The organism is Halomonas sp. AOP13-D3-9 (assembly GCF_052379125.1).
In the GTDB taxonomy this organism is placed as follows: domain Bacteria; phylum Pseudomonadota; class Gammaproteobacteria; order Pseudomonadales; family Halomonadaceae; genus Vreelandella.
Genome location: NZ_JBQSYH010000004.1, coordinates 171998 through 284675, shown reverse-complemented (window position 1 = coordinate 284675; position 112678 = coordinate 171998). Strand labels below are relative to the sequence as shown.

The window sequence follows — 112678 nt, the reverse complement described above, 5'->3', positions numbered from 1 at the left end:
CATACGTCGCACGCGGGTTTCCCCGGTATAGGCATGCACGGCCACCTCAACAAAGTGTGCCGCGAAGGTGCCAATCTCCAGCTTGTCCTTAAAGTCGCCAAAGTTGATCGAATCTTCAGCCATAATCTCTTCGCCATCGGCCACGTCGGCCAGCGCCATATCTATCTGCCCGGCGGCAACGCGGCCATTTTCAAAGCGCGCCTCGTCAACGTTCAGGTGCTTGGCGATCTTCGCCTGAAGCGCTACACAGGCGGCGTAAACGCCAGCGGTAGAGCTCGCTGCTCCAAACTGCCCGCCTGAGCCGGAGGAGGTCGGGTAGGCGCTATTGCCAAGGCGTACCTCTACGTCCTGCATCTCCATGCCCATGGTTTCTGCGGCTGTCTGGGTCAGGATGGTGTAGGAACCGGTGCCGATATCGGTCATATCGGTTTCTACAATCAGTCGCCCATTCTGCAAGCGCACCCGCGCGCCCGAGGTCAGGGTGGGCGCACCGCGGTAGGCACCGGCCATACCGTGGCCAATCAACCACTGGCCTTCGCGCTGGCCGCCCGGTTTAAGGTTACGTTCAGCCCAGCCGAAGGTGTCGGCGCCCTTGCGCAGGCACTCCACAAAGTGGCGTTCGCTGAAGGGCTTCGATGGCTCTTCGGGATTGACCTGGGTGTCGTTGAGAACTCTGAACTCCACCGGGTCCATGCCGAGCTTCTCCGCCATCTCGTCCATGGCGATCTCCAGCACCGCGAGCCCCGAGGCTTCCCCCGGGGCACGCATATCCGCCGATTCAGGAAGGCCCATATCGATAGGATGGTGGGCCATGCGACGATTTTCGCCCGCGTAGAAGCAACGAGTCTGATTGACCGCATCTTCACCGCTGCCGCCGGGCAGCGTATGGGAAACGGCGGCGTGATCGAAGACGGTGATTTTGCCATCTGATCCGGCCGCGATACGCAGTCGCTGAATAGTGCCGGAGCGGTGGGTGGCGTTGTTGAAGATCATCGGGCGCGGCAAGGCCACCTTGACCGGCCGACCGGTTTCCCGCGAGCCAAGTGCCGCCAGCACCGCGTCAGCGCGCAGCCATAGCTTGCCGCCAAAGCCGCCGCCCACGTAAGGGCTTTCCAGGCGGATCCTGTCAGCGTCGATCTCGAAGGTGGTAGCGAGCGCCTGGCGTGTCCATTCGATCATCTGATTCGATGTCCATACCGTCATCTGACCGCCATCCGACCAGTCCACGATAGAAGCGTGGGGCTCCATCATGGCGTGGCTTTGCGAAGCAGTGCGGTAGGTTTCATCCAGTGTCACCGGTGCGGCATCAAACGCCGCCTCCACATCGCCTACATTGGCGGCCGGCTCGCCGGTATTCTGTAAGCGTGCCCAGGCATCTTCAAGATCGAACACGCCCGGCGTCTCGTCGTAGCGCACCTCAATCAATGAAGCCGCACCACGCGCCTGCTCCAGGGTATCGGCGACCACTACAGCAATCGCTTGGTGGTAGTGCTCAACGGTGGCCCCCCCCGAACAGGTGGGCCACATTGCTGTCGGCACGCGCCAGCGGCTCAAACTCCAGAGTGGTGATAACGGCGGCCACGCCGGGTGCAGCGCGGGCAGCCGAGGCGTCCATATGGGTGATTTTTCCCCGGGCAATTATTGCGCCCACGGGGTAACCCACCAGTTGGTTGGCCACTACGTCATGCCGCTCGTAAGCGTAGGGCGCGCTGCCGGTTACCTTAAGGAGCCCGTCGATTCGTACATGCGGCTTGCCGATAATACGGGCACGGTCGAACAGGTTATCTTCCGTTGATTGATTAAAATCCATGGGTCACTCCTGAGCCAGCAGCGCGGCGAGCGTTCGCTCTGCGAGGGTAAGCTTGTAGGCGTTCTCATGCGTCGGACGAGCCCCGTCCAGTAAGCGGGCCATGACGGCGGATGCGCCCTGGGGTAACAGCGCATCGGCTTCAGCACGGCGCCAAGGCTTGGGCGCCACGCCCCCCAGTGCCACACGCCCGGTGCCATCGGGGGCTTGAATCAGCGCAACGGATACCAGCGCAAAGGCGTAAGAAGCCCGGTCGCGCACCTTGTAGTAGGCATGGCGACCTTTAACAGGGGGCGGTAGCCGCACGGCGGTGATCATTTCACCTGCTTGCAGCGCGTTCTCTATCTCCGGGGTATCGCCGGGCAACTGGTAAAACTCATCCAGCGTCAGGCGGCGCGTTTCACCCGATGACGTCACGGTTTCCACTTCGGCATCCAGCACGCGCAGGGCAACGGCCATATCCGAAGGGTGCGTGGCAATGCACGCGTCTGACGTGCCGATGACGCCCATTTGACGCGACGTTGCGCCATCACCCAGCGCTGCACAGCCAGCCCCAGGCGAACGTTTGTTGCAGGGCATACCAGTGTCATAAAAATAGGGGCAGCGCGTGCGCTGTAAAAGATTGCCGCCGGTCGTGGCTTTATTGCGCAGCTGGCCCGAGGCACCCGAGACAAGCGCCCGACTCAACACCGCGTAATCCTTGCGGATCCGGGCATCCGCCGAGAGCGCGGTGTTGCTGACCAGCGCACCAATGCGCAGGCCGCCCTCATCCGTCGGGGTAATATCGTCAAGACCCGTGCCCGATACGTCGATCAGGTGCCCGGGGGTTTCGATCTCATGCTTCATCAGATCCAGCAGGTTAGTACCGCCCGCAATAAACTTGGCGCCCGGCACTTCCGCCGCACGCGCTGCCGCCTGGGCCGGGTCGCTGACGCGTTCATAAGAAAAAGCTTTCATGAGCGCGCCTCCGCCACCTGGTTAATGGCCTTGAGAATGTTGGCGTAGGCGCCGCAGCGGCAAAGGTTGCCCGACATGCGCTCACGGGTTTCCGCATCGCTTATCTCGATAGGCGCATTCAGATCGTTGGTAACGTGGCTTGGCAGCCCCGCCTGGATCTCCTCAAGCACCGCCTTGGCCGAGCAGATCTGCCCCGGCGTGCAGTAGCCGCACTGGAAAGCGTCATGATCGACAAAGGCTTGCTGCATGGGATCAAGATGGTCGACCTCTCCCATCCCTTCGATAGTCGCAACATCATCGCCTTCATGCATCACCGCAAGGGACAAGCAGGCGTTGATGCGCTCGCCATTCACCGACACCGTGCAGGCACCACATTGACCATGGTCACAGCCTTTCTTGGTGCCTGTAAGCTTTAGATGCTCACGCAGGGCATCCAGCAGCGTTGTGCGGTTATCCAGCGTTAACGTATGGCTTTCGCCATTGACGGTTAGTGAAAAGGTGCTGCTATTAGGGTTCACGGTCTTGGGGTGTCTTTCGACGTTATTAGAGGAGTTCATTGCTATATGCCTTCCTTGCGCGTTGCTATCGCTTATTTAGTGCCATAAGACCTTTAGCATAGTCACGATTACCCCAAGCAGCCCAAATCTCTCACCAAACCCAGTAAAACAAAGCCTCTAGATGCGTCAGGTGCGCTACGCTATGACACGTCTATCCATGCAAAAGAGGCAGTGGATGCCGCTTGCTCACTACTGGAATCGTTTGAAATGCAGCATTTGGACTTGCAGGTTATCGATCAAGCGCTTACCTGGTCGCGGGAGGGTGAAACGGTCTGGCTGTGCACCGTGCTCTCCACGTTTGGCTCATCGCCCCGCGCCCCTGGAGCCTGGATGGCGGTAATCAGGGACGGCAGCCACCTGGGGTCGCTTTCTGGCGGCTGTGTGGAGGATGATTTCATTAAGCGCCTAGCGGAGGGGCAGTTTGAAAACCCAATGGTCGTTATACGCTACGGCGATGCAGACAATGCACAGGCCGGGCATATCACGCTGCCCTGCGGCGGCATTCTAGAGGTGCTGGTTGAGCGCCTACCCGCCACGCCGGAGATACGGGAGCACCTTGGTACGCTGAAAGCGACGCTTGAAGGCCAGCACCCGCTTATGCGCCATGTCGATATTCACACAGGCACCCGCTACTTTACCGACGATGCCACGCTGGGGCCTCGCGTGATCTGGCCCCGTGAAGAGGGCACACCAGATCGGGTAAGCATGCGGCTTACACCTGCGCGGCGGCTAATTATCGCTGGTATTTCGCCCGTTTCCAGCGCCTCCGCGTCGTTTGCTGCCACGTTAGGGTTTGAGGTGATTGTCTGCGACCCCGATGAAACCGCCTGCCAAGCATTTGATGTTCCAGGGGTCACGGTCAAGACGCAACTGCCTTCCCTATATCTGGCCGCCAACGGCTGCCACGACGCCACCGCCATTGTTGCGCTCAGCCATGACCCTCGCATTGATGACTTAGCCATGATGGAAGCGGTACGCACGCCCGCGTTTTACATAGGCGTGATGGGCTCAAGGCGCACCTCTGCGGAACGGATGAAGCGGCTGATTCGCTCAGGTGGGCTGACCGAAGAGCAGGTCGAGCGCCTGCATATGCCGATTGGTCTAGCATTAGGAAGCAAAACCCCTGCGGAAATTGCCCTCTCGATTATGGCGGATATCGTCCGAGTGCAGCACGGAAAAGCACTCCATGAGCTCTAGCAATGTCGTCGCCTTGGTAATGGCCGCTGGCTACTCACGCCGCTTTGGCGAAAGTGACAAGCGCTGCGCCCCCTTAGTCGACGGACGCTCGCTGTTGGCAGCCTCAGTCGCGAATGCGGAGCAAGCCTTCCCTCTGCTGCGCGTGGCGATACGCGAAGAGGATGATGCGACGTTGCTAGGCCTTGCAGACAACACGCCCCTGATTCGGCTTCATCAGGCGCATCTTGGGTTGGGGGCAAGTCTCGCCGAGGCGGTGAGCGCCCTTAGCCGCGACGCCCGTCTTAACAGCGTCGAGGCAGTAGCCATTTTATTAGCCGATATGCCCTGGATTCAGCAAGGCACATTGGGGGCATTACAGCGGCTAGCCACTCGCGACACCATCATTAGGCCCTGCTTCAAGGGCCAACCAGGACATCCGGTTATTTTCGGGCGCGCACTCTGGCCAGCCCTTCAAGCACTAAGCGGCGATGACGGCGCCAAAGGCGTTATTCATCGCCACACGGCGCAGTACCGGGAGTATGCCGTCCAAGACGACGGCATACTTATCGATATCGACGCGCCAGAGGACATAGTGTTCGCCGAAAACAAGCGCACTCAATAAACCTTAAGCGTTAACGCCTGAAACAAGGTAAAAACGCGCGCCCTAGCGTGCTCTCACAACCACCACCCCAAGTGCCAGCCAGCCTGCCATCAGTAGCAGTCCGCCAATCGGCGTCACAATACCGAGGCTTAGCCCAGCCAAGGCCATTAAGTAGAGCGAGCCGGAAAAGCACACAACTCCCAGTGTCCATAGCGCTAGCACCCAGCGCTGACCCGATATCGGATGTACCTGGCGCCATACCAATACGATCATAATGGCCAACGTGTGCCACGCTTGATAACGCACGCCGGTTTCCACGGCACTTACCATCGCTTCGGTCGTGCGCGCCGCCAGGCCGTGGGCTGCATAGGCACCCAGCATCACCATCATGGCGCCTGACAGCGCCGCTACGCACCAACACACTTTATCCATCCGTTGCACGCCGCTCTCCTGCTCCGATTATGGTTGATACCCATCACACTATTGCTGCTACGGCTTACCTTGCGCGGCGCGAAACCGCTACAATAGAGAATACCTTAGAGCACGAACTGCCACGACGAATGAGACACGCCTATTTATGTCTATCCAGATACGTCTAAACGGTGAACCCCATACGCTGTCCACCGGTCTTACCGTCGCTGACTTAGTTGAACAGCTGGGCCTTAGTGGTCGTCGTATCGCCGTCGAAATTAACGAAGAGATCGTCCCCCGCAGCCAACACGCCGACACCCGCTTGGTCGATGGCGACCACGTAGAGGTTGTCCACGCGATTGGCGGCGGCTAAAGGAAATACTATGACCCAACTAACTGATACACCGTTAACCATTGCTGGGCGCGATTTTCACTCGCGCCTGCTGGTTGGCACAGGCAAGTACAAAGACTTTACCGAGACCGGCGCCGCCATTGCCCAAAGCGGCGCTGAAATCGTCACGTTTGCCGTACGCCGCACTAATTTAGGTCAGGACGCCGACGCGCCCAACCTATTAGACGCCATCTCCCCCGCGCGCTACACCCTGCTGCCCAATACCGCCGGGTGCTACACCGCTAAAGATGCCGTGCGCACCTGCCGTTTGGCCCGCGAGCTGCTCGACGGCCACAACCTGGTCAAGCTGGAAGTCCTCGGCGACGACCACACGCTCTACCCTAATGTGGTCGAGACGCTAAAAGCCGCCGAAACGCTGCTTGCCGATGGCTTTGACGTCATGGTGTACACCAGCGACGACCCCATTGTGGCACGCGAACTGGAAGCCATGGGCTGCTGCGCCATCATGCCGCTAGGCTCGCTGATTGGCTCGGGCCACGGCATTCAGAACCCTCACAACGTGCGCTTGATCGTTGAGCAGAGCAAAGTACCGGTTCTGGTGGATGCGGGCATTGGCACGGCATCAGATGCGGCCATGGCCATGGAGCTCGGCTGCGACGGCGTACTGCTCAATACCGCCATTGCCCACGCTCGCGACCCGCTGCGCATGGCCAACGCCATGAAGTTGGCCGTGGAAGCCGGGCGCGATGCGTTTTTAGCTGGCCGTATGCCGCGCCGCCAATCCGCGGATCCCTCTTCACCTTTCGCTGGCCGTATTAACGGTTAATTGATTCGAGACCTCATGACTGACACCAACGATAGCGTACCTGAACGTCACGCCGACCCCGAAAGCAAGACCACCACAGGGCCGGAAGGTACGGATGCACCGCTGCATCGCCGCGGCATTAAAAGCTATGTGATCCGCGCGGGCCGTATGACCCAGGCGCAAAACCGTGGCTTAGAAGATATTTGGCCGCGTTTTGGCCTGACCATCGCCGACGGCCGCCAAGATTTGGACGCACTGTTTGGCCGTCAGGCACCGCGGGTAGTGGAAATCGGTTTTGGCATGGGCAACTCGCTGATTGAGCAGGCCGAAACCCACCCAGATACCGACTTTATTGGCATCGAAGTCCACGCCCCCGGCGTTGGCAAACTGCTTGATGAAGTTGATAAGCGCGGCCTGACTAACCTGCGCGTTTACCGCGAGGACGCCCTGGCAGTGCTTGAGCAGTGCCTGCCCGAAGGCTCGCTAACCACGTTACAGCTATTCTTCCCCGACCCCTGGCCGAAGAAGAAACATCACAAACGGCGCATCGTGCAGCCTGCCTTTGTTGAGCTGATTCGCACTCGCCTAATGCCCGGCGGCACTTTCCATCTGGCCACCGACTGGGAAGCTTATGCAGAGTGGATGGCGGAAGTCATGGAAGCAGCGCCCGGCTATACCAATACCGCCAGCGCGGAAACCGCCCCGTATGTACCACGCCCGGCGTTCCGCCCATTGACCAAGTTTGAAGCCCGCGGCGAAAAACTTGGCCATGGGGTTTGGGATTTGATTTATCAGCGAGAAGAGTAAACGTTCTGCCAACTAGATTGACAGAGAGGGGTTATTGCAGTGTTAGACGCTACGGTCAGCATCAATTCTGAACGGGCGTCTTTCGCATTAACCGAGAATAGCTGCATCCAGACGACTATTAGGTTTAAGCATCTTCTTTTAATTATTAAGCGATATTAAAATACCCATTTGATGCAAGCTGTCGATTTCAGCGTATATTTCTTCGCAGAAAGATTCGGCCACGTTACTTAATGGCTTGTGTTTAGATTTAAGTAAGGCAATTTCCCACTCAATGGTTGGCTCCATAGGCTTTGATACAACGGCTGTTCCCTGCAGCAGCAGTTCTGCGATGGGATCAATCACTGCGACCCCAAGTCCGCGATCAACTAATGCGCACACACCCCGCATATGGCGCATTTCAGCGGCAATATGCCGCTTTATATCCACTGTCTGCATAATGTAATCCACGCGGGCACGCAGAGGACTATCCGCCATCAGCTCTACGAATGTCTGGTTTTGTAAGCTAGTAAGCGCCACCACATCTTGCTTAGCAAGGGGGTGCGTACGATGCATGATGCACCTGGCAGAACAGCGTGCAAGACTACTAACCGTTGCTCCATAAGTGTCTGCTTCAAGCGTTATTCCCAGCGCCACATCACAGGTATTGTTGTCGATCATTTTAAGCAACTCTTGCAACCCAGCATCGATAACCCGAACGCCTACATTAGGATGAATCTGCTTAAAGCGCTTAATGACATCGAGTAAAAAGGTATCGCAAAAAATGGGTTGTGCCGCCACGACGACACTGCCTAATTGGTTATTAGCAATAGCATCCGCATCTTTTTGAGTATCTCGAATACTCGCCATCAACCGTAAAACGGACGCATGGTATAAAAACGCTTCTGAGGTTGGCGAAAGCTGATTGCGGGCACGTTTGAACAACGCAAAACCCAGCTCGTCCTCTAGCCCGATGAGCAAACGACTGACCATTGATTGGCTGATTCCTAACGTTTCTGCAGCCGCTTTTGTGGTGCCATGCTTCATGAATGCATCAAACGCTTCAATTTCTTTTATTTTCATGGTGTTAATCCCACTCAAGAAGTCTTTTACTCAATAAACAGCGAATAAAAACAATGTTTATAAACAATAAGCTTGCAACTTTGGCTCACCACTAGAACAAAATTGAATACTAAATCAAATTGTTGCAACAATTTTCATACCTGTCTATGTTAAAAGCGCTGGGTTCAAAAATGCTATTAACAAATCCACTCCATGAAAGCTATGCAACAACGATTGCGGAGATAAGTATGAAACTCACCTTAAGCTTAGCGGCAGCAACGCTGCTCGCTGCCTCCACTGCCTATGCTCAGAGCTATCCTTCCGAACCCGTCACGCTGGTAGTTCCCTATGGCCCCGGCGGCGCTTCCGATCTGGCCGGTCGGGCGCTAGCGGAGTCGGCTCGCGAATATTTAGGACAGCCCGTCACAGTCGTCAATCAAGCCGGCGCCGGGGGAATGACCGGCGCTCGTGATGTCGTACAGGCTGACCCCGATGGTTACACCTTGCTGTTAGCCCGCGTTGGTATGGCGCTCTCACCAGCAGTCAACGAAAACAGCAGTGTTGACTGGGATGAGTACACCTTTATCAGCCCACTTGAAGCCACACCGATGATTCTTGCCGTGGCCGAAGACTCACCCTATGAAAGCGTTGAGGATTTACTGGAAGGCATCGAAAACGACCCTGGCGCGATGAGCTACGCCGCCTCTGGCGCTACCGCCATTGATGGCTTTACCGTGCAGTCACTGCTGGCTGACGCAGAAATGGATCCGCTGACAGCGGCCACGCTGATTCCCTACCGTGGGGGTGGTGAACTCGCGACAGCATTGCTAGGTGGGCATGTTGATTTTCTCGCCATCGCTGCTGCTTCGTTGATGCCACATATCGAGAGCGGTGATATGCGCCCGTTAATGGTGTTCTCACCCGAGCGCATGGAAGCACTCCCGGACGTGCCGACTGCTGAAGAGCTGGGTTATGAGTTGGCTGGCCAAGTGATGGGGTGGAGCGCGCTGTATGGCCCGCCTGACCTACCCGAAGAAGTGGTTAACTCTTGGGCCGAAGTGATGGAACAGGTGGCTGAGGATGAGACATGGCTCAGCCGTGCTGACGATCGTGGCTCAATATCCACTATTGGCAGCGTTGAAATGGAGACTTATGCCCAGGAGCAGTACGAGTTCTATCGCACCTTGGCAGAACAGTTTGGCTACCTGGAATAAAGCAGCGTTAAACACTTAATTATCACTGCACACAACAGTTAATCTCTGGAGGGGTCATGGGTATAACACGCGGTTTAGTCATTACGGTGCTGTTCGGTATCGTGCTGTTTTTACTGATACCTGCCTATGTACCCCGCCCGCGCTTTATTCCAGGGTTTGCGCCACCGCCTGATATGTGGCCACGCACGGTTTCCATGCTCGGCATGGCATTGGGCATACTGCTCGTAGGGCTATCTTTTTCACGTAAAACCGAAGCCATCGCCGACCCTGAAGATGCCAGCGCCATCCGCGGTGACACACCACTTGCCACGCTTCTCACTCGCTTCGGTTGGACCGTACTCGCCTTCGCGCTCTTTATCGGTTCAGTGATGCTGCTCGGTTTTTTGCTATCGAGCATTCTGCTGTTAATGGCGATGCTGATACTGACCGGTTATTGGCGCCATAAAGTGGTGGCGGTCATCGTGGCCATCGCCCTCCCACTGGTTCTCTACCTGTTTTTCTCCAGCGCACTCAATACGCGTTTCCCTGTCGGCAGCCTTTTCAAGGCTATCGGTATTTAACTTACCGCGTATAGGACTGACCACTATGCTCAACGACCTGCTGGTTGCCTTCCAGGCGGTTGCCACCATTGAGAACTTTCTGATCATGGCCGCCGGTATTTGGGGTGGCGTGATTATCGGCGCCATTCCTGGAATGACCGGCACCATGGCGGTGACGCTGGCGCTGCCCTTTACGTTTTATATGCAGCCGATCCCGAGTATTTTACTGCTCGTTGCGCTTTACAAAGGCTCAACCTACGGCGGCTCAGTATCCGCGATATTGATCAAGACACCAGGCACCGCGTCGGCCGCCTGTACCACCCTTGACGGCTACCCGTTGGCCCAACAAGGCAAGGCAGGCAAAGCCCTCAACATGGCGCTCTATTCGTCATGTACCGGGGATTTTATCTCCAATCTCTCGCTGATTTTTATTGCCGCACCGCTGGCGCTCCTCGCACTGCGGATTGGGCCACCCGAATACTTTATGCTGATGATATTCGCGCTCACTACCGTGGCTGGGGTGTCAGGGCGTTCGCTGCTGCTTGGGTTGGTATCAGCCTGCTTAGGGCTGCTGTTAGCCACAGTGGGCGAAGATATGTACGGCTCGTTCCGCTTTGATCTCACCGTGGATATGCAGAGCGGCCTTGCCGTGGCGCCCGTGCTGATTGGCCTGTTTGCGATTCCTGAGCTGCTTAAAATTATTGTCTTTCGTCACAACCAAAGCCATAAGCCCATGCAGTTGGGTGATAACCGCGTAACGCGGGATGAGCTGCGCCGAACCTTAAAGGCCATGCTCAAAGGCAGCATGATTGGGGTGGTGATGGGGGCCATTCCCGGTATTGGCCCCTCGGCAGCGTCGTTCTCCTCCTACGGGGAAGCACAGCGCAGCTCAAAGAACCGCGAAAACTTTGGTAAAGGCGAACTAGAAGGGATCGCGGCATCCGAGTCCGCCAATAATGGTTGCTGTGGCTCCACCATGATTCCGCTGTTAGCGCTGGGTGTGCCAGGCGATGTTATTACCGGCGTGATGTTGGGCGCCTTTATGATCCACGGCATGACCCCAGGCCCGATGCTGTTTGAGAACAACCTTAATGAGGTTTACATGCTGTTTATTGGCATGCTGTTTTCCTCTGTTCTGCTGTTTGGTGCTGGCAAAGCCACGATGCGCTTTTTCTCGCATATCTCACGGATTCCTCCCGGCTTGATGGCGCCTATCGTGCTTGCGCTATGCGTCTTCGGTATTTTTTCGATCTCCAACAGTATGTATGACGTCATCGTACTGCTGGCGATGGGCATATTTGGCTTTTTCATGTTCCTGTTCGCCATTCCCGCCGCGCCCTTTTTAATCGCCTTCATTCTCGGCCCGATGCTGGAAGAGAACCTGCGTCGTGCCCTTGCGCTCTCTCGTGGTGATCCCAGCATTCTGGTCTCGTCGCCTATTACCTGGCTATTCGCCTCGCTGGCGATATTTGTGGTGGTCGTAACAATTCGTCAGCAGCTTAAGAAGGCCAAAGCCTGAGCCACAGTTTCCCTTATTGCCAAGGATTTAACGCTATGCAAGCTAGTGCTACGCCTAACGCTCACCCGCAGTTGAAAGACGCGGTCTCGCACCTCGCAGACCTGATCGCTTACGACACAACCAGTGCGTACTCCAACCTTGAACTTATTCAGCATATGGAGGAGTACTTTGCCAGTCTGGGCGCTGAGGTAGCGGTGCTACCCGATGAGAGCGGCGAAAAGGCCAATTTGATCGCCCGTCTGGGCCCCGCCAACGTGCCTGGCATCGTCCTCTCTGGCCACACTGACGTCGTACCGGCCAACCCGAAGAACTGGCAAAGCGACCCTTTTAAAATGGAGCAGCGCGGCAGTCGCTTGTTTGGTCGTGGCACCTGCGATATGAAAGGCTTTGCCGCCTGTGTGATGGCGGCGGCGCCGGCGTTTGCCAACAGCGAACTGCAGCGCCCGTTCTATTTCTGCTTCTCTCATGATGAGGAGGTAGGCTGTTTGGGCGCCCCCGCCATTGCACGCTACCTAGCCGAGCTCAAGGTGCCACCGGCCCTGGCCATTATCGGCGAACCCAGCGAAATGAAGCTGATCAACGGTCAGAAAGGCAAGATCGCGATGCGGGTGACGGTGCACGGTGAAGGGGGCCATTCATCGTTTTCTCCCCAGCATGTTAATGCGGTGGAGTATGCCTCACGTATCATCACCATGATTGCCGAACGATCACGACGATATGAGCAAGAAGGCCCTTTCGACCACGACTTTACCGTTCCCCACGCCACCACGCTGACCACCATGATAGAAGGCGGTGTGGCGACCAACGTGACCCCTGATACCTGCAGCTTTATCTTTGAGCTACGCAGCATTGATCAGGAAGCAGCCGCCACGGACATTCAAGCGCTGATCCGCGATATAGAGGCTGCCCTACTCCCCGAAATGCAGCGCCAATCCGCCGATTCCACTATTGAGTGGCAAGAGCTATTTGCCTACCCCGCCATGGGGGACGCCACCGACAGCGATATATTCAAAAAGCTTGAGCCCATTCTTCCCGAGCGTGGCGGCAAGGTATCTTATGGCTCAGAAGGCGGCGTGTTCGAGATCGATGGCGGCATACCCTCAGTGATTGTTGGGCCCGGCTCTATTCGCCAAGCCCACAAGCCCAATGAGTTCATAGAAATTGATCAACTTAGCCAATGCCTAGCATTCTTAGATGAATTAAATGCTTGGATGAAGCACTAAGCCAAAAATAGCTGTGAGTATCTATGTCACATGAAAGTAAGTTCTGATCGCTTAGGCATTACTCCTTAAGCGGTTTAAGCGGCTCCCAATCCGAACGATTAGCTAGAAACTCGGGCCTTGGCCGGTTACCGCAGTAAGGGTCGTGCAGCGTGTTTTCAACACTGTTGTAAACAAAGAATAGATTACTTCTTGGCCAGCAAGACATATTGATATTCGACCCGTGCATGGTGTTGCATTCAAAAATCACCAGCGAGCCTGCAGGCCCCTTAGGTGCTTCGATATCGTTTTCTAGCATTATCTCGCGTAGGCTACTGGCTGGGGGCACGCCCACCTCTTGGCTTTTAAGTGACTCTTTATAGTTGTTTTCCGGCGTTCGTCCCACACAAGGAACAAAGTACTGGTGTGAACCGGGAATCAGCATGAGTGGCCCATTAAACTCCCCGTTGTCAGTGAGCACTATGGAGCAACTCAGTGCGCGCATACGCGGCATGCCGTCTTCGCTATGCCATGTCTCAAAGTCGGAGTGCCACTCAAATCCTTTGCCTTTAAAACCTGGTTTATAGTTAATCCGTGACTGATGAATATACACATCGCTGCCCAGCAGTTGCTTAACAATCGCCAATAGCTTGGGATCCTGGGTCAAGCGCTGAAAGCGTTGTGAAACATCGTGGATGCCGAAAATGGTGCGAATCTCTTCACGCCCTGGTTCAAGAATCGTGCCTTCTGAAAGTTTCAGATCAGCATCGTCTTCATACTCGCGCAGTTCTTGAAGAAAAACCTGCATATCATCAGCGTCAAAAAATCCTTCAAACGACAGAAATCCCTTTCTTTCGTACTCATCAATTTCTGATTTGCTTAAGGGGCCCTTTGCAAGCTGTGACTCATCGCCGTATACCACAGGATCGATGCGTTCAAACATTCCCAACTTACGTTCCAAGCGAGTAGGGAAAAGATCTTGTGTATCGTTCATGGCAAACTCCTCCGTTAGTATCCATGTCTAGTAACGCTTTTAGCGGCTACTTATAAAACGTAGACGCCAAAACGCCCCTCAGCAATGACACCATGTCAGCCTGCTTTAGTGCAGCCGTTATCGCCTTAATAAACAGTAGCTCTAAGCGTAGAGAAGTAGTCGAAAAAACGTGTAGATGGCGGGGGAGCTAGAAGACGCTAGAAAAAAGAAAGCCGCTCCAGTGGAGCGGCAAAAAGACCGTGACTAGCAATGAGAGGGAGAAACCATGACAGGAAACTGGCGGTTTCTGTCTTGGTCTGTGGCGTCTCATCAAACGCCACAACCACACTGTAATAGTTCTCATTTACCACGTCAATACAAATACGAATATTTTTTATTACCATATTTCGAAAGCGAAGAACGCAATCGCCTCAACAGGAGATGAATAAAAATTGGTACGCATAAAAAAAGAAAGCCGCTCCAGAGGAGCGGCAAAAAGACCGTGACTAGCAATGAGAGGGAGAAACCATGACAGGAAACTGACGCTGATTCTTAAATCAACAGCTGTCGTGGTTGCCAGCGACTCATTAAACGCTGACAACCACAATGTAATAGTTCTCATTTACCGCGTCAACACAAATACGAATATTTTTTATTTAGTTTTAACCTTCTCCCCGTCAGCTAACCAACTGCAGCCAAAACGGCAGGGTAAGCATCGCTAACAGAGTTTGGCCGGTAATGATCGCGGCCATGAGCTCGGCATCGCCCCCCAACTGACGGGCTAGGATATACGCAGAGGTAGCCGTAGGGAGTGCTGCAAACAGCAGCGCTACGTCGCGGCTTACCGGATCCAGCTGTAGTATCCAGGTTAATGCCAATACCAGCGCGGGCATAAGCAGCAGTTTAACGCCATTGGTGGCCAGCACTCCGCGATCAATACGCAGCAGCGCCGCAGGACGCAGCGCCACCCCGACGGCCACCAAACCCAATGGCAGCGCCGCACGCCCCAGTAGCTCAACCGTATCTTGACTCCAGCCAGGCAAACCAACGCCCGACAGGTTCAGGCCAATACCCGCCAAGCAGGCCAGAATCAGCGGATTTTTAATCAACGCCATGGCACTTTTACCTACGCTAGCACCGCCTAGAGTGCCAGCCGCGACAAAGCTGGCCACACACATCACGTTAACCACTGGCACCATTAGTGCCACGGCGACGGCTGCGGTGGTCGCTCCTAGGCTGCCGTGTAGCGCGGCGGCGCCAGCAACGCCTACATAGGTATTAAAACGTACCGCGCCTTGAAATACCGACGTAAACGCCGCAGGTGTTAGCTTTAGCCAGCCGCGTAAACGCCAGAGCAGCAAGCCAAACAACGCCATCGCGCCCAGCAGCACCAGCGCCAAGCGGCCGACCGGCACCTGGCTGACATCCGCGGTGGCCAGGGTTCCCACTAGCATGGCGGGAAACAGCACAAAGTAGATCAGCCGCTCCATTTGCGGCCAGAAGGTGTCGCTAGGCCAACGCCAATAGCCAAGCACGGCACCGAGTAAGATCAACAGAAATAGTGGGCCTAAAGCGCCAGTAATACTCTCCATTTACGTCCCTTTTGCCTGCGACATCCCAGCACAGCGATATCGGCGCGATTACTGTTACCATGATCAAACTTCCCGCCTCACGGCTCGCGTAGCGATTATTCTGCCATGAAGATGATATCAAAACCTGCACACCCGGCGGGCTTCCCCGTCTTAAGGGTACTGATACTGGTCACTGGCTTGGCGCTGGCGGCCTGCGCGTGGTACGCCTTTGCTCATTGGCTGCACCGCGACAGTGATGTGACATGGTTTCCCCCCACTTCAAGCTGCGACTTGCATGCAGCGCCCTGCACTGCCACCTTGGGCGATATGGGCCGTATCACGCTTCACATTGCATCCAGTGGGCGGATTGAGGCACTGGAGATATTACCGCTGGGAGTGGACGTCGAGGGTGTGACCGCCACCCAGGTTGAGGTCGATTTTATCGGCCGGGATATGGATTTGGGCTTGCATCGCTTTGCCCTTAGCGCAGATGCGCCCGGCCATTTTCAAGGTCAAGGCCAAGTGGGAGTCTGCACGCAAAGCGTTATGCCCTGGCGGGCACGTGTCATACTGGAAACCGCAGAAGGCAAGGTAGGCAGCTGGTTCGATTTTGACGTGATTCGGAGTTAACGCACATGGCAATAAAACCATTATGGCTAGGCGCGGGGTTGGTAGCGCTTTTGCTGGTAGCCAGCGGGATTGGCCTCTATCAGTATGCTTTCGCCCCCAAAGAGGGGGAGCCAGTAGGCGGTCCAATCGAGCTGCCCTCTACCCAGGGTGATTTTTCGTTGACCCAACTAAACGACGATCAAGTGGCGATTGTTTCGTTCGGCTATACGTATTGCCCCGATATTTGCCCGATGACCCAATCGGTAAAGCGCCAAGCCCTGGCCCAACTCTCTGAGGAGCAGCGCGAACGTGTGGTCCCGGTGATGATCACTGTTGATCCCGAACGCGACACCATCGCGCGCATGCAAGAGTACATGAGTTTTTTCGGCGAGGCGTTTATCGGCGCGGTAGGCAGTCAGGAACAGCTTGAGGATGTCGCCTCACGCTATGGGGTGATATGGCGAAAAGTCGAAGCGCCGGATTCAGCAATGGACTACACCATTGATCACAGCGCCTCGCTCTTTTTGGTTAATCGCGAGGGCGATATTCTTCAGCGAGTGCTCTACTCACCCACCCCCCATGGTTTAGTTTCCGCATTAGAGAGCGAACTAGGCAGTTAATCGGCGCTTCTTAATCGGATTCAGGTGCGGCTTGTAAACGATCCAACATGGCCATTAACGCGCTAATTTGAGTGCCGCTACGGGTATCGTGCTGCGGGCTTAACTGCCAGGTACTTTCAGCAAACCCCCACCAGTCCCAGCAGCCCTGCGGGTTCGCCATACTGCTTTCTGCCTGAGGATAGAGCACGATTTGCTGATGCGCTGCTGCCCAGGCATTTAACCCGGTGTAGCGTATAAACGTATCGCCAATGGCTTCTGCATTCATTTGGCAGCCGTGCAGCGCCAGCGTGACCGGGCACTCGCCCGCTTCGCAGCCTTCGGGTATAAACACATAGCCCGTGTCGGCGAGGCCTTTTACCGCAAACTCTGACTGATCAAACGCGACCAATTCGCCACCTTGCTCACCCTTTTGCTCGCGACTAAGCCCGCCAGCGGCCGAGACATCACGTTCGGGGTAGAGCCAATCCAGCATTTCTCCGGCAATATCGTCGTCGCAGGATAATAGAAAACTACCGCCACCCTGACGACAATCGCCCCACTCCTGGGGGCCTGGGGCGGCTTGACTGGGTAACCGTATCGGCCAGCCATGTCCCGCATTTTCACTGCGTGTAACGCGTAGCTGATCAGGCGAAGCAAGCCACTGCTGCCATTGCTCAGCAAGTAGATCGCCAAGCTTCGGCTCAACCACTTCATCCGCTTCGCCGTGCCATAAGTAGGCCCGGAGCTGGCTAAGCGCCTCAGCGCTGCCAACCTGTTCAAGCTCAATATAGCGCTGGTGACGAGCCTCCAATTCCTCCAGCGAAGGCACGCCACGGCGGGTCATCATGCATTGATTAAGCGCCAAACTCAGCGAGCCCTGCGCACAGCTCCAAGGCCCTGCCGCCAGCACGCCCAAGCCACTAAACCGCTCGGGCCAAGCCACCGCTAGCTGGGTCGCCATATAACCGCCCGACGACACCCCCACCACGCTGGCCTGCTCACTGGCAGCACTTAAGGCAGGTAACTCCTCAGGCTCGTCGGTCGTCTCGGCTTGAGCCATCAGCGGTGTACATACGCCAACGCAAAGCAGGGCGTAAGCGATGGGGTGCACAGTGAAGTGGGGGGCTGAGCGCATCGCTTATTCGACGCCTAACAGTTCAACGCGGAAGGTCAGTACTTCGTTAGGCCCAATCGGCCCCTGGCCATTCTCGCCGTAAGCAATATCCGCAGGGATATACAGCATCCAGCTATCGCCGACGCTCATCATCTGCAGCGCTTCCTGCCAGCCTTCAATGACTTGGTTGGTCTGGAAGCTGACGGATTCGCCACGCTCAAAAGAGCTATCGAAAACGGTGCCATCCAGCAGCATGCCTTCATAGTTCACTTCGACGGTATCTTCAGGGCCAGGCGTGGCGCCGTCGCCGGACTCAAGGACTTCATACTGAAGGCCAGAGTCGGTCACGGTCACTTCATCGCGCTCAGCGTTTTCAGCAAGAAAGGCTTCGCCCGCTTCGAGGTTGCTCTGGGCCAGCTCTTCAGCTTCCGCTTGTCGCGCTTGCATTGACTGCTCTTGGAACGCCATCAACGCCTCAGTCATCTCTTCTTCACTGAGCGCTAAGTCATTGCCTTCAAACACATCGCGCATGCCATCTGTGAACGCATCCAGGTCTAGGTCTTCGATGTCAGCCTGCATGCTTTCACCCAGGGTGACACCCAGGCTATAAGCCAAGCGCTGTTCATCGGTTTCTGGCGCTGCCGCGGCAAACGGGGCAACCAAAAGCAAACCTGTCAGAGCTGTGGTAGAGAGCAGTCGTTTCATGAAAGATCCTTTTATCTTGTATATAGCGGCGTCGAACGCCAATAGTGTTACGCAAAGACTAACACCCGCCGTCCCGAGCTGCATCTTCGGGACGGCGGGTGTTAGTAAGACCACAAAATGAGCGAGAGGTTTAGCGGCTTTAGACGACCAGCGTGGGGCAGTGGGCGGCACCCGCCACACGCTGAGAAACGCTTCCCAGCAACGGGTTCTTCTCGCCATTGGTACCCTGAGCACCAATCACAATAAGGTCGCACTCTCGCTTACGGGCAAAGCGCACGATAATACGCGATGGTCGGCCGCCTTTTACAAAAGCGCGCACGCGCGCGCTGTCAGCGCCCAGCTCAATAGCGTGGGATTTGGCATGCACGGCGATCTCGGTGGCGTACTCTTTTAGCGCATCATCGGGGATATCCAGCTGGTTGGGCCGCACCATAGAGAGTGAGGCTTCCAGCAAACTATGGTGTTTAAACACGCACAGCAGATAAAGCTCAGCGCCGGTCAGCATATGCAAGCCCACCGCTTTTTCCAGCGCCCTTAAGGCGCCTTTAGAACCATCCACCGGGACTAAAATGCGATTAAACATTCGCGTACTCCTTGTGGCTGTTTAGCGGAAGGCAACATCGCGCAGGAACAGCGCAATTTGCGGGAACATTATTAGCAGAGCGGCCGCCAGAATCAGCATGAAAATAAACGGCGGTGTGCCTTTGATCACATCCCAATAGGGGCGCTTGAAAATCGCAATCGCGGTGAAAATATCGCACCCGAAGGGTGGGGTTGCCGAGCCTATCGCCACCTGCAGAGTAATCAAAATACCTACCAGCACAGGATCCAGGCCCGTCGCCGCAATCGCAGGCGCAAAAATCGGCGTTAGCACCAGAATGACCACGATCGGATCGACAAACATACAGGCGACAAAGAAGGAGATACAGATGGCAATCAATACCCCGGTCGGGCCTGCATCATTGACCCCCACCGCTTCCAGGATCATTTGTGGTATCTGCGCAAACGAAATGATCCACGAGAAGCCATTACCCACCGCCACTAGAATAAATACCACGGCGGTAATCAAGCCGGTAGATTTGGCGATAGCGTAGATGTCGTTCATCTTGAGCGAACGGAAGACCACAAACTCAAGCAAAATAGCATATAGCACACAGGCCGCCGCGGCTTCAGTCGGGCTGAAGATACCGCCGTAAATACCACCGACAATAATGACCGGAAAGCCAAGCGGCCAAAGAGCCTGCTGAACCGCTATTCCACGCTGTTTCCAGCTCGATTTTGCTTCAGTAGGCACATCTTTAACGATGGCGTAGATAATGCAGTAAATCGAGAACATACACAGAATCATTAACCCCGGCCCAATCCCGGCAATAAATAGCTCACCGATGGACGTACCCGAGATAACCCCGTAAATAATCATGCCGATACTGGGAGGGATCAGGAACGCAATATCGCTGGCATTGATGATCAACGCCAGCGTGAAAGAGTCCGAGTAGCCCGCTTTAAGCATCTTGGGTCGCAGCGGCGAACCAACAGCCACCACGGTCGCCTGGGTAGAACCGGATACAGCACCAAATAGTGTGCACGAAGCTGCCGTGCTTACCGCTAAGCCGCCTTTAATATGGCCGATAAACGCCATGACCATATCGATCAAGCGGTTAGCGGACTGACCACGCGTCATAATATCAGCAGCAAGAATAAACATAGGGACGGCAATGAGCGAAGCCGGCCGTATGCCCGCCATCATCTGCTGGATCAGCGTGTCCATCTGGCCGAAGCCGTTAAACATCATATAGAAGCCGATTACCGCAGCGGTAATCAGCGGAATCATCATTGGAAAGCCCAGCAGCAGCAGGGCAATCATGGTGGTGACCATTATTGTCGTCATAGCTGTTCCCCTAGGGTGCAGTGCCCCGCGTTAAACTTCAGTTTCCGTGTCTTTATAACCATCCACCACGCCCGTCGAGAGATAGACATCGCGGGACGTAACGTTTTTAACGGCGGTCAGCAAGTATTGAATACCGGTGATTAAAAAGCCCATCGGCACCCATAGGTAGATGATCCACACCGGTAAGCCCAAGGAAGGCAGCACGCGACCTTTGCCATGCAGATCAACAATATAAACAATCGAATAATAGAGGAGGAAAAACATCACCAGCGAGGTGAATAGCGCAATACAGATCATCAGTACTTTGCGCCCGCCTACCGGCAACGCATCATAAATAGCCGACATGCGTATATGGCGACCGTGGCGCGCAGCATAACCCACCCCTGCAAAGGTGATCATGATGATCAAAATGCGGTTTAGCTCGCCGGAAAACATAATGCTGTTGCCAAATACAAAGCGGGCAACGACGTTAATGACCGTATTCAGCGCCATTAGCAAAACACCCATCGCAAGGATCACGGCTTCTATTTTGCTAATTGCAGTGTCGATCACGCCCAGTACCCCCGGCAAACCGGAGCGGTAACTCTTTTCCATCTCGTCATCGGTCATGGCCGGACTCCTTTTGAACGGCTCTAACGGCACACATTATGTGCCGTCGGCACAATAAACACAGCGTAACGGCATGCCGCCGTCAGTGATTCAACGCTAGATGTACGTAACCCAACGGTAACGCTGTTAAAACCGCCTCCGAATGAACTACGCGCTACCAGCGCAAAATAACCAGCTCAAACTAAAAAGGGGCAGCCTTTGCTGCCCCTTGATAATCACTCGTTCGCCAGTGTGGCTTCGAGGTTGATTACTCGTTGGTTACGGCTTCAAGGTCAGCTTTAAACTGCTCGAGTAGCTCTGCACCACCTTCACCGGTCATTTCAAGGAAGGCTTCTTCAACCTGTGGGGCACGCTCACGGAAAGCCTGAATTTGCTCTTCGTTGAGACGTGTCACCGTCACTTCATCAGACGCGGCTTGAATCTTCTCTAGCGACTCTTCGGCCAGGCCTTTGATATGCTCAATAGTGTGGTCGTACGCAGCTTCAGAGGCTTCATTCACCAACGCTTGATCTTCTTCAGACAGGCCTTCGTAGAAGTCCTGATTGGCCATCATCGCAGTGGTGAACCAGCCGTGGCCGGTAAACGTCAGGTGCGGAGACACTTCATACAGACCACCAGACTCGATCCAGAAAATCGGGTTCTCTTGACCATCGATAATGCCGGTCTGTAGGCCACCGTAAACTTCACCCCAAGGCAGCGGCGTCGGCGTCGCGCCAAAGGCGTCATAAGTTTCCGTTAACAACGGGTTGGTCATGGTGCGGATTTTCTTGTTATTCAGTTCTTCCGGCGAAGTAAATGGCTCGTCGGTGGTCACGACCATTTCGCCTTCTGGATACATCTTCAACAGCTCTAAGCCTTGCTCGGCGTAAAGCTCAGGAAACATTTCGTTGATCGCCTTACTTTCGTCAAAGAAGGTCAGAACGGTTTCTTCGTCGGTAGGCAGTAAGTAGGGAATGAAGAAGATTTGCGCTTCAGGGATCAGCGCACCAGTGAAGCCAGGCGACTGGTTAACGAACTGCAGAATGCCGTTCTGGGTCTGCTCCATAATGTCGTCAGACTCACCCAGCTCACCAAAGCGGTAAACCTGTACGGTGTGGTCTGAGTTATCTTCAATATACTCTTTGAAAGCATAGGCGAAGACGTCTTGAACGTCGCCTTCATACTCTTCGTGAGCATAGCGCCAGTTGTCTGCTTGAGCAGCAGCGCTGAGACCAAACAGCAGTGCACCCACACTGGCCGTTGTCATCAATTTCGAGGTTACAGAACGAGTAGAAACGGATTTGCTTGCCTTCATGCGGTGTTCCCCTTGCAGTGGTAAGCGCGCTGTACGAATGCGCAACAACCTAGTTTTCAAAACCCTACTGTTAAAAACTCAGTGCCTTAACAGTAGAGTCAGCTTCGCGTTTCTCAACACGATGCTGTTGTTCGCCAACCGGGGTTTACTAACCCGTATTTCGGTGTCCACTTACAGGCAGTGATGGTGTTCATACTGCCTGCTAGCGGGCGAATAACGCTAGGTATTTCAAAAACAGCTTAAATTCAGGCTAGCGCGCTCCTTGGTGAGGGTCAAGCGGGTAAGTAAGCGTTTGTAGCGAATAAAGCCATGCATTTTGGGTCTTTATACTGCCGCCAGAGGCATGATCACTTTGGCTATAGAGCAGCTGTTTTCGTAGCCACTTCGCCGCATCTGGCGACATTTCGGCAATATTTCTCACACGTTTTTCAGCGCTTGGCGCCTCCCAAACCCACGTTTGCCAACGTTGAAGGTTCTCACGCTCCGCCATCAACTCTGCCTGTTTGATGGTGTCGCGCAGCGCTGTTACGGACTCACTTGTCGCCGCCATGGCTTTTAAATCGCGGCGTAATCCACGCAAAACCTCCGTCACTTGGCACTGCCACAAGCGGCGCTGCTCTCGCTCACGTTCGAGTTCAGCAGGCATGGCTTCTAAACCGCACGAATAGAGCCAGCAATGCAGCAGCACCTCGCAAACGTCAAGCCCGGCATCGTCTTGCAGCGTTAGGCAGGCGGCCTCAACGCCGGGCTTGGCATAGAGCGCCAGGGCAAAATCCCATAACGGTGTCTGCTGTAGGCGCTGCAATCGGGTAGAATCAAGCGCAATAGAGTTTCGCATCAAATGACCCACTTTCTTCGGGAGAAGGCATGATCGCACTGCGCCAAGTCGCCCTGCAACGCGGCACGCAAACGCTACTCGACAACGCGGACGTTACCCTTAATAACGGGGTAAAGGCCGGGATTATCGGGGCAAACGGCGCCGGTAAATCGAGCCTGTTCAAACTCTTGCTCGGCGAGCTTGCCCCCGACCAGGGCGATGTCGAGATGAGCGGCGGCCAGCGCATTGCGCATATGGCCCAGGAAGTTGACGCCCTCGACCGCCCGATTATTGAGTATGTACTCGATGGCGACCTGGCGCTACGCCAAGCAGAGGCTGACTTACTGGCCGCCCGAGAGGCCGGAAAAGCACACCGGGAAGCTGAACTGCACGGTTTAATTGAAACCCTGGATGGTTACCGCGCAGAATCACGTGCGGCGCAGCTACTGGTGGGGCTGGGCTTCGTCCAGGCTGACCTTACTCGCCCGCTCTCGGCGTTTTCCGGCGGCTGGCGGATGCGGGTCAACCTCGCCCGCACGCTGTTTATGCCTTCCGACCTGCTACTGCTGGATGAGCCCACCAACCACCTGGATCTGGACGCCCTGCTGTGGCTGGAGCAGTGGCTGACCCGCTACCCAGGCACCCTGCTGCTAATTTCCCACGACCGCGACTTCCTGGATGCAGTATGCGACCACATCGTGCATATGCATCACCAAACCCTGGAGCTTTACCGCGGCAATTACTCCCAGTTTGAGCGCACCCGCGCTGAAAAGCTTGTCCTGCAGCAGGCGGAAGCCGCCAAGCAGCAAGCGCGCCGGGAAGAGATCGAGCGTTTTATCGCCCGCTTCCGCGCCCAGGCGACCAAGGCGAAGCAGGCACAAAGCCGGGTTAAAATGCTCGAACGGATGGAGGATATCGCCGTTGCCCATGTGGACTCCCCTTTCCACTTTACGCTACCCGCCGCCGACAAGACCTCACATCCGTTGCTGGTGCTGGATCAGGCGCAGCTTGGCTATCGGGGCAAAAGCGGCGACGGGAGTGATGACAACGTCCAGCTGGACAAGGTCAACGTTACCCTGCTCCCCGGCAGTCGCATTGGCCTACTAGGCCCCAACGGCGCAGGTAAGTCGACGCTGATCAAATCGCTGACCGGCGAGCTTGAGCTGCTTAACGGCAAACGCGTTCCCGGCGAACATTTGGCAATTGGCTACTTCGCTCAGCATCAGTTGGAGAGCCTGGACGTTTCATCAACGCCCTTTGTGCACGTGCAACGCCTTTCGCCAACCGCCAGCGACCAAGATATCCGCAACTTCCTGGGCGGCTTTGGTTTTAAGGGCGATGACGCCTTCGGCAAAGTCGCCAACTACTCCGGGGGCGAGAAAGCTCGGCTGGCGCTGGCGCTCGTCGCTTGGCAGAAACCCAACCTGCTGCTGCTCGATGAGCCCACCAACCACCTGGACTTAGAGATGCGCGAAGCGCTGACCCAAGCGCTGGCCAGTTTCGAGGGTACGGTTATTCTGGTCTCCCACGACCGTCACCTGCTGCGCGCCACGGTCGATGAGTTCTGGAAAGTGGCCGATAACCGCGTCGAGCCCTTCGATGGCGATTTGGAAGACTATCGGGTTTGGCTCAAAGCGCGCTTGGAAGAGAGTCGCCGGGATTCCCGGGGTGAAAAAGCCGAGCGCCAGAACCAGCAACCCAGCGGCGACAGCCGTGAAGCGCGCAAGGCGTCACGCAAAGCAGCCGCCGAACTGCGCGAGAAGCTACGCCCGCTGAAAAAACAGCGTGATCAAGCCGAAAAAGCCATGGAAAAGGCCCAGCAGGAACTCGATAAGGTAGAGCAAGTGTTGGCAGACCCAGAGCTTTACACCGACAGCGCCCGCAAAGCCGAACTGACCAAGACGCTTAGCCAGCAAGCGGAGATTAAAGCGCGTTTAGACGAGTCGGAACGGCAGTGGCTGAGCGCCGAAGAGGCGTTGGAGGCAATGGAAGCAGAACTGCTCGCCAGTGAAGGTGTAGAAAGCTAGTCCTCGAAAGCTAATTCTCGAAAACAGGGCTAGCTTTCCAGCAAGAACGTTACCGGGCCATCGTTGATTAGCGCTACCTGCATATCAGCGCCAAATTCACCGGTAGCTACGTTCGGCCAGGCGGCTTGAGCCTGGCTAATCAGCAGGTTAAACAGCGCTTCCCCCTGGGCTGGGGGAGCGGCGCTGGAGAAACTGGGGCGCAGCCCTTTGTGGGTATCTGCCGCCAGAGTGAACTGGGAAACGAGCAGCAAGCCGCCGTTCACCTGCTGCAGGTTGTGATTCATTTTGCCCTCGGCGTCGCTGAAGACCCGGTAGTGGAGCAGTTTATGCAGCAGCTTTTCTACACCAGCGGCGTTATCGTGCTTCTCCACGCCCACCAGCGCCAGCAGCCCGTGATCAATACTGCCGATCACCTCGCCTTCCACCTCTACGCTAGCGCGCCTCACACGCTGAATTAGTGCCTTCACTCAGCCTCTCCCGAACTAACAAACGGTCATTGTAACCACCGTCTGTTAATTTTTCCTGAGTTAACTTCCCCCTAATAGCGCATCGCGAAAATCTTCACCCAGCGGCCGCTCGCCTAGCCAAATGCCGAACATGGCGCTGGCCAGATCTGCGTTACCACCCTCAAATAGCGTGTCGCCGTTGAGTGCCAGACGCAGTGTGCCACCATCCCAGCTCAGCACATAGCGATCCTGCGGCTCGACATCCTGATAGCTTTGATTAAAGGCGTTAATGTCTGCTTCCAACTGGGAAAACTCATAGGCAGTAAGGCTCTTTTGCAGCGTTTCGGTGGTAGCTTCAGCGAAGTCAGAGGCCTCAATGGCGTGGAAATAAGCGAGCTCCAGGCGCCTTGGTACGTCGCCCAACGGCTGCGGCTGGGTTTCTCCCTCAAGCTGATAATAGGCGCCGGCGTAGGCCGTCCAGATCATGTAACGAAACAGGCCGCTCCCAATAAGGCGATAGCGTTGGCCGTGCTCCTCTACCGTGCGCTCAAATACTTCGCCTTTTTCGGTCACACTGCTGGCCATCGCCCAAGGCATTAGCAATAGGCCAGCTAACAGCAATGACAATTGAACGGTGCGCCTAGCACCCAATGAGCGTATGTACATAGAACCTCCTTATTGCAGCATATCTATACATACCGATACGCCAAATAAAGGTTCCGTACAACACTTATTATTGTCAGCACAGCACGTTTTTTAATAGTGCTCTCTTACCAGGCTCGGCAGAGCATCAGATCGCAGTGAGGTTCACACAGCAGCATCTCGGTTAGCTGGCTGGTGTGATGGGGCTGCCCACGACTGCCAATCATCACGAGATCCGGTGAGTGGCGCTTCATATATGCCTGCAATACATCGCAGGGGGCGCCTTGTTCGAGCACTAGCTCAACATCGGGCACGCCGTCTAACTCGCGCATTAGATTATCGACTTCACTGGTCAGTTGCTCGCGAAGGCGCTGAACTTCATGATCACGCCAATGGGCATAATTTGCCTGCGAACCTAACTCGCGCTCGCCAGGCAGCGTCCAGGCGTGTAGCAGAGTGAGTGTCGCTTCAGGAAAGCGAATCAGCGCCTCTTTTAAGGTGTGTCGCGCAGTGAGCGAAAAGTCGATCGGTACCAGAATATGCTCCCAGGGTTGCGTAGGCTGGTAGGAAGCCACCACCACCGGACAAGGAGCGCTACGCAGCACGCGCATTACCGTGGTACCCGCCAGCAGGTCTTTTTGCCCGCGCTTGCGATGCATGCCCAGCACAATCAGCTCGGCGTTGCGCTCATGCGCTTCGCGGACAATTTCAACGTGAGGCGAGCCAGTCACGGTCTGGATCAGCGTTTTCGGCGCTTCCAGGGCGTAGTCTTCGCGTAGATCCGTCAACATGGTGGTGATGTCTTCCACTACCGCGCTCTCGACATCCAACAACACACGTCTGGGTAGGTAAGGATCCAACACGTGCAGCACGTCTAGCTGAACACCCTGGGCATAGGCCAAACGTAACGCCCGAGCAAAAGCAGCGCGATTGTCAGCGGAAAGATCGGTGGCAAACAGAATGGTGCGAGGCATGGCGAAACGCTCCTCGGCTGAGCTGCTCAGCCTTACAAGCCGTTAAGCAAACACTCCTTAGCATGGTGTGCAATGTCCATTCCCGCAAGCAAGCTAGTGCCTAAATGCTTCAAGGCCGCTCACCTAATCACCACCAAGCGTGAAAATGGTGCACCGGGCCGCGCCCTTTTCCTACGTTTAAGCGCTCGCTCGCCTCCAGAGCCGCATGTAGCCACTGCTTGGCATCACTGATAGCGGCTACCGGGGCATCCCCTTCGGCATCCACGGGCAGCTTCGCCAGACAGGCGGCAATCGCCGAAGAGAGCGCACAGCCGGTACCGTGCAAATTGTCGGTATCGATGCGCGAGGCAGGCAACCACTCATGACCATTGGGAGTTGCCAGCAGATCAGGGCAAGTTTCCCCGCGCAGATGGCCGCCTTTCAGCACCACATAGGGCGCGCCCAACTGGGTTAATCCCGGCAACATCGCTTCCATGGCGTCTAAACTGGTAGGCGATGGCGTGTCGAGCAGAACCGCGGCTTCCGGCAGATTGGGGGTTATCACATCGGCCAAGGGCACCAGAATATCGCGCACGGCACGAATGCCTTCGTCGTCGACCAGAATATCACCGCTCTTGGCGACCATCACTGGGTCGAGCACAATCCAGCGTGGCCTGCGCTGACGCAACACGTCGGCGATCACTTCAGCGACCTCACGGCTGGCTACCATGCCAATTTTGACCGCATCTATCGCCACGTCATCCAGCAGGTGTTCCAACTGCTCGCGAATGGCCTGGGGAGCGACAGGGTACACCGAGGCCACGCCGCAGGTGTTTTGGGCAATCACCGCGGTAATCACGTTGGTACCAAAAACGCCAAGGGCTGAGAAGGTTTTCAAATCGCCCTGCAGACCAGCACCGCCAGAAGGGTCGGAACCTGCGATGGTAAGCACATTGCGAAGACGGGGATGGATAGACATGGGGCTCCTTCACGGCAAAATCGGCAACAAACGCTACTGTGTGCCTAGGATACCCAAGCTGAGCGCCTTATGCTGCTGAAAACGTACGCACCAGACACACAAAAGCCGCCCGCAGGCGGCCATTGCGTTCGTGGGCGTCAAGCATGACAAACTATTGAGCAGTGTCACCTTCCGGGTTGCGGGCGTTGTAGTACGCCTGCTCGGAGATGGCGTGGTAATCCTCGACCTTCTCCTGGAACGCTTGATAGGAGTCATAGATACGCGTGGCTAATTCGCTCGATTCCGCCAACTCAGCGACCACATCAGCCGAGTGCTCGCGGGCTTGAGCAAGCACATCGTCAGGAATACGGCGTAGCTCGACGTCGTGCTCGTTGACCAGGGTTTCCAGCGCATCGTTGTTACGTGCGGTGTACTCATCCAGTACGCTCTGGTTGATGTCGCTAATAGCGGTACGCAGGATCGCCTGCAAATCCGCTGGCAGCTCCGCGAAAGCCTCTTCGTTAACGATCGCCTCGAACATCACCGTCGGCTCGTGCCAGCCTGGATAGTAGTAATAGTCGGCGGCTTGATGCAGGCCAAATGCCAAGTCGTTATAGGGGCCAATCCACTCTGTTGCGTCAATCGCCCCCGACTGTAGCGAGGTAAAGATCTCGCCGCCGGGCATGTTGACAATGGCCACACCCATACGGCTCATGACTTCGCCGCCCAGGCCGGGCATACGCATTTTCAGGCCGTTCAGATCATCAACGGAGTTGATCTCTTTGTTGTACCAGCCACCCATCTGCACGCCTGAGGCACCCGCCACCATCACGTCAACGCCGAAGTCATCGTAAAGCTCGTTCCACAGCTCCATACCGCCGCCATAGCTTAGCCAGGCATTCATCTCTTGGGCGTTCATACCAAACGGCACGGCAGCAAAAAATTGTGCGGCAGGCGCTTTGCCCTTCCAGTAGTAGGAGGCGGAGTGGCCCAGCTCAGCGGTACCGTCGGAAACGGCGTCAAATACCTCAAAACCCGGCACCAATTGGCCAGCCCCGAAGACTTCAATGGTCAGACGACCATCCGACATTTCATCGACCAACTGCGATAGGCGCTCGGGGCCTTGGCCAACACCCGGGAAATTCTTCGGCCAGGAGGTGACCATTTTCCAACGGAACTCATTCTCTTGAGCCTGGGCGTGATTATCAACGCTAGATACTACCAGCAAACTGGCGGAGAGAGCGGTCGTCATGGCGATGGCGACGGGGAGTGTTTTAGCTTTCATACAATAACCCTCTTACTTTCTATTATTACTATTATGAGTAGGGAATACTCCGCCTAGCGTAGAACACTAGGCGGTTTGCTGCAGGCCATTAATGGCTATTGACTGCTTTATAATTAGATTGCCACTTCTTAACGTTGATAGCAGCGATGTTTTTCAACTAACCCTTTATTAGCCAAACAGTCCGGGCAACCAAGTTGCCAATTGCGGAAAGAACGACAGCATCAGCAACATACCCAGCTGCATTAGAATGAACGGAATAACGCCACGGTAAATAGCCGACGTAGACACAGACGGCGGCGCCACACCGCGCAGGTAGAACAGCGCGAAGCCGAACGGTGGCGTTAAGAACGACGTTTGCAGGTTAATCGCGATCATGATGCCCAGCCAAATCGGATCAAGCCCCATGGCGAGCAGAATCGGCCCGACGATCGGCACCACCACAAAGGTGATTTCGATAAAGTCGAGAATAAAGCCGAGCAGAAAGATCACCAGCATAACGATGATCGTCGCGCCAACCACGCCGCCGGGCATGCCCTCGAACAGCTCGGTGACCATATGCTCGCCGCCGTAGGCACGAAACACCAGCGAAAACAGCGCCGCACCAATCAGAATCAGAAACACCATGGTGGTGACATGAGTGGTCGAGCGCAGCACGTCTTTCAGGGTCTTCATGTCGAGCTGACGATAGGCCAGTGCTAACACTAAAGCGCCAAAAGCGCCTACCGCAGAGGCCTCTGTAGGGGTAGCAAAGCCACTTAGGATCGAGCCCAGCACCGCCACAATCAGCACGACGGGTGGCACCAATCCTTTGAGCAGCAGCATGCCAATCCCCGAGGTATGGCCCAGTTCGGCCATTAATTCTTCACGGTCAGCAGCAGGTGCCATATGCGGACGCAACCATGCCACCATAGCCACATAGATCATATACATGACGACCAGAAGTAGCCCAGGTACCAGTGCGCCCATAAACAGGTCGCCCACCGAGACGGTTTTAGGGCTAAATATCCCCATATCGAGCTGCGCTTGCTGATACGCCGATGACAGCACGTCACCCAGCAGTACCAAGGCAATGGAAGGCGGAATGATTTGTCCCAACGTGCCGGTGGCGCAGATAGTACCGGTCGCCAGAGAGGTGCTGTAACCACGCTTTAGCATGGTGGGAAGCGACATCAGCCCCATGGTGACCACCGTGGCCCCCACAATACCGGTAGAGGCCGCCATCAACATGCCCACTAGGGTCACCGAAATACCCAAACCACCGCGCAACGAGCCAAACAGCAGGGCCATGGCATCCAGCAACGTTTCCGCCACCTTGGATTTTTCCAGCAACACGCCCATCAGCACAAATAGCGGTACTGCCAACAGCGTTTGGTTGGTCATAATGCCATAGAGCCGGTTGGGCAAGGCAGCAAGATAGCCACTATCGAAGTTGGCGTCGATACCCATCGCTTCCAGACCCAGCCCCATACCAGCAAACAGCAGCGCCGTGCCTGCCAACGAAAGAGCGACAGGAAAGCCGAACATCAACACAACACAGATAACGGCAAATAAAATAACCGGCATGAATTCCAGCATCAAACACGCTCCTCAAGATGGTTGCCACCGGCAGCAGACGGCACTATCCGCCCGGCCATCACATAGCCATTACGCACAATCTCAATCACGCCTTGCACGATCATCAGCACGGCAAACAGCGGTATTAAGGTTTTCAGTGCATAAACAGCCGGAATACCGCCGTAATCAGGGGAGCTTTCCAAAATACGCCAGGCGTTGGCAACGTAGCCCAGGCTGGAAGCGATAATGAAGACCATCACTGGGATCAATAGGGTAATAATGCCCACGACATTGATTAACGCCTGGCGGCGCGGGGTCATGCCCCGATAGAAGATATCCACTCGCACGTGGCCGTCATGGCGAAAGGTATAGGCGGCCGCGAGCATAAACACACTGGCGTGCATATACATCACGAGCTCTTGCATAAAAATGCTATTCACACTGAAGGCATAGCGAAGCAGTACAATCGCGAACTGAATCAACATCATAATGATGATCAGCCACGCAAGGGTACGTCCGAACCACTCTGAAGCGCGGTCCAGCGCACCAATAAACGCAGGTAGTTGTATTGTGTCCGACATGGGAGTGTCTCGCGTAAAACGGCTAAGGGGGAATCAGCGCCCCAGACAATAGCGCATATACGCACACAATGCAGCGCCCTCGCGCTGCACAGCGTGCTTATTATTAAACGCTTAGGCGAATTGCCGCTAAGCAGGCCTCTGGCAAGGGTAGGTCAACGGCGATGGGCAGGTGATCAGAAAACAAATGGTCTAAGACGCGCACTTCGGCGGCCTCTAACGATTGCGACAACAGAATATGATCCAGTGCATGGCGCGGCTGCCAGGAAGGGTAGCTGAGCAGAGGTTTAACCGGGTGCAGCGGTAGCGATGCACTGAAACGCTCATGAGCATGCAACTGGTCAGGGGTACAATTGAGATCTCCCATTACCACTACGTGGCGCAGTGGCTGAATAATCTCGCTTAAATAATTGAGCTGACGCACCCGACCACGATGGCTAAGCGCCAAGTGGGCAACAAATATATGCAGCGCATCCGGCCCTTCGCCAAAGCGGGCGTGAATTGCACCGCGGCCTGGCATCGCCCCCGGCAAACGGTGCTCTTCGACTTGGCTGGGCACTAGGCGCGAGAGTAAACCGTTACTGTGCTGAGCAATACGCCCCAGATTACGGTTGAGCTGCTGAACATGGTGGGGAAACCCCGCTTTGGCAGCGAGATACTCCACTTGGTTGACACGGCTTGAGCGAAAACTGCCGCCATCGACTTCTTGCAGCCCCACCACGTCAAACTGACTTAGCACTTCACCCATCACATCCAGCCGCTTTTGGCGACGCGGATGCGGCAGCAGGTGCTGCCAACTGCGGGTGAGGTAGTGATGATATGCAGAGGTCTGGATGCCCACCTGCAAATTAAAGGTTAGCAAACGCAGATGCCCACCTTCCAAAAGCGTCGAACGTGGGCCGTTTATGGCTGTTTGATCACGCTCTCTAGCTTCGCGCAACATGGTTACTCTGCGCGCTCTTCACGCACCTGTTCGACCAACGACTCAGCGATTTTCGGCATGTTCTCCAGGCTGCCAGCAGAGCTAGGCGTCACCAAGTAGCGGCCATCGATCACCAGTGCAGGCACGCCCATCAATTTCATTTTGCGCATACGATTGTTGGCATCGTTCACCTCGCTGCGGACACTAAAGTCGGTCAACGCCTGCTTGGCTTCTTCTTCACTGACGCCATAGTTGGCGAAGAAAGCAGCAATCTCATCGGGCTCTGTGAGCGACTGATTTTCCTGGTGAATGGCGTTAAAGAAGTCAGCGTGCAGCTCCTCTTCAATACCCAGCGATTCAGCCGCGTAGAAAGCTGTAGCGTGGGTATTCCAATCGCCACCCATCGTGGCAGGCATTTTGACGACACTAACGTCATCGTCTAGGGTCTCGTACCACTCGTTGATCGGCGTTTGCAGCCGATAGCAGTGCGGGCAGCCAAACCAAAATACTTCGGTGACTTCAATTTGCCCGTCGTCAACCTGGGTTTCAACCGGCGATTCAAGCAGCTCGTAGTGCTGGCCTTCAACCAGTTCCTGGGCACTGACTGCCGCAGAAAGCCCCAAACCGGCCAGTGCAACCATTAGCGTTTTAAACATTGTGTAAATTTCTCCATGGATAAGCGAAGAGTGAGACCGTTGATATATTCGCGGGTTCCCTCAACTAACGGGAATCGTTAAGTGAGGGCTCATAAACGGCATAAGGAAGTGTTCAGGCTGCCTATCGCTGGCTTGAAGCGCTCTGATTTGAGCGTTAATTCAAACCCAACACATAGTTAGCCACTGCTTCCATATCGTTGTCGCTCATTTTTGAAGCAATGTCACCCATGATGTTGTTAGGGCTATTGTTACGCTCGCCTGATGCAAATGCCTGCAGCGTTGAGACGGTGTACTGAGCGTGCTGCCCAGAAAGGCCCGGATAAACGGCACTGCCGATACCCACGCCGGTTGGCGTATGGCAAGCTGAACAGGCGGGAATGCCTTTGGAAATATCGCCAGCGCGGTAAAGCTCTTCACCGCGAGCCAGTAGCTCGGCGTCTTCGTCGCTGGTTTGCCCCAGGTTGGCATCCTGGCGCGCAAAGTGTGCCGCTACATCCCAGGCGTCCTGATCGGAGAAGTCATCCACTTGACCAGCCATTTGGGGAACCATGCGGTTGCCATCGCGAATATCCATAATCTGTTTCGCCAGATAGGACATCTGCTGACCCGCTAGGTTAGGAAAAGCGCCCGATGGACTAATACCCTGCTGCCCATGACAAGCGGCGCATGTTTGGGCCATTTCCTGGCCAGCGGATGCATCAGCATCGGCTTGATAATCCGTTTGAGCGTGGGCGATGCCAACGGCGCCCATGGTAATTGCTAGGCCTGCCAGTAACTTTCTCATTGCTATTCCACTATGCCGTTTTATGTTTGACTGGTACGCACCCTGGGCGCTTCCCAGGTTTCACAAGTTACCAGGGTTAGCTCCGCCAATACCAACCTTCGCTAATACCAACAACGTATCTCAATGGTACACTAGCGCCCCAGGTCGCAGATATAAACCGCTTGCATTATAACGAATCACCCCAGCGGCGGGAATGCAAGTGCTTACCTGCTTTAGGGGTAATTCGTCGCGGTACCGCTCTCACTTCTTTATCATGAGTCGCTATTATGCGTTCTACTTTACCTGATGGTGAGGCGATAATGCGTTGATAGTGCGCAGAGTAGGCCGCTTTTATGTTCGTTTTTCAGGATCAACCCAATGACTACCCCCCATGATAGCCCAGTCCCTCGGCTGAACTACCCGACGGCAAGTTTTCTTATCAGCGCCCCCACCCTGGCCCTGTGCCCGGATGATACCGGCGCTGAAGTCGCCTTTGCCGGGCGTTCAAACGCGGGCAAATCAAGTGCTATCAACGCCTTAACGCAACAAAATGCGTTAGCGCGCACCTCGCGCACGCCAGGGCGCACCCAGCTGATCAACTTTTTCAGCGTTATGAACGACGAGGCGCGGCGTTTGGTCGACCTACCTGGCTACGGCTACGCCAAGGTGCCAGAGGCAGTCAAACTGGAGTGGCAAAAGCATCTAGCCGAGTACCTGCGCAACCGTTTCAGTCTGCGCGGCTTAGTACTGCTAATGGACGTGCGCCATCCGCTCACCGAGTTTGACCAAATGATGCTCGACTATGCTGACCAGCGCGGAATGCCGGTACATATTTTGCTCACCAAAGCCGATAAGCTGAAAAGAGGGCCTGCCAGCGCTGCCTTACAAAAAGTGCGCTCGCGGTTGAAGGAGTGGGAAGACCTGGTCTCCGTCCAGCTGTTCTCTTCCCTTAAGCGCGACGGCGTCGATACGCTGTCACAGAAACTCAATCAGTGGCTGTATACACCGCCTGAATGACGCCCCTCTAACGTTTCAAGCACGCTGGGCAGTTCTTTAATATGCGCTATGCGATGCACCCGCGGCGGGAGCGGTTGATCCTCTGTTGCAGAAATCCATACTGCGTGCATACCCAGCTGCTGGGCGGGAAGCACGTCCTCCTGCCAGGAGTCACCCACGTGCATGGCGCACTCGGGGGCAACGTTTAAGCGCGACAGCGCGGTGAGAAACGGCGTTGGATCAGGCTTGGGCGCCAGTAACTCGCCCGCGGCAATGGCCACCGGAAAATAGCTGGCCAGCGGCTGACGTTGAAGATGAATATTGCCGTTGGTGATCGCCGCCAACTGATAGCGCTCCGCCAGGGCAGCCAGCAAGCCGGCCGCCTCAGGGTGCGGCGTGACCTGTACACGCAAGAGGTGAAACTCATTCATCGCCGCTGCCGCCCACATCAACGCCGCACTGCGGTGCAGACCTGCGTCTTCTAAATGGGCCTCTAGGGCGCGCAAACGCAGCCAGGTGAAGTCGCCGCGCCGTTCGGGCACTTGTTTGGCCAACTGTTGACGACGCTGGAGATAATCCAGCCCGCCGCTTTCGTGGGATAGCTCTAGAGCTGTTTCCTGACGAGCCGCTCGCCAGCCATCAAGCGCCTCCAACAGCCAGCGGTAGTGGCCTTCTTCGGTGCGCGCCATCACGCCATGGTTATCCCACAGCGTATCGTCGAGATCAAAGGTAATCGCCTGCAGCATCGTCATGGCTTGCTCCTGGGACTATTCGTGCGGTCGTTGGGGCCTCGCTTGGCCCGGGGGTGTGCAGCATCGTAGCTGGTGGCCAGATGCTGCCAGTCAAGCCGGGTATAGATTTGCGTGGTCGACAGATTGGCGTGCCCCAGCAACTCCTGCACGGCGCGCAGATCCTGGCTTGACTCCAACAGGTGGCTGGCAAAGGAGTGGCGCAAACGGTGGGGGTGAAGGTGTTCGGGCAAGCCGCGGGCAATCGACAGCTGTGCTAAACGCTTTTGAATAGCGCGATGGCCCAAGCGCGTACCACGCTGCCCTACAAATAACGCCTGCTCATTAATAGGTGCGAGCGCGGAGCGACACCCCAGCCACTCGGCCAGCGCTTGCTGGGCACGGCGCCCTACCGGCACTTGGCGGGGTTTGCCGCCTTTGCCAATCACCCTGACCCGGCTATGTTGCAAATCGCCCAAATCAAGCGCCGCCAGCTCCGCTAAGCGCAGGCCGCTGGAGTAAAACAGTTCAAGAATCGCCTGATCCCGCACGCCCAGGGGTGAACCGTCGTGGGGAGTATCAAGAAAGCGCGCCAGGGCGTCAACATCCACCGGGCGCGGCAGGTGACTGGGCTGCTTTGGCGTACGCAGCAGCCCCACCGGGTTATCCACCAGCACACCCTGCTTGACCAAGTAATCGGCAAAGCGTGAGAGTGCCGCCCGACGTCTAGCAAGACTTCTAGGTGCCAAGCCTCGGCTACGTTCCGAGCCCAAAAACGCCCGCAACAGCGAGGTATCTAACGCGGCGGGATCCATCACATTGCGACGCTCGGTGAAGGTACACAACGCCGCCAGATCATGTCGGTAAGCCTCGACAGTGGCCGGACTTGCATGGGACGCAAGCGCCGCTAGAAAGGCCCCGACGCGCTTGGCTATCGGTGTTTCAACCAGGAGTGGCTCATCCACCATGGTCGCCCAGGCGCACCAGCAAGCGCGCGACGATATCGCCCAAGTACTCGGTGAAGAGCGTGTCCATGCTGGCCCGGTAAGCGTCGGGACTGGGGCTGGCTAGCAGCAAATAGCCTAAGGGGTCGCCCGCCGAGAGGCGCGAAATAGCGCAGGAGCCCGCTTTGCGGGGCGCTTTGACATGGGGTAGCAGGCACTTCCAGTCGCTGACGCTAAGTTTCACGCAGCGGCTGGTGCGGCCATCTAACAGCGCCGACAGCCGTGTGCTGGCATACTGATCCAGCACATGCCGGGGCGGCTGGGGCGGCGTCGGCTCACTATCGCTTAACGTGGCCGGACACCACAGCGCCATGGCAGGGGTTTCAAAGCGTTCGCTCAACTGAGTGGCCAATGCTTGCGCCAGCGCATCGCGGTCTTGCGCTTCCACCAGCGCGATTAGCGTTTCGCGCAGCCGACGGTACTGGGACTCGTTATGGCGGGCGGTCTCCAGCAGGTGCTCCAGGCGGCCTTCAGCGGTTTCAGCGCGCTTGCGCAGGTCTAACACCAAGCGCTCTAGCAAAGACACCGCCCCGTCGATATGCGGGTGGGGCACCTGCAGTTGCTGGAGCAGTCCTTCGCGGCCGACGAAAAAATCGGGATGACGCGCCAGCCAGAACGCCACTTGATCAGGATCGAGCGTTTTGCGGGGTTCGGGGGCTTGAGACATCGCCGTTCTCCTCGAATTAATTGAGTGCTACGCGGCCATCAAAAACGCGCGTAGCCGGTCCCACCATCGTTAGCGCCCCTTCAGGGTCAGGCCATTCAATGCTGAGCTCGCCACCAGGCAAATGGACTTTTACCGGGCTTTTCAGCAGTCCTTGGCGAATGCCGCTGGCCACCGCGGCGCAGGCACCGGTACCGCAAGCCAGCGTTTCGCCGCTACCACGTTCATACACGCGCAAGCGAATTTCACTGGGCGAGAGTACCTGCATAAAGCCCACGTTAACACGCTTGGGAAAGCGCGGGTGCGCCTCTACTAATGGCCCGAGGCGTTCGACCGGGGCATCATCCACATTGTCGACCTGAATCACCGCATGAGGGTTGCCCATGGAGACCACGCCGATCTGCAGCGTTTCGTCGCTCACGGCTAGCTGATGTAGAGGTTGATCCCCAGGCGCATCGAACGGCAGCGCCACAGGGCTAAACCGCGGGCGGCCCATATCCACCCGCACCATACCATCGTGCTGAACGGTGAGTACCAAAGGGCCACCGGCGGTTTCCACATGAATTTCATGCTTATGGGTTAGCCGCTGATCGCGCACGAAGCGGGCAAAGCAGCGCGCGCCGTTGCCGCAGTTTTCCACTTCACTGCCGTCGGCATTGTAAATGCGGTAGCGAAAATCCATCTCGGGATCGCGAGGCGGTTCGACAACCAACAGCTGATCAAAGCCAATACCGAAACGCCGGTCAGCCAGTGCGCGGATTTGTGCTTCGTCCAGCCGGGCGCGCTGAGTAACCAGGTCCACCATGACAAAGTCATTGCCCAGGCCATGCATTTTGGTGAAGTGTAACAGCATCAGCTCCCTCCTTCGGGCAGCAGCGCTTCACCCGCCCATAGGCTAGCAACGGTTTCCCGCGCGCGCACCACGTGGCAGCTGTCGCCATCGACCATTAACTCGGCGGCACGCGGGCGGCTGTTGTAGTTTGACGCCATAACAAAACCGTAGGCACCTGCCGAGCGCACCGCCAGAAGATCGCCTTCGGCAATCGCCAGTTCGCGCTCTTTACCCAGAAAGTCGCCGGTTTCACAAACCGGACCGACCACATCGTAGAAGGCGCTATCCCGAACTTGGCGAGTATCCACCGGCACAATCGCCTGCCAGGCTTGGTACAGCGCAGGGCGAATCAAGTCGTTCATGGCCGCATCGACAATGGCAAAGTTCTTGGTCTCGCCGGGCTTGAGAAACTCTACCCGAGTAAGCATGACGCCCGCATTGGCAGCGATCGAACGGCCCGGTTCAAACAGCAGCGTCAGTGCCTCGCCGCCCTCCCAGCGGGAAAGCCGCGCCAGCAGCTGGCTGGCGTAATCAAACGGCTGAGGCGGCTTTTCATCTCGGTAAGGCACGCCCAAACCGCCACCTAAATCGAGATGCTCGATTTCGATACCGCGCTCACGCAGCCGCTCCATAAGCATCAACAAGCGGTCTAACGCATCCAAAAACGGTGCCGTTTCGGTGAGCTGCGAACCAATGTGGCAATCAAGCCCTTTCACCTGCACATTGGGCAGGCTTGCGGCCAGTTCGTAAACCGCCAGCGCTTCATCCACCGGGATGCCGAACTTGTTGTCCTTCAAGCCGGTGGAGATATACGGGTGGGTGCCCGCGTCCACATCCGGATTGACCCGCAACGAGACCGGGGCCATTTTGCCCAGCTCACCGGCAACGCGATTCAAACGCTCAAGCTCGGGGCGCGACTCAACGTTAAAGCACTTAATACCCACGTCCAGCGCGCGGGCCATTTCATGGGGCTGCTTGGCAACCCCGGAAAACACTACCTTGGCCGGATCGCCGCCCGCTTTAAGCACCCGCTCAAGCTCGCCGATGGAGACAATATCGAACCCGGCGCCAAGCGTGGCCAACAGGCCCAGCACGGCCAGATTGGAGTTGGCCTTCACCGCGTAACAAATCAGGTGCGGGTGGCCACCCAGCGCTTCAGTATAGGCGCGAAAGTGGCGCTCAAAGGTGGCTTTTGAGTAGACGTAGCAGGGCGTGCCGTACTCGTCGGCAATCCGTGACAGCGGCACGTCTTCGGCGTATAGCACGCCATCCCGGTAGTTAAAATAATCCATGGTGCTCTCCCCTTCTCCTGGGCCTGCAGCTATCTATTCAGACGCCTGGGCAGATTGCTCGTCAGCGGGCGCATCTTCCGGCAGATAAAGCGGCCCTTTTTGCCCACAGCCAACAACCGCAGTTAACAGCAGCGCCGAAAGGGCCATGATTGCCAGCGTTTTCATGCGCCCGCCTTGAGCGCACTCAGCGCCTCGCGCGCTCGCTGGGCGGCTGCCCGCACCTGATTCGGCGCGGTACCACCAATGTGATTACGGGCAGCGACCGAGCCTTCAAGGGTTAACACCTCGAACACATCCTGCTCAATGGTATCGGAGAACTGTTTGAGCTCATCCAGGCTCATCTCGGACAGGTCTTTTTCGGTTTTAAGGCCATAAGCCACCGACTGCCCGACGATTTCGTGGGCATCGCGGAAAGCCACGCCTTTGCGCACCAGGTAGTCGGCCAAGTCCGTCGCGGTGGAGAAACCACGCCGCGCCGCTTCATACATGCTGGCTTTTTTGGGCTCAATAGCGGGCACCATATCGGCGAAGGCTTTTAGGCAGTCGCGCACGGTATCCACTGCATCGAACAGCGGCTCTTTATCTTCCTGATTGTCTTTGTTGTAGGCCAACGGCTGCGACTTCATCAGCGTTAACAGCGACATCAGGTGGCCATAAACACGACCGGTTTTGCCGCGCACCAGTTCCGGTACGTCGGGGTTTTTCTTCTGCGGCATGATGGATGAGCCGGTGCAGAAGCGGTCGGGCAGGTCGATAAAGTTGAACTGGGCGCTGGTCCACAGCACCAGCTCTTCGCTCATACGCGACAGGTGCATCAACAGGATGCTGGCAAAGCTGGTGAATTCGATGGCGAAGTCACGATCGGAGACCGCGTCCAGGGAGTTCTCCGTGGGGCGGTCAAAGCCTAACAGTTCTGCGGTCACGTGGCGGTCGATGGGATAGGTAGTGCCGGCCAGGGCGGCGGCGCCCAGCGGCATGACGTTGACGCGCTTGCGGCAGTCCAACAGGCGCTCGTGGTCGCGAGCCAACATCTCTTGCCAAGCTAGAATATGGTGGCCAAAGGTGACCGGTTGGGCAGTTTGCAGGTGGGTAAAACCGGGCATAATCGTCTCGGCTTCACGGTCAGCCAGTTCGATCATGCCTTCACGCAGGCGCTTCAATTCCACTTCGATAACGTCGATTTCATCGCGCATAAACAGGCGGATATCGGTGGCTACCTGATCGTTACGCGAACGCCCGGTGTGGAGTTTTTTACCGGTAATGCCGATCTTTTCGGTCAGCCGCGCTTCGATGTTCATGTGCACATCTTCCAGCGGCACCGACCAGTTAAATTCGCCGCGCTCGATTTCGCCCTGAATCTCGTTCAGTCCGTTAATAATCGCATCACGTTCGTCATCGGTCAGTACGCCCACTCTGGCCAGCATAGTGGCGTGGGCGATAGAGCCCCGGATGTCCTGGGGGGCCAGGCGCTGGTCGAAATTAACAGACGCGGTGAAGCGTGCAACAAAGGCATCGGTGGGCTCGCTAAAGCGACCGCCCCAAGACTGATTCGTGGCTTGGCTCATCGAAGATATATCCTGCTGACAAAACAATGGAGTCGTTAGCAGAAAGTGTACCAGAGTCGCCCCGGTCAGCGGCACGCCGTTTTTATTTATGCGCGGGCTAAGAGCACGACGTTATGACGGCAGGCGGTTGGTGCAAAAATTCACGTAGGGCGTCGAGGGGCATGGGGCGGGCAAAGTAGTGGCCCTGGAAATAGTCACAGCCGCGCTGCTGAAGGTAATTAAACTGCTCGGCTTCTTCTACGCCCTCGACCAGCACCTCCAGCCCCATTTTGCCTGCCATGGCGACCACGCCGTCGATAATGGCAGCATCGCGGCGGTCGGAGATTACGTCGCGCACAAAGGAGCGGTCAATCTTGATGCGATTAATCGGCAGGCGCTTTAAGTAGCTCAAACTAGAAAAGCCGGTGCCAAAGTCGTCTAGTGCAATCAGAACTCCCAGCGCACGCAAACTCTTTAACGCCTGGATTGCTTGCTCGGCGCTGTCCATCAGAACACTCTCGGTCAGTTCCAGCTCTAACAGCGAGGACGTTAGGTCACTGCTCGTCAGCACCTGCTCAATTGAGGCTAAAAAACCAGGGCGTTGAAACTGCATAGGCGAGATATTGACCGCCATGGTGATTTCACCCAATCCCAGTCCATTGAGCTGCTGAGCATCGCGACAGGCGGTGGCCAACACCCACTCGCTGATGGGAATGATCTGGCCAGTATCCTCGGCAAGGCTGATAAAATCAGACGGCGGAATATTACCACGCTCAGGATGCTGCCAGCGGATCAACGCTTCGACCCCCACCACGCGACCACTCGGCGCGTGGATTTGCGGCTGGTAATGGAGCTCAAACTGCTGCTGCTCAATGGCTTGCTGTAGCGCACTGCGCAAGCTGACCCGCTCGCTGACCTTGCGATTCAAGTCTTCGGTATACCAGTGATAGGTATTGCGCCCCCTCCGCTTGGCCTTGTACATCGCCAAATCCGCTTGCTGGATAAGCTGGCGAGGGTTTTTCATGCTGCCATCGTTGATGGCAATGCCGATACTGGCAGTGATACGCAGCTCGCTGCCACGATACCAGTAAGGTGGCGAAAGCCCCTGGAGAACCCGCTCGACTACCTGTATTACATCATCTTGGTGGGCCAGGTCTGGCAGTAGCACGACGAATTCGTCGCTGCCAAAACGCGCAACGGTATCCCAGGGACGCAGCTCATTTTCCAGCCGCTTGGCAACCTCGACCAGAATAAAATCGCCCACCTCATGGCCAAGCGTATCGTTGATCGGTTTGAAATCGTCCAAATCAATAAACAGCACGGCTATGTAGCGCTGGTAGCGGCGCGCCACCACGCATCCTTGCTCTAAACGCTGACCTAGCAGCAGGCGATTGGGCAGCCCCGTCAGGGCGTCATGGTGGGCGTTATGGGCGAGCTGGGCCTGATATTCGCGCTGTTCAGAGATATCGTTCTGGACGCCAATAAAGTGGGTCACGTGGCCGCTCTCATCGAGAACAGGTGAAATATACAGGTCGTTCCAAAAAACCGTGCCATCACGCCGATAATTGCGGATGACCACGTGCACTTCGCGCTGTTCGGCAACCCCCACCTTTAGCTGTTTGATGGTCGCGGGATCGGTCTCTTCACCCTGCAGAAAACGACAGTTACGTCCCAGTGCCTGGCTACGCGAATAGCCGGTAATGCGTTCAAAGGCGGCGTTGACATACACAATAGGCCAGTCAGCACGCTGCGCATCGACAATGATGACGCCATTGGTGCTTGACTCAACGCTACGCTCCAGCAGTTTTAGCTGATGCTCGGTCGCTTTGCGCTCGTTAATATCGCGAAAATAGACCGCAAGCCCTTCGGGCGAAGGGTATACGTGCACTTCAAGCCAACTATTGAGCCGGGGATTGAACGCTTCAAAATGTACCGCTATTTGTTCACTCGCGGCGCGCTGATACTCTTTTTCAAAGCGACTACCCACGGCATCAGGAAAGCTTTGCCAAATATTCTGGCCTAGCAACTCGCCTTCACGGCGCCTCAAAATACGCTCAGCCTCACGATTAACGTAGCTAAAACACCAATCGGTATCCAGGGTAAAAAAACTGTCGGTAATGCTATCAAGGGTCATGGTAAGCCGGTGCGCAAGCTGGGTGAGGTTTTCACGCAGTTGCTTTTGATCGGTAATATCCTGCGACGCTCCCTGCACCTGAATGATGCGGCCCTCGTCATCGCGTACCGCTTTACCAATCGCCCGCACCCAAAGATGCTTACCTTGGCGGGTAATCACCTCATACTCACTATCAAAACTTACGCCGTGTTCACAGCAGGCATTGAATGCAGCCAGCAGGCGTTCCCGCGACTCAGGTGCATAGAAAGCGAACGCCTCGTCAACGCTGGGTTGAAACCCAGCGGGCATACCGTGGATATGGCTGAGCTCATCCGACCAAATTGGCTTGCCATCCGCCATGTCGACATACCAACCGCCAATCAGCGCAGTTTCACCGGCAATTTTGAATAGTCGTTGGTTGCGCAGCAACTGCTCATCGGCTGCCTTACGCCGCGTAATCACCCGGGCGATTACGTAAATCACCCCCTCGCCAAATGAAGCAGTCACTTCTAGCCAGTGCTGTTTGCCGGTTACTGAAACGGCGCGCACCTCGAAGGGAGCAACCTTTTCGCCTTGATTCAGTCGCTGTAACGCCCCCTCAATGACGGGATGATCAAGGGGATTCACAACGACGCCACAGGCGCGACCGATTAATTTTTCGGGCGAGTACCCCAGCAGCGTCTCGAAGGCCGGGTTGGCTTGCAGCAGCGTGCCTTCAAAGTCGATACAGCAGAACAGGTCCCGTGAGAGCAGGAAAAACTGGTCAAGCTGGCCGTGGGGTAACACTAAAGACATAAGATTTCCTAGGGAACGAATAAAACACGTTACGTGAGCATAATTAGTTCCGTTATTTTTACTGTGGCGTTCGGTGCTTTATGATGACATTTATCATAGCTTGACTCGCCGTGTCTGCGGTATAGGGAGAATAACGTGCTATCAATCACCAAACTGCGCATTGCCACGCGTAAAAGCCAATTGGCCATGTGGCAGGCTGAGTACGTTCGCGACCGCTTAATGGCGGCCCACGACGGCCTTGAGGTCGAGCTTGTGGCGCTGTCTACCAAGGGCGACAAAATTCTCGATACGCCGCTGTCTAAAATTGGCGGCAAAGGCCTGTTCGTCAAAGAGCTGGAAGACGCCATGCTGGATGGTCGCGCCGATATTGCCGTTCACTCGATGAAGGATGTGCCGATGCACTTTCCTGAAGGGTTGGGCCTTTCGGTCATTTTAGAGGGCGCTGACCCCACCGATGCGTTTGTATCTAACCACTACGCCAGTATGGATGAGCTTCCCGAAGGGGCACGGATTGGCACCGCTAGTCTACGCCGTGGGCTGCAGATGCGTGAAGCCCGCCCCGACCTGCAGATTCTTAATCTGCGCGGCAACGTGCAAACCCGGCTAGGCAAATTAGATGCCGGCGAATTCGACGCCATCATTCTGGCGACCTCAGGCCTTAAGCGTTTAGGCTTGGATGAGCGGATTGCCCAGGCGCTGCCGCCGGAAGTGTGCTTGCCCGCCTGCGGTCAAGGCGCGCTTGGCATTGAGTGCCGCCTGCATGACCCCGAGCTGATTGCCTTGCTAGCCCCACTTGATGACGCCGATACCGCAACGCGGGTGCGCGCCGAACGGGCCATGAACACCCGTTTAGAGGGCGGTTGCCAAGTGCCCATTGCAGGCCACGCGGTGCTGGACACCGCCAATGAAACCCTGTGGCTACGTGGCTTGGTTGGTAACCCTGAAGGCACTGAAGTGCTGCGTGCTGAAGGCAGCGGTTCAATGCACGAACCCGAAGCGCTGGGCATTCGCATTGCCGAAGAACTGCTCGACCAGGGCGCTGGCGATATTCTGGCTGAGGTTTACGGCCGCGCCATATGAGCCAACCGGTACTGATCTGTCGCCCCGGCGAGCGCGGTGAAGCGCTCGCCACTGCGCTTCGCGAACGGGGCGAGAGCGTTGAATCACTCAACGTGATGCAACTCGAAGCCTTGCCAGAGGACTCTGCGATGCGGCAAATCTGGCTGGATATTGATCAGTACCATAAGATAATCGTCATCAGCCCCTTTGCCGCCACTTGTTTAAGCGAGGCGCTGGATCGCTTCTGGCCGCAACTGCCCATTGGCATTGATTACTACAGCGTTGGCAGCGCCACCGCGGCGACGCTTTATGATCAGTTGGGGGTACGCGTGCACGTGCCTTCGCCCAGCGCAGGCGAAGATACCAGCGAAGCGCTGCTTGCGCTTGCCTCGCTACAGCAGTTAAAGCACCAGCGAATTCTATTGGTGGCAGGGGAAGGTGGCCGCCCACTGCTGGCAGATACGCTTGCCGAGCGGGGGGCAACGGTGACCCGTGTTGCCGTCTATCGACGCATGTTTCACCCCCTTACACCCACCCTGCAAGCGCGACTTTCTTCAGCTAATTATCGGGCGTTGATCGTCACCAGCAGCGAACTGCTGGAACATCTGGCAAAATGGTGTAATCAGGCGGCCTTGAACCAACCGCTAATCGTTTCCAGTCGCCGTTTGGCTACACTGGCTGGCATACTAGGTTTTTGTGACCTCAAGGTGGCGTCCGGAGCAACGCCAGCTGCGTTGATAGCGGCGTTGGAGACCTGCGACCCACAGGGTGCCGATGTCGATCAAGGAACTTACTAAGGGCTAGCGACAGATGAGCAAACAAGTAAACGATCAGGATGACGTACAACCGACGTCCGCCGATGCCTCCCAAGGCGTCTCTAAAACGACTGACAAAGCAGCTTCCACGACCGACGCGACTGAGCCCAGCACGCCGAGCTCAACAGCACCCGCTCAAAGCGGTGCTAAAAATAGTCGGTCGCGCCGGCGTGGAAAGGGCTCTTCTGCTGCAAGTTCAACCGCTGCCAGCAGTCCTCCTACGACTCAATCGGCAGATACGCCGTCTAGCAGCTCCAGCACGTCTAAACCTAAAGAGAGTGCAACTAGTGCAGGCTCACCGAGCGCTGCCGCCTCTTCAAGCCCTTCTTCCTCAAGCGGGTCAGGCTCAAGCTCATCCACTTCAAACGCCACCTCGTCCAAGCCGTCCAGCGACAAGTCATCGGCTGGTACACCGCCGCCCACCGGTCACAAAGATAGCGGCAACGGCAAGAGTACCGGTGGTGGCGGCAAAAGTGGCGGCCTCGCAATTGCCCTGGTGATTATCCTGGCGGTTGCCTTGGCGTTCGTCGCTTGGCAAGGTTGGCAACGCCTGGATAGTCAGCAGCAGCGCCTCGACGAACTGGCGCAACAGGCTGAAGGTAGCGCCTCGCAACAGGCGGTCAGCGACCTTGAGTCACGCCTGGATAGCGGCGAAGCCGAGCGCGATGAGGCCCTGCAAAACACCATGGGCGAACTGCGCGACGAATTTGATAGCTACCGCAGCGACGTCGATGAGACCCTGGGGCAAGTGCTGGATCAGCTCTCTCAAGAGCAGGACACCGACGAACGCGAGTGGCTGCATGCTGAAGCGGCTTACCTGCTGCGTCTGGCCAATCAGCGCCTACAGCTTGAAGGCGACGTAGACGGCGCGGCGGCACTGCTGCGTACTGCCGACGCCCGTCTGGTTGATGCTGATAATCCGGCGTTGACCCCTGTACGCGAAGCGATTGCCAACGAGCTAGCCGCCCTTGACGCCGTACCCCAGATTGACCGCACCGGCCTCTACTTAGCACTCAATGCCCAGCAGGAGCGCATTTCCAGCCTACGTCTTTCCCAAGAAATCGAAGCGCAGGCGGTCACTTCTAGCATCGAAGAGCCGCCCACCGGCACTTTCCAACGCCAGCTGGCACGCTTCGGTGAAGAGCTCAAAGACCTGGTGGTGGTTCGTCATCACGACGAAGCCCTGGAAGCGCTGATCACCCCAGAGCAAGAGTCCTACCTGCGCCAGAGCCTACGCCTGGTACTGGAGCAGACGCAGTTAGCTCTGCTCAACGAAGAGAAAGAGCTTTACGACGCGAGTATCGACAAAGCGCTACAGCTGCTGAACGACTACTACGACACCGCTCGTGAAGAGACACAGAGCGTTATCACGCGCCTTGAAGAGCTTAAGCAAGCAGAGGTAAAACCAGAGCTGCCGGACATCAGCGCTTCACAGCAGGAACTTGCACGCTTTATCGAGAACCGCTACGAGACGCGTGGCCAAAGCGGAGGTGAATCATGAGAAAGCTTGTTCTCCTGATTGTCGCAGGCCTCGCCGTCGGGGCCCTGTTTGGGCACCTGATGATGTCGGTGCCCGGCTACTGGTTGATCCGCGTGGGCGACTCCTCCATTCAAACCTCGTTCTGGTTTGGTCTGGTGCTGCTGTTTGCCGCCTTTATCGTTCTACACTTTGTACTGCGTTTGCTCAGCGGCATTATTCGCCCCATGGGGCGCTTTCGTAGTTGGAACAGCCGCGCCCGCAACCGTCGCGCCATGCAGCGCACCGTGCGCGGCTTAGTGGCGCTAACGGAAGGCCGCTGGAAAAAAGCCGAAAAAACCCTGCTTAACGCCGCCGATGACTCCAGCACACCGCTGGTCAACTACTTATCGGCAGCGCTGGCGGCCCATTACCAGGGCCACCACGTGAAATCCCAGGAGCACCTGAATCAGGCGCAGCTCACCACTGATGGTGCCGATACGGCGGTAGGCCTGATGCAGGCGCAAATGATGATTGAGCGCCAGCAGCCGGAAGAGGCGCTGGCGATTCTTAATCGCCTGGATAAGAAGCTCTCGAATCACCCCCAAGTGCTGAAATTGCTCAAGCAAGTGCATTTAAGCGTCAACGACTGGGAAGGTTTACGGCGCTTGATTCCACGCTTGGCGGCGCAGAAGCTAATCACGCAGCAAGAGCGTGAACAGCTGGAGTTTAAAGCCTACCGCGAGCTCATCGTGTTTGAGGCGCAAAACCCCACTAACATTGAGCGAGTACGCGGTCTTTGGGCCGATATGCCCGACTACCTGCGCGGCAATACCGAGCTGATCGTGCTCTATACCGAGGCGCTGATTCAAGCCAACGAAGAGCCGATCGCCGAACGCCTGCTCAACCATTCGCTGGATAACCATTGGGATGCACGTTTAGTAAAACGCTACGGCCTGCTGAACGTGGACGCGGGTCGCCAACTGGTAAAAGCCGAAAAGTGGTTACAAGAGCGCCCCAACGACCCCGAGCTACTGCTCGCCTGTGGCCGCCTTTCACTGCGTACCGGCAAATGGGATAAAGCGCTGGAGTACTTCGAAGCCAGCCAGCGCCAGCGCCCCAATGGCGAAGTCTGTGCAGAACTTGCCCGTCTCTATGCAAGCCTTGGCGAGCATAACAAGAGCCAGCTCTACTACCGTCACAGCGTCGAAATGCTGGCCAAGTCGCTACCGTCGTTGCCCCAACCCAGCGATGCTAGCGACAGCAAAAAGCCCGATAGTAAGCAAAAAGATAGCAAAACCATTAAGAAAAGCGCCTAGTGGCGCTTCTGGTATTACTTTTCAGGGCGCCTTTATAGGCGCCCTTTTTAGTGGGCTGGCGGCATGTGCGGCGGGGTGATGGCCTCATCCGCCGCTTCAGCCACTGCTGGCGAAGGAAGTGTTGCTGTGCAGTGACCACAGCGGGTGGCTTTGATCGGCACCACCATTAAGCAGTAAGGGCATGGCTGCTCTGCTGGGCTTGCAGGCGCTACCGCCTCTTCGCGTTTTAACCGGTTAATGGTGCGTACCAATAAGAAGACCACAAAGGCAACGATCGTAAAGCTGACCACCGCATTGATAAACAGCCCCACATTTAGCGTTACCGCCCCTGCCGCCTGGGCATCCGCCAGCGTTGCATAGGGGCCCGCCGCACTCCCTGGCCGCAGCACTACAAACAGATTGGAAAAGTCGACCCCGCCTACCAGCAAGCCAATCAGCGGATTCATTACATCCGCCACCAGGCTCTGCACAATCAGCGTAAACGCCCCGCCGATAATAATCCCCACCGCCATATCGACGACGTTGCCTTTTACCGCAAACTCACGGAATTCCTGAAAGAACTTTGCCATTTCCCAATGCCCTAACGTTGCGTTTTAGCCAATACCCAGCGCCACTTCATTCAATTAAGAGCATGGGCGACGGTACGTTAGGCGGCAAGTAAATTTATTCAGGTTGAGGGCTGGCCACCAAGGCTTAAATCCACTCTATAACCCAAGCATCTCACGGGCCTGCTGCCACGTCGCCACAGGGCGCTGGTACTTTTCACACAGTGCGACAGTACGCTCGACCAACGCTGCGTTAGAAGGCGCCAGCGTATTACTGTCCAAGCGCACGTTATCTTCTAACCCAGTGCGGGTATGGCCGCCTGCCGCAATCGACCATTCATTAAGCAGATATTGATTGGCACCAATACCTGCGCCACACCATTGGGCTTCCGGCGCCAGCCGCTTGAGCGTCTCAATATAGAAATCAAAGGTGGGCTTGTCCGCTGGCATGGCGTTCTTAACGCCCATGACGAACTGAACATAAAGCGGAGTTTTAAGCTTGCCCTGCTTGGAAAGTGCCACCGCTTGATGGATATGCGACAAATCGAAGGCCTCGATTTCGGGTTTTATATCGTACTTGAGCATTTCCTCTGCAAGCCACTCCACCAACTGCGGCGGATTCTCGTAAACACGATTGGGGAAGTTATTGGAGCCCACCGAGAGACTAGCCATATCAGGCTTCAGCGGCAGCATGCCACCGCGTGCCTCACCAGCGCCGGAACGCCCACCGGTAGAGAGCTGAATAATCATGCCAGGGCAGTGCTTCTTAAGCCCTTCCATTAGGCGACCAAACTTCTCTGGGTCGGAGGAAGGCGTTTGGTCATCGTTGCGCACATGGCAGTGGGCAATGCTAGCTCCCGCCTCAAACGCAGCCTGAGTGCTTTCCACCTGCTCTTCAACCGTGATGGGCACGGCAGGATTGTTCTCTTTGCGTGGCAGGCTGCCGGTAATGGCGACACAAATAATGCAGGGCTGGGACATGGAAACCTCTTTTTGTTCGCATAACGAATACTAATTTGTAATACGAACAAGATAGGCCAGATATTTACCAGCGTCAAATTCAAATCATCGCGAAAAGGCGAAAAAAAAGCCCAAGTATCCGCTTGGGCAAGGGAGGAAAGGTTGCAACACTTAAGCGCTACTCAAGCGACTCGTAGGGCAGACCCACATAGTTTTCCGCAATGGTCGTCAGCCCCGCTTTTGAGCTGGTTACGTAGTCCAGCTCGGCCAACTGCATGCGGCTGTTGAAATCCTCCTCATCAGAGAAATTGTGCAGCATGGAGGTCATCCACCAGGAGAAGCGCTCCGCCTTCCAGATACGCTTCAAGCACGTTTGCGAATAGCGCTCGATCAAATCCGTGCGGCCTTCTTGGTAAACCTTCACCATTAGCCGATAGAGCGTGTTCACATCGCTGGCGGCCAGGTTAAGCCCTTTGGCACCGGTGGGCGGTACAATATGCGCCGCATCGCCGACCAGGAACAGCCGCCCGTACTGCATTGGTTCGACCACATAGCTGCGCAGCGGTGCAATGCTCTTCTCGATGGAAGGCCCGGTGACAAGCTTGGCGGCCACCTCGTTAGGCAGGCGGCGCTTGAGCTCATCCCAAAAACGCTCATCAGACCAATCTTCTACCTTTTCATCCAAGGGTACTTGAAGGTAGTAACGGCTGCGGGTGGAGGAGCGCATGCTACACAGACTGAAACCACGCTCGTGGCTTGCGTAAATCAACTCATCAGAGACCGGAGGAGTATCCGAGAGCATCCCCAGCCAGCCAAACGGATAAACTTTTTCAAACTCTTTGATGCGGTCTTGAGGAATCGCCTGGCGTGATACGCCGTGGTAACCATCGCAACCGGCGATGTAATCACACTCCAGCCTGACCGTTTCGCCGTTGTGCTCAAAGGTTAGATAGGGGTGGTCACTATCCAGGTCGTGGGGCTGAACGTTTTCTGCCTCGTAGAGCGTTGTCGCGCCAGCGGCGGCACGGGCTTCCATCAGATCCCGCGTCACCTCGGTTTGGCCGTAAACCATGACGTTACTGCCGCCGGTCAGCTCATCCAGTGCGACCCGCACGCGGCGGTTGTCGAAAACAAGCTCAAAACCGTCATGGGGTAAGCCCTCTTCATCCATGCGCTGGTCAACACCCGCTTCGCGCAGCAAATCCACCATGCCTTGTTCAAGCACACCGGCGCGGATACGACTCAATACATACTCACTGCTACGCCGCTCAACAATCACATTATCAATGCCTTGACGATGCAGCAGCTGGCCCAGCAATAGGCCTGAAGGCCCTGCGCCAATAATCGCGACCTGTGTCTTCATAGGGGATGCCTCATCATTGTCATTATCTAAAACTTATGACTTGTATTTTTCAATGAAACACGCCGCATAATAAGGCATGATCTAGATCAATTATTGGACATTTAGCGTTTTATTACCCAACCTTAGTCGTAGAGGAGATATAGGTGATGACAGTCTCGTCGGCAACCTCCGTTCCGGTATTTAAGCTCTATGGCGAGACACAGCACTGGCCCACGCCCGACTTGCTCCACTGTGAGTCCATCCCCGAGCGCAGTCGTCTGCACGACTGGCGTATCCGGCCGCACCGCCATGCCGACCTCGTGCATATTCTGTTTATTTCTCACGGTAGCGTTGAGTTAGAGCTGGAGGGAACAAGCCATCAGCTGCAAAGCGCCAGCGCTATCGTTGTGCCCGCCATGGCGATTCACGGCTTTCTCTTTTCACCGGATGTGGAAGGACACATTATTACTCTGGCCAAACCGCTGGCCGACCACTTACATGCACTAATGGGTGAGAGCAGTACGCTAAAAAAAGCCGACTTCTACTCTCTACCCCAGGCAAATCAGGCTGAACGAATTGCCACGCTGGTGGCTCAGATCGACCAGGAGTACCGCCAACCCGCCCCCGGACGCAACAGCCTGCTCGAAGCGCTTATCCAAGCCTTGGTGGTAGAGCTATCACGTCTTTATGCTTATACAGGCAGCATGGCAAAACGCTATGGCCCCCACCAAAGCGACAAAGGGCGGCAGCATTTAGAACACTATCAAGCGCTGATCGAGACGCACTACCGCGAACAGCCGAGTATTGAGCAGTTAGCCGAGCAGATTGGGGTGAGTAGCGCGCACTTGAATCTGCTCTGCCGACAGCTCGCCGGGCGTAGCGCCCTGCAATTGCTGCATGAACGCTTGCTGCTGGAAGCCAAGCGCCAGCTCACCTATACCAATATGACCATTGGCCAGATCTCCGACAGCTTAGGGTTTTCTGAACCGGCTTACTTCACGCGCTTTTTTAAGCGTAATACCACGTTTCCGCCGCGGGAGTTTCGGGTTCGCCAACACGCTCAGTCATAGGCGGAAACTGTTTTACTGCATAATAGGAAACAACAAAAGCAATCATAGCAGCGATGAGAGATAACCAAAACTGAAGCCTAAAGACATAAGAAAATAGTTGTGAATTAATAAATAATGGAGTGTTATAAACATTAAACGGGATGATTTTTTATACTCCTTTTTTGATGAGCAATTTTCTTATTATTTTAAAAAAAACACACGCCCACATTATTAAAAACAAAAATCCCAAAGATATGAGAGTATAACCATGAACAGCGCCCCTACTTCCCCCAGAAAAATAATCGAAAGGCCCCACTTTTCCTGCCCAAATACCCCAAACACTCCAAAAACCGAATGGGATAGCTATAAACGAGAAAAAAAATAGGTATTTCAGCAGTTTTTTTGTCGATATCCCCACAGCATAATTTTCTTTATCACTTTTCGGAAAAAAACTTCTTAAAATATAAAAGCACATCAAAAAAATGGCCACTAAAAAAATTAAATCCATTAAAGTAACTGGCACCCCATACTCAACCCTTGCAAACTCTAAGAAAAAGCTAATAGCAAGAACAACTACAACCAACATAAAAAACTTTAACAAAACCATAAACATTCTCTTTACTTAACGACTTACATTTTAATACGCGACATAATTACTGCTAATATTAAAATTAATCGAATGCATCATTTTTTTCAAGCCCTCTTCTACTTAAACTTAGAAAGTTACCAATAAGACGATTGCACCTAAATTATTTTCCTCATGTTAAAAATATCACCAATATCAATCTTAACAGTTCCTTTCTTGTTCAGACAAACGCCCTCTAGAACCAACATCCAAAAAATATTGATTTAAAATATAACTTACGACCTCTGTCCAGACTGATGCATTCGTACTGACGCGCGTCCATCAACTCAGCAGCTTTGAGCGATTTAGCGCGCCATAGTGGCCATGCGGCAAAGGCCTGAACCGCTGCCTAGACGGCAGCGCTAGCCGCTCCAACAATCAGCATTGGTAATGTCGACATCTTATCTACTTATAACAGGAAAAAAGTCGAGAGCACCGGAAAGAGAATTAACAGCGCCAGACGTATTAAGTCAGACACCACAAAGGGAGTTACCCCTTTAAAAATCTCCCCCAGCCCGACATGCGGCGCCATCGCTTTAATCACAAACACGTTCATCCCCACCGGCGGGGTCATCAGTCCCAGCTCAACGGTCAGTACGGTCAAAATACCGAACCATACCGGGTCGATACCCATCGCCTGAATAATCGGATAAACCACCGGTACGGTGATTACCAGCATGGCGATGGAGTCCATAAACATTCCCAGCACAAAGTAGAGCGCCAGAATGCACAGCACCACGACAATAGGAGTGAGATCCATGCCGTAAAGCAGGTCAGTGATAGAGAACGAAATGCGCGACACCGAGATAAAATACCCCAGCGTTTCTGCCCCTACCAGCATAAAGAAGACTACCGCAGACAGCGCCAACGTCTCCTGTACGCTGTGCCATAGCTGGGCACCACGCATGCCTTTTACCAGGGCGTAAATCAGGGTGGCGAACGCCCCGACACTTGCCCCCTCTGTGGGTGTAAAGGCTCCAAAATAGATACCTAAAATCATCACCAGAAAAACGCCAAAGAACGGCACTAAGCCGGTCAACGAGAGCAGCTTCTCTTTCCAGGCAGTAGGTTCGCCCGCTACCGCCAGGGAGGGGCGTAGGTACATCACTACCGTAATGGTCAGAGAGTACATTACCAACCCTAGCAAGCCAGGAATCAGCCCCGCCATAAACATATCGCCAACGGACTGTTCGGTAAGAATGGCGTAGATAAGCAGTGCGATACTGGGCGGAATCATAATACCCAGTGTGCCGCCAGCAGCCAGCGCGCCGGTGGCTAAGCCACGGTTATAGCCGTAACGCTCCATCTCTGGTAACGCCACGCGGGTCATGGTGCTCGCCGTCGCCAGCGATGAACCGGAGATCGCGGAGAAAATGCCGCATGAGCCCACCGCGGCAATCGCCAGGCCGCCCTTCCAGCCCCCGCAAATAATACGCGTGGAATCAAATAGCTTACCCGCCATCCCCGAGTGGGCAGCCAGTACGCCCATTAAAATAAACATGGGCACGGCGCTGAAGCTGTAATTGGAAAGCACTTCGACCGGAACGGTTTTTAACTGTGCTACAGCCGCGTCCCAACTGATGATTTGAGCAAATCCCACCACCCCTACAATGAGCATGGTTAAGGCGACCGGTACACGCAGAATCATCAGTACCAATAAAAGCCCTAGCCCCATGGCACCGATTACTTCACTCCCCATGAGTCGCCTCCTCACCCGCCGCATAAATAACGCCTAACAAGGCGTGAATAAAGCTGCGTATTCCCAATAGCAAACTGAGCACCGCTGCCAACTGGTAAATCGGCCCCATGGGCAGTCGCAGATCTTGGGTTATTTCGCCGTGCCGACTGGCCGCTGCGGCCGAATCCAGCAAGCCCACAAATAGAATCAGGCCCAGCGCCGTAAAACCGAGGAAAAAGAGACCCTGTAAACGGTTCTTAATCGATTGCGGCAAGCCGTGAGAGAACGCCTCTACCACCACTTGGCTTTTTTCGACATTCGCCGCCATCGCCGCCAGTAGCGCGAACAGCATCAAATAGCTAACCAATTCCACGCTTCCTGACACGCGCAGAGCAATTGCGCCCTCCGTTACCCGGGAAAGATAGCGAGTGCTGACATCCGCAATGGTAACCGCCAGCAGGCCAATCAAAGCGACCCCGGCCACCAAGCGACAAACAAGGGCCAACCAATGGCTGGCCCGGTAAAAAGTAGACTGCATGACACATTACCCCTATTGGGCGCCACAAGACTCGCTAGCCGCCAACGCCGCCTGATAGACGTCGCGCGCCTGATCCAGACCGCGCTCTTCCAACTGCGTTAGGTAGTTCTCAATGCCCGTTTCCAGCGGCTCCTGCCAGTCAGGATGCTCTAACGGATTGGCAATTTCACGAATGGTATGGCCAGCGTCGGCCGCCTCTTGTTTACCTTCCACATCAAGCCGATCAAACACCGCACCGGCGTTTTCAGCCCATTTCATACCGGAGTTATTATCGATCACCGCCTGCTGTTCAGGGGACAGGCTGTCATAGCTACGCTGATTCATGGTGGCGACAAAGATCAACGTGTAGAACGGTACTTCGGTGTGATAGTTGACGAGTTCGTTGATACGGAAGCCTTTTAGGCCTTCCCAGGGGAAACTCAGGCCATCAATAACGCCGCGCTGCATGGAGGTATAAATATCGGGCGCAGGCATACCCACGGGGCTTGCGCCCATATTTTCCAGCATTTCACCCGCGACCGCAGTGGGACGACGAATGCGCAGCCCTTCGAGATCAGCAGGCGTTTGCACATCGGTGTCGATGGTATGAATACCGCCAGGCCCAGTGGTGAACATAAATAGCGGGCGAGTATCTTCGTATTCGCTATCTAAATGGCCATCATCAAAAAGCGTCTGAAGTACGCAAGCACCTTGCGTTGCCGTGCCCGCGACCCCGGGTAGTTCAACGATCTGTGAGAGCGGGAACCGGCCTGCCGTATACCCCTGCGCAGTGGCGCCAATATCGGCAATACCGTTGGCGGCGGCCTCATAAATGGAATCTGGTTTGGCTAAGGTACCCGCGGGAAACATTTGAATGGTTAAATCGCCATTGGACTCTTCGGCAATAGTGTCGGCCCATGCCTGCAAAACATCCTCATTAACGCCTGAAGGGCCAGGCCAAAAGTGGGCCATGCGTAGGGTGGTCTCTGCCTGAGCCGAGCTAACGGCAAGGCCTGCAATAGCAGCTGCCAACACGCACCGGGATAGGGACATTTTCATAGGAGTCTCCAGGACTTTCTTGGATTATTATAAGTTCGTATAGCGAATACTAGTTCGCTCTAAGTCACCACATTAGTCCACTATCAGGCGTAGAGCTAATCGACATTCGTCTATGTTTAAGCATAGCAACGCGACATTCTAACCCCATGCTTAGAGTCTCCAGTGTTGCAGGCTAGAAGGCATTCTCAAAAAGGTACAATGGCATTAAAAAATTGGACTTTTCCAATATTCACTCGCCACTATGGTCGAATCGGCGACCAATAGGGCAATCAACGACCGCCTGAAGCACCCAGAAAAAAGCCGCCTTCAAATACACCCAGGCGGCTTCAGAGTGAAAAATACGATTACTTTGTCTGCTCGGTATACTTCTCTACCAATCGAGTCGCATCGTCATAAAGCAGTTGACCATCAAAGCCTCGGTTACCCATGTCGTCAATCCACTGAGCCGTGGCCGTCTCAGCTGCTGCCTGCCAGGGTGCCAGTGAATCTTGAGCGATGTAGAACATTTCACCCTCACCCGTCGCTTCAATAGCTTCAATCGCGGCTACTTCCGCTTGATCCATGACCTGGCCGATTCGTTGCGCCTCTTGAAGCCCCGCATTATCGTCGATTACCTGTTTCAGCTCTGGTGAAAGCGCATCGTAACTAGCTTGGTTTAAGGCCAGCACCATCATTGCCGTATATAAACCATGATCGCCCTCGAAAAAGGTGTGGTTCTGGGCAACATCCAGCACACCCAAAGCCGCAGCGCTTTCAAAGGGCAATGTCAGGCCATCGATTACCCCGCGCGAAATTGCTTCTGGAATTTGCGGCATCGGCATACCCACCGCTTGCGCCCCCAGAAGCCCCAGATATCGATTCATGGTTTTCGAAGGGGCACGAATAGCTAGCCCATCCAGCTCATCAGCACTCTCAATCGCCACGTCTCGGGTATGGATTTTACCCGGCGTATGCGCGAATACGGCGATGGGGTAAACATCCTCGAAGGCGTCTTGCATATGCGTTGTCGCAAACTCATGGGCTGCCATGCTGGTGGCTTCCCCCGTTGTGGGCAGGAAGGGTTGATCGAATGCCTCGGATTCTGGGAAGCGATTAGGCGTATAGCTGAGCAAGGTCCAGGCAATATCCACCACCCCGTCCTTGGCCTGATCATAGAGCGATGGTGCTGAGCCCCCTAGTTGCATGGCAGGGAATATTTCCACCTTGATAGCCCCCTCGGACTGCTCTTCAATACGCTTAGCCCAAGGTTCCAAATACTCGGTCTGCACAGGCGTGGCCGGGGCAGCAAAATGGTGCAAACGCAGGGTCACCGTGTCCTGGGCGTAGCCACTACTGCTGAGAAGCATGCCAGTTAACAACGTGAGGCTGGCGAGTGTGGGTTTTATTGTCATTGTAGTAACCTCCTTACTTATAGCCTTATTAAAAGAAATAGTGTCAGGCGCTTATCTAAATAGGGTAATGGCGCGGGCCAAGCTGCATGGTCATCCAGCGTAGGTCGGTGAATTCCTCAATCCCGGCCTTACCTCCAAAGCGTCCATAGCCGCTTGATTTAACGCCGCCAAAGGGCATCTGTGGCTCATCGTGCACAGTGGGGGCGTTAATGTGGCAAATACCCGACTCAATGCGCTGTGCAAACTGCATTGCGCGGGCGGTGTCGCGGCTGAAGACGGCGGCCGAAAGACCATATTCGCTATCGTTTGCCACGCGCAGCGCTTCCTCTTCATCCTTAACACGCATCATCGCGACTACCGGGCCAAACGACTCTTCGCCATACAAACGCATCGCCTTAGTAACACCATCCACCACGGTAGGCTGCATAATGACGCCTTCGGCCTTGCCGCCACAGGCTAAGCGAGCGCCATGCTGTTGAGCGTCGTCAAGCAGGGTGTTGAGCTTCTCGCCCGATTCGCGGTTGATCAGCGTACCCAGCGCGTTACCTTCACCACGTGGATCGCCCGCACGCAGCGTTTCCGCCTTGCGGGCCAGTTTTTCGACGAAGGCCTCGGCGACCGCATCGACCACAATCAGTCGCTCGGTGGACATACAGATCTGGCCCTGATTGAAGAAAGCGCCAAAGGCAGCGGCCTCAACGGCAGCATCCAGATCGGCATCTTCAAGCACCACGAACGGCGCCTTTCCGCCCAGTTCCAGCAAGACCGGCTTGAGATGACGCGCCGCTTTCTCGGCAATGATGCGCCCCACCTGGGTAGAGCCGGTGAAGTTGATACGCCGTACGGCTTGATGCTCGATTAGCGCCTCGACGACCTCGGCGGCCTGTGGCGGCGCATTGGTCACCACGTTAACGATGCCATCGCCCAGGCCAGCCTCGATCAGCACCTCCCCGATCAGATGATGCGTCGCGGGGCACTGTTCCGAGGCCTTAAGAATCACTGTGTTGCCACACGCCAGCGGCGTGGCGATTGCACGGGTACCCAGAATTATCGGCGCGTTCCAGGGGGCGATCCCTACCACCACGCCGCAGGGTACCCGCACGCCCATCGCTAAACTGCCGGGCACGTTAGAGGGTATAACCTCGCCGCCTACCTGCGTGGTCAGCGACGCCGCCTCGCGCAGAATGCTGGCAGCGACCATGACGTTAAAGCCTGCCCAGCCTGGCGTAGCGCCGGTTTCATCTACCATGCGTTCGATAAAGTCGGCTTGCCGCGCCTCCATAATCTCTGCCGCCTTGAGCAGCTTGGCGCGCTTTTCGCCGGGGCCCGTCGCTGACCAGGCAGGAAATGCCTGTGCAGCCGCCTCAACCGCCCGAACCGCATCGCCAGCGGATGCCGCCGCGGCCTGGGTGACAACATCACCGGTGAGAGGGTTAGTTCGAGTAAAGGTCGCGCCTTGGTGAGCAGCACACTGCTCACTACCAATTAAAAGATTAAGATCCATGATCTGACTCTCCTCAAAAGGGTGGTCGAATATTGGTATAAAGCCCTTACCGCTGGTAGCTCTCCAACCCCGGCTTGATGCTCTTTTCATCGAGGAACTGTTTAAGCCCTTGGGCGCGACCCTGCTCAGGATCAAGCTGCTGCGCCTGATCGAGCTTGGCGTAGAGGTACTCTTCGTTCTGCTCCCAGGTCAGTTCGCGGCACATTTTGAAGCCGATCTTGGCAGCACGCAGCACAACGGGGTTCTTGTCACGCAGCGTAGCGGCCAACTCGCGGGTGGCTTCGCGTAGCTCGGTCAGCGGTACACTTTTATTAACCAGCCCCATTTTGGCTGCCTGGGGGCCGGTAAATGTTTCCCCGGTCATGATGTAGTAGAGCGCTTCCCGGTGGCCCACGGTATCGGCCATGGCTTTACTCACCAGGTTGCCGGGAGGGATACCCCAGTTGATTTCGGAGAGACCGAAAACCGACTCATCGGCGGCAATCGCCAAATCACAGGCCACCAGCGGCGAGAAAGCCCCGCCAAAGCACCAGCCATTAACCATGGCGATGGTGGGCTTGGCGTAGTGGCGCAGTAGCTTCCACTGCCAGGTAGAGGCGTCGCGGCGCACCTTGACCTGCACAATCTCGGGGCTGGCATCGATCTCGCGGAAGTACTCTTTGAGATCCATACCGGCCGAAAAGGATTCGCCTTCGCCGGTCAACACTAGTACATGAGCCTCTTGATCCAGCTCAATAGTCTCCAGCACATCGATCATTTCACGGTTAAGCGTTGGGCTCATGGCGTTGCGCTTTTCAGGGCGATTCAACGTCACCCAGGCAATACCCTCTTCGACGTTAACTTTTACGGTTTGCCAGCGATCTTGGTAGTTACTCATCTCTTGCTCCTTGGGTTTTATCAAACGGCTTATTCAAACGTTAATGGTTAAGCGCCTACTCAGCGGTGAACTTGTCGATTAACTGTCGGGCTTCGTTATATAGCGCTTCACCATCGAGCCCTTTCTCTTCGGCATCGGCGATCCACTCCTCAGCCACTTCCTGTCCCACGGCTTGCCAACGGGCAGTCTCTTCACTATCTAGCTGGGTAATCGTGCCGGGCTGTTCGCCATCCTGAATGGCCTGGATCTGCACCTGGTCAGCGTCATCCATGATCTGACCTATTTTGCGGGCCTCTTGAATGCCGGAGTGAGCGTCGATAATCGCTTGTAGATCGGCGGGCAGCGCGTCGTATTTACGCTGGTTCATGGCGACGATCATCATCGTGGTATAGAGCGCATGATCACCGCTGAAGACCGTATGTTCGGTGGTAATATCCGCTAACCCCATGGCGGTAATGGCTTCAAAAGGGATCACCGTTCCATCCAGTACTCCCCGTGATAGCGCCTCCAGTGCCTGGGCGACCGGCATACCAATAGGCTCAGCACCCAACTTGGCTAAATAGCGATTCACCAACCGGCTAGGGCCACGCATCTTGAGCCCCTCTATGTCGTCGAGTGATTCAATACGTGTCTCTTTGGTGTGCAGTGCGCCAGGACTATGGGTATGGACGGCGATGGGGTAGACACCGGCTAACTCATCCTGCATGTACGTCATTGCATACTCATGGGCGGCCTGGCTTGTTGCCGCACCGGTGGTGGGTATAAACGGCAAGTCGAAGACCTCTGCCCTAGGGAAGCGACCAGCGTTATAGCCCAGCACCGTCCAGATAATATCCACCTGACCATCTTTCGCTTGGTCATAGAGCGACGGGGGCGTACCGCCCAGCTGCATTGAGGGGTAGAGCTCAACCTCCAAGCGCCCGTTGGACTCCTCCTCAATGGCCTCTTTCCAGGGAATAAAATACTCCTGGTGAACGGGCGCTGAAGATGGGAAGAAATGATGCAGCCTAAGCGTGTACTCGGCCTCCTGGGCGCTGGCCTGCCCAGCGCCCAAGACAAGAGGTATGGAGATGGCTAATGCGAGTAAACGCCGGGGTAGCCTTGAAGTAGTCTGCTGTGTCATGAGAAGTACCTCGTTGTGTTTGTTATGTTTGCTGTGGCCAATGGCTAAACGACTGAGCACGGAGCCTTAATTCACCGCGAATAAATCAATCAAAACGTTCTCACGGGTACGCTCGGCAGCGCCGATAAAGATCGTGCGTGTTAGCCAGGCGTAGTCCGGGCTGGAGGTATAAAAGCGCGGCGTGGTGTGAAAGTAATACTCATTAGGAGCAACGGGCTCCCCGCGCTGAAGGCGCTGCATAACCTCAGCCGAACCATGCCGAAATCCGGTGTTCTCCACTTCGATGCGCTCGCCACTATCGGTTTCTAGAAAGTAGCGGGCATGCAGTTCGGCCACCCCATCGGTACGCAGGGTCTGCCAATCGCCACCGCCAGGCAGTACCACGCCGTTCAACCGCTCACCACACACTTGGCCGCCGGAGATGGCAATGAAGCGACGCTTGCCTTGAGCGTTTTCACCCAGCTCCAGCGGGGCATCGACGTCAACCGTTAAGCGCGCGATAAAAGCTGCTGTCGGCATTCGTTGAGTCGCGTCTTGGGACATGTCCAACTCCCTTGGTCAATTGATTAAGTAAACGAAGCCAAGCGAGATGGCGGGGAAGAGCACCAGCAAAATAATGCGAATAAGATCGGCCGCTAAAAAAGGCAGAATGCCTTTAAAGGTTTCCGTTAAGGGAATGCGGGGAGCCATGGAGTGGATAATAAAGATATTCAGCCCCACCGGCGGCGTGATCATGCCAACCTCGACGACCACCAGCGCTAAAATACCGAACCATATCGCCACATCCGTTGCGGGCATGCCGAAGTCCATCCCCGTGACGATAGGAAGAAAGATAGGCACGGTGAGCAGGATCATCGAGAGGCTGTCCATAAAGCAGCCAAGCACCAAATAACAGAACAGAATGCCGGCCAGAACCACCCAGGGGCTGATCTCGAGCCCCACTATCCAACCGGCGGTAAGCTGTGGTAGTTGAGTCAGGGCAAGGAAGCTATTGAAGACACTGGCGCCCAGTACGATGAAGAAGATCATCGCCGAGGTCACCGCGGTATCAAGGACGCAGTCCCGCAGGCCGTTCCAGCGCAGCCCGCCTCGCGTTATTGCCAGTGCACCGGTGGAGACCGCACCGACAGCGGCGGCTTCGGTAGGCGTAAAGATGCCGGTATAGATGCCCCCAATCACCACGATAAAGATCGCCGCTCCTGGCCACACCTCCAGCAGCGAACGCCAGCGCTCACCGCGAGATGCTTTTGCCTTACTCGGCGCACTGTCAGGAAAAAATCGCACGTAAAGCGAGATGGCCAGCATATAACTGAACACCGCTAACAACCCCGGCACCAGGGCGGCGGCAAACATTTCGTTAATGTTCTGTTCGGCCAGGATGGCGTAGATAACCAGCACCACAGAGGGGGGAATCAAAATACCCAGGGTGCCGCCAGCTGCCAAGGCACCGGTCGCCAGGCTGCCGCGGTAGCCCTGGCGTTCCATCTCGGGCAGCGCTACCTGGGTCATGGTCGCGGCGGTCGCCAGCGAAGAACCACAAATGGCCCCAAACGCACCACAGGCGCCAATCGTGGACATCGCCAGCCCACCACGACGGTGGCCCAGCCAATCGTTGGCCGCCTGGAACATGGCTCGGGAGAGCCCCGCTCTCGCCGCGAACTGCCCCATAAGCAGGAACAGCGGAATGATGGATAGCGTATGGCTGGAAAAGTGCTCGTAAGGAAGTGACTTTAAGCCATTTAAAATGCCCATCGGGCCGGTGATCAGCATCATCCCTACGGCACCCACCACCAGCATGGCCAGGCCGATAGGAATACGCGTCGCCATCATGAACAGCAGCACCACAAAACCGCTAGCGCCCAAAGTGAGAGGTGTCATCACAGGTCTCCTTGGGCGGAATTTTCTTTAACTTGAGCTTGAGTCGAATCGGGCTGTTGCGGGTTGTAAGTAAACGCATCGCAGGTGCGATACAAGCAGACAAGCGTCAACAGCGCGAAACCCACCAGGCCGCCGACATACCCCCACCAGAGCGGTATATCCAGCAGCATGCTGGTTTCCATATAGCGTCGTTTATCGAGCAAGCCGTGATAGAGGCGCCAGGTCATTAACCCTGCGACTACCAAAAAGAGCGTTTCGGCGACAACGGCGAGCAGGCGTTGAACCATGGCCGGCGCGTGCATGACCAGTAAATCCACCGTGACATGCCCACCGCGAAGATGGCAGTAAGGTAAAAACAGAAAAACGGCAATGGCAGTCCCCATTTCCACCAGCTCATAATCGCCAGTGATGGGGCCCACCCACGCCAGCATGGTTGTATCGCTTAACACTGGTGCACTGGCTACCCACCGGCCAAGAATGCTAACGACGGTGATGATAGCGAGTGCTGTGATCAATAATCCGCCGCTTATCGCGGCAACCCTACAGGGTATCTCAAGGCTACGGCGCATCAATGCAGTGCCGATTGTCGGTACCGTCGCTAAGCTGCTCATCGTTTCGTCTCTTGTTTTTGGAGTTCGCTGTATGGCTGAAACCTACCTTGCGCTATACACCGCGAGACCGTCACAACCAAACTAGTTACTTAATATAAGTAATTGTCTTTGAGGGAGCATGCAAGCGTTGCCGACAAAAATACGCCTAAAGTTTTATTCCTCAATGGTTTCTGCTGCGTATATTTTCACTAAAAGAGACAGCAGCTGACGCCGCTCAATCTCACTAAGTGATTGAGTTGCATTGATATCGCTCTGCTCAGCCAGCTCCTTTAGCTGTTCGGTTAAGGCTTCGCCTTTTTTGCTAAGAAAAATCCCGTGGGAGCGCTTATCTCGCTTACAGCGCACCCGCAAAGCCAGCCCTCTTTCCTCTAGATTATTAATTAAGCTAACGATTCTGGGCGGATCAATGTCCAACACCTTGGCTAAATTGGTTTGAGTGATGCCAGGATAGCCTTCAATCACCACGAGCGAAGAGAACTGGGCAGGGCGTATCTCATGCTCCTGCATGGCCTCATTAAAATGTTTAAAAACAGCAAGCTGAGCCCTTCTCAAGGCGTAACCAAGGCGATTTTCAAGCACCAGACCGGCGACAGAAGTCGGCTCTTTTTCGTCAGGCTCAACTTGCTGAATAGACGTGCCCTTTTTAGATATGGCCATGCGTTAATTCCTATCTCATTTAAATAATTACAACTATGGTCTTAAATCAGCATCCTAGCTAATCATCTAGTTAACAACTATAACTATATTCGCCAAGATGACAGCACACAACAAATCCAAGATTTTTCGCTATGGAGCTATTCATGTCACTCCCCCCTCCGCTGACTAACACCACCTTCCATGAGTACCGGCTACACGGGGGCGATGTTCCCAGTTATCCCAGCAGCATGACCCAGCGCCTAACTCATTGGGCAAGCGAAACACCACTGAGCCCCTTTTTGGCTGAGCGAGAAGAGGGTCGACACAGGTGGCGAACGCTAACCTTCGGTGAAGCAATGCCGCAAGTGATTCGTCTGGCACAAGCGCTGATTGATCATGGCCTGTCGACGGAGCGGCCGCTGATGGTGCTGTCGGGAAATAGCATCGAACATGCTCTCCTTGCCTGTGCCGCCATGCATGTGGGTATTCCTTACGTGCCGGTGTCGCCCTCTTACGCCCTGCTGTCGGAAGATTTCGTTAAGCTGCAGCATGTGGTGGAACTGGTGACCCCAGGGATGCTATTTGTCGATGAGGAGGCGCGCTTTATCCGGGCACTGACGGCCGTTTGCGATGATGGCGTTACCTGTGTAGCCAAGATACCCGCGCAGCGAGCCCTGGCCTTTGATTCACTCGCCGCGGCGCCAGCGACTGCCGATGTGGAGAGTGCCCACGCCCGCGTAACGCCTGACACTATCGCCAAACTACTGTTTACCTCAGGGTCGACAGGGCTGCCCAAGGCAGTGATCAATACCCACCGCATGCTGTGTAGCAATCAAGCCATGCTAGCGAAACGGCTAAGCTTTCTAGAGCAGCACACCCCGGTGTTAGTCGACTGGCTACCCTGGCACCACACCTTCGGTGGCAATACCATTTTGGGGATGGCGATCCACAACGGGGGCGCTTTATATATTGATGATGGCAACCCCACCGCTCAAGGGGTGCAGCGAACCATCGAGAACCTACGCGAAGTGTCGCCCACGTTTTACTGCAATGTCCCCAAGGGGTTCGAGGCGCTGGTCGAGCATTTGCGCAACGATGACTCCCTGCGCGAGGCCTTTTTCCGCGACCTGGAAATGCTGCACTTCGGTGGTGCCGTGCTACCCGCCCATGTGCGCGCTGCTCTGGAAGCGTTAGGCGAACAGACTCGCGGCACCCCCGTTCCCATGTTAACGGGCCTGGGCTCCACCGAAGCATGCCTGGCATTTTGCACCGAAGAACCCAGCGATACACCGGGACTGATCGGGAAGCCCGTGCCAGGCATGACGCTGAAGCTAGTGGCGACGGACGATAAATGGGAGGCGCGCCTTAAGGGCCTCAATATCACACCAGGCTACTGGCGCGACACACAGCGAACCAGTGAGGCGTTTGACCACGAAGGCTACTACCGCACCGGGGATGCTATGCGCCTAATTGACCCCGACCACCCCGAGCGTGGGCTAATCTTTGATGGCCGACTAAGCGAGAACTTCAAGCTGGTGACCGGCACCTGGGTCAATGTGGGCACCCTGCGCCTGCAACTTGTGGAACACTTCGCCCCGCTGGTACAGGACATAGTGGTGATCGGCGAAGGGCGTGACTACCTGACGGGAATCGTCGTGTTGAACCTTCCCGCCTGTGAGCAGCAGCTTGGCTCAGCGGATATCTCCCTTGATGCGCTGGCCACCAACGCCAGCCTGCACCAGTGGTTCGCGCAGCGCCTGGCTACCCACTGCCGCGGCCAGTCAAGCTCCATGCGTTTAGAGCGCCTATTGCTACTCGACCAACCGCTTTCCGTTGACCGTGGCGAACTGACCGACAAGGGCTCGGTGAATCAACGACTCGTGCGCGAGCGCTACTCGGATCTCGTGGCTTGTCTCTATGCTGAGCCACCCCACGATCCACGCATCATCCTACCCTCGACTAACTCAGCGTCTTAATAGCGAGACTTTTTAACATCAAGACAGCAGCCATTACCACTGGAGCGCATGGGCGGCCCTATGCCGCTCGCTACGCTATTCTGGGAGAATAACTATGACACGCGGGCACTACACGGCATTTGAGGATACCCATTTAGTTGCCGCTGTACGCACACCGTTCACCGACCTGAACGGTGCGCTGGGGGCGATCTCGCCCACTGACCTGGGCATCAAGGTCGCCAAGGAAGTGCTCAACGTGAGCGGTGTGGCACCGACAGACGTTGATTCAGTGATCGCTGGATCCGTGGCCCAAGCGAGTTTCGATGCCTATTTACTTCCTCGTCATATTGGGTTGTATGCGGGCGTCCCCCAGGAGGTTCCTGCCCTGCACGCGCAGCGCGTCTGCGGCACCGGCTTTGAACTGTTGAAACAAGCCGCGGAACAGATTGCGCTCGGACAAGCCAGGTGCGTGCTGTGTGTCGGCACGGAATCCATGACCCGCAACCCGATTGCAGCCTACACGCATCGCGGCGGATTCGGGCTTGGCGCACCGGTGGCCTTCAAAGACTTCCTATGGGAGGCGCTAATGGATCCGGCACCCAATGTATCGATGATTCAGACCGCCGAAACCTTAGCGCAGCGCTACGTCATCACTCGCGAGCAGGTAGATGCCTACGCCGAGCGCAGCTTCTCCCTAGCGGTCGAAGCCCAATCGCAAGGTGTCCTCTCTGCGGATATCATTGCGGTTGGAAACGAAACCTTCTCCCTCGCCGGCTATAGCGATAGGCGCATTCAGCTACCGCGTAAAATCATCCGCGTAGACCAGGATACCCATATTCGGCCTTCGCCTCGGCAGGTGTTGAGTCAATTATCGCCGGTATACGATGGGGGCCTTCAAACGGCAGGTAACAGCGCCGCCGTTGTCGACGGCGCAGCAGCAGCGCTGGTGATGGCAGGTTCGCACGCAGCCAAGTCATCTCTGGCGCGCCTCTGCGCCACGGCCGTGGTTGGCGTAGCGCCCGAAATCATGGGTATCGGGCCCGCCCCCGCCATTCGGCTACTGCTAGAATGCAGCGGCCTCACTCTCAATGATATCGACCGCCTCGAAATCAACGAGGCTCAGGGTGCACAGGTGCTCGCAGTCGCCCGTGAGCTGGATCTCGACCTAACCAAGCTCAACGTTCATGGCGGAGCTATCGCCATTGGCCACCCATTGGCCGCAACGGGCTTGCGGCTAGCAATGTCCTTGGCCCGACAACTCAAGCGTGATGGCTTGCGCTATGGCATAGCGGCCGCTTGCATTGGCGGCGGTCAAGGCATGGCCATTCTGCTTGAGCACTCAGCCGAATAAACCGCTCGTTCACGTCTTTAACCTACGCCCTTCTGTGCACGCTAGAGAAAACACCCTTTTCCATACGTGACCCAAAAAAGGCTGGCAAAGCGCCAGCCTAAAACGTGATCAAAACAGCAGTAAATCACTTACACCTTCACGTCACTGCAAAGCGTAAATCGCTAGAACTGGAAGGTGGCACTCGCCTGAAGGCGACTCGCATCATTGGAGACCCCATTCACCTGTTCGATATCCGCATGCTGGTACTCAAGACCGACTGACATGCGCTCGGTAACATCCCAAATCACATTGGCAAACCCATAGTCGAGCGTTTCGAAATGGTCGCCATAGCCTGCGGGTAGGTCTTGCTCAAGACGCGAAACGCCCACAGAACTGAACCAGCTATCCGTCCAGTAGTGATTAAGTGACAGACCAAATGCCTGGGTTTCAATAGCCTCAAGATTGTTACCGTTCACATAGACGTCAGGTGCGTTACGGTGACCTACGTTGCCAGGGTTACCCATATAGTTACCGATACCCTCACCGAAGGTGGCACTGCCGCGCAAACTGGTGGAGGCATTAAAGGGCAAATTAAACTGCGCCTGCACCCCATAGCCGGTGACTTCGTCATCAATGGTATTGGTGATGTTATTGGTCGAAAGTTGACGCGCTATCCCGGAGAGCGCAAATAAGCGCTTATATTCATAGCGCAGCGTCAAATCGGGAAGCTGACTCTCCCCGTCGGCCACTGAAGCATCATTGCGGGCAATAACCGTAGTGGGGTTTTCCAGGGCAACAGAGAAACTCCCCTCCCCAACAGGCTGGGTATAGCGCAACTGAGCCTGCCGCTCAAAGGCGTAGCCCTTAGGATCCCCTAGTGCCAGGGTACGTGTTCCGCCCACGAAGCTCATAAAATTTGACCACGTTTGCCCGGCGAGAAACCCGTTCAGTTCGCCATACGCATGGCGCAGCCCGAACTTACCATCGGGCACAAAATGCCCTTCGAAGTAAGTGGTTAAACGCCCATAGTCAGTGGCGGTGTGGGTGCGGAAATTCAGGCGGGACTCATAGGCCGTAAAGCTGGTTCGACCATCGGTTCTATTTCCAGGGTTCATCACTGCGTAAGGATCCGTGGATGTCCCCAGATCGTAGTCGAAGTCGTAAAACGCATCGAGCTTAACGTACCCGCCAAAGGCGATATCTGTTTTGGTTCCTGGAATATTAATCGTTGATCGATGATTCCAGGGCGGGCCTACACGGCTTGGTTCACCGGTAACGATAGGTTGCCCCGCTTCTACAACATCAAACGCATGGGCCTGGGCAGCAAGCGCACAGGGAGCGAGAAGGGCGCATGCAACAAAGTGGTTAATTTTCATTGTTTGTCTCTGCTTTTGGTCGTAGTGGCTAGTTGTAATTGTTCTCAATGCGAACTCTGATCCGCACTACGTACTAAAGCTGCAAAAAAAACCTCCATCTGTCAATTACATTGGAGGCTATGCATCGTACTAATAATACAAGATACTGAATATAAACAATTTTATTAAGTTAATACTTTGGTTTAATTACACACTATAACTAAATTATCAGGTATTTTTATTCCGAATCGGCCAGGAGCTCAGGATACCGCAGCCCGATCAGCGCATGCTCGCGCATCAGCATTTCTGCCCTCGTCCCCTCTCCCCGTTTAAGTGACTGAAATATAAGCTCATGATGAAACTGCGCTAACTGCAGCTTTTTAAACTCTCGCTCTAAGTCATCGCTATCAATGATGATTGAGTCGGCGGCAGCGAAAGGAAGGTGATTATTTCTTGCAATAGCATCCGCCACGACACCGCTACCGATGGAATGAATGATAATGCCGTGGAAATGAGCATTAAGCTCACTCCATTGATTAATATCTGATTCTAAAAGGTATCCTTTGGCGATCAGCCGCTTTCCTTTTTGGATCCAAAATCTCAACTCCTTATCGACGTCAGGCGGCAGGCCTTGCTCCGCCAGATGCCGAGCGGCCAGCCCCTCCAGCACCCCACGAACCTCAACCGCGCAGTGCACGTCTGCTTGGGTAAATTCACGCACCATAAACCCGCGTTTGCCCGCCTGCTGCAGCAACCCCTCCTGCTCCAGAGTGCGAAAAGCCAGCCTTACCGGCGTTCTCGAAACACCCAATTGCTCCGCAACCGCGACTTCACCAAGGCGCTCCCCTGGAGCGTATGCACCCTCACTGATCAATTTTCGCAGCCGACTGACGACACTTTTATCGTTGTTACTCATTTATTTTTCCTCTCATATCAACACTGTGTGGCTAGTCATTGGCGAGCTCTACGAAAGTATAGGTTGACTGCAAAAACCTTCCTAGCCTTTACTTTGGATCCAATAATCATAATTACAACACTAAACCAAAAAGGAGTTAACCGTGACTCAACAAACACCCTTTCCAATGAACACTTGGTACGTCGCCTGCACCCCTGATGAGCTTACCGAAAAGCCACTCGGGCGAACTATTTGCAACAAGCAACTAGTTTTCTTCCGTGGTGACGAAAACCGCGTGGCCGCCGTGGAGGATTTCTGCCCCCACCGTGGCGCGCCACTTTCCCTGGGCTTTGTACGTGATGGCAAGCTGGTTTGCGGCTACCACGGCCTTGAAATGAACTGCAGCGGCAAATGCGACAGCATGCCCGGCCAGCGGGTTCGCGGCTTCCCAAGCAATCGTGCCTATCCTGTTGAAGAACGCCACGGCTTTATCTGGGTCTGGCCCGGCGACCCCGAGAAAGCGGACGCAGACCTGATTCCCGAGCTGCACTGGGCCAACAACCCCGACTGGGCGTATGGCGGCGGTCTCTACCATATTCAGTGTGAATATCGCCTGATGATCGACAACCTCATGGATCTTACCCATGAGACCTATGTGCACGCCTCCAGTATTGGCCAACCCGAGATAGAGGAAGCCGCACCGGAAACGACGGTTAACGGCAGCGAGGTGATCACCAGCCGCGAGATGGAGAATATCCCCGCGCCGCCTTTCTGGCAGGCCGCTCTAAGGGGTAATGGGCTTGCTGATGACGTCCCCGTCGACCGCTGGCAAATTTGCCGCTTTACGCCCCCCAGCCACGTCTTAATCGAAGTCGGCGTGGCCCACGCGGGCAATGGCGGCGCTAAAGCACCGGCGGATGTGAGAGCGTCCAGCATCGTGGTCGACTTTATCACTCCTGAGAGTGACACCTCTATCTGGTACTTCTGGGGCATGGCCCGTAACTTCAAGCCGGAAGATCAGGCGCTCACCGACAAGATCCGCGAGGGCCAGGGCAAGATCTTCGAAGAAGATCTTGAGATGCTAGAGGCACAGCAGCGCAACCTGCTCAAATACCCCGACCGCCAACTGCTGAAACTCAATATTGATGGCGGGGGCGTGCAAGCGCGCCGCATTATTGATCGCATCTTAAAAGAGGAGCAGGCCGAGCAACCCCAGGAGGCAACGGCATGAGCCACCCCTCTCTATCGCTTATTGTCGAGGTAAAAGCTCGCCATGAGGAGGCGCTGGGCATTGCCACCTTTGAGCTTGCCGACCCGCACGGCCGACCGCTGCCCCCCTTTAGCGCCGGCGCCCATATTGACGTCCAGGTGAAAGAGGGGGTAATCCGGCAATACTCGCTGTGCAACCACTCTGAAGAGCGGGATCGCTACTTGATCGGCGTGTTGCGTGATGAGGCCTCCAGAGGAGGCTCCATCGCCATGCACGATGAGATTAAAGTGGGCAGCCTGCTACTCATTAGCGCGCCCAAAAACCACTTCCCGCTTAAACCCGCAAAGCGCACTTACCTGCTGGCGGGCGGGATTGGCATCACTCCGCTGCTGTGTATGGCGGAGCGATTAGCGCGTACTGATGCGGATTTCGAGCTGTACTACTGCGCCCGCTCCGCCGAGCGCATGGCCTTTCGTGAGCGTATCAACACATCAGGTTTCGCCGATAGAGCCTACTTCTACCTGGACGATGATGACGCGTCCCCAACCCTCGATCTGGAAAAACTGCTTAGTGAGCCCGAGGCTGATGCACAGGTCTACGTCTGCGGCCCTAGTGGTTTTATTAACGCCGTCATATCAACAGGCAAACAGTGTGGCTGGCCAGCTGACCAACTGCACACCGAGTACTTTACCGGCGCGGAAACAACCAGCGAAGACGACGGCAGTTTCGAGGTGCGTATCGCCAGCAGCGGCGCCGCCTTTACCGTGCCCGCCGATAAAACCGTCTACCAAGTACTGGCTGAAAATGGCATCGATATCATGGTGTCCTGCGAGCAGGGGGTATGCGGCACCTGCCTCACCCGGGTGCTCGAAGGCGAACCCGACCACCGGGATTTATACCTGGATGACGATGAGCACGCGGCCAACGATCAATTCACGCCCTGCTGCTCCAGAGCCAAGAGCAAAACCCTTGTATTGGATCTTTAAATCGTCTCAAACACCGTTTCAACAAACGTTTCAAAACAATCATAAAAACGTGCCCCATTGACTAGCAATCAGGATAACGACAATGAAAAAAATACCCACCCACCTAGCCAAGGCGACTCTGTTTGGTGTGTTCGCCGTTTCATTCGTGGCCCCCGCCGTGGAAGCCAGCACGACACTGCGCGTAGCGCATGTCTGGCCGGGCGGCTCCATGATAGACCGTGAACTGTTTCAGGCCTGGGCTGAAAGTGTCGAAGAAGCGTCAGATGGGCAGCTGACAGTAGAAGTGTTCCCCAGCCAGACGCTAGCGAAATCGGCTCAAACCTACGAAAGTGCTGTCAGCGGTATCGCCGATATTGGCGCCTCTGCCCAGGGTTATACGGCGGGCCGCTTTCCCCTCACGCAAGTCGTCGAGCTGCCGGGGGTGTCAGCAAGCGCCCGACAAGGGGCCTGTATTCTCCAGTCGCTTTACGATCAGGGATACTTTGAACAGGAGTACGCCGACACACGCCCGCTGTTCCTGTTTACCACCGGCCCCGGTTACCTGCATACCAAAAACCAGCTGATTGAAACACCGGCTGATCTCGAGGGCCTTCGCCTACGCCGCCCCACGCCCGTGGTGGGTGATATGTTCGAGCGCCTTGGCGCCCAGGCGGTGGGCATGCCAGCGCCGGATGTGTTTACCTCCATGCAGCGTGGCGTCGTCGACGGCCTCAGTTTCAACTGGGAAGGCATGAAGACTTTCCGGCTAAACGAACTGGCGCAGTACCACACCGAAGTCCCCCTGTATGACCTTTCGCTGTTCGCCACCATGAGCCAGCGCAGTTACGACAGCCTGCCAGCCGATTTGCAGCAGGTGATTGATGACCACAGCGGCTTGGAGTGGTCACTTCGCGCAGCGGAAGTTTACGACGAGATGATACGCCAAGGCCGTGAAGAAGCCGTTGAAGCGGGGCATGAGTTTGTGGTCATTGAAGACGCCCTTGAAGACCCCGAATGGGGCCCTGTGCTGCAGCAAACCATTGATGATTACTTGGAGGAGGTTGGCGGCGCTGCCAACGACATCTACGAAGCTGCGATGGATTTACAGCAAAGCTGTCAGGTTTAGATTTGAAGCTATAACAAAAGGGCAGCCATATCAGGCTGCCCATTGTTCTTACCTACTCAATTGATAAACACCACATTCCCCAAATGATTCGCCTATCACTAACCGTCCAACGACTCCGTTCAATGCCTGACTCCTTCCACAACTGTCATTCCGCATAAGCGCTACGGCTGAACCTTGGCACTGCTCGACGCCGTAATAATCTCACCACCATGATCCGTTTTGCAGCCCAGATACGCTGTGGGCTTACCATCATAATTGGAGTGGCTGGAGCCTTCGATGATGGTGGCGCCGCAACTCGTTTTATCACCCACCCGCGCCACGGGCTGGCCCTCTACGTTAGAGGGCGAACCGGAGACAATTTCCGTGGTGCCGTGACCGTGGATGGGGCAGCGGTGTAGATCGCCTTTGCGTGCGATGGGTTTCATCGGCAGATTTCCCACTGGCCATCGCGGCGGATAAAGTAAGGCCTTACTCTGCTTGAAACATCATTCTCTTGAACATGGTTAAACCTTATCGGGACTTGGACGCCTTCCGTTGTTAGCCATGCCACGCGATTATCTGCTCCTAAGTTCAACGTCATCGGCTCGTCAGGAAAAGGGTTCAATTGATAAAGGTCTGGGTTATCAAAATACATGGTATAACTGAACCGATCCCGTACGTAGGCTTCCGGGGTACCCGAGGCTAAAGCCAACTCCTCGGTTCTGGTGGATGCGGCGTCCAACAAGGCTTCATTATCACCCGCCGCAAACAGCGCATGTAGCCGACGGTACTCGCGGGTCAGGCTGTCGCGAGTAGTGTCGTTGTCTTTTAGAACATCGCCCTCTTCCCAGCACCAGGTCGGCATGGGTTGGCGGTTGGTAAAGGGTACTTCCAATCTGAAGTAGTCCGCGTCCCACTGGATTGCATCGGCCACTACACGCAGAGGTGCATTATCATCCACCTTCACTACCTCTGGTGCCGGATTATCCTGGCCAGGCCGCAGAACCACTTCAAAGGCCGTTTTGGCTTCAATATTGGGATTCTGGCCAGGCTCCCAATACTCCAATGAAAGGCGTAACTCATGGTGGGATTCAAAGGGGACTGCAGAAGGCACGGGCCAGGCATAAAACTGAACTTCGTTACGACCATTACGAATATACTCCGTGGCAGGCAGCATCATGTTTTGCTCGCTTGGCACCCCTTTAAAATCAAGCATTATGTTCTGCATATCTACTGAAGAGGCCAACCCATTAACGCTCCAGCGTACGCCAAACTGATACTCGGTTTCCTGTGCCATGGCTGGTGCACCAGTAAGTGTCAGCGCAACAAGCCAACAGTAAGCTATCCATTTCTTCATGCTATCAAATGCCTTGGCCAACTCTATAAACTGACACGACCCTTTAAGGCTCCACCTTGGCACTGCTCGATGCGGTAATAATCTCACCACCATGATCGGTTTTGCAGCCCAGGTAGGCGGTGGGCTTACCATCATGGTTGGAGTGGCTGGAACCTTCGATGATGGTGGCGCCGCAGCCGGTTTTATCACCCACCCGCGCCACAGGCTGGCCCTCTACCTGAGAGGGCGAACCGGAGACAATTTCCGTGGTGCCGTGGCCGGGAATGGGGCAGCGGTGTAGGTCACCTTGACGGGCGATGGGTTTCATCGGCAGATTTCCCACTGGCCATCGCGCCGGATGAAGTAAGGTCTAATAAACGTAGCGGCGTCTCCCTGACCCACATGGCTAAACACAATGGGAACATTAACCCCCTCGGTTGTTAGCCAGGCCACACGATTATCTGCTCCCAAGTTTAGCGTCATAGGCTCTTCGGGGAAATCGTCTAACTGGTAAATATCAGGATTATCGAAATACATGTTGTAACTGAACCGATCCCGCACATAAGCTTCCGGGGTACCCGAAGCCAGAGCGAGCTCTTTTGTCCTTGTCGATGCGGCCGCTAACAGGGCATCGTTATCGCCCGCTGCAAACAGCGCATGTAGCCGACGGTATTCGCGGGTCAGACTATCACGGGTATCGTCGTTGTTCTTTAGAACATCGCCCTCTTCCCAGCACCATGTGGGCATCTGCTGGCGGTTATTGAACGCGACTTCCAATGTATCGTTATCCTCGTTACGATTAAAACGAATACCGTTTTGCCGTGGCTGTAAAGGGGCTTCTGGCTCCATAGAAATGACTTCGGGTTCTGCATTATCCTGACCAGGCATCATGACAACTTCAAAAGCAGTTTTCGCATCGGTGTTAGGGTTGTCACTCGGCTCCCAATAAAGTAACGATACTCGTAGCTCGTGATCAGACTCATATTCAAGCGGCCACGTATATAACTTGACCGTATTCTTACCATTTTTGATGTATTGGGAAATCGGCAAGCGCGTATCTAGGTGGCTCGGCGTACCGGAGAAATTTAGCATAATATCTTGTATGTCAATCGAAGAGGTTAAGCCATTAACGCTCCAGCGAACGCCAAACTGATACTCGGTTTCCTGTGCCATTGCCTGTGCCCCCATAGTGAGTAATACCGATAAAACAAAAGTGATCAATAATTTCATGTGATGCCTTTAACCTGCGTTGTTAAATGGATGAAACGAACCCATCCAGCTATCGGCCAAGCGGTAGCTATTGGCCGTACCATCCGCTTGCCAATGAGTACCGTCGTCTGTCTCAACCACTTGGGAACTGCTGTGCTGACTTTGGCGGCTTCGACCATCAGCACCTGGGTTGCGGCTCTCTACAGTGTCACCATCCGCCTTTTTATACCCCTGCACACTCAGCATCGCACCGGCGTGGGCAAGCTGGTAGCCCCACTGGCCGTTCTCGATGGCAATCGCGATACTGCCGCTGGTCGCTACCTGAACGCCGTACTTGAACACGGTTCGCTCGGTGAACAAGCTGTCGAAGTACCCCATCATACCGCCGCTGACCAGCGCACTTAGCGTGATACTCACTTGCCCTTCCGGCTTCTCGAAGGCGTTGGCCTGTACGTTGTAGGTGGCACGGAGCATGTGGTTGCCGAGCGTATCTTCTGTGCCTTCGGGGCCAACCCCTAGCCCAACTTCCATGAACAGAGCAGGCATGAACTGGCCTTCGGCAAAGTACACATCAAAACCATCTTCGACACTTTCCAGAAACGTGACGAGCGCAGCGCCACCGCCGGTTCCCCTGGCGGCTATTTTCAATGCTTCGTAGATATCGAGCTGTACCCCGCACTCATACGCTAACGAAAGCCCCGGTGTAATTTCCCAGCTCGTTCCGGGGCCACCGCTCTCTTCCACCTGCTCAGTGGTCGCGCCCAGCATTAACTCCGGGCCACGGGTGTAGAAGCTGAATAGTTTGCTATCGTCATTTTCTGTGCCACTCAGGTTTTTGGCGATACGTTGCGACGCCTCGGTCAGAGTGCCAATAAATCGCTCAACCGTGTTTTGCTGTTGCCGCTGGTTCTCTGCTTGGCGAAGCGAGGGGCCGGTATCGAGGGTCTCGGTTTCGCTGGGACTTTTACCCACAGTGATGGTTGTGTTTTTAGCGCCACATACGACGGTGAGGTCAGCGTGGATGCCCCAGCCTTGCCGTGCCGTTACCTGCCTTACCCGCGACCCCATGCTCTGTTCTGCGGCGATCATACGGCCTTCCCTTTTTTCGACCGGGCGGGTATCGATCGTAGGCGGCGCGATGGTCACCAAGCCATCGAACTTTAGCTGTGGTAGCGTCACTGTCGTGAAATGGAAGTCGTTCGTGCCGTCGTAACTGATGCGAAAGCGCTCTTCGTTTACCATGGCGGTACGGTTCATGAGTACATTCAGCAACATGACGGCGGCTTTAAAGGCGAGCTCTTCATTCGTAGAGACCACCCCCATCAGAACGCTGGGTAGGGTGATGGGCGGAACGGGCTGGGTCATCACCGTAAAATCAACGGTGGAGGTCGCTCCTGAGGCGAGCGCAGTACCGTTAATCTCGTCGGTCCAATAGAGCGTGTGCTGCTCATGGGGGCAGTTGCTGGCCAGCTCGATCGTTACTTGGCCTTCATCCTTGAGCTGCGTACCGGCTAGAAAATCTTCGAAGGTTCCCTCGCCCGTCACAAACTGATCCGCAACGAAGTATATTTTACAGTCCGTAGCAAAGAGTTCATTTTCTCCTTGCAGTACTACGCGGGTATTCTCACCTCCGTGACAAACGACCTCCACCTGTTCGATACAGGGGGTCAGTGAGGCACACTCAACGCACATGGCGCCAAATTCAGGATCCTGACGGCTTTCTTCGTCTGCGGGTTCCGGCGGAATCGGGCTTTCCGTGAGTGCTTGCCCATCATTTGCCAAGAAGTCGTTGTAGTGGTTTTGGGCTGTAGCCGCTTCCAGTGCTTCACGTTGAACGTCGTCCGCCTGCATAGCATTCTGGATCGATCTTAGCGTTGTCGCGGGGCTGGAGAAGCGCTCCGGTTGGTTTTCCACTAAATACGCAATGTCTTCAATACTGGGTTGATAGCTCATGGACGTTCCTCGTCAGCGATGGGCCGATAGTTGTCTTCATGCTCACCCGCTTGTTGATAGGGAGCTAATAGCGCATGCCGTATACGCCCTCGAGGTAGCCACTCTTCCAGTAGCTGGCACTTCCGCCAGCCAGCTAGCCTTGCGTTGTCAAGAATCCGCTGAGCATCGGGGTGGCGCTGGGCAAAATCGGCGCCCATCTCCAGCACACAAATAGCCAGCGTTTGGATCTGTTTTTTGGACACAAGCCCATAGCGCTGCCCTAGCTGTGTGGCGTCGATCACCGCACGCATCCGCTCGCCTTCTGATACCTGGGGATAGCGCTCTTTGAGCGACCGCGCGAGGGCTTGGCTTGCTCTTGACTGTGCAAGCTCACCAAAGCGCTGATACTCCGCCTGCCCTATCGCAAACTGCCGCCCCTGGCCGTTGGCGGCACGGGCATCGTCGCTGAGGTCAATGCGCACTAGCCTTCCCTGTACTTCACGGGTATCGGTATCCAGTTCCATCGCGGGGGTGAACTCAAGTTCCGGCGGCAATGTCATCAGCGGCGAGGCTGGCACGATCAGTGTCTCTATCGGGGCCATCAAGGCGGCCAGCTTCCAGGGTTCTAAGGCTTGGCTCATGTCCAGCGCGACACGCGGGTCGTAGAAGCGGAAGTACACCGGGGCTTGGTCGTTGGCGGGCGTCCACAGCATGGTGAACTTGCGCAGGTGGCTGCGCAGTTGTTTGAGGGTGGCGTTTGATTGCAGCAATATCCCCCAATGTTGATCCTGGGGCAGGCTTTCCAGCCATTCGCGCAGGTCGCTGTCGGCTTCAAGGCGCACTAGCCAGGGGGCATAGGCTCGTGTGGCGTTATCCGTTGGGCATACAGGCAGGCGCTTTGTGCCTCAGCTTGGCTAAGTCGGGCCATGGCCTCCCGGCAGTTAACGCCATCGATCACCACCCATAGCGGTGGCTGATGATGAGCAAACAGCGCTTGCCAAGTGGACGCTTGGTAGCCCACTGGCGGGAGGGTTACTTTCGGCTCAGGCGCGGGCATTTTCTCAGGTAACAGGGCCAGCATCTCGCCATACGCCACAGGGTGTTGCGGCGAGGTGGTGTGGGCCAGTTCCACCAGCCCTTGCACCAGGACTTCGCGGCGGCAGCGCTGAAGCAGGGTTTCGATGGCGTCAAGGCGGATCAGTCCCATGCCATCCTCGTGACACTGCTGCTGTAACAGCGCCCTTACCTGGGCTTCGTCTTCGGCCAACACCGCAGCCACGGTAACGGCTTCGTCGGCGTCTTCTTCCCAGCGTCGGGTGCTGGGGGAGTGCGCCATGACATGGCAGCGAGCCAGCCAGTAGTCGGCCATTGCCATGGGTTATTCCCCTTCGAGCGGGCAGTGGGAGACAAACGGGCTGCCTTCCCCTGCAGCGGCTTCCAGCACGGCGGGAATGCTGGGCAGCGCCGCCGCGCTGGGCGATGCCGAGCCGACATTAAGTACCGGGGTGACATCCACGCTGCCACCGCCGACCACCAGCGCTGCGCCACCGGCGACCAGGGTGATTTTGCTAGCATCGAGGATCAGCTCGCCATCGGCTTTGAAAGTGATATCGCCATTGGCGTGGGTCTGGTAGCTGCCACCTACCGTTAGCCCGCGATCACCGTCCACCTGTTCGGTGTGGTTAGTGCGAACGGTGATATCACGATTGCCGTCGATGGTTTCGACGCGGTCCTTGGCGACGGCCAGGTGAGAGTTATTGCCGATGGTGGCGGTGTCGTCGAATTCGACCCGCTTCTGGCGGGAGTTGAGGACATGCAGCTCCAGGTTTTTCTGGGCATGCATGTAGATAAACTCTTCCCCGGCCTTGTCTTCAAAGCACAGCTCGTTAAAGCCTTCGCCTTGGTGGGTCTGAGTTTTGATCGCGGTGCGGGTTTTATGCTCGGGCAAGGGATACGGCGCGGTATTCGCCGCGTGATATGTGCGCCCAGTTACCAAGGGTTGGTCGGGGTCTCCTTCCAGAAAGGAAACAATCACTTCATGGCCAATACGGGGTATCGCGATGCTGCCGTAGCCTGCCCCTGCCCAGCCTTGGGACACCCGCACCCAACAGCTGGCTTTTTCATTGGGTTCTGAGTCGCGGTCCCAGGGGAACTGTACCTTGACACGACCATATTCGTCGCAGTGAATCTCTTCCCCTGAGGGACCTACGACAAAAGCTACCTGAGGTCCATCGACACGTGGTTTCACATTGGGTGTTGCCCGCCAGGCGGTGTCGCCAGGCCCTAGCACTAGCGTGTTGTGGTAGCGGGTCATCCCTGCGGTATCGCTACTGGAAATACTGTCTTCTTCCAACGCCTGGGGCTGTTCGCCGTGATGAATCACCTCGATAAGCTGCCAGTCACGATTAAGGCTGTCGTTATCATGGTCTGTCAGCGTAAAGCGAACGCCAGGGGCAAGTTCCGGCAGGTCACTCTCAGCGCGGGCGGTCACCGCTTCACGGCGCAGGTGCTCTAAGCGAATACGGGTAAACGGTTTGCCGGAGGCATCCTGTTTGTAGCGCCCGGGATAGTCGTAGTGTTCGTAGTCAGCTTGTTGGCCGTGCTCTTCCACATCATGGCCCTGATGCTCATGCAACTGTGCATAGCCTGGGGTCTTAAAACTGTAGTCCTTTAGCGTGACGGAAGAACTGGCCACCCGCGCCGTATGGCGAAGCTTACGCACATGGCGGGTGGGCGGTGCTCCCCCTGCCCGGCTGTGGTAGGTGCGCTCGCCGAGGTTTTCCAGCGTTTGAGAGGCATCGGTAAAGACCAGCCGGTGGGCGCCTGCCTCGAAGGTGTGGTAATAAAACAATCCTTCTTCAGCGGCAAGGCGCTCGATAAAGGCAAGGTCGCTCTCGCGGTATTGTACACAGTACTCACGCTCGGCCAGTTCACGGGACACGTCAAAGGTGACATCGCCCATGCCGCGTTCCTGACATAGAGTGGTGATGATATGAATGGGCGTGACTTTCTGGAAGATACGCGCATTGTGGCGCAGTGAAAGCCGCCACAACGCGGGGCGAAGCACCAGCGAGTAATAAGTACGACGGTGCCCACGGTCGCCCTGGGCAAATTCACTGACTATGCCGTGGATGTGGCGAAGTGCGTCGCCTCCTTGCCAGATGGTCAATGTGGCTTCACGATCCAACAGCTCGGCGGCACTGAGTTGACCATTGCGGCTGGCAATGTTGAGCATTAGCTCAAAGGGGCTTGAAAGGGCCTCACAGTGGGTAAAATCCACCACGGCGACATCGTCTACGCCCGGCAAGGTAAGGGTAAAGGAAAGGCCATTACCGTTTGCCATCGCACGACTCCCAGGATCATCAATTGCTAAATAAGAAGCGCTTAGCGTAGCGAGATACCGTGAGGGCGCAACCATGTGCAGTGACAAAGCGGAGATGACCTAAGGGATGCCTACCGGTTCTAGAACATACAAAACCAGCAGTAATTAAATAAAATCAGCTGGTTGAGAAAAACAGCTTATTATCACTGCTGTTTTTTTGTAAGAGATCTCTTACAAAACTTTCCGAAATAGCTTACAAACATTCTCCCTTCAAATACCATTGAACCATCAGACTACGACTCAGGATCCTGACACGAACGACTGTGGTCAACCCCATAAAATAGAACTTGCTTAGCTGTTCGATCATCGCGCAGGACACATAAAAAAGCGCCATGACAGCATCACAGCGCTTTTATGTTGAGAATAACGACTTAAAAATCAAAAAACACCGTCTCTCCTTCACCCTGCAGGAGGATATCAAAGCGATAACGCACCTTACCATCGACCTCTTCGCGCTTGGCGATCAGGGTCTGGCGGCGTGCCGGTGATTCGATGCGTGATAGCACCGGGCACTGGGCGTTCGCTTCAGCTTCATCTTCAAAATAGAGCCGCGTTTGCAGGTGGATATTCACACCCCGGGCAAACAGCGTCAGGTTAATATGCGGCGCCATTAAATGCCCGCTGGGGTGCTTCACCGCGCCGGGCTTGATGGTGGTCAACGACCACTCGCTGCCGTGATCAAACGTCGTCGCGGTGCGGCCAAAGCTATTGAACGGTTTGCTAAGGTCGTAATCGGCTTGGTAGTCACCGTTAGCATCGGCCTGCCACGCCTCAATAAAGGCATCGCGCACCAGATCGCCGTTGCCGTCGATGACAATGCCGACCACTTCGATATGCTCACCCTCGGCGTCAGGCTTGGCCATCTCATTCCAGATCTCTTCGTCCCGCACGGGATTACCGGCAGCGGCCAGGGCAAGACCAATATGCACGTAGGGGCCCGCGGTTTGCGAGGCGGTTTCCCGCAGCATCAGGTCGCTGGTCGGCTGGCTGTTAGGCTGATTCATGATTTATCCCCTGCCCTTATTGGTTTTCAGCTATTGGTTTTCGAAGAAGGTTTGCAGCTCACCGCGCACCACCACATCAAAACGATAGGCAAGGAAGTCCATCGGCTTACTGTGGGCCATATCCAGCCGTCCAATCATCGTCTCAACCGCGAGCGGGTCTTTCAGTGTATGCACGATCGGGCAAAGCGGGATCAGCGGGTCGCCTTCAAAGTACATCTGAGTGATTAACCGGGTGGAGATTGAAGGACCAGTTACCGAGACGTGAATATGCGCAGGCCGCCAGCTATTCATATCATTCGGCCAGGGATAAGGGCCGGGCTTGATAGTACGGAAGCGGTAAAAGCCCTGGTCATCGGTCAAGCAGCGGCCAACGCCACCGAAGTTGGGATCTAACGGTGCTAGGTACTTGTCGTTTTTATGCCGGTAGCGCCCGCCCGCATTGGCCTGCCACATTTCTACCAGGGTGTGCGGTATTGGCTTGCCAAACTGGTCGACGACTCGGCCAAACATCATAATCCGCTCGCCCTGGGGTAACCCGCCCTGGCTCGCATCCTGGCGGAAGTTTAGCAGCAGGTCATTATCGTGGGGGCCCATGCGCAGGTGGCTAAAATCCGGGCCGGTCAGTTCAGACACAGTCGGTTGCTGCATACTTACCAGCGCCTGCTGGGGTGAACGCGCTACCGAGGTTTTATAGCCCGGCGCATAGGCGGGCGGATGCCAGTTGCGGTCGCGTGCCACAAAGCGTTTGTTATCGTGGGTCATCGCCCTTACCTCTTATCAATTATGTTGATTCGCTACTCGCCCCAGCCCAGCTCTTTGGCGAGGGCAAAGGCGTGATTGGCAGCCGGAACGCCGCCGTAAATCGCCACATGCATCAGCACTTGGCGCAGCTCAGCCTGGGTTAGGCCAATCCGCTTGGCGGTTTTTAAGTGCAGCGTTAGCTCTTCACGACCAAGCGCGGCGAGAATCCCGGTAGTGATCATGCTGCGCTCACGCCGCGTGAGATCATCATTGCTCCACAGCTCGCCCCAGGCTAAGCGGGTAATCATCTGCTGGAAGGGTGCATCCAGGCTGTTGGCGTTGGCGGTAGAGCGCGCCACATGCTCTTCTCCCAATACCTGCTTGCGGGTTTCAAGGCCAGTGGCGTAAGCCACGCCGTGGTCGGCCACATCGCCCAGATCCGTTGCCATCACGGCGAGGAGCTTTTGCGCGAACAGCGTCGGGGCTTCGACTGCAGGCACATGGCCCACACCGTCAAAAATCTCCAGCGGTGCGTCACCGAGCTCTGCCGCCAGGGCTTCCAGCGTCGCGGGGGGGGTAGCCATATCCTCACTGCCGCCAAATAGCTGCACTTTGGCCTGCTTAGCAGCTAATTTGCCAGTGAAGGTATCGCGGCCAAGCATTTCACACAGCTGGGCGTAGGACTCATCGTCACCACGGCCCATCTGTGTACACCAGCCCGCTTTCAGCGCGGGGCTTGCCTCAAAGGCTGCTGGGGCAAACCAGCGCGGTACAATCTCTTCCGACATGGCCGCCAAGCCTTCATGGCGCACCCGCCCTGCACGGGTATTCCAGAGATCTGGGTTGCCGATCACTGCGCCGGTGTTGGTCAGCGTAGCGGAGAGCAGGCGATCACCATGCTCGGCAATCAACTGTTGGCCGACGACACCGCCAATGGACGTCCCGGCAAAGTGAAAGCGCTTAGCGCCCGCCAGTTCTGCCAATGCCAGAGCCTCAGCGGCTAAATCAACGGGTGTGATTTGTGCACCGCTGACTGCCTGACTAGCACCGTGGCCGGGAAGATCCCAGGTCAGCACCCGATAGCGGGGCAGCAGCGCGGGGATCACGTCATCCCATACTGCCTGGCTCATGCCCAAAGGGTGCGCCAGTACGACCAGCGGGTTCACTTCTGCGCCGAGCAGCCGGTAGGCCACGCTACGGCCGTTGATGCTATGAAATGCCATGACGATCTCCGTTAAACGCGTTCAATCAACGTAGCGATACCCTGACCCACGCCTACGCACATGGTGCACAGTGCATAGCGCTTGCCACTGTTTTGCAACTCATGGGCGGCGGTCAACAACAGGCGGGCTCCGGACATACCCAGCGGGTGCCCCAGCGCAATCGCGCCACCGTTGGGATTAACACGTGGGTCGTCATCTTTAAGGCCGAGGTCGCGCATACACGCCAAGGCCTGGGCGGCGAACGCTTCGTTGAACTCAAACACATCGATCTCATTCATCGAGATACCGGTGCGCTTGAGTAGTTTCTGCACTGCCGGTACCGGCCCGTAGCCCATGATGCGCGGCTCTACGCCTGCCGTGGCCATGCCGATGATTTTCGCCATCGGTTTAAGACCGTGCTGTTTAACCGCCGCTTCGCTGGCCACCAACATCGCCGCCGCGCCGTCGTTAACGCCCGAGGCGTTGCCTGCGGTCACGCTGCCGCCTTCACGGAAGGGCGTAGGCAAACCTGCCAGTTTATCGAGAGTGGTCTCCCGTAAATGCTCATCCTGATCAAAGATTAGTGGATCCTGCTTGCGGCGGGTAATCTCAATGGCAGTGATCTCTTGGGCAAAGCGCCCAGCCTTTTGAGCGGCCGCGGCTTTCTGCTGGGAGCGCAGGGCAAAAGCGTCCTGATCTTCCCGCGAGATAGCGAACTGCTCGGCGACGTTTTCTGCCGTTTCCGGCATGGAATCAATGCCGTAGGTTTTCTTCATCAGCGGGTTGACCAAGCGCCAACCAATGGTGGTGTCTTCAATTTTTTGCCCGCGGGCGAAGGCGCTGTCGGCCTTGCCCATCACATAGGGCGCACGTGACATGGACTCCACGCCACCTGCCAGTGCCAGCTCCATCTCACCGGCTTTAATGGCGCGAAACGCCGTGCCGACGGCGTCCATACCGGAGCCGCATAGGCGGTTCATGGTGGTGCCAGGTACCGAGGTCGGGATGCCCGCCAGCAGCGACGACATACGCGCCACGTTGCGGTTATCTTCACCGGCCTGGTTGGCGCAGCCCATAAACACCTCTTCGATGGCGGCTGGGTCAAGATTCGGCACTTCGGCTAATACGGCTTTAAAGATTGTCGCGGCGAAATCATCCGGGCGCACGCTGGCCAGGGTGCCGCCAAAGCGGCCTACTGCGGTGCGGCGGGGATGACATAAATAAACGTCACTCATAGCAAACTCCTTATTCGCCCGCGTGGGCCCGCTCGGTGCGGGCTTTGAGCTCGCGCAAAATCGTCAGCTCGTTTTCGCTGGGCTCTGGGGTGCTCTCAAGCTGCTCGGCAAAGCGGATTTCCCAGCCGGTCGCGTCAATAACGTCTTCGCGGGTAACGCCAGGGTGCAGCGATACCACCACCAGCTCTTTGGTCTCCGGATCAGGCTTCATTACGCACAGGTCGGTAATCACCCGGGTAGGGCCTTTGCCGATATTGGGTACGTTGTCACGCCCTTTGCCGTCGCGGCCAAACCCAAGGGTGGTAACGAAGTCGACGTCTTTTACAAAGGCGCGCTTTGAGTGCTTCAGGGTGATAAACACTTCACCGGCGTTGGTGGCGATTTCCGGCGCGCCGCCCCCACCCGGCAGGCGCACTTTAGGCGCTTTGTAATCGCCGATTAGCGTGGTATTCAGATTAGCAAAGCGGTCGATTTGTGCGGTGCCTAAAAAGCCCACGCTCACTTTGCCGCCTTGGAGCCAGTAGCGGAACATTTCGGGCACTGCCACGGTGGTCAGCGCTGACTCACACAGTTCGCCATCGCCGATGGAGAGCGGCAGCGTATCGGGCTTGGTTTGCAGCGTGCCGGATTCATAAATCAGCACTACATCGGGGGCGTGAGTCAGCCGCGCCAGGTTGGCGGCTTCCGAGGGCAGGCCGATGCCCACAAAGCAGGTCATGCCATTTTCAAGTGCCCGCGCAGCGGTCACCGACATCATTTCAGAAGAGGTATATTCCAGACTCATTAGGCTTTCTCCCCTGCATGATGTTGGGCAACGTTATAGACGTTGTCATCGAGCCACTGGGTGAAGGTGTCGCGGTCGCGAGCAATCGCATCCCACTCTTTATAGAAGCGGTTGCTGCGGCCGTAGTAGCCGTGGGTGTAGGAAGGCAGCGCGCCTTTCTCCGCTACCGCAACGGCGCTAATCGCCCAACTTGGTATCACGCAGGCATTGGGGGTAGCCCCCAGGTCATCAACAATCTCTTCCACCGTGACAATACTGTGCTTGGCGGCGAGTACGGCTTCCTTCTGTACACCAACAATGCCTTCTACCAGTACATTGCCTTGGCGATCCGCCCGCTGAGCGTGGATTATCGAGACATCCGGGCGCACTGAGGGCACAGCGGCTAAGCGCTCGCCGGTAAAGGGGCACTCGATGAACTTGATTTGATCGTTAACGCTGGGCAGTTCGCTACCGATGTAGCCGCGAAAAACCGCCAGCGGTAACCCCGCGGCGCCCGCTTCAAAGGCGCAGGCCATCGCCGCGTGGCTATGCTCAAGAATCTCGATCTGGCGCGGCCAGCCCTTCTCCACCGCATCGCGCAGGCGGTGCAGCGAGCCCACTCCGGGGTTACCGCCCCAAGAGAAGATGACTTTTTTCGCGCAGCCTGCACCAATCATTTGATCGTAGATGATATCGGGGGTCATGCGGATCAGGGTCAGGTCGCGCTTTTTCTGGCGGATCACTTCGTGACCAGCAGCAAACGGAATCAGGTGGGTAAAACCTTCCATGGCCACGGTGGCGCCGTCTTCGACGTAGCGCGCTACCGCGTCATGCAAGCTGAGAAACTCGGCCATGATGGGTGCCTCTTAACGGTTAGCAGGATGTTCGTTAAGCGAACATAGATCCTCTATACGAACAATCTACTGCTGAACGTTATTGGGGTCAAACGCATCGGCGCCCAACAAATTGTTCTGACGAACCCACTTTCCACTCCAGAAACAAACGTAATTATTTGTTTTTAAATATATTTATTGCGCGTCTAACCATTTTTTGGCGCGAGCAACCTGGGCAGCGCTGCTACCAAGGTATAAAGCGGGGTCGCAGGCATTGCGCAGCGCCTCGGGGTCTACGGCTCCTTTCACATCAGGATGGTTGGCGAGTACATCAGCATAGGGGCGAGCTTCCTGGCGTGAGGTCTCTGCCGCCTCTGCGCTGACTGCTTTGGCTTTCTCCACACCTAGCGTAGGCGCCAGCAAACGTGCCACTGGCTCGGCCATAATGCCACCGCCGGTAGCGGCTAAGTTGCGCTGCATTTTTCCGGGATAGACCTCAAGCCCTTCGAGCAGCACGGCCACTTGCTCCAAGGCACCCTCCACCAGCAGAGCACTCTCCATTAGCGGTGCCCACTCTGCATGCCACTCACCTAAACCGCGCTCAAGGGGCTGGGCGGCAGCGTTGATCAACACGCTCGCATGCCCATGCACTTGCCGAGCGGCGCCGCGAATCAGCGCGCAGCGCACCGGGTTACGCTTATGGGGCATGGAGGAAGACTCGCCCATTCCCGGCGCCGAGGGTTCCGCCACTTCGCCGACTTCGGTTTGGGTGAGCAGCGACACATCCAGGGCGATTTTTTCAGCGGCCCCCGCGACGGCATCTAACGCCGTGCCAAGGGCATGAATGGGGTAGCGGTCGGTATGCCAGGGCAGCACCGGCACCGCCAATCCTAGCCGCGCAGCCAAGGCGTCCATCCACTCAAGCCCTAGAGTGTCCCAGCCCGAGTGCACGCCCACGGCGCCACCAAACTGAACGGGCAGTTCCACCTCACCCAAACGGCGGCGGCTCTGCTCCAAGCCGATTGCCCAGTGGGCCACCTTCACCCCAAAAGTAATGGGGAGTGCCTGCTGCATTAACGTTCGACCCACCATGGGCGTATCAGCGTGAGCGTTCATCAACGTGAGCGCCGCTGAACGGCAGCGCACCAACAGTTCATCCAGCGCCGCCAGGCGTGGTTTAAGTAGGAGCATCAGCGCGGAGTCGACGACATCCTGGCTGGTCGCCCCTTGATGCCAGTAACGCTTGATGTCATCGGAAAGCAGCGAGCGGCTCTGCTTTACAAACGGAATCGCCACATTGCCACCGCTGGCAATGCCCGCCGCGATCTCTTCACTATTGAAAGCCGCATTTTCCAACTGTTCGTGCATTTGCTGGCTAACCCCAGCAGGTACCGCGCCGCTGGTTTCCTGTACCTCGGCCAGGGCTAATTCAAAGGCCAGCATGGCATTCACCATGGCGTCATCGTCACACTCAGCGACGGCGCGCTGGCTCATAAAAGGATGCTTTAAAAATCCAGCAGGCATGGGCGTTACGCCTCCTATTAACGTTGTTCAGAACCAGCAAAACAGTTCATAAAGGCACGACTCAGAACAGAATTGTACATATGTTCGTCATTCGAACCATGCGCTAAATAGGCCGGTACTTACGATTGCGACAGCGTAGCGTCAGTGCCCACGTAGCGCAGTACCATCTCGGTAACGTGATCTTCTAGTTTGCGCTGGTTCTCAGGCGCGGCTTGTTGCCAATCAAAAATCCGCGAAAAGGTGTGCTGGTTTGAGACATTGAAAAACGACAGCGCGCTAATCAGCCAGTGCAGTTCCCGTGGATCCAAGCCTTCGCGAAAGCAGCCCACCTCTAAACCGCGAGCATAGACGTTGGTGAGCGCATCAATCACCCCGGCGTTGAGTGATTGAATCAACTCTGACTGCGCCAAAAAGCGGCCATGATGAATATTTTCGATCATTACCAGGCGAATAAAATCGGGGTTTTTGGCGTGATGACAGAAGGTAAACCGCACTAGTCGGCTAAGCGCCTCAAGGGGGGCTAAGTGGTCAAGATCAAGCTCGGCTTCCTGAAGGCGCACTTTCTGATAGGCGGCTTCCAGGGTGTGCAGATAGAGCGTCTCTTTATCATTAAAGTAGTAGTAAATCATGCGCTTGGAGGCGCGGGTTTTTTCGGCGATCTCATCAATCCGGGCCCCTGAGAGGCCTTTTTCGGAAAACTCGCGAGTGGCCACCGCAAGAATATCGGCGCGTACGGATTCGGGGTCATTTTTACGCCGTCGCCCCGCGGCAGGGGGACTGGCCTTGGTAGAAGGAGCTGTCATAGAGCATGCCTTTTATTGTCGTGGTCGTCTTTGGTCTAGTATGCCATAGCTTGACTGAACGTACCATTTCGTACATTGTTGATTGTGACAGGATGGAACGGCTAAACACGCCACTGCTTTAGGCTTTTCCAAACTTTATAACAACGGCCCGACAAGAGGACAACAACAATGTCTCTGACCCCTATATTTACAAGCCCTATGTTTACCAACCCCAAGTTTATGACCCCAAGGTTTACATTGAAGCAACTGCCTTTGAAACGCGCGCTGACGGCGGCCCTCGCGACGGCTACGCTGGTTGCCGCAGCGAATGCTTCTGCCCAAACGCTACGCTTTGCCCACGTCGACCCCGATGACTGGACCACCTCCAAAAAAGGCGCAGCGGGTCAGGTGTTTAAAAATCTGGTGGAAGCCGAAACGGATCTCACCGTAGAGCTCTACCCCGCTGGCTCGCTCGGCGGTGAAACCGAGCTTATTGAAGGCGCCCAGGATGGCACCATCAGCATTGCGATGGTCTCCGGCGCCTACGCTAATTTCTGCCCGGCGGTCGCCGTAACGGATATCCCTTACACCTTCCCGTCAGCGCCAGTGGCGTGGCAAGTAATGGACGGCGAGTTTGGTAACGCACTCGCCGAACACTGCTTGCAGGAAACCGGCCTACGCACGCTGGCTTACGGCGAAACGGGCTTCCGTCACTTCACCAACTCCGTGCGCCCGATCAACACGCCTGAGGATATGGAAGGCCTGAAGTTCCGCGTTCAAACCATTCCGCTCTACCTGGAAATGGTTAGCGCTTTGGGTGGCGAGCCCCAGGGTATTGCCTGGGGTGAAGTACCCACAGCGCTGGCTACCGGCGTAGTCGATGGCCAGGAGAACCCGATCTCCGTGATCTACGGCAATAATTTCTATGAGTTTCAGGATTATTTGACCCTGGATCGCCACGTTTACGGCGTCGATCACCTGCTGATTAACGATGAGATCTTTCAGTCGCTAAGCGAGGAAGAGCAAGCTGCCGTTAAGCGTGCCGCCGTGGTTGCGGGTACCACCGGCCGTGCCATTCAGCAGTTCAACTCGGCTGAGGGGATCACCAAACTGGAAGCAGAGGGCATGGAGATCACCCAGCCCACCGCTGAGCAGATGGAGGCCTTCCGCGAAGCCGCCCAGCCGCCGGTGCAGGCGTACCTGACCGAAGAGCTTGGCGATGATGCAGAGTGGATCGAGCGTCTCTCTTCCGCTGTGGAAGAGGCGTCCGCGCGCTTCTAACCCCTGCCTAAACAAAGCGCGTTGCGAGTGGGCCTTAGGTGGCCCACTCGCGACCCTGCGTGCCTGACTATCGATCGAAGGTGCTCTTATGTCTCATCTTCTCGCCCGGCTACACCGCGGCCTGATCCTGTTCAATGGCAGCTTGGCAGGGCTTGCCATGGTGCTTATTTTCCTGCTGGTCGCGGGCAATGCCTTTGCGCGCTACACCTATGGCGGCTCCATTACCTGGGGAGAAGATACCGCCATCTATTTGATGATTTACGGCCTAATGTTTGGCATGTCCTGGGCGTACTTGCAGGACAAACATATCGGCTTTGACCTTATTCGTCGTCTACTGCCGCCGCGCTGGGTGCGCTGGCAGGCCGTGGCCGTTGACCTAGTAGTGCTTGTGGTGGGCATTGGCTTGATGTGGTCAGCCGTTGAATTCCTCGCCTCCCGCGGAGGCCGCACCTCATCAAGCACGGGGATGCCGATGTGGCTGTTTCAAGCCTCCATGCTAATTGGCGGCGGGTTGCTCAGCCTCTCTGCACTGGTGATGGCGGGCCTGCGTCTGAGCAATCAACAGGACGAGGAGACATCCGCATGATCTTTATACTGCTTCTAGCCCTTATTCTGCTTGGTGTGCCGTTTGCCTTTGCCATCCTCGGTTCGCTAACGGTGCTGATGAGCACCGGTGATTTGCCCTACCACATCCGCATCGTCTCTCAGCAGTTTTTCGGCGGGATGGAGTCTTTCCCGCTGCTGGCCATACCGCTGTTTATTTTGGCTGGCGAGCTGATGAACGAAGCGGGTATCACGCACCGGATTATTAACCTGGCCACCGCTATCGTCGGCCGTCTTAAAGCCGGGCTGGCACACGTGAACATCTGGGCCTCGGTGATTTTTGCTGGCCTTTCCGGCTCGGCGATTGCCGATACCTCCGCGCTTGGGCGGGTGTTTATACCGTCAATGGAGAAAGAGGGCTATCCCCGGGATTTTGCCGCTGCGCTCACCGCTGCCTCTTCGGTCATTGGCCCGATTATTCCACCCAGTATTCCGGTGATTATCTACGCGCTGACGGTGTCGGGGGTGTCGGTACCGGGGCTGTTTTTGGCTGGTATCGTGCCGGGCTTTTTGCTGGCATTGGGGCTCTCCATCTACGTCTACTTTTTTGCCGGTGACCTTGGCGCTGCACAAACCAGGAAACAGTCACGCCGCCATGCCCTTTTGCATGGTTTGCTGCCGGCCCTCATGCCGGTATTTGTGGTCGGGGCGATTCTTGCCGGTATTGTCACGCCTACTGAAGCGGCGGCCTTTGCCGTAGTCTACGCGCTGCTTCTGGGTGTGGTGCTCTACCGCAATATCAAACTGGTTAATCTGCCCGCTATTTTCGCCCGCGCCATGCGCGATAGCGCGGTGATTATGGTCATCATGGGCGCGGTCGCTGCGGCCAACTGGGTGTTAACGTTCGAGCGCGTACCCAACATGCTCACCGAGTGGGCGCTGATGAGCATCGATACCCAGTGGACCTTCCTGATCGCCGTGATTCTGCTCCTGCTGGTGGTGGGACTGTTTTTAGAGGGTATAGCGGCCATCTTGGTGCTCGTGCCGATCCTCCACCCCATTGCCATGGCGCTGGGTATCGACCCGCTGCACTTCGGCATCGTGGTGATCTTCAATCTGATGATGGGGCTGATCACGCCGCCCATGGGACTCTGCCTATTTGTCGCCGACTCCGTCTCCGGCGTGGGTATGGGGCCAATTATCCGCCGCATTCTGCCGATGCTGGGCGTGCAGTTTTTGATCCTGCTGCTGATTACCTTCGTCCCCGCGCTGGTCACCTTCCTGCCGCGTCTGGCGGGTTACTGATATTCCTCAATGCAAGGAGCGTGATGCCATGTACTCATCCATTGCTACGGTTTGCCTAAGCGGCTCGCTGGAAGAGAAGGTAGACGCCATCGCCCAGGCTGGTTTTGAGGGGCTTGAGCTATTTGAAAACGACCTAACGGCATTTACTGGCACCCCACGGGAGGCCGGCGAGCTGATTCGCTCCCGCGGCCTTAAGCTGGTCACCCTACAGCCGTTTCGGGACTTTGAAGGCCTGCAGGGGCGCGCTAGGGAGCGGGCGTTCGACCGAGCCGAGCATAAGTTTGACCTGATGGAGGAGCTCGGCACCGATCTACTTATGGCGTGCAGTACCGTCCACCCTGATTCACTCCCGGGTTTAAGCCGCGCCGCCGATGACTATTATGAGCTCGGCGAGCGTGCCGCGCGGCGTAACCTGCGCGTGGCCTATGAGGCGCTGGCCTGGGGCCGCCACATTCACGACTACCGCGACAGCTGGGAAGTGGTGCGCCGCGCTGCCCACCCCAGTGTGGGGCTGGTGCTGGATACTTTCCATATTTTCTCCCGCCAGACGGAGCTGGGCACCATTGGCCGCATCCCGGGGGATCGCATCTTTCTGGTTCAGACCGCTGATGCGCCGCGTCTCTCTATGGATCACCTGTCGTGGAGCCGCCATTACCGCTGCTTCCCCGGACAGGGCGAGCTGCAGATGGATAAGTTTATGGCCATGCTGGAGGAGACCTGTTACGACGGCCCGCTCTCCCACGAAATCTTTAACGATGTCTTTCGCATGGGCCACAGCGACCAGACCGCCCGCGACGGTCTGCGCTCGTACAATTTGCTGCGCAGCATGCAGAGTAAAAGCGGCATTCCCGCGCCCCAGCCGATTGAGTCGGTCGCCTTTCTGGAAATCGCCGTTGAGCCTGCCGATTTAGCACCGCTGCGCGAGTTGCTCAGCGCACTGGGTATGGCATGCGTGGGGCGCCACCATACGCTCAACGCCGAGCGTTGGGCCGCGGGCGACGTTAATCTGGTGCTCAACACCGAGTCGAACTTCACTGGCCGAGTACCGGGTCGCGATGCCACTGCCATCACCGCCATTGGCCTGCGTGTGGGCAACGCCTATGAAGCGTTTAAGCGGGCAGACAAGCTGGGCTACGATATTGTCGAGCCCGAAGAGGTGGGCGCCAGCCACCGTATGAGTGCACTGCGCAATGTGGATGGCAGCCTCTCCTATATTATTGACGACTCACAAATAAGCCGTACCTGGGATCGTGAGTTCACTGTCGATGTTCAGCCCGTCCCCCAGGGGGCGTTGGTGGATATCGACCATATCAGCGTAGCGCTCTCTTACCACGACTACCTCTCGCTGATGCTGCAGTACCGCGCTATTTTTCAGCTGGCACCAACGCCCTCCTTCGATGTCACCGACCCCCGCGGGTTGATCCAGAGCCAGGTGCTGCAAAACTACAATGGCCGCTTTCGCTTGGCACTTAACGCCAGTGCCTCGCCGGATACTGCCAGTAACCGTTTCGTGCGCCAGTACGGCGGCTCGGGAATTCACCATGTCGCCCTGCGCACCAACTCCATGCGCGACACCAGTGCAGCGCTTCAACAGGCGGGCACACCGGTGCTGCCGATTCCCGGTAACTACTACCGTGACCTGGCCGCACGCGTTGACCTTCCTGCGCAAACCCAAGCATGGATGCAGGCGCACCACATACTCTTTGATCAAGACAGCAACGGCGACTTCTATCAGTTATATACCCAGCCCGGCCGCCAGGCGTTCTTCTTTGAGCTAGTGCAGCGTGATGGCTACCAAGGGCTTGGCGCGCCAAATGCCTTTGTGCGCGTCACCGCGCAGCAGCGTCTAGAAGCAGAAATTGATGGCATCGCTCAAGACAAGGATCAAAAAACGCCAAACCATGACACAGGAGAGAGCCAAGCATGATCAAACTCGGACTGGTAGGGGAAGGCATTGCCAAATCGCAATCCCCGGATTTGCACGAACGCCTGGGTGCCTCGTTGGGCGAGCCAGTACGCTACGATTTAGTTGATAGCCTGGGGGTAGCAGATTTTGACTTTCCCAACGCCATACAAAAGCTGCGTACCGAGGGCTACCGGGGAACCAACGTTACGTTTCCCTTCAAGGAACAAGCCGCGCAGTTGGCTGATATTCGCGGCGAAGGCGTACGACGGGTAGGCACCGCCAACACACTGCTGTTTGACGCTGACGGTCTGCGCGCTGAAAACACCGATTACACCGGTTTCATCAGCGCCTACCGTCACTCCTTCGGCAGTCAGTCCGCAGGCGATGTGCTGTTGATCGGCGCCGGGGGCGTGGGCCGCGCAGTGGCGTGTGCGCTGGGGGAGCTTGCCGTGAGTCATATCCACATTCTCGAACACGATGCCTCGCGGGCAGAAAGCCTTTGCCATGACCTTAACGCCATGGGGATTAACGCGGCATGCGTAACGGCTGAACAGGCGCAGCGAGAACTGCCGCATTGGCAGGGCGTGGTCAACTGCTCACCCATTGGCCACATCAACCACCCTGGCTGCCCCATTGATACCAGCGGGCTTAGCGATCAGCACTGGGTCTTTGATGCGGTTTACATCCCCGCTCACACCGAGCTGTTAAACGCCGCCCACCAGGCGGGCGCCAAAACGCTTTCGGGTGTTGATCTGTTTGTGTTTCAGGGCGTGGATGCATTTCGCTTTTTCACCGCGGATTGTATCGCCCCTGAACAGATCGACCCGCATGTGATACCGCTACGTACACACTACATAGAACAGCTCGTCACGCCTTCTGCTCGCTCCGTATCATAACGTTCGGGCCTCGAAGCGCTTGTCGTGAAGCTCTTATCGTAAAGTTCTGGCAAAATAACGTACAGTTATTCGCCATTCGAACATAACTATTTGTCTTCATGCGCTGAAGAGGCACAGATGCTCGCTATTCTTAGTATTACCACCCCCATATTCCTACTGATTGGTTTAGGGTATATAGCGAGATGGAGCGGCATTATCCAGCGCGAGCAGATGCAGGGAGTCGGCGTATTCGTGCTCTACTGCGCACTGCCTGCGCTAGTGATTCGTGCGTTAAACCAGCAGCCACTGGAGGAGATTTTCAAGCTCAACTACCTGATGGCTTACGGCTTGGGCTCTATCGCCGTGTTCAGTGGGGGGTTGCTGCTCTGCTTAAAACGACAGCGCCAGCCCCTTAACGCCAGTGCCATGCAGGCCCTAGGTATGGCTGCGTCCAACAGTGGCTTTGTCGGCTACCCGGTGGCGGCCATGGTCATTGGCTCCCCAGCGGCGGTGCTCTTGGCGCTGAATATGGTCATTGAAAACCTGCTTATTATTCCCGCCGCGCTGATTTTAGCTGAAATGGGCAGCCATCAAGGTTCCAGCGTATGGAAAACGGTCAAACACACAGCGCTTAGCCTAATCAAAAATCCGGTGCTGATTGGGTTACTGGTCGGCATTAGTCTCGCGGTATCCCACGTACAGATACCTGGCCCGCTGTTTAAAGCCATTGATATGCTAGCCGACGCAGCTGGCCCTGCGGCGCTTTTCGTCATTGGCGGGGCGCTGTTTGGCCTGCAGGTGAAAGGAATGGCCAGGGACGTTGGCCAAATAGTGGCCGGCAAACTCCTCTTTCACCCGCTGGCTATATTCATCGCCTTTTATCTTGTCCCAGGTATCGACCCACTTTATATGGCTGGTGCGCTGCTGTTTGCTGCTGCACCCTTGATCAGCATTTACCCCCTACTCGGCCAGCGCTATGGCTTAGCCGGGGTGAGCGCGGCGGCTCTGCTGGTGGCGACAATCGCCTCCTTTTTTACGCTTAGCCTAATAATTTGGTTGATGACGATGTCGGGACTGATGACGTTTTAACGTTTGGGTTTATACAAAAACAAAGATTGATGACCGCCAAGGATAACAAAAATGCATCCACACTCTGATCAAAGCAGAACATCTCAGCATCACTGCGCCGTGGTGACCGGTGGGGCTAGAAACATCGGCCAAGCCATTGCCCTGCGTCTCCAGCAGGAGGGTTACCAGGTTATCGTGGTGGATATCGTTGAGCCGGAAGCGGCGTCTTTGCAAGCAGATGCCATCCTGGTCGACCTTGCCGATGCTGACACCACCCGCCGGGTGATGGCGAAAATAGCCGAGCGCCATACGGTGACCCGGTTGATCAATAACGTAGGCATTGTCGCCCCGGCCCTGCTTGAAGAGACGCGGCTTGAAGACTTCGATAGATTGATGCACCTGAACGTACGCTCGGCGCTGATATGCACGCAGGCACTGCTACCTTCCATGAAAGCCGCCGGTACGGGGCGCATCGTCATCAATGCCAGCCGCGTGGTGCTCGGCAAAGAGGCGCGCACCATTTACAGCGCCACGAAAGGAGCGCTGCAGTCTATGGCGAGAACCTGGGCGTTGGAGCTGGCGGAACACGGCATTACGGTTAACTGCGTTGCCCCAGGGCCCATCGCTACCAGTGCCTTTTGGGAGAATAATCCTCCCGATTCTGAGCGCGCCCGTCGCATCATCGATAATATTCCGTTAAAGCGTATGGGCCAGCCCGAAGACGTAGCCCAGGCCGTCAGCTTCTTTTGCGACGACCGAAGCGGCTTTATGACCGGCCAAACGCTGTTTGTTTGCGGCGGTGTTACGGTCGGATAGGCCAACCAAGGGCTGCGCGCTCAGCGCAGGAATACTCCCCCTTATGCGCCGCCCAGCTCGGCAAGAGCCTGGGCCAGCGAGTTGGCTTGGCGACGCTCATACAGCGCAATTTCATCCGTCACGGCGGTGCCCAGGGCCTGCTCAAACGTCTGCTGGCTGGAATGGCTGCTGTACTCATCGCGCGTCCCATCGCCCAGGTTAGACTGGAAGATGCCCGCCGCACTCACCGGCAGAAAATCTTCGTAGATCATGGGCGTTGCCACCAATGCACCCGTTGCTAAAAGCCGTTCGATGTTATCGCTAGTGGCGTCCTCTGCCGTGGTAGCCCCCGGCACTGCACGGTAATGGAAAAATGCCAGCTCTTGGCGGCGCAGCGCGTCTTGATCATCAGGAAACTCAGCAAACGCTTGGGCTAAATGAGCTTGATGGTCAGCATTAGAAACGGCTGGCTCGCCCTGACGTGAAGCAGCCAGCAACTGGTCGTAAAGCATTCGCCCTTTACGGGTCAAGGCAACCCCGCGCTGCTCGATTTCACCAAAGCGCGCCGTATGCTGGCCTTCTGCCTCATCCGCAAAGTAGATGGACTCCTCCAGTGCTTTAAAACTGGTTTGCCGTAATAGAATCGGGCAGTGGCGCCTAGGCGGCCCTTCAATAATCGCCTTCGGGGTAATACCTTTTGTCGGCATGCGCTGCTGCACCGCGTCTATGTCCAGGGTTCGCGGGGTCAAGTGGTTGATATGCGGCCCGCGGAAGCAGACCACATCCGCGATCAGGCGATGCTCTTGGTGTAGCGCTTGATAGGTCGCTAAATCGACGGTGGCATCAAGGTGCCAGCGGAAGGTTTCCAGCGCCTCAACCACAAAGGTTTCGGCCTCGGCTTCGTTGAGCCCACCCTGAGCCTCAAAGCGTTCGATCAGGGCGACGGCCTGCGGGGTGACGATCTCTCGCGACGCTATAATCGCCGCCGCCCGTTCGCGCAGCTCGGCATCCGCAATGAGCTCAAGCCGGAGTAACGACGTGAACAAACGGAAAGGGTTTAACTTCAGGGCTTCATCGTCGATGGGACGAAACGCCGTTGCATGAACAGGCACGCCTGCGACTGAAAGGTCATAGTAACCCACCGGGAACATGCCCATAACGGCAAACATGCGGCGCAACAGCGCCAATTCTTCGGGGCTACCCACCCGGATAGCGCCGTGTCGCTCAACGTGCAACCGCTCCATCTCACCGTTTGCAGTGAGCGTGTCCGCTAGCCTGACATCGCGCTCAATGACCTCTCGATTAACGTCCGCCACCAGCGAGAGCAGCGTGCCGTACTGGGGTACCTCTTGCTGATACATATCGGACATCGCTTGGGAAAAGCGGTCACGGATACGATCGGCACTATAAAAGTGGTCACTCATTGACTTATTCTCTTGTCACATTCAAATGTTTGTAAAGCCAAATGTTTGTAAAGCTTTAGCGGTTTAGGAAGTCTTAGACGTTATAGGGCGCTTCCTGCGCGCCTCCCAAAAGCGATAAAACGCCAAGCCAATCGAGCCCACTGTCAGGGCGATAAAGAACCAAGTAATCGGGCCACGTACAAAAATTGATAGGTCATTGGAGCCGATTAAAAGAGAGCGGCGCAGGTTATCTTCAAACATCGGACCCAGGATAAAACCGATCAGAAAAGGGGCTGCGGGTATCGCCGCCCGATTGAAGATATATCCCAGCACACCGAAGGCCAACATCAACCCAACATCGAAGGTATCGTTATTGACCGCATAGGCGCCGTATACGCAAAACATCAGGACGATGGGAAACAGAATCGGCTTTGGAATATCAGCAATTAATGAGAAGTACTTAATTGCCACATTACCCACCACCAGCAAAATAACGGAGCTGAGCATGATGCCCATAAACAGCGCATAAATCAGTGATAGGTTCTCTTGGAACATCAGCGGGCCAGGCGTCAAACCATGCACCATAAAGGCGCCGAGGATAATCGCGGTAATCACATCACCAGGAATACCTAACGAGAGCAGAGGGATCATGGTAGCGCCCGCGACGCCATTATTGCCCGCCTCCGCGGCCGCAACACCCTCGACTTCACCTTTACCGAAATTAGCCTTATTAGGCGAGCGTCTGCGCGCATCACTGTAAGAAATAAACGCCGCCGCGGTGGCGCCAGTACCCGGTATCGCGCCGATGATGACCCCAATTAAACTGCCCCGTACGATGCTCGACATGCAGCGCTTCAGTTCGGAAAACGCCAAGCCAGCACCACTGGCCTTAGCCTTAATATGCGGCACCGCTTTTTTGCGATAAAACTCAATAATCTCCGGTATGGCGAACAGGCCAATCAACAAAGGAATAAAGGAGATGCTATCCATTAAGTTGTAGCTGCCAAAGGTCAACCGCTGAGAGCCAAAGACATCGTCAAGCCCTACCATGGAAAGCAGAATGCCCAGCAAAGCCGCCATTAAGCCTTTAATCATCGAGCCACTGGCCAAGGAAATAATAATGGTCAGCGAGAAGCAGATCAGCCAGAAAAATTCCGGGGCGCCGAAATTAAGCGCGATCTTAGCCAGATAAGCGGCAAAGAAGATAAGCGCGATGTTGGAGATAAAATCGGCGATAACCGAAGAGTATAGCGCCGCCTTGAGGGCTTTCTTCGCATGCCCTTGCTGGGCCATGGGATAGCCGTCAAGCAGCGTACAGGCAGAAGCAGGAGAGCCTGGCGTGCGTATCAAGATCGCCGTAATCGAACCACCGTACATCCCCCCTTTGTAAATCCCCACCAGCAGCAAGATGGCGGCAATCGGCTGCATTGAGAAGGTGAAGGGCAGCGCTAATGCCACCGCCATTGTCGCGGTTAATCCTGGGATCGAACCCACCACCACACCGATGACAACCCCCACGGCGATCGCCAGGAAGTTCTCCAGGGTAAAAAATAGGTGTATGACTTCCGAAAAATTTTCCATAGCTCACCTAGTACAAGAATCAGTCAATCAGAGCCAAAACGGCATTATCGGAAGCGGTACATTCATCACTTCAACAAATAAGAATGTAACGACGATGGGAAACAGGAAGGCCAGGCTATACACCCACCATGTGCGCACGGGGTGCGCCACAAACAAGACGAGCGTTGCAAGGATGCCACAGAACACCGCACCCATCGTTTCAAACAAGGCAACGTAGATCACTAACGCAACGACCATCATAAAGAAACGCCGCGGCGAGCCCTTTTCAATCGCTCGCTCATCTTCCTCGCGAGCACCTGTTACCAGTAAGCCCTGAAAGATGAGCAGAATGGAAAACAGCAAAATCAACCAACCCACGATCGTGGGCAGCCAGCGGGGCGACATCATCGGGTTTTGCAGAATGGGCGGCTCATTGATGTAGTTGGGTACCAGGTAAAAGACCAGCACAAGGGCAAATCCCAGCAGAACAACGCCTGCTATCACATCGCCGATGTCCTTTATCCTCACCCTGCGATGGGAATCCGATGTCGTCATCGCTGCCTTCTCCTAACAAATAAGAGAGGCGAGGACATAGCCCTCGCCTTAGCTTATTGGGGGTTACTGAACTTATTGACTGATACCAGCCTGCTCGGCAACCTCTTCCCAGCGCTGCAGGTCATCGGCGATAAACTGTTTGAACTCATCACCGGCCACTTGGCCTGGCTCAGCACCCAGCTGTTCGGCGAAATCCAGAAACTCTTCGCGCTTCATGACATTAGCTAGCGCTTCTCGCATTGTGCTCTGGGCCTCTTCAGGGAAGGAGCTGTGCGCAATCAGGCCGAACCAGGCAGTCGTGATAAACTGGTCGAGATTATATTCACCGATTTCTGACAACGTCGGGACATCGGGAAGGTACTCGGAACGCTCGGCAGAAGTAACCGCCAGCGCACGTAGATCACCTGAACGTATGTGCGAGAGCACCGCTGGCATGTTCTCAAACGAAACATCCACATCGCCGCTCAGCAACGCAGGAAGCGCCGCGCCGCTACCCGCAAAAGGCACTGCCGTCATATTCGTTTCGGTCAGCGTTTTGAATAACTCACCCGACATATGAATGGAGCTACCTACGCCGCTGTGGCTGAAGGTCATGTTGTCTTCTTTCGCAGCTTCGATAAACTCAATAACACTCTCATAGGGGCTGTCTGCGGGTACCACCATGACATTGGGGATATCGATCATATTTTGTAGAAAGACGAAATCTTCAACGGGATCGTAGGCCAGGTCTGGGTAAATCGCGGCACCAATCGTGTGCCCTGGGGATGCCATCAGGATGGTGTGGTCAGCATCACGGCCACCGCGGGCGAGCCTGCCGGTGCCGACAGTGGAGCCCGCGCCCGGGCGATTTTCTACAATGACATTGGCATCGAGTTCTTGCTGAAGGAGATCAGCAACGCGACGGGACAAGACGTCGGTAGTGCCACCCGGCGCATAAGGAACGACCAGGCGAATATCGCTAGTCGGCCACTCATTGGCGCTAGCGGAGGAAACAGTGAGACCGAGAGCTAAGGCGCTGCTGCAAACGGCGAGACAGGTTGCGGCAAAGATTTTTTTCATTTTAACTTCCTATTATTGCTTTGTTTTTATGTTCGCATTTCGTACATCTATTCGTACTACATACAATGAGATTACTCTTTTACTTTAGACATAAAAAACACGACTTTAGTATAAATAACTGAAACTAAAGTGTATTTAACTTAATAAGCGAATTAACAGACCCTGCTTTATACAGGACGCAGCAGGGTTCTCATCACTGCAAGCTTTCGGCTACGCCATAACAACTTTCCCCGTTATTGAAGTCTCACCTTATGAAGTGCTTGCCGACTTCATAAGGGCGTCTAAAGCCGCCTGATACCCCTGTGTTCCCAGCCCGGCGATAACGCCATCGGCGCGCAGCGATACATAGGAGTGGTGGCGGAAGCTTTCGCGCTTGTGCACATTAGAAATATGCACTTCGATAACCTGGCCCTCAAAAGCGTTAAGCGCATCCAGAATAGCCACCGAGGTGTGGGTATAGGCAGCGGGATTGATGATAATCGCCTGAGTGCCATCCAGCCGTGCCGCATGAATAGCGTCAATCAGCGCGCCTTCATGGTTGCTCTGCAGGCAGTTAAGCTCCCAGTCAGCCATAACGGCTTTTTCCCGCAGCGCGTTATTGACGTCTTCCAGGGTCTCGTAGCCATAGATTTCCGGCTGGCGAGTGCCGAGCAGATTCAAATTAGGGCCGTGCAGCACTAACACTTTACCTTGGCTCATGTATCGTTTTCCTTGAGCAGTTCACGATGGTAGTGGGCAAATAGCGTAGCGGACTGCTGATCAGCCGCTACGCGCTTGGAGGCGTCGACGCCTTGAAACACAAATAGGCTAACACCGCTAACCGCCGTAGTGCCCGCTTGCTTTACCGCGCAAATAAATTCGGTCACTGTTCTCCACGATGATTCCGTGTTGCTAATTAGCGCTGGGCGGCCTGAGCGGCCAAGCGAATGCCCGCGTTAGCGGCGCCAAACTGTTGATAGGCGCCACGCCGCTCAACGATTTCGAAGAAAAATCGGCCCGAGAAAGTTTCCGTATAGGCGTGGAAGAAGTCGCCTTCGTCGTTGCGGTCAAACAGAATATTGCGTTTACGCATTGCCTCTAACAGCTCTTCTTCCAGCCCGTAACGCGCTTCAAGATCGTCGTAGTAATTCTGCGGAATCTTCAGCAGCGGCAACCCCCGCGCTTGGAGTTCATCCACCGTGGCGAAGATATCGTGGCTCTCAAAGGCGATCTGCTGCACGCCACCGCGAAACTCGCTCAGAAAACGCCCTGGCTGGGTATCCTGGGCCTGTGAAACCGTCAACGGGATGCGAATACTCTGCTCTGGGCTAATCACCGCTTGGCTGATCATCATGCCCCTTGGATCGATAATCTCGTTCTCCGTGGCCGCATTGAAACCAAACACAGTGCGGTGAAAGAGCTGCCAACTGAGTAGCTGCGTCGCGGGGAGTACGTAAGAGAGGTGATCGACCCGGGCAAGACCAGCCTCATTGCGGCTCTCTTGGTCAAACAGTTCAAAATCGGTTCGCCACTGCAAGTCCTCAGCCGCTTGATCATCCACCAGGTAAACAAGGCTGCCTTCTATACCCCGCAGCGCTGAGATTTCCATCTCGCCTTCGCCCACCTGGCCACGGAATGTCTGTGCCTTAAAGGCTTTGGCACGGGCCAGCCCGCGCTCAACGTCATCAACACGGAAACCTACCGCACACACCGAGGTACCGTGAAGCAGCCGGAAAGTATGGGCAAAGCTGTCCGTTTCAAAATTGAGCACCAGGTGAATTTCGCCCTGCTTCCAGAGTTCGACATTTTTGGAGCGATGGCGGCCCACATGGCGAAAGCCCAGTGCATCAATAAACTCGCCCAGCGGCGCGGCGCTCTCTTCATCAAGGGTAAACTCAATAAAATGGATGCCGTTATAGCTGGGTGCCGGGGGAATAGGGCTTGCCCAGGGGCCATCCTCAATAAGGTTTTCGAGCAAAATTAGCGAGCGAAGACCATCTAGAGCAGTGATTTCAGTTGGCGCTGCGCGGAAGGCGTCGCTAAAAATTTCCAGCGACAGCGGGCCGTCGTAACCGGTTTTGGCAAGCTCAGCCATAAAGGCTTTCAGCGGCAGGCGCCCCTGGCCGGGGAAGCAGCGGAAGTGGCGACTCCACTGGAGTACATCCATATCCAGTAGCGGCGCATCGGCCACCTGTACGAAGAAGATTTTTTGTTTAGGGATTTTGCCGATGGCTGAGAGATCGTGGCCACGGGAGAGAATATGAAAGCTATCGAGCACTATGCCCAAATTAGGGTGATCAACGCGGCGCACGGCTTCCCACGCATCGCGATAGTCCGAGATGTGGCGCCCCCAGGCCAACGCTTCAAACCCCACCCGAATATTACGCTTTGCTGCAAGTTCAGCAAGTTCGCGCAAATCGGCCACTACGCGATCCATATCGTCCACGGCCTGGGGGGATACATTGCTACACACCAGCAAAAAATCCGTGCCTAGCTGCTCCATCAGTTCAAACTTACGCTCGGCGCGCTTCAAATTACGGCTGCGCTGAGGTTCTGGCATTGCCTCAAAATCGCGAAACGGTTGAAAGGCAACAATCGCCAGCCCAAGACGCTCACATAGCGCACGTACTTCTTGCGGTGAGCCATCGAAGGAGAGCAGATCATTTTCAAATATTTCTACGCCATCAAAACCGGCACGGGCAATGGCTTCCAGCTTCGTCCGCAGGTCCCCGCTTAGACAAACAGTAGCAATTGCGCGCATAGCATCCTCCCAGGTAGTGCTCTCAAGCAAATGCGCTCTAGCACTACGACGATATTATGTGTCGCTATAACTGAGCCAATGGCTTTCAGTGCAGGTGCCAATTGTTCGCATAGCGTTCTTTAGTTCGCATTATGCACGATAACGTAGGGTGTGTGGCAACCTGTTCGCTATACTATTAATAATACGCCTAGCGCACTCCTTTACTATGCGAATGCTAGAGGGATTTATTGTGAATAGACACAACGGCTAATGCATTCATACTGCTATTGCCACCGGCTAAATAAGCACGCTTCACATTGCTTTGTATCAGCCATCGCACACTATTCAACCTTGGTCTTATACGAAGGCTTGTTGATTGACAGCCGCCATACCGACCTCTAGTGTTCGCCCTAAGCACTTAAGTTCGTAAGGCGAACTAATATCACCAAGAGCAGCACTACTATAATAATTTGTTGGAGGATAAACATAATGACTAAGCCACTTTTCACCCAGTTGGCCATCGCCATCGGTTCGTTGGCAGTCGCGGGTAGCGCCCTCGCCGATTACCCTGATCGTAATATCCAAGGCACGATTCAGTGGGGAGCCGGGGGCGCCACCGATAACGTGGTACGCAGCCTGACACCCCACGTGGAAGAGGTTCTGGATACCACTATTGTTCTCACCAACCGCCCTGGCGGTACCGGCGTGATTGGCATGAACCATGTCATGCGCCAGCGCCCTGACGGCTATAACCTGCTGTTTGGTGCGGAGAACCCCCAGCTCTACCCACTGATGGGCTTAGCCGATTTCACCTACGATGATATGTACCCTATCAACATTATCGGCCAGGGCCGGGTTGTCATCGCTACCCATCCTAATAGCCCATTCGATACTTTCGCTGAGCTGCTTGAGTACGCCCACGAAAACCCCGACGAACTCAAAATGGGCGGTACCGGTGCCGGTGGCTTGCCCAGTACGATTCACGCAATGATCAACTCTGTCGACGATCTTAATGTTCGCACAGTGACCTTCGGTGGGGATGGGCCTGGTGTTACGGCACTGCTGGGTGAACATATCGACTTTATGCCGCTAAGTCTTTCCGCTGTGGCCGAACAAATCCGCGCGGGCCGCCTGAAGGGCCTGGCCGTGCTGGGTAGTGAAGAACTGGAGGATCTGCCGGACGTTCCGCCGATCACCGATGCTATCCCAGAGCTTGATTCATTCTTGCCTTGGGGCCCGTTCTGGGGTGTCTTTGTGCGTGAAGATACACCCGATGACGTAAAAGCTACCTTGGAAGATGCTTACGAGCAGGCCGTTGCCAGCGATGGTTTCCAAGAGTTCTTAGCTAATTTTGGTGGCGAATCGCTCAACCTCAACGGCGAAGAAGCGCAACAATACCTGGATAACTGGCAATCCGTCACAGCGTGGTCAATGTTCGAGGCGGATGCGGTCGAAAAATCTCCAGAAGAGTTAGGTATTCCACGCCCCTAACGCTATCTTCCTATGACTTAGGGGACAGGATTACCACCTGTCCCCTTGGAGTCTCTGTATGACTAAAAAAATTGAGCGCGTTCGGGCGGGTGAAAAGGTCTTTGACTGGTTGCTTCTGCTGTTTAGTGTCGGCGTCCTCTACGAGGCTTATCGTATCGATAATGGGGTGCAGCTGAATTCCGCTGGCTCATTTCCTGTTGGGCTCGCCTTGATAATGCTCGCTTCCTCAATAGCCATTCTCTTCAGCCATCGACGCAAGCAGCGAGATCCCCAAATTCGCAGCGCTAGCCAAGAGTTTAAAGTGTTTATACATGAGCATTTTAAACCTCATATTGTGGTGTTCTCGATAGTATCGATGCTCTATTTAGTAGCTATTGTATGGACAAGCTTCTATGTAAGTACCTTTATCTTTTTAGCCGCTATGTTCATTTATTATCGTCAAGGAAAAATCGTTAGTTCTTTAATGATTGCCTTACTGTCTATTGCGGTAATTTACGTCCTTTTCACGATCGTTTTTCGTGTTTACCTTCCTTGATTGTGACCTCCGAGGCATCCAATGAGTGATACATTTTCTTACCTACTCATGGCTTGGCTTGATCCAGGTCTTCTGGGTTTAACCGCCCTAGGTGTACTCGCCGGTATTTATGTCGGTGCGATTCCCGGTCTATCCGTCACGATGGCCGTCTCCATTTTGATTTCGTTTACTTTTTCTTGGGATATCAACAACGCACTAGCGCTAATGGTGGGTATTTATGTAGGCGGCGTTTACGGCGGTTCTCGTACCGCTATCCTACTCAATATTCCTGGTGCTCCTTCGGCGGTCACCACCGCTTTTGACGGCTATCCGCTTGCCCTAAAAGGTGAGGCAGGAAAGGCGATTGGTTTAAGCACCGTAATGTCAGTAATCGGTGGCTTAATTGGAGTGCTTGTGCTGGCTCTCACTGCACCACATCTTGCTGATCTCGCGCTTCAGTTTGCTCCCCGAGATTACTTTTTAATCGCCGTCATGGGCTTACTACTGGTCAGTTCGTTGTCGGGAAAGTCACTTGCACGCGGCATTTTCTCGGTTGCCCTAGGGGCCACTATTGGCTTGGTTGGAATGGACATTGTAACGGCCCAGCCCCGCTTAACGATGGGCAGCATGGAGCTCTTGGGCGGGATTCATTACGTCGTAGTCATGATCGGCCTATTTGGTGTGGCGGAAGCATTTTACCAACTACACAACATGGCCAAAGTGCCGGTAAAGCAGAACGTTGATAAGATCGTGCCTCCACTTAACATGGTGCTCAAGTTCTTACCCCTTTCTATACGCACCTCTATTATTGGCGTGGTGGTAGGTGCTTTGCCTGGTACAGGTGGTGATATTGCCTCGTTATTTGCCTATGACCACGCTAAACGCACTGTCAAAAACCCTGAAGTCCCTTTTGGCGATGGTGCTTATGAAGGACTGGTCGCCCCAGAATCCGCAAATAACGCTGCAGTGGGAGGTGCTTACGTTCCTATGCTTACCCTCGGCATGCCTGGCGATGCGGTTACCGCAGTGATGATTGGCGCACTGGTCATTCATGGTTTGAATCCTGGTCCCATGCTGATGATTGATACGCCGTATATCTTTTGGTTTACTGTTGGAAACTTAGCATTAGCTAATATTTTTCTGTTACTTTTTGGGCTCACCGGTATCAAGCTCTTTACCAAGATTGTAGAAGTACCTAAAGCCATCATGATTCCGCTGATTTTGGTGTTATGTGTCGTGGGGACATACTCCCTCAACAGCAGCATGACGGAAGTCTATTGGATGTTGGGCTTTGGTATTTTAGGTTACTGGCTAAAGATGTTTGGTTTTCAGATGGGCCCGATTATTCTTGGTGTCATCTTAGGGCCCCTTTTGGACGAGTCTTACCGGCAGGCAATGTCATCGGTGGGCGACAGCAGTAGTGCTTTCTTACTGGGATTAGTCGTTAATCCACTTTCGTTGGTGTTAACGTCGGTTATTGTGTTGGTCTTACTAGGCAATACCCCACTGAAAAATTGGTTATTAGCACGCTTCAAACGTGGCTAACGTTCGTATAACGGCACTTACCGCCTAGGTTGAGTGCCGTCTTTGCTTGGAACCTAGCCAGCGGAGTAGTTCCGTGAGTAATGACGATACGATCCCTTCATATGCTTTGGTGTTTGACTTCGATGGCGTAGTTCTCGATTCAGCAACCTTAAAGCGCCAGGCGTTTGCCGACGTATACTGTCAAGCGCCGGAAGCTGATTACCGCGCCATCGTGGCCTACCTTAGCCGACGCGGCGGTCAGCCTAGAGAGGTCAAGTTTCGCCATATTGAAGAGCACATCCTGGGCAGGCGAGCCAGTGACGCGCGTATTCAGGCGCTTTGTGGGCAATTTAAAACCAGTGTCGAAGAGCGCTTGCTCGCCGCACCGCCGATTCCTGGAGCGCTAGAATTTTTAAGCGATTGGCATCACCTGCGGTCGTTATATCTGCTCTCTGCCACGCCTGAACAGGAACTCAAAGCCATTGTGGAACAGCGTCAATTGGCGCTTTACTTCAAAGAGGTAGTGGGTGCGCCCCCAGATAAAGCCACGGGCTTACGCAACTTACTCAGCCGACACCAGCTAGCAGCGAAAGCCACCGTGATGATTGGCGATTCGTATAATGACTATCGCGCCGCACGCTCAAATGGAACGCTTTTTGTTGGTGTCACGGCGAATCCCGCCCAGTCTCCCTTCCCAAACGACGTCGTCACGATTAAAGATCTATGCACATTGGTTCAAGCTCTCAACCTACTATAGCGATCAGCGCATATATGTTCGCTATTCGAACAATATGCTATATTGGTCTTTTAAATTTACGCCTATTTCGATGAGTGGACACCGATGGAAGAGCAGCTTCTGGATGAAATGTTAACCCCCGATGACCGCGACTTCGTGACAGCACTGGCGAGCGGTTTGGAAGTGATTTTAGCCTTTGATGAAAGCCATCCACGCATGACGCTTAGCGAAGTGGCCGCGCGCACTGGCATGAACAGGGCCAAGGCCCGGCGCTTTCTGCTCACGCTGCACGCGTTAGGCTATGTACGCAAACAGCAGCGCTACTTTGAGCTAGCGCCGCGGGTGCTTCAACTGGGTTACTCATTTTTGTCCGCCAATAATTACCGCAGCGCTATTCAGCAGTATCTGGAGGAGATCACCAACGAGTGTGGTGAGTCATCCTCCTTAGGCGTACTGGATGGCGATGAAGTCATCTATGTCGCCCGTTCAGCGGCGCGCCATAGACTGATGGCCATTACGCTATCGGTAGGGACTCGCTTGCCAGCAGCACATACCTCAATGGGACGCGTTCTGCTCGCTCAGCTTCCAGAAGCAGAACTGGATGCCTACTTAGAGCGACTGACGTTAGAGCGCTATACCAGTAAAACGTTTACCTCTAAAAACGAGCTTAAAAAGTGCATTCACAAGGCGCGCCAGCAGGGCTACGCCATTGCCGATCAAGAGCTTGATTCCGGCTTACGCTCACTGGCGGTGCCGGCGTTTGATGCCAACGGCAAACTATTGGGCGCCATCAACATTAGTACCAATGCGGCACGTATCGATTTAGACACGCTGCTTAAAGAGTACTTACCGCTGCTTCAGTCCAAAGCACGCCTTATCCGCACCACTATTAGCTGCTAACTCGCTTAGGGCCTGTTGACGTAGGCTGGTTCCCATGACGCTTCCGCTATATCTAGGCTTGCCTATGTGGGCCAATCAAGACTGGCTGGGCAACCTTTACCCACGCCATGCCAAAACCGAGCTGTTAAGCGATTACGCCGCGGTGTTTTCCAGCGTAGAGGGCAATACAACCTTTTATAGCGGCACCCCAAAGCCGGAGACCATTGCCGCCTGGGCGCGCCAGGCACCATCCCACTTTCGCTTTTGTTTTAAATTACCGGCCAGCGTAACCCACGATCAACGGCTAACGCGATTAGCAGATGCCTGGGCATTTTTAGCCGCGCTTGAACCGCTTCATGATCGCCTGGGGCCAACCATGGTGCAGCTACCGCGGGATTTCGGCCCCCAAGAGCTTCCTCAGCTTGAAGCGCTGCTCGCGGCTTGGCCTGCCCATCTACCTTGTGCAGTCGAGGTTCGCCACCCTGAGTTTTTCCACAAAGGAGCCGCCGAAACAGCCCTTAACCGCCTGTTGATAACTTATTCGGCCAACCGCGTAATGCTCGACGTGCGCCCGCTCTTCTCAACCCCGGCCAATAGCCATATGGGCCTGGCCCACGCTCAGCAAGAAAAGCCGAAACTCCCGTTACACGTGCTTTCCACGGCAAATTATCCGGTGATTCGCTTTATTGGCCATATTGACAAAACGATTAATAGCAGCTACTTCACTGCTTGGAAAGCCCGCCTAAAGCTGTGGATAAATCAGGGGAAAACCCCTTTCTTATTTGTGCATACTGCGGATAATCGCGAGTCTCCCCACTTGGCCCGTTTACTCTATAACGCGCTCGGAGAAGTGACGCCTTTACCCCCACTTGGCCCCTTCGCCGAAGAAAAGCAAAGCCAGCTGTTTTAACCCACCTTTTTAGGTCAGCTAACTGGCATGCTGGCTTTTGATCGGATAAATTGCGCTTACTTTCGGAAAAGTACGCTGGCAATAACGCTTCTTTCCGAAAACTAGCGTGTACCGCACGCAGTGACTTACACAACAATCGACTTAATGGGTGATGTATGGCGAAGCTTGCACATGCGCAGTGGTCATCGCGGATGACCTTTGTGCTGGCCGCCGCTGGTTCAGCGGTGGGTCTGGGGAATATCTGGAAGTTTCCCTATATGGTGGGTGAAAGCGGCGGCGCTGCTTTCGTATTTGTGTATTTACTCTGTATCGCGCTGATTGGCTTGCCCATTCTCGTCTCCGAGTGGCTATTGGGGCGGCGCGGCCAGAAGAATCCTGCCAGCACAATGTCTGAACTGGCACGCACGGCGAAAAAGCCTAAAGCATGGGCCATCGTGGGCATCAGCGGGATTGTTGGGGCCTTTTTGATCCTGTCGTTTTACAGCGTGATTGGTGGCTGGTCGCTCTATTACACCGTTAACTCGGTGAGTGGCGCTTTTAGCGGCCAAGACGCCGACGGCATTGGCGCGCTGTTTAATGGCATGCTCAGCGACCCTGGCTTACTGCTGCTGGGCCACTCCATCTTTATGCTGTTGGTCATTGGCATTGTCGCCCGTGGTGTTACCAAAGGCCTTGAGGGCGCTGTACGCATTCTGATGCCAGTCCTCGCGCTGCTGCTGGTGGTGCTGATCGGTTACGGCATGACAACCGGCCACTTTGGCGAAGCGTTGACGTATATGTTCAACCCGGACTGGAGCAAGCTGACCGCAGAAACCGTACTCGCCGCCCTGGGCCATGCCTTTTTCACGCTCTCGCTGGGCATGGGCATCATGATGGCTTACGGCTCTTACCTGGGCAAAGACATCAACCTGCTACAAACCGCCCGCACGGTCATCATTATGGATACCGTGATCGCATTAGGCGCGGGTTTAGCCATCTTCCCGATCGTCTTTGCGAATAGCTTGGATGTCGCTTCGGGCCCGGGTTTGATTTTCGTCACCCTGCCGCTGGCCTTTGGCAACATGGGGGGCGGAACGATTTTGGGGTTGATGTTCTTCTTGCTGCTGACGTTTGCGGCATTAACGTCGGCCATTTCACTGCTTGAACCCGTGGTGGAATTCATTGAAGAGCGCACGCCGCTAAGCCGTGTCATGGCTACCGTTGTGGCCGGTGTGGGCGCTTGGTTGTTGGGTATTGCGGCGCTGCTATCGTTTAACGTGTGGAGCGAACCGCTGCTGTTTGGATTAGGCGTGTTCGATTTACTCGACACGCTAACCAGCAAAATTATGCTACCGCTGACAGGGCTGGGGGCGATTCTATTCACCGCCTGGTGCTTGGAGCGCAACAACGTGGAAGACGAGCTGGGCCTTTCAGCGACCGGCAAGAGTGTATGGAACATCATCGCACGCTATGTAGCGCCCGCTGGCGTTATTGCCGTGTTCGTGACAGGGCTAATCTAAGCTCACGCTTAGATTACCGCCACGGCCCTGCTAACAGGCAGGGCAGCGTAGTTCCACACAGATAATGTTAGTGCAATTCGCTCTCTTGCCGATCTTCATCGGGCAAGGGGGCGATATCCCGCGATAACTTCTGAAACTCACGATGAAGCTCAATACCCCGCCGCGCTCTTAAGCTGCGTTGGGCAGCGCTGCGCTGGCGTTGAGCGTGCTCATCCACTTCCATACTCATAAAGATGTCGAGCAATTCGCTTTTAACCGAGGTGATTCGTTCGACGTTTCTCATAATCGACGTTCCTCCAGATGAATATGCCTCCGTCCACCTGCATCCGTGACGACTGTTATGATGCAGTGCGGCACTTCAATTATTACTATAACCTACTTGACAAAATGATGACCAATCTTAAAAAAACTGCCAAGCGACCTATAAACGCTAACGAATCACCGCCGAATAGTTTGTGGCCCTATTCACCCATTGAGGCATACTGTGATCACCCGCATGCAAGCATGCGCAAAGCATAACAATGAGCAGACAAATAGAAACGATCGTTTTAAACGTACGCATATTGGCGTACTGTTGAATACCTGTTGGTTGAGCACCCAAGGAGCTGAACGTGAGTCGCGCCCTGTTCGATGAAATGAGACGCCGCATGGAGCACTTTCGACGCTCCGAGCAAAAAGTGGCGCGGTTTGTACTGCGCAACCCGGAAGAGGTTATCCACATGCGTATTGTGGATCTAGCCACCGAAGCCACCGTTAGCGAACCTACCGTGGTGCGCTTTTGCCGTGCGCTGGGGTGCAATGGCTTTCAGGACTTCAAGCTACAACTGGCGCAAATGCTGGCCAGCGGCAGTCAGTTCGCGCAGTTCTCCATGAACGACAGCGACTCGGTCGCTGAGTTTTCCCACAGTATTTTTGACTCGACCGTGGGCACGCTGCTCTCA

At 55.5% G+C, this 112678-nt stretch carries 114 protein-coding genes (2 of these 114 cut by a window edge); 38 read left to right on the top strand and 76 right to left on the bottom strand.

Annotated elements, in window-relative coordinates; all coding sequences use genetic code 11:
- The 4 genes in view from ACT3UM_RS06550 to ACT3UM_RS06535 are tightly spaced (at most 3 nt apart) and all read right to left on the bottom strand, a layout consistent with a single transcriptional unit that may run on beyond the window.
- Positions 1-1527: the 5' portion of a molybdopterin cofactor-binding domain-containing protein gene (locus ACT3UM_RS06550; protein WP_498897187.1), read on the bottom strand. It extends 375 nt beyond the left edge of the window; only the first 1527 of its 1902 coding nucleotides appear in the window; its start codon is at positions 1525-1527; the stop codon falls past the left edge of the window.
- Positions 1493-1810: a hypothetical protein gene (locus ACT3UM_RS06545; RefSeq protein ID WP_498897186.1), complete on the bottom strand. Its 318-nt coding sequence runs from the start codon at positions 1808-1810 to the stop codon at positions 1493-1495. Before ACT3UM_RS06545 ends, ACT3UM_RS06550 begins: the two co-directional genes overlap by 35 nt.
- 3 nt (positions 1811-1813) lie before the next feature.
- A complete protein-coding gene (locus ACT3UM_RS06540) occupies positions 1814-2764 on the bottom strand; it encodes an FAD binding domain-containing protein (protein WP_144809917.1) in 951 nt (316 codons plus the stop codon).
- On the bottom strand, positions 2761-3321 hold the full coding sequence (locus ACT3UM_RS06535) for a 2Fe-2S iron-sulfur cluster-binding protein (protein ID WP_498897184.1): 561 nt from the start codon (positions 3319-3321) through the stop codon (positions 2761-2763). The genes ACT3UM_RS06540 and ACT3UM_RS06535 overlap by 4 nt, the downstream gene beginning before the upstream one ends.
- Before the next feature lie 207 nt (positions 3322-3528).
- On the opposite strand from ACT3UM_RS06535, the gene ACT3UM_RS06530 reads away from it, so the two are divergent.
- Entirely contained in the window at positions 3529-4518 is a 990-nt protein-coding gene (locus ACT3UM_RS06530) for an XdhC family protein (RefSeq protein WP_498897182.1), read from the top strand.
- On the top strand, positions 4508-5119 hold the full coding sequence (locus ACT3UM_RS06525; RefSeq protein WP_498897180.1) for a nucleotidyltransferase family protein: 612 nt from the start codon (positions 4508-4510) through the stop codon (positions 5117-5119). Before ACT3UM_RS06530 ends, ACT3UM_RS06525 begins: the two co-directional genes overlap by 11 nt.
- A 42-nt stretch (positions 5120-5161) precedes the next feature.
- Here ACT3UM_RS06525 and ACT3UM_RS06520 read toward each other — a convergent pair whose 3' ends face one another.
- Positions 5162-5539: a DUF423 domain-containing protein gene (locus tag ACT3UM_RS06520; protein ID WP_498897178.1), complete on the bottom strand. Its 378-nt coding sequence runs from the start codon at positions 5537-5539 to the stop codon at positions 5162-5164.
- Positions 5540-5675: 136 nt separating this feature from the next.
- Between ACT3UM_RS06520 and thiS the strand changes: the two genes are divergently transcribed.
- From thiS to trmB, 3 genes are read left to right on the top strand one after another with little or no spacing between them, the layout of a single operon-like run.
- On the top strand, positions 5676-5882 hold the full coding sequence (thiS, locus tag ACT3UM_RS06515) for a sulfur carrier protein ThiS (protein ID WP_498897176.1): 207 nt from the start codon (positions 5676-5678) through the stop codon (positions 5880-5882).
- A 10-nt stretch (positions 5883-5892) separates the two neighbouring features.
- Entirely contained in the window at positions 5893-6687 is a 795-nt protein-coding gene (locus ACT3UM_RS06510) for a thiazole synthase (RefSeq protein ID WP_498897174.1), read from the top strand.
- Between the two features lie 15 nt (positions 6688-6702).
- Positions 6703-7473, top strand: coding sequence for a tRNA (guanosine(46)-N7)-methyltransferase TrmB (gene trmB / locus ACT3UM_RS06505; protein WP_498897172.1), 771 nt, complete (start codon positions 6703-6705; stop codon positions 7471-7473).
- A 138-nt stretch (positions 7474-7611) separates the two neighbouring features.
- On the opposite strand, the gene ACT3UM_RS06500 is transcribed toward trmB, so the two are convergent.
- On the bottom strand, positions 7612-8532 hold the full coding sequence (locus ACT3UM_RS06500; protein WP_498897170.1) for a LysR family transcriptional regulator: 921 nt from the start codon (positions 8530-8532) through the stop codon (positions 7612-7614).
- A gap of 227 nt (positions 8533-8759) precedes the next feature.
- Here ACT3UM_RS06500 and ACT3UM_RS06495 point away from each other — a divergent pair, with 227 nt between their 5' ends.
- Genes ACT3UM_RS06495 through argE form a run of 4 tightly spaced genes read left to right on the top strand, consistent with a single transcriptional unit; the run spans position 8760 to position 13006 of the window.
- A complete protein-coding gene (locus ACT3UM_RS06495; RefSeq protein WP_498897168.1) occupies positions 8760-9725 on the top strand; it encodes a Bug family tripartite tricarboxylate transporter substrate binding protein in 966 nt (321 codons plus the stop codon).
- Positions 9726-9781: 56 nt separating this feature from the next.
- The gene (locus ACT3UM_RS06490) at positions 9782-10285 is read left to right on the top strand and encodes a tripartite tricarboxylate transporter TctB family protein (RefSeq protein WP_498897166.1); all 504 of its coding nucleotides are present in this window, start codon (positions 9782-9784) and stop codon (positions 10283-10285) included.
- 25 nt (positions 10286-10310) lie between these two features.
- On the top strand, positions 10311-11783 hold the full coding sequence (locus ACT3UM_RS06485) for a tripartite tricarboxylate transporter permease (protein WP_498897164.1): 1473 nt from the start codon (positions 10311-10313) through the stop codon (positions 11781-11783).
- A gap of 35 nt (positions 11784-11818) precedes the next feature.
- Positions 11819-13006, top strand: a complete 1188-nt coding sequence (gene argE / locus ACT3UM_RS06480; RefSeq protein WP_498897162.1) for an acetylornithine deacetylase — start codon at positions 11819-11821, stop codon at positions 13004-13006.
- A gap of 58 nt (positions 13007-13064) precedes the next feature.
- Here argE and thpD read toward each other — a convergent pair whose 3' ends face one another.
- On the bottom strand, positions 13065-13976 hold the full coding sequence (gene thpD, locus ACT3UM_RS06475; protein ID WP_498897160.1) for an ectoine hydroxylase: 912 nt from the start codon (positions 13974-13976) through the stop codon (positions 13065-13067).
- 656 nt (positions 13977-14632) lie between these two features.
- The gene (locus tag ACT3UM_RS06470) at positions 14633-15547 is read right to left on the bottom strand and encodes an AEC family transporter (protein WP_498897158.1); all 915 of its coding nucleotides are present in this window, start codon (positions 15545-15547) and stop codon (positions 14633-14635) included.
- A 105-nt stretch (positions 15548-15652) separates the two neighbouring features.
- Between ACT3UM_RS06470 and ACT3UM_RS06465 the strand changes: the two genes are divergently transcribed.
- On the top strand, positions 15653-16156 hold the full coding sequence (locus tag ACT3UM_RS06465; protein ID WP_498897156.1) for a hypothetical protein: 504 nt from the start codon (positions 15653-15655) through the stop codon (positions 16154-16156).
- A 5-nt stretch (positions 16157-16161) separates the two neighbouring features.
- A complete protein-coding gene (locus tag ACT3UM_RS06460) occupies positions 16162-16755 on the top strand; it encodes an SCO family protein (protein ID WP_498897154.1) in 594 nt (197 codons plus the stop codon).
- 10 nt (positions 16756-16765) lie between these two features.
- Here ACT3UM_RS06460 and ACT3UM_RS06455 read toward each other — a convergent pair whose 3' ends face one another.
- The 7 genes from ACT3UM_RS06455 to ACT3UM_RS06425 all read right to left on the bottom strand — a co-directional run bounded on the left by ACT3UM_RS06455 (position 16766) and on the right by ACT3UM_RS06425 (position 23182).
- Entirely contained in the window at positions 16766-17869 is a 1104-nt protein-coding gene (locus ACT3UM_RS06455) for an alpha/beta hydrolase family protein (RefSeq protein ID WP_498897152.1), read from the bottom strand.
- 3 nt (positions 17870-17872) lie between these two features.
- Positions 17873-18553: a BamJ family beta-barrel-assembly machinery protein gene (gene bamJ / locus ACT3UM_RS06450; RefSeq protein WP_498897150.1), complete on the bottom strand. Its 681-nt coding sequence runs from the start codon at positions 18551-18553 to the stop codon at positions 17873-17875.
- Between the two features lie 139 nt (positions 18554-18692).
- Positions 18693-19136 carry a universal stress protein gene (locus ACT3UM_RS06445; RefSeq protein WP_022521256.1) on the bottom strand — a complete coding sequence of 148 codons (444 nt, stop codon included), beginning with the start codon at positions 19134-19136 and terminating at the stop codon, positions 18693-18695.
- Between the two features lie 21 nt (positions 19137-19157).
- A complete protein-coding gene (locus tag ACT3UM_RS06440) occupies positions 19158-20441 on the bottom strand; it encodes a TRAP transporter large permease (RefSeq protein WP_498897147.1) in 1284 nt (427 codons plus the stop codon).
- A 30-nt stretch (positions 20442-20471) separates the two neighbouring features.
- Positions 20472-21050: a TRAP transporter small permease gene (locus tag ACT3UM_RS06435; protein WP_498897145.1), complete on the bottom strand. Its 579-nt coding sequence runs from the start codon at positions 21048-21050 to the stop codon at positions 20472-20474.
- 247 nt (positions 21051-21297) lie between these two features.
- Positions 21298-22344 (bottom strand): TRAP transporter substrate-binding protein, encoded by a 1047-nt coding sequence (locus tag ACT3UM_RS06430; RefSeq protein WP_498897143.1) that lies wholly within the window; start codon positions 22342-22344, stop codon positions 21298-21300.
- A 250-nt stretch (positions 22345-22594) separates the two neighbouring features.
- Entirely contained in the window at positions 22595-23182 is a 588-nt protein-coding gene (locus tag ACT3UM_RS06425; RefSeq protein ID WP_498897141.1) for a TIGR02444 family protein, read from the bottom strand.
- 29 nt (positions 23183-23211) lie between these two features.
- Between ACT3UM_RS06425 and ACT3UM_RS06420 the strand changes: the two genes are divergently transcribed.
- Entirely contained in the window at positions 23212-25188 is a 1977-nt protein-coding gene (locus ACT3UM_RS06420) for an ATP-binding cassette domain-containing protein (protein ID WP_498897139.1), read from the top strand.
- Between the two features lie 29 nt (positions 25189-25217).
- On the opposite strand, the gene dtd is transcribed toward ACT3UM_RS06420, so the two are convergent.
- The 10 genes from dtd to ACT3UM_RS06370 all read right to left on the bottom strand — a co-directional run bounded on the left by dtd (position 25218) and on the right by ACT3UM_RS06370 (position 33966).
- On the bottom strand, positions 25218-25655 hold the full coding sequence (gene dtd, locus ACT3UM_RS06415) for a D-aminoacyl-tRNA deacylase (RefSeq protein ID WP_498897137.1): 438 nt from the start codon (positions 25653-25655) through the stop codon (positions 25218-25220).
- Between the two features lie 60 nt (positions 25656-25715).
- A complete protein-coding gene (locus ACT3UM_RS06410; protein WP_498897135.1) occupies positions 25716-26300 on the bottom strand; it encodes a chalcone isomerase family protein in 585 nt (194 codons plus the stop codon).
- Positions 26301-26404: 104 nt separating this feature from the next.
- Positions 26405-27250, bottom strand: a complete 846-nt coding sequence (locus ACT3UM_RS06405; protein WP_498897133.1) for a universal stress protein — start codon at positions 27248-27250, stop codon at positions 26405-26407.
- Positions 27251-27377: 127 nt separating this feature from the next.
- Complete coding sequence (thiD, locus tag ACT3UM_RS06400; RefSeq protein WP_498897132.1) at positions 27378-28208, bottom strand: bifunctional hydroxymethylpyrimidine kinase/phosphomethylpyrimidine kinase; 831 nt, start codon at positions 28206-28208, stop codon at positions 27378-27380.
- A gap of 151 nt (positions 28209-28359) precedes the next feature.
- Positions 28360-29472: a TRAP transporter substrate-binding protein gene (locus ACT3UM_RS06395; protein ID WP_498897130.1), complete on the bottom strand. Its 1113-nt coding sequence runs from the start codon at positions 29470-29472 to the stop codon at positions 28360-28362.
- A 168-nt stretch (positions 29473-29640) separates the two neighbouring features.
- The gene (locus ACT3UM_RS06390) at positions 29641-31047 is read right to left on the bottom strand and encodes a TRAP transporter large permease (RefSeq protein WP_498897128.1); all 1407 of its coding nucleotides are present in this window, start codon (positions 31045-31047) and stop codon (positions 29641-29643) included.
- A complete protein-coding gene (locus ACT3UM_RS06385) occupies positions 31047-31607 on the bottom strand; it encodes a TRAP transporter small permease subunit (protein WP_498897126.1) in 561 nt (186 codons plus the stop codon). The genes ACT3UM_RS06390 and ACT3UM_RS06385 overlap by 1 nt, the downstream gene beginning before the upstream one ends.
- A gap of 103 nt (positions 31608-31710) precedes the next feature.
- Positions 31711-32547, bottom strand: coding sequence for an endonuclease/exonuclease/phosphatase family protein (locus tag ACT3UM_RS06380; RefSeq protein ID WP_498897124.1), 837 nt, complete (start codon positions 32545-32547; stop codon positions 31711-31713).
- 2 nt (positions 32548-32549) lie between these two features.
- The gene (locus ACT3UM_RS06375) at positions 32550-33182 is read right to left on the bottom strand and encodes a thiol:disulfide interchange protein DsbA/DsbL (protein WP_498897122.1); all 633 of its coding nucleotides are present in this window, start codon (positions 33180-33182) and stop codon (positions 32550-32552) included.
- A 154-nt stretch (positions 33183-33336) separates the two neighbouring features.
- Positions 33337-33966 carry a c-type cytochrome gene (locus ACT3UM_RS06370; RefSeq protein WP_498897120.1) on the bottom strand — a complete coding sequence of 210 codons (630 nt, stop codon included), beginning with the start codon at positions 33964-33966 and terminating at the stop codon, positions 33337-33339.
- A 357-nt stretch (positions 33967-34323) separates the two neighbouring features.
- Between ACT3UM_RS06370 and yihA the strand changes: the two genes are divergently transcribed.
- Positions 34324-34962, top strand: a complete 639-nt coding sequence (gene yihA / locus ACT3UM_RS06365; protein WP_088700129.1) for a ribosome biogenesis GTP-binding protein YihA/YsxC — start codon at positions 34324-34326, stop codon at positions 34960-34962.
- Here yihA and ACT3UM_RS06360 read toward each other — a convergent pair.
- The 8 genes from ACT3UM_RS06360 to ACT3UM_RS06325 form a co-directional block, all read right to left on the bottom strand.
- On the bottom strand, positions 34935-35693 hold the full coding sequence (locus ACT3UM_RS06360; protein ID WP_498897118.1) for an HAD family hydrolase: 759 nt from the start codon (positions 35691-35693) through the stop codon (positions 34935-34937). The genes yihA and ACT3UM_RS06360 overlap by 28 nt on opposite strands.
- Positions 35690-36637, bottom strand: coding sequence for a tyrosine recombinase XerC (locus ACT3UM_RS06355; protein ID WP_498897116.1), 948 nt, complete (start codon positions 36635-36637; stop codon positions 35690-35692). Before ACT3UM_RS06355 ends, ACT3UM_RS06360 begins: the two co-directional genes overlap by 4 nt.
- Positions 36627-37340, bottom strand: a complete 714-nt coding sequence (locus tag ACT3UM_RS06350) for a DUF484 family protein (RefSeq protein WP_498897114.1) — start codon at positions 37338-37340, stop codon at positions 36627-36629. The genes ACT3UM_RS06355 and ACT3UM_RS06350 overlap by 11 nt, the downstream gene beginning before the upstream one ends.
- 16 nt (positions 37341-37356) lie before the next feature.
- Positions 37357-38190, bottom strand: a complete 834-nt coding sequence (gene dapF / locus ACT3UM_RS06345) for a diaminopimelate epimerase (protein ID WP_498897112.1) — start codon at positions 38188-38190, stop codon at positions 37357-37359.
- The gene (gene lysA / locus ACT3UM_RS06340; RefSeq protein WP_035582056.1) at positions 38190-39461 is read right to left on the bottom strand and encodes a diaminopimelate decarboxylase; all 1272 of its coding nucleotides are present in this window, start codon (positions 39459-39461) and stop codon (positions 38190-38192) included. Before lysA ends, dapF begins: the two co-directional genes overlap by 1 nt.
- 33 nt (positions 39462-39494) lie before the next feature.
- Entirely contained in the window at positions 39495-39626 is a 132-nt protein-coding gene (gene lptM, locus ACT3UM_RS06335; RefSeq protein ID WP_022521220.1) for an LPS translocon maturation chaperone LptM, read from the bottom strand.
- On the bottom strand, positions 39623-41026 hold the full coding sequence (argH, locus tag ACT3UM_RS06330; protein WP_035582057.1) for an argininosuccinate lyase: 1404 nt from the start codon (positions 41024-41026) through the stop codon (positions 39623-39625). The genes lptM and argH overlap by 4 nt, the downstream gene beginning before the upstream one ends.
- A 97-nt stretch (positions 41027-41123) precedes the next feature.
- On the bottom strand, positions 41124-43913 hold the full coding sequence (locus ACT3UM_RS06325; protein ID WP_498897109.1) for a sensor domain-containing protein: 2790 nt from the start codon (positions 43911-43913) through the stop codon (positions 41124-41126).
- A gap of 135 nt (positions 43914-44048) precedes the next feature.
- Between ACT3UM_RS06325 and hemC the strand changes: the two genes are divergently transcribed.
- The gene (gene hemC, locus ACT3UM_RS06320) at positions 44049-44993 is read left to right on the top strand and encodes a hydroxymethylbilane synthase (protein WP_498897107.1); all 945 of its coding nucleotides are present in this window, start codon (positions 44049-44051) and stop codon (positions 44991-44993) included.
- A complete protein-coding gene (locus tag ACT3UM_RS06315; protein ID WP_498897105.1) occupies positions 44990-45769 on the top strand; it encodes a uroporphyrinogen-III synthase in 780 nt (259 codons plus the stop codon). Before hemC ends, ACT3UM_RS06315 begins: the two co-directional genes overlap by 4 nt.
- 243 nt (positions 45770-46012) lie before the next feature.
- On the opposite strand, the gene ACT3UM_RS06310 is transcribed toward ACT3UM_RS06315, so the two are convergent.
- Together ACT3UM_RS06310 and ACT3UM_RS06305 are read right to left on the bottom strand one after the other, a co-directional pair.
- Positions 46013-46183, bottom strand: coding sequence for a hypothetical protein (locus ACT3UM_RS06310; RefSeq protein WP_498897103.1), 171 nt, complete (start codon positions 46181-46183; stop codon positions 46013-46015).
- A 1-nt stretch (position 46184) separates the two neighbouring features.
- Entirely contained in the window at positions 46185-46325 is a 141-nt protein-coding gene (locus ACT3UM_RS06305) for a hypothetical protein (RefSeq protein WP_498897101.1), read from the bottom strand.
- Here ACT3UM_RS06305 and ACT3UM_RS06300 point away from each other — a divergent pair.
- Together ACT3UM_RS06300 and ACT3UM_RS06295 are read left to right on the top strand one after the other, a co-directional pair.
- Positions 46305-47288, top strand: coding sequence for a uroporphyrinogen-III C-methyltransferase (locus ACT3UM_RS06300; RefSeq protein WP_498897099.1), 984 nt, complete (start codon positions 46305-46307; stop codon positions 47286-47288). The genes ACT3UM_RS06305 and ACT3UM_RS06300 overlap by 21 nt on opposite strands.
- Positions 47285-48562 carry a heme biosynthesis HemY N-terminal domain-containing protein gene (locus ACT3UM_RS06295; RefSeq protein WP_498897097.1) on the top strand — a complete coding sequence of 426 codons (1278 nt, stop codon included), beginning with the start codon at positions 47285-47287 and terminating at the stop codon, positions 48560-48562. The genes ACT3UM_RS06300 and ACT3UM_RS06295 overlap by 4 nt, the downstream gene beginning before the upstream one ends.
- Positions 48563-48609: 47 nt before the next feature.
- Here the strand turns inward: ACT3UM_RS06295 and mscL are convergent, their stop codons facing one another.
- The 3 genes from mscL to pobA form a co-directional block, all read right to left on the bottom strand.
- A complete protein-coding gene (gene mscL / locus ACT3UM_RS06290; protein ID WP_498897095.1) occupies positions 48610-49131 on the bottom strand; it encodes a large-conductance mechanosensitive channel protein MscL in 522 nt (173 codons plus the stop codon).
- Between the two features lie 135 nt (positions 49132-49266).
- The gene (locus ACT3UM_RS06285; RefSeq protein ID WP_498897093.1) at positions 49267-50088 is read right to left on the bottom strand and encodes a 3-oxoadipate:acetyl-CoA acetyltransferase; all 822 of its coding nucleotides are present in this window, start codon (positions 50086-50088) and stop codon (positions 49267-49269) included.
- Positions 50089-50245: 157 nt separating this feature from the next.
- Positions 50246-51430, bottom strand: a complete 1185-nt coding sequence (gene pobA / locus ACT3UM_RS06280) for a 4-hydroxybenzoate 3-monooxygenase (RefSeq protein ID WP_498897091.1) — start codon at positions 51428-51430, stop codon at positions 50246-50248.
- Positions 51431-51576: 146 nt separating this feature from the next.
- Between pobA and ACT3UM_RS06275 the strand changes: the two genes are divergently transcribed.
- Positions 51577-52479 (top strand): helix-turn-helix domain-containing protein, encoded by a 903-nt coding sequence (locus ACT3UM_RS06275; protein ID WP_498897089.1) that lies wholly within the window; start codon positions 51577-51579, stop codon positions 52477-52479.
- Positions 52480-52627: 148 nt separating this feature from the next.
- Here the strand turns inward: ACT3UM_RS06275 and ACT3UM_RS06270 are convergent, their stop codons facing one another.
- The 12 genes from ACT3UM_RS06270 to ACT3UM_RS06215 form a co-directional block, all read right to left on the bottom strand.
- Positions 52628-53065, bottom strand: coding sequence for a hypothetical protein (locus tag ACT3UM_RS06270; RefSeq protein WP_498897087.1), 438 nt, complete (start codon positions 53063-53065; stop codon positions 52628-52630).
- Between the two features lie 427 nt (positions 53066-53492).
- A complete protein-coding gene (locus ACT3UM_RS06265; RefSeq protein WP_035582129.1) occupies positions 53493-54782 on the bottom strand; it encodes a TRAP transporter large permease in 1290 nt (429 codons plus the stop codon).
- A complete protein-coding gene (locus ACT3UM_RS06260; RefSeq protein WP_035582130.1) occupies positions 54772-55299 on the bottom strand; it encodes a TRAP transporter small permease in 528 nt (175 codons plus the stop codon). The genes ACT3UM_RS06265 and ACT3UM_RS06260 overlap by 11 nt, the downstream gene beginning before the upstream one ends.
- Before the next feature lie 12 nt (positions 55300-55311).
- Positions 55312-56337, bottom strand: a complete 1026-nt coding sequence (locus ACT3UM_RS06255; protein ID WP_035582132.1) for a TRAP transporter substrate-binding protein — start codon at positions 56335-56337, stop codon at positions 55312-55314.
- Between the two features lie 344 nt (positions 56338-56681).
- Entirely contained in the window at positions 56682-57728 is a 1047-nt protein-coding gene (locus ACT3UM_RS06250; protein ID WP_498897084.1) for a TRAP transporter substrate-binding protein, read from the bottom strand.
- Positions 57729-57783: 55 nt separating this feature from the next.
- The gene (locus tag ACT3UM_RS06245; protein WP_498897082.1) at positions 57784-59232 is read right to left on the bottom strand and encodes an aldehyde dehydrogenase; all 1449 of its coding nucleotides are present in this window, start codon (positions 59230-59232) and stop codon (positions 57784-57786) included.
- A 46-nt stretch (positions 59233-59278) separates the two neighbouring features.
- Positions 59279-60109: a p-hydroxycinnamoyl CoA hydratase/lyase gene (locus ACT3UM_RS06240; protein WP_089691324.1), complete on the bottom strand. Its 831-nt coding sequence runs from the start codon at positions 60107-60109 to the stop codon at positions 59279-59281.
- Between the two features lie 55 nt (positions 60110-60164).
- Entirely contained in the window at positions 60165-61232 is a 1068-nt protein-coding gene (locus ACT3UM_RS06235) for a TRAP transporter substrate-binding protein (protein WP_498897080.1), read from the bottom strand.
- A gap of 66 nt (positions 61233-61298) precedes the next feature.
- Positions 61299-61775, bottom strand: a complete 477-nt coding sequence (locus ACT3UM_RS06230) for a DUF3237 domain-containing protein (RefSeq protein WP_498897078.1) — start codon at positions 61773-61775, stop codon at positions 61299-61301.
- 15 nt (positions 61776-61790) lie between these two features.
- The gene (locus ACT3UM_RS06225; RefSeq protein WP_498897076.1) at positions 61791-63110 is read right to left on the bottom strand and encodes a TRAP transporter large permease; all 1320 of its coding nucleotides are present in this window, start codon (positions 63108-63110) and stop codon (positions 61791-61793) included.
- A complete protein-coding gene (locus ACT3UM_RS06220) occupies positions 63110-63721 on the bottom strand; it encodes a TRAP transporter small permease (protein WP_081899117.1) in 612 nt (203 codons plus the stop codon). Before ACT3UM_RS06220 ends, ACT3UM_RS06225 begins: the two co-directional genes overlap by 1 nt.
- Positions 63722-63874: 153 nt before the next feature.
- Complete coding sequence (locus ACT3UM_RS06215; RefSeq protein ID WP_498897074.1) at positions 63875-64378, bottom strand: MarR family winged helix-turn-helix transcriptional regulator; 504 nt, start codon at positions 64376-64378, stop codon at positions 63875-63877.
- A gap of 143 nt (positions 64379-64521) precedes the next feature.
- On the opposite strand from ACT3UM_RS06215, the gene ACT3UM_RS06210 reads away from it, so the two are divergent.
- The gene (locus ACT3UM_RS06210; RefSeq protein WP_498897072.1) at positions 64522-66333 is read left to right on the top strand and encodes a feruloyl-CoA synthase; all 1812 of its coding nucleotides are present in this window, start codon (positions 64522-64524) and stop codon (positions 66331-66333) included.
- A gap of 94 nt (positions 66334-66427) precedes the next feature.
- Positions 66428-67663 carry a thiolase family protein gene (locus ACT3UM_RS06205; protein WP_498897070.1) on the top strand — a complete coding sequence of 412 codons (1236 nt, stop codon included), beginning with the start codon at positions 66428-66430 and terminating at the stop codon, positions 67661-67663.
- A 161-nt stretch (positions 67664-67824) separates the two neighbouring features.
- On the opposite strand, the gene ACT3UM_RS06200 is transcribed toward ACT3UM_RS06205, so the two are convergent.
- Both ACT3UM_RS06200 and ACT3UM_RS06195 read right to left on the bottom strand, forming a co-directional pair.
- Positions 67825-69018 carry a DcaP family trimeric outer membrane transporter gene (locus tag ACT3UM_RS06200; protein ID WP_498897068.1) on the bottom strand — a complete coding sequence of 398 codons (1194 nt, stop codon included), beginning with the start codon at positions 69016-69018 and terminating at the stop codon, positions 67825-67827.
- Between the two features lie 217 nt (positions 69019-69235).
- The gene (locus tag ACT3UM_RS06195) at positions 69236-69913 is read right to left on the bottom strand and encodes a GntR family transcriptional regulator (protein ID WP_498897066.1); all 678 of its coding nucleotides are present in this window, start codon (positions 69911-69913) and stop codon (positions 69236-69238) included.
- A gap of 142 nt (positions 69914-70055) precedes the next feature.
- Between ACT3UM_RS06195 and ACT3UM_RS06190 the strand changes: the two genes are divergently transcribed.
- From ACT3UM_RS06190 to ACT3UM_RS06180, 3 genes are all read left to right on the top strand, one after another.
- Positions 70056-71123, top strand: a complete 1068-nt coding sequence (locus ACT3UM_RS06190) for an aromatic ring-hydroxylating dioxygenase subunit alpha (RefSeq protein ID WP_498897064.1) — start codon at positions 70056-70058, stop codon at positions 71121-71123.
- Positions 71120-72088 (top strand): PDR/VanB family oxidoreductase, encoded by a 969-nt coding sequence (locus ACT3UM_RS06185; protein WP_498897062.1) that lies wholly within the window; start codon positions 71120-71122, stop codon positions 72086-72088. The genes ACT3UM_RS06190 and ACT3UM_RS06185 overlap by 4 nt, the downstream gene beginning before the upstream one ends.
- An 82-nt stretch (positions 72089-72170) precedes the next feature.
- Positions 72171-73193, top strand: a complete 1023-nt coding sequence (locus ACT3UM_RS06180; protein WP_498897060.1) for a TRAP transporter substrate-binding protein — start codon at positions 72171-72173, stop codon at positions 73191-73193.
- Between the two features lie 161 nt (positions 73194-73354).
- Here the strand turns inward: ACT3UM_RS06180 and ACT3UM_RS06175 are convergent, their stop codons facing one another.
- The 16 genes from ACT3UM_RS06175 to ACT3UM_RS06100 all read right to left on the bottom strand — a co-directional run bounded on the left by ACT3UM_RS06175 (position 73355) and on the right by ACT3UM_RS06100 (position 89136).
- Entirely contained in the window at positions 73355-73618 is a 264-nt protein-coding gene (locus tag ACT3UM_RS06175; protein WP_498897058.1) for a PAAR domain-containing protein, read from the bottom strand.
- A complete protein-coding gene (locus ACT3UM_RS06170) occupies positions 73615-74469 on the bottom strand; it encodes a hypothetical protein (RefSeq protein ID WP_498897056.1) in 855 nt (284 codons plus the stop codon). Before ACT3UM_RS06170 ends, ACT3UM_RS06175 begins: the two co-directional genes overlap by 4 nt.
- A 103-nt stretch (positions 74470-74572) precedes the next feature.
- Positions 74573-74836: a PAAR domain-containing protein gene (locus tag ACT3UM_RS06165; protein ID WP_498897054.1), complete on the bottom strand. Its 264-nt coding sequence runs from the start codon at positions 74834-74836 to the stop codon at positions 74573-74575.
- Positions 74833-75738 carry a hypothetical protein gene (locus tag ACT3UM_RS06160; protein WP_498897052.1) on the bottom strand — a complete coding sequence of 302 codons (906 nt, stop codon included), beginning with the start codon at positions 75736-75738 and terminating at the stop codon, positions 74833-74835. Before ACT3UM_RS06160 ends, ACT3UM_RS06165 begins: the two co-directional genes overlap by 4 nt.
- Positions 75739-75747: 9 nt before the next feature.
- Positions 75748-77670, bottom strand: a complete 1923-nt coding sequence (locus ACT3UM_RS06155) for a hypothetical protein (protein WP_498897050.1) — start codon at positions 77668-77670, stop codon at positions 75748-75750.
- A complete protein-coding gene (locus tag ACT3UM_RS06150) occupies positions 77667-78491 on the bottom strand; it encodes a DUF4123 domain-containing protein (RefSeq protein ID WP_498897048.1) in 825 nt (274 codons plus the stop codon). The genes ACT3UM_RS06155 and ACT3UM_RS06150 overlap by 4 nt, the downstream gene beginning before the upstream one ends.
- Positions 78491-79024, bottom strand: a complete 534-nt coding sequence (locus ACT3UM_RS06145) for a hypothetical protein (protein ID WP_498897046.1) — start codon at positions 79022-79024, stop codon at positions 78491-78493. Before ACT3UM_RS06145 ends, ACT3UM_RS06150 begins: the two co-directional genes overlap by 1 nt.
- Positions 79025-79027: 3 nt before the next feature.
- Positions 79028-80992 (bottom strand): type VI secretion system Vgr family protein, encoded by a 1965-nt coding sequence (locus tag ACT3UM_RS06140; RefSeq protein ID WP_498897044.1) that lies wholly within the window; start codon positions 80990-80992, stop codon positions 79028-79030.
- A 410-nt stretch (positions 80993-81402) separates the two neighbouring features.
- Positions 81403-82035 (bottom strand): protocatechuate 3,4-dioxygenase subunit alpha, encoded by a 633-nt coding sequence (gene pcaG, locus ACT3UM_RS06135; protein ID WP_498897042.1) that lies wholly within the window; start codon positions 82033-82035, stop codon positions 81403-81405.
- Positions 82036-82065: 30 nt separating this feature from the next.
- A complete protein-coding gene (pcaH, locus tag ACT3UM_RS06130; RefSeq protein WP_144810002.1) occupies positions 82066-82797 on the bottom strand; it encodes a protocatechuate 3,4-dioxygenase subunit beta in 732 nt (243 codons plus the stop codon).
- Between the two features lie 32 nt (positions 82798-82829).
- Entirely contained in the window at positions 82830-83999 is a 1170-nt protein-coding gene (locus ACT3UM_RS06125; RefSeq protein ID WP_498897040.1) for an alpha/beta fold hydrolase, read from the bottom strand.
- An 11-nt stretch (positions 84000-84010) separates the two neighbouring features.
- Entirely contained in the window at positions 84011-85213 is a 1203-nt protein-coding gene (pcaF, locus tag ACT3UM_RS06120) for a 3-oxoadipyl-CoA thiolase (protein ID WP_498897038.1), read from the bottom strand.
- 10 nt (positions 85214-85223) lie between these two features.
- A complete protein-coding gene (locus ACT3UM_RS06115) occupies positions 85224-85997 on the bottom strand; it encodes a CoA-transferase subunit beta (RefSeq protein WP_498897036.1) in 774 nt (257 codons plus the stop codon).
- Entirely contained in the window at positions 85997-86830 is an 834-nt protein-coding gene (locus tag ACT3UM_RS06110) for a CoA transferase subunit A (protein WP_498897034.1), read from the bottom strand. Before ACT3UM_RS06110 ends, ACT3UM_RS06115 begins: the two co-directional genes overlap by 1 nt.
- Before the next feature lie 174 nt (positions 86831-87004).
- Complete coding sequence (locus ACT3UM_RS06105) at positions 87005-88333, bottom strand: class-II fumarase/aspartase family protein (RefSeq protein WP_498897032.1); 1329 nt, start codon at positions 88331-88333, stop codon at positions 87005-87007.
- A gap of 119 nt (positions 88334-88452) precedes the next feature.
- Complete coding sequence (locus ACT3UM_RS06100) at positions 88453-89136, bottom strand: TetR/AcrR family transcriptional regulator (protein ID WP_035556106.1); 684 nt, start codon at positions 89134-89136, stop codon at positions 88453-88455.
- A 168-nt stretch (positions 89137-89304) separates the two neighbouring features.
- Between ACT3UM_RS06100 and ACT3UM_RS06095 the strand changes: the two genes are divergently transcribed.
- From ACT3UM_RS06095 to ACT3UM_RS06065, 7 genes are all read left to right on the top strand, one after another.
- Complete coding sequence (locus ACT3UM_RS06095) at positions 89305-90396, top strand: DctP family TRAP transporter solute-binding subunit (RefSeq protein WP_498897030.1); 1092 nt, start codon at positions 89305-89307, stop codon at positions 90394-90396.
- An 88-nt stretch (positions 90397-90484) separates the two neighbouring features.
- Entirely contained in the window at positions 90485-90982 is a 498-nt protein-coding gene (locus ACT3UM_RS06090; protein WP_022521152.1) for a TRAP transporter small permease, read from the top strand.
- Entirely contained in the window at positions 90979-92244 is a 1266-nt protein-coding gene (locus ACT3UM_RS06085) for a TRAP transporter large permease (RefSeq protein WP_498897027.1), read from the top strand. Before ACT3UM_RS06090 ends, ACT3UM_RS06085 begins: the two co-directional genes overlap by 4 nt.
- A 28-nt stretch (positions 92245-92272) precedes the next feature.
- Positions 92273-94171 (top strand): bifunctional sugar phosphate isomerase/epimerase/4-hydroxyphenylpyruvate dioxygenase family protein, encoded by a 1899-nt coding sequence (locus tag ACT3UM_RS06080; protein WP_498897025.1) that lies wholly within the window; start codon positions 92273-92275, stop codon positions 94169-94171.
- The gene (locus ACT3UM_RS06075; protein WP_144810009.1) at positions 94168-95046 is read left to right on the top strand and encodes a shikimate dehydrogenase family protein; all 879 of its coding nucleotides are present in this window, start codon (positions 94168-94170) and stop codon (positions 95044-95046) included. Before ACT3UM_RS06080 ends, ACT3UM_RS06075 begins: the two co-directional genes overlap by 4 nt.
- A 117-nt stretch (positions 95047-95163) precedes the next feature.
- Positions 95164-96114 carry an AEC family transporter gene (locus ACT3UM_RS06070; protein ID WP_498897023.1) on the top strand — a complete coding sequence of 317 codons (951 nt, stop codon included), beginning with the start codon at positions 95164-95166 and terminating at the stop codon, positions 96112-96114.
- A gap of 51 nt (positions 96115-96165) precedes the next feature.
- Positions 96166-96909 carry an SDR family NAD(P)-dependent oxidoreductase gene (locus ACT3UM_RS06065; protein WP_498897021.1) on the top strand — a complete coding sequence of 248 codons (744 nt, stop codon included), beginning with the start codon at positions 96166-96168 and terminating at the stop codon, positions 96907-96909.
- 41 nt (positions 96910-96950) lie between these two features.
- Here ACT3UM_RS06065 and hglS read toward each other — a convergent pair whose 3' ends face one another.
- The 7 genes from hglS to ACT3UM_RS06030 all read right to left on the bottom strand — a co-directional run bounded on the left by hglS (position 96951) and on the right by ACT3UM_RS06030 (position 104205).
- Positions 96951-98312 (bottom strand): 2-oxoadipate dioxygenase/decarboxylase HglS, encoded by a 1362-nt coding sequence (gene hglS / locus ACT3UM_RS06060; RefSeq protein ID WP_498897019.1) that lies wholly within the window; start codon positions 98310-98312, stop codon positions 96951-96953.
- Positions 98313-98375: 63 nt separating this feature from the next.
- Positions 98376-99872: a tripartite tricarboxylate transporter permease gene (locus tag ACT3UM_RS06055; protein WP_022521135.1), complete on the bottom strand. Its 1497-nt coding sequence runs from the start codon at positions 99870-99872 to the stop codon at positions 98376-98378.
- A gap of 27 nt (positions 99873-99899) precedes the next feature.
- Complete coding sequence (locus tag ACT3UM_RS06050) at positions 99900-100406, bottom strand: tripartite tricarboxylate transporter TctB family protein (RefSeq protein WP_498897017.1); 507 nt, start codon at positions 100404-100406, stop codon at positions 99900-99902.
- 72 nt (positions 100407-100478) lie between these two features.
- Positions 100479-101465 (bottom strand): Bug family tripartite tricarboxylate transporter substrate binding protein, encoded by a 987-nt coding sequence (locus tag ACT3UM_RS06045; RefSeq protein WP_498897014.1) that lies wholly within the window; start codon positions 101463-101465, stop codon positions 100479-100481.
- A gap of 249 nt (positions 101466-101714) precedes the next feature.
- Complete coding sequence (gene aroQ / locus ACT3UM_RS06040; RefSeq protein WP_035582188.1) at positions 101715-102164, bottom strand: type II 3-dehydroquinate dehydratase; 450 nt, start codon at positions 102162-102164, stop codon at positions 101715-101717.
- Positions 102161-102331, bottom strand: a complete 171-nt coding sequence (locus ACT3UM_RS06035) for a hypothetical protein (RefSeq protein WP_498897012.1) — start codon at positions 102329-102331, stop codon at positions 102161-102163. The genes aroQ and ACT3UM_RS06035 overlap by 4 nt, the downstream gene beginning before the upstream one ends.
- 29 nt (positions 102332-102360) lie before the next feature.
- Positions 102361-104205, bottom strand: a complete 1845-nt coding sequence (locus tag ACT3UM_RS06030; protein WP_144810015.1) for a bifunctional sugar phosphate isomerase/epimerase/4-hydroxyphenylpyruvate dioxygenase family protein — start codon at positions 104203-104205, stop codon at positions 102361-102363.
- Between the two features lie 468 nt (positions 104206-104673).
- On the opposite strand from ACT3UM_RS06030, the gene ACT3UM_RS06025 reads away from it, so the two are divergent.
- From ACT3UM_RS06025 to ACT3UM_RS05995, 7 genes are all read left to right on the top strand, one after another.
- Positions 104674-105675 carry a tripartite tricarboxylate transporter substrate binding protein gene (locus ACT3UM_RS06025; protein WP_498897010.1) on the top strand — a complete coding sequence of 334 codons (1002 nt, stop codon included), beginning with the start codon at positions 104674-104676 and terminating at the stop codon, positions 105673-105675.
- 58 nt (positions 105676-105733) lie between these two features.
- Entirely contained in the window at positions 105734-106210 is a 477-nt protein-coding gene (locus tag ACT3UM_RS06020; RefSeq protein WP_498897008.1) for a tripartite tricarboxylate transporter TctB family protein, read from the top strand.
- A gap of 21 nt (positions 106211-106231) precedes the next feature.
- The gene (locus ACT3UM_RS06015) at positions 106232-107734 is read left to right on the top strand and encodes a tripartite tricarboxylate transporter permease (protein WP_498897006.1); all 1503 of its coding nucleotides are present in this window, start codon (positions 106232-106234) and stop codon (positions 107732-107734) included.
- 73 nt (positions 107735-107807) lie between these two features.
- The gene (locus ACT3UM_RS06010; protein WP_498897004.1) at positions 107808-108470 is read left to right on the top strand and encodes an HAD family hydrolase; all 663 of its coding nucleotides are present in this window, start codon (positions 107808-107810) and stop codon (positions 108468-108470) included.
- Between the two features lie 84 nt (positions 108471-108554).
- On the top strand, positions 108555-109349 hold the full coding sequence (locus ACT3UM_RS06005; RefSeq protein WP_498897002.1) for an IclR family transcriptional regulator domain-containing protein: 795 nt from the start codon (positions 108555-108557) through the stop codon (positions 109347-109349).
- 34 nt (positions 109350-109383) lie between these two features.
- Positions 109384-110238: a DUF72 domain-containing protein gene (locus ACT3UM_RS06000; protein WP_498897000.1), complete on the top strand. Its 855-nt coding sequence runs from the start codon at positions 109384-109386 to the stop codon at positions 110236-110238.
- 155 nt (positions 110239-110393) lie between these two features.
- The gene (locus ACT3UM_RS05995) at positions 110394-111737 is read left to right on the top strand and encodes a sodium-dependent transporter (protein WP_498896998.1); all 1344 of its coding nucleotides are present in this window, start codon (positions 110394-110396) and stop codon (positions 111735-111737) included.
- A gap of 67 nt (positions 111738-111804) precedes the next feature.
- Here the strand turns inward: ACT3UM_RS05995 and ACT3UM_RS05990 are convergent, their stop codons facing one another.
- Positions 111805-112020 carry a PA3496 family putative envelope integrity protein gene (locus ACT3UM_RS05990; protein WP_022521120.1) on the bottom strand — a complete coding sequence of 72 codons (216 nt, stop codon included), beginning with the start codon at positions 112018-112020 and terminating at the stop codon, positions 111805-111807.
- A 328-nt stretch (positions 112021-112348) separates the two neighbouring features.
- Between ACT3UM_RS05990 and hexR the strand changes: the two genes are divergently transcribed.
- On the top strand, positions 112349-112678 hold the beginning of the coding sequence (hexR, locus tag ACT3UM_RS05985) for a transcriptional regulator HexR (RefSeq protein ID WP_022521119.1). The gene runs 525 nt beyond the window's last position; only the first 330 of its 855 coding nucleotides appear in the window; it begins with the start codon at positions 112349-112351; its stop codon lies beyond the right edge, outside the window.

What these genes read in the sequence shown, in the direction of transcription:
- ACT3UM_RS06230 (WP_498897078.1), bottom strand. Translation starts at nt 61,775, where the DNA reads ATGTCCCAAGACGCGACTCAACGAATGCCGACAGCAGCTTTTATCGCG.
- ACT3UM_RS06470 (WP_498897158.1), bottom strand. Translation starts at nt 15,547, where the DNA reads ATGGAGAGTATTACTGGCGCTTTAGGCCCACTATTTCTGTTGATCTTA.
- ACT3UM_RS06000 (WP_498897000.1), top strand. Translation starts at nt 109,384, where the DNA reads ATGACGCTTCCGCTATATCTAGGCTTGCCTATGTGGGCCAATCAAGAC.
- ACT3UM_RS06295 (WP_498897097.1), top strand. Translation starts at nt 47,285, where the DNA reads ATGAGAAAGCTTGTTCTCCTGATTGTCGCAGGCCTCGCCGTCGGGGCC.
- ACT3UM_RS06360 (WP_498897118.1), bottom strand. Translation starts at nt 35,693, where the DNA reads ATGACGATGCTGCAGGCGATTACCTTTGATCTCGACGATACGCTGTGG.
- ACT3UM_RS06165 (WP_498897054.1), bottom strand. Translation starts at nt 74,836, where the DNA reads ATGAAACCCATCGCCCGTCAAGGTGACCTACACCGCTGCCCCATTCCC.
- ACT3UM_RS06195 (WP_498897066.1), bottom strand. Translation starts at nt 69,913, where the DNA reads ATGAGTAACAACGATAAAAGTGTCGTCAGTCGGCTGCGAAAATTGATC.
- ACT3UM_RS06495 (WP_498897168.1), top strand. Translation starts at nt 8,760, where the DNA reads ATGAAACTCACCTTAAGCTTAGCGGCAGCAACGCTGCTCGCTGCCTCC.
- ACT3UM_RS06250 (WP_498897084.1), bottom strand. Translation starts at nt 57,728, where the DNA reads ATGACAATAAAACCCACACTCGCCAGCCTCACGTTGTTAACTGGCATG.
- ACT3UM_RS06465 (WP_498897156.1), top strand. Translation starts at nt 15,653, where the DNA reads ATGAAGATGATATCAAAACCTGCACACCCGGCGGGCTTCCCCGTCTTA.
- ACT3UM_RS06080 (WP_498897025.1), top strand. Translation starts at nt 92,273, where the DNA reads ATGTACTCATCCATTGCTACGGTTTGCCTAAGCGGCTCGCTGGAAGAG.
- argH (WP_035582057.1), bottom strand. Translation starts at nt 41,026, where the DNA reads ATGAGCCAAGCCACGAATCAGTCTTGGGGCGGTCGCTTTAGCGAGCCC.
- hglS (WP_498897019.1), bottom strand. Translation starts at nt 98,312, where the DNA reads ATGAGTGACCACTTTTATAGTGCCGATCGTATCCGTGACCGCTTTTCC.
- dapF (WP_498897112.1), bottom strand. Translation starts at nt 38,190, where the DNA reads ATGCTGTTACACTTCACCAAAATGCATGGCCTGGGCAATGACTTTGTC.
- pcaH (WP_144810002.1), bottom strand. Translation starts at nt 82,797, where the DNA reads ATGACCCACGATAACAAACGCTTTGTGGCACGCGACCGCAACTGGCAT.
- ACT3UM_RS06095 (WP_498897030.1), top strand. Translation starts at nt 89,305, where the DNA reads ATGTCTCTGACCCCTATATTTACAAGCCCTATGTTTACCAACCCCAAG.
- ACT3UM_RS06430 (WP_498897143.1), bottom strand. Translation starts at nt 22,344, where the DNA reads ATGAAGGCAAGCAAATCCGTTTCTACTCGTTCTGTAACCTCGAAATTG.
- ACT3UM_RS06265 (WP_035582129.1), bottom strand. Translation starts at nt 54,782, where the DNA reads ATGGGGAGTGAAGTAATCGGTGCCATGGGGCTAGGGCTTTTATTGGTA.
- ACT3UM_RS06485 (WP_498897164.1), top strand. Translation starts at nt 10,311, where the DNA reads ATGCTCAACGACCTGCTGGTTGCCTTCCAGGCGGTTGCCACCATTGAG.
- ACT3UM_RS06110 (WP_498897034.1), bottom strand. Translation starts at nt 86,830, where the DNA reads ATGGCCGAGTTTCTCAGCTTGCATGACGCGGTAGCGCGCTACGTCGAA.
- ACT3UM_RS06545 (WP_498897186.1), bottom strand. Translation starts at nt 1,810, where the DNA reads ATGGATTTTAATCAATCAACGGAAGATAACCTGTTCGACCGTGCCCGT.
- ACT3UM_RS06410 (WP_498897135.1), bottom strand. Translation starts at nt 26,300, where the DNA reads ATGTACATACGCTCATTGGGTGCTAGGCGCACCGTTCAATTGTCATTG.
- ACT3UM_RS06285 (WP_498897093.1), bottom strand. Translation starts at nt 50,088, where the DNA reads ATGTCCCAGCCCTGCATTATTTGTGTCGCCATTACCGGCAGCCTGCCA.
- ACT3UM_RS06055 (WP_022521135.1), bottom strand. Translation starts at nt 99,872, where the DNA reads ATGGAAAATTTTTCGGAAGTCATACACCTATTTTTTACCCTGGAGAAC.
- ACT3UM_RS06090 (WP_022521152.1), top strand. Translation starts at nt 90,485, where the DNA reads ATGTCTCATCTTCTCGCCCGGCTACACCGCGGCCTGATCCTGTTCAAT.
- ACT3UM_RS06025 (WP_498897010.1), top strand. Translation starts at nt 104,674, where the DNA reads ATGACTAAGCCACTTTTCACCCAGTTGGCCATCGCCATCGGTTCGTTG.
- ACT3UM_RS06100 (WP_035556106.1), bottom strand. Translation starts at nt 89,136, where the DNA reads ATGACAGCTCCTTCTACCAAGGCCAGTCCCCCTGCCGCGGGGCGACGG.
- ACT3UM_RS06185 (WP_498897062.1), top strand. Translation starts at nt 71,120, where the DNA reads ATGAGCCACCCCTCTCTATCGCTTATTGTCGAGGTAAAAGCTCGCCAT.
- ACT3UM_RS06235 (WP_498897080.1), bottom strand. Translation starts at nt 61,232, where the DNA reads ATGACACAGCAGACTACTTCAAGGCTACCCCGGCGTTTACTCGCATTA.
- ACT3UM_RS06525 (WP_498897180.1), top strand. Translation starts at nt 4,508, where the DNA reads ATGAGCTCTAGCAATGTCGTCGCCTTGGTAATGGCCGCTGGCTACTCA.
- ACT3UM_RS06445 (WP_022521256.1), bottom strand. Translation starts at nt 19,136, where the DNA reads ATGTTTAATCGCATTTTAGTCCCGGTGGATGGTTCTAAAGGCGCCTTA.
- ACT3UM_RS06500 (WP_498897170.1), bottom strand. Translation starts at nt 8,532, where the DNA reads ATGAAAATAAAAGAAATTGAAGCGTTTGATGCATTCATGAAGCATGGC.
- ACT3UM_RS06140 (WP_498897044.1), bottom strand. Translation starts at nt 80,992, where the DNA reads ATGGCAAACGGTAATGGCCTTTCCTTTACCCTTACCTTGCCGGGCGTA.
- ACT3UM_RS06350 (WP_498897114.1), bottom strand. Translation starts at nt 37,340, where the DNA reads ATGTCTCAAGCCCCCGAACCCCGCAAAACGCTCGATCCTGATCAAGTG.
- ACT3UM_RS06535 (WP_498897184.1), bottom strand. Translation starts at nt 3,321, where the DNA reads ATGAACTCCTCTAATAACGTCGAAAGACACCCCAAGACCGTGAACCCT.
- ACT3UM_RS06065 (WP_498897021.1), top strand. Translation starts at nt 96,166, where the DNA reads ATGCATCCACACTCTGATCAAAGCAGAACATCTCAGCATCACTGCGCC.
- ACT3UM_RS06245 (WP_498897082.1), bottom strand. Translation starts at nt 59,232, where the DNA reads ATGGATCTTAATCTTTTAATTGGTAGTGAGCAGTGTGCTGCTCACCAA.
- ACT3UM_RS06460 (WP_498897154.1), top strand. Translation starts at nt 16,162, where the DNA reads ATGGCAATAAAACCATTATGGCTAGGCGCGGGGTTGGTAGCGCTTTTG.
- ACT3UM_RS06370 (WP_498897120.1), bottom strand. Translation starts at nt 33,966, where the DNA reads ATGAGAAAGTTACTGGCAGGCCTAGCAATTACCATGGGCGCCGTTGGC.
- mscL (WP_498897095.1), bottom strand. Translation starts at nt 49,131, where the DNA reads ATGGCAAAGTTCTTTCAGGAATTCCGTGAGTTTGCGGTAAAAGGCAAC.
- ACT3UM_RS06380 (WP_498897124.1), bottom strand. Translation starts at nt 32,547, where the DNA reads ATGTTGCGCGAAGCTAGAGAGCGTGATCAAACAGCCATAAACGGCCCA.
- ACT3UM_RS06170 (WP_498897056.1), bottom strand. Translation starts at nt 74,469, where the DNA reads ATGGCACAGGAAACCGAGTATCAGTTTGGCGTACGCTGGAGCGTTAAT.
- ACT3UM_RS06200 (WP_498897068.1), bottom strand. Translation starts at nt 69,018, where the DNA reads ATGAAAATTAACCACTTTGTTGCATGCGCCCTTCTCGCTCCCTGTGCG.
- argE (WP_498897162.1), top strand. Translation starts at nt 11,819, where the DNA reads ATGCAAGCTAGTGCTACGCCTAACGCTCACCCGCAGTTGAAAGACGCG.
- ACT3UM_RS06005 (WP_498897002.1), top strand. Translation starts at nt 108,555, where the DNA reads ATGGAAGAGCAGCTTCTGGATGAAATGTTAACCCCCGATGACCGCGAC.
- ACT3UM_RS06255 (WP_035582132.1), bottom strand. Translation starts at nt 56,337, where the DNA reads ATGAAAATGTCCCTATCCCGGTGCGTGTTGGCAGCTGCTATTGCAGGC.
- pobA (WP_498897091.1), bottom strand. Translation starts at nt 51,430, where the DNA reads ATGAAGACACAGGTCGCGATTATTGGCGCAGGGCCTTCAGGCCTATTG.
- ACT3UM_RS06115 (WP_498897036.1), bottom strand. Translation starts at nt 85,997, where the DNA reads ATGAGTCTGGAATATACCTCTTCTGAAATGATGTCGGTGACCGCTGCG.
- ACT3UM_RS06420 (WP_498897139.1), top strand. Translation starts at nt 23,212, where the DNA reads ATGATCGCACTGCGCCAAGTCGCCCTGCAACGCGGCACGCAAACGCTA.
- ACT3UM_RS06425 (WP_498897141.1), bottom strand. Translation starts at nt 23,182, where the DNA reads ATGCGAAACTCTATTGCGCTTGATTCTACCCGATTGCAGCGCCTACAG.
- ACT3UM_RS06125 (WP_498897040.1), bottom strand. Translation starts at nt 83,999, where the DNA reads ATGGCATTTCATAGCATCAACGGCCGTAGCGTGGCCTACCGGCTGCTC.
- ACT3UM_RS06540 (WP_144809917.1), bottom strand. Translation starts at nt 2,764, where the DNA reads ATGAAAGCTTTTTCTTATGAACGCGTCAGCGACCCGGCCCAGGCGGCA.
- ACT3UM_RS06375 (WP_498897122.1), bottom strand. Translation starts at nt 33,182, where the DNA reads ATGTTTAAAACGCTAATGGTTGCACTGGCCGGTTTGGGGCTTTCTGCG.
- ACT3UM_RS06180 (WP_498897060.1), top strand. Translation starts at nt 72,171, where the DNA reads ATGAAAAAAATACCCACCCACCTAGCCAAGGCGACTCTGTTTGGTGTG.
- ACT3UM_RS06155 (WP_498897050.1), bottom strand. Translation starts at nt 77,670, where the DNA reads ATGAGCTATCAACCCAGTATTGAAGACATTGCGTATTTAGTGGAAAAC.
- thiS (WP_498897176.1), top strand. Translation starts at nt 5,676, where the DNA reads ATGTCTATCCAGATACGTCTAAACGGTGAACCCCATACGCTGTCCACC.
- ACT3UM_RS06210 (WP_498897072.1), top strand. Translation starts at nt 64,522, where the DNA reads ATGTCACTCCCCCCTCCGCTGACTAACACCACCTTCCATGAGTACCGG.
- ACT3UM_RS06260 (WP_035582130.1), bottom strand. Translation starts at nt 55,299, where the DNA reads ATGCAGTCTACTTTTTACCGGGCCAGCCATTGGTTGGCCCTTGTTTGT.
- aroQ (WP_035582188.1), bottom strand. Translation starts at nt 102,164, where the DNA reads ATGAGCCAAGGTAAAGTGTTAGTGCTGCACGGCCCTAATTTGAATCTG.
- ACT3UM_RS06175 (WP_498897058.1), bottom strand. Translation starts at nt 73,618, where the DNA reads ATGAAACCCATCGCACGCAAAGGCGATCTACACCGCTGCCCCATCCAC.
- ACT3UM_RS06530 (WP_498897182.1), top strand. Translation starts at nt 3,529, where the DNA reads ATGCAGCATTTGGACTTGCAGGTTATCGATCAAGCGCTTACCTGGTCG.
- ACT3UM_RS06405 (WP_498897133.1), bottom strand. Translation starts at nt 27,250, where the DNA reads ATGCCTCGCACCATTCTGTTTGCCACCGATCTTTCCGCTGACAATCGC.
- ACT3UM_RS06455 (WP_498897152.1), bottom strand. Translation starts at nt 17,869, where the DNA reads ATGCGCTCAGCCCCCCACTTCACTGTGCACCCCATCGCTTACGCCCTG.
- ACT3UM_RS06510 (WP_498897174.1), top strand. Translation starts at nt 5,893, where the DNA reads ATGACCCAACTAACTGATACACCGTTAACCATTGCTGGGCGCGATTTT.
- ACT3UM_RS06440 (WP_498897147.1), bottom strand. Translation starts at nt 20,441, where the DNA reads ATGACGACAATAATGGTCACCACCATGATTGCCCTGCTGCTGCTGGGC.
- lptM (WP_022521220.1), bottom strand. Translation starts at nt 39,626, where the DNA reads ATGAAAACGCTGGCAATCATGGCCCTTTCGGCGCTGCTGTTAACTGCG.
- ACT3UM_RS06390 (WP_498897128.1), bottom strand. Translation starts at nt 31,047, where the DNA reads ATGCTGGAATTCATGCCGGTTATTTTATTTGCCGTTATCTGTGTTGTG.
- ACT3UM_RS06015 (WP_498897006.1), top strand. Translation starts at nt 106,232, where the DNA reads ATGAGTGATACATTTTCTTACCTACTCATGGCTTGGCTTGATCCAGGT.
- ACT3UM_RS06240 (WP_089691324.1), bottom strand. Translation starts at nt 60,109, where the DNA reads ATGAGTAACTACCAAGATCGCTGGCAAACCGTAAAAGTTAACGTCGAA.
- ACT3UM_RS06490 (WP_498897166.1), top strand. Translation starts at nt 9,782, where the DNA reads ATGGGTATAACACGCGGTTTAGTCATTACGGTGCTGTTCGGTATCGTG.
- bamJ (WP_498897150.1), bottom strand. Translation starts at nt 18,553, where the DNA reads ATGAAACGACTGCTCTCTACCACAGCTCTGACAGGTTTGCTTTTGGTT.
- ACT3UM_RS06315 (WP_498897105.1), top strand. Translation starts at nt 44,990, where the DNA reads ATGAGCCAACCGGTACTGATCTGTCGCCCCGGCGAGCGCGGTGAAGCG.
- pcaG (WP_498897042.1), bottom strand. Translation starts at nt 82,035, where the DNA reads ATGAATCAGCCTAACAGCCAGCCGACCAGCGACCTGATGCTGCGGGAA.
- ACT3UM_RS05990 (WP_022521120.1), bottom strand. Translation starts at nt 112,020, where the DNA reads ATGAGAAACGTCGAACGAATCACCTCGGTTAAAAGCGAATTGCTCGAC.
- ACT3UM_RS06215 (WP_498897074.1), bottom strand. Translation starts at nt 64,378, where the DNA reads ATGGCCATATCTAAAAAGGGCACGTCTATTCAGCAAGTTGAGCCTGAC.
- ACT3UM_RS06275 (WP_498897089.1), top strand. Translation starts at nt 51,577, where the DNA reads ATGACAGTCTCGTCGGCAACCTCCGTTCCGGTATTTAAGCTCTATGGC.
- lysA (WP_035582056.1), bottom strand. Translation starts at nt 39,461, where the DNA reads ATGGATTATTTTAACTACCGGGATGGCGTGCTATACGCCGAAGACGTG.
- ACT3UM_RS06020 (WP_498897008.1), top strand. Translation starts at nt 105,734, where the DNA reads ATGACTAAAAAAATTGAGCGCGTTCGGGCGGGTGAAAAGGTCTTTGAC.
- ACT3UM_RS06435 (WP_498897145.1), bottom strand. Translation starts at nt 21,050, where the DNA reads ATGACCGATGACGAGATGGAAAAGAGTTACCGCTCCGGTTTGCCGGGG.
- ACT3UM_RS06325 (WP_498897109.1), bottom strand. Translation starts at nt 43,913, where the DNA reads ATGTCTTTAGTGTTACCCCACGGCCAGCTTGACCAGTTTTTCCTGCTC.
- ACT3UM_RS06030 (WP_144810015.1), bottom strand. Translation starts at nt 104,205, where the DNA reads ATGCGCGCAATTGCTACTGTTTGTCTAAGCGGGGACCTGCGGACGAAG.
- thiD (WP_498897132.1), bottom strand. Translation starts at nt 28,208, where the DNA reads ATGTCTATCCATCCCCGTCTTCGCAATGTGCTTACCATCGCAGGTTCC.
- ACT3UM_RS06045 (WP_498897014.1), bottom strand. Translation starts at nt 101,465, where the DNA reads ATGAAAAAAATCTTTGCCGCAACCTGTCTCGCCGTTTGCAGCAGCGCC.
- ACT3UM_RS06220 (WP_081899117.1), bottom strand. Translation starts at nt 63,721, where the DNA reads ATGAGCAGCTTAGCGACGGTACCGACAATCGGCACTGCATTGATGCGC.
- yihA (WP_088700129.1), top strand. Translation starts at nt 34,324, where the DNA reads ATGACTACCCCCCATGATAGCCCAGTCCCTCGGCTGAACTACCCGACG.
- ACT3UM_RS06085 (WP_498897027.1), top strand. Translation starts at nt 90,979, where the DNA reads ATGATCTTTATACTGCTTCTAGCCCTTATTCTGCTTGGTGTGCCGTTT.
- ACT3UM_RS06395 (WP_498897130.1), bottom strand. Translation starts at nt 29,472, where the DNA reads ATGAAAGCTAAAACACTCCCCGTCGCCATCGCCATGACGACCGCTCTC.
- ACT3UM_RS05995 (WP_498896998.1), top strand. Translation starts at nt 110,394, where the DNA reads ATGGCGAAGCTTGCACATGCGCAGTGGTCATCGCGGATGACCTTTGTG.
- ACT3UM_RS06075 (WP_144810009.1), top strand. Translation starts at nt 94,168, where the DNA reads ATGATCAAACTCGGACTGGTAGGGGAAGGCATTGCCAAATCGCAATCC.
- ACT3UM_RS06070 (WP_498897023.1), top strand. Translation starts at nt 95,164, where the DNA reads ATGCTCGCTATTCTTAGTATTACCACCCCCATATTCCTACTGATTGGT.
- ACT3UM_RS06205 (WP_498897070.1), top strand. Translation starts at nt 66,428, where the DNA reads ATGACACGCGGGCACTACACGGCATTTGAGGATACCCATTTAGTTGCC.
- ACT3UM_RS06050 (WP_498897017.1), bottom strand. Translation starts at nt 100,406, where the DNA reads ATGACGACATCGGATTCCCATCGCAGGGTGAGGATAAAGGACATCGGC.
- ACT3UM_RS06385 (WP_498897126.1), bottom strand. Translation starts at nt 31,607, where the DNA reads ATGTCGGACACAATACAACTACCTGCGTTTATTGGTGCGCTGGACCGC.
- ACT3UM_RS06105 (WP_498897032.1), bottom strand. Translation starts at nt 88,333, where the DNA reads ATGCCTGCTGGATTTTTAAAGCATCCTTTTATGAGCCAGCGCGCCGTC.
- ACT3UM_RS06355 (WP_498897116.1), bottom strand. Translation starts at nt 36,637, where the DNA reads ATGGTGGATGAGCCACTCCTGGTTGAAACACCGATAGCCAAGCGCGTC.
- ACT3UM_RS06225 (WP_498897076.1), bottom strand. Translation starts at nt 63,110, where the DNA reads ATGACACCTCTCACTTTGGGCGCTAGCGGTTTTGTGGTGCTGCTGTTC.
- trmB (WP_498897172.1), top strand. Translation starts at nt 6,703, where the DNA reads ATGACTGACACCAACGATAGCGTACCTGAACGTCACGCCGACCCCGAA.
- thpD (WP_498897160.1), bottom strand. Translation starts at nt 13,976, where the DNA reads ATGAACGATACACAAGATCTTTTCCCTACTCGCTTGGAACGTAAGTTG.
- ACT3UM_RS06160 (WP_498897052.1), bottom strand. Translation starts at nt 75,738, where the DNA reads ATGAAATTATTGATCACTTTTGTTTTATCGGTATTACTCACTATGGGG.
- ACT3UM_RS06145 (WP_498897046.1), bottom strand. Translation starts at nt 79,024, where the DNA reads ATGGCAATGGCCGACTACTGGCTGGCTCGCTGCCATGTCATGGCGCAC.
- ACT3UM_RS06270 (WP_498897087.1), bottom strand. Translation starts at nt 53,065, where the DNA reads ATGGTTTTGTTAAAGTTTTTTATGTTGGTTGTAGTTGTTCTTGCTATT.
- pcaF (WP_498897038.1), bottom strand. Translation starts at nt 85,213, where the DNA reads ATGAGTGACGTTTATTTATGTCATCCCCGCCGCACCGCAGTAGGCCGC.